The organism is Chitinophaga sp. (genome assembly GCF_039596455.1).
Taxonomy (GTDB): Bacteria; Bacteroidota; Bacteroidia; order Chitinophagales; family Chitinophagaceae; genus Chitinophaga.
Map to the genome: position 1 here is coordinate 1 of NZ_JBCNJR010000003.1, position 115,343 is coordinate 115,343.

Here is a 115,343-nt window from a genome sequence, read left to right on the forward strand (position 1 = left end):
TTCACCCTGTAAGCCGGAATCAGGATTAGTTTTGAGCATTGTAAACCAATATCAGTATTTTCTAAACCAAGGTGTAAACCTATATCAGGACAAGACCAGGTGTGATATAGGTAGGAACTAGGTCTAATATAGGTCTAATATAGGTCTAACATAGGTCTAACATAGGTGTGATATAGGTAGGATATAGGTCTAACATAGGTATAGACCAGGTACTGAACCAGCATGTTAAGTTGGCATGGATTACAACATCCGGCCAGAGGAAGTACGGAACAACACACCCGTTCCCACCGGCGCAAAAAAAAAGGATGAGCCGCTTTCCGGCCCATCCTCCTTAACTATCAACGTTTTACGCTATTGTTTCACCACCCGCAGCACCTCCGTTTCCCGGTTGCCTTTGAGCTGGATGAGGTACATCCCGGCTTTGAGGAAGCTGAGGTCTTTCACCAGCCGCACTTCTCCCGGCTGAACGGCCCATTGCCTGATGGCGCGGCCCTGCATGTCCAGCAGCGTGGCGGTACGGAACCCTTCCGGCAGGTTGATGATGACCTGTGCCGTAACGGGGTTGGGGAACAGCCAGGCGTTTTCCGCCTCTTCCTGTTTCTCCGCTTTCGGGGACATGGCCATCAGCATGGGCGCCTGGGCCGTATCCGGCACGCAATTGTCTATGCTGAACCAGTTGAACTTGAAGGTGCCTGCCTTCACGTGTATGCCCGTGTAGGAAAGGGCAGGCAGCGTCATGGTATCTTTTATGGTTTGCCATGTGCCGTTCGTGTTGGGCAAATCTATGTAACCGAACGTTACACCGCCATGCCCAACGCTCAGTTGCGCGGGCGCCGTGGTAGATATGCGCACGCTAACGGTGTACACGCCTGCCGTGGGCACCACCAGGTTGTTATAGGCAAACCAGTGGCTCACCGCCAGGCCGGTGAAGTTCTGGCCGCCGCCTACATCCGTACAGGTTTGCAGGTACGGGCCGGGGTGGCGGGCGGAAGCGCTTTCCGCTTCGTATTTGTTATTCACCGTGCAGGTGTAGTTCACAATGTTCAGGTGCGCGGTTTTGCTGAGAGCGCCGGCGGTTACTGTTACGGTGTATTGCCCGGTGGGGGCGCCTGCCGTCAGCAATCCTGCAGCCGTAATGGCATTACCGCTGCCGGTTACCGTCCACACGGGGGCGGGCAGCGTCATGGGCTGGTTATTCTCGTCAAAGCCCTGGGCGGTGAACTGCTGCGTGCCGCCGCTGCTCAGCTCAACAGTGTCCGGGGCCAGTTCAAGCCGGGTGAGCACCGGAGGCGGCGTGGCGCAGTTGTCTATGCTGAACCAGTTGAACTTGAAGCTGCCGGATTGCACATGCACGCCCGTGTAATTGAGCGCAGGCAAAGTGATGGTGTCTTTGATGGTTTTCCATACGCCGCCGGTGGAGGGCACTTGTATGATACCGAATATCATGCCGCTGTGGCCGATTTTTATCTGCGCCGGCGCAGTGGAAGATACCCTGAAGCTCATGGTGTACCTGCCTGCTACAGGCACGTTCAGGTTGCTGTACGCAAACCAGTGGCCGGTAGCGAGGCCCGTATAGTTCTGGCCGCCGCCCTCATCTGTACAGGGCTGCAGCACCGGGCCGGGCGCTACGTTAGAAGCTGATTCCGCCTCATACCGGTCATTCACGGTACAGGTATAGGCCACGGTGGCGTAAGCGGTATCTGTAACGGCGCCGGAGGTGAATACAACCCGGTAAATGCCCAGGGAATCACCTGCGGTGAACACGCCTTTGTTGCTGATGCTGTTGCGGTCGCCGGTTGTTGTCCATACGCTTTGCTGGGGCACCGGCATGATGCTGTCAAACTGATCGTACCCGGTTACGGAGAATGCGTGTGAAGCGCCCACGGGTACGGTAGCGGTATCAGGCTGTATCACGGCGCGGGTGAGCACGGGCACGGGCACCACCTTCACCATGGCAATACCGGTCACGCCGCTGTCCCTCGCTTTTACCTTGAACCAGCCCAGTGAATCGCCGGCGGTGAAGAGCCCTTGCGCGGTAATGGTATGGCTGCTGTCTGCGCCGCCTACTTTCCACCTGGGTGTAAAGGAAACAATGTTGCCGTGCTGGTCAAAACCTTTGGCGCTGTATTGCTGCGTTTCGCCTACTTCGAGCGTAAGAGAATCAGGCGTAACTGCTATGCGGGTGAGGGTTACGCTGTCTGCATCCACAATGCGCAGCCAGTTAAAGTTCCAGCCGGAGTTATTGGAGAAAATGCGGATGGTCTGCTTCCCTTTCTTCAGCCTGATCTTTTCTGAAGAAACGGTAGCCCAGCGTTGCCAGCCTCCTGTAGCCGGCAGATGCATTGTGGTGAGCGTAGCCGTATCCAGCATAATGGTAGCGCTGGTGGCGGAGCTGACGGCGGCGCGGAGCTGCACGCGGTATTTGTTGGTATCCGGCACATCAATGTCATATTCAAACCAGGTGCCTTTACCAATATAGCTGACGTTTACGGTGCCGCTGGTATCCTGCGTGGGCTCTGTGCAGCAGGAGTTGGAATTATCAAAAGCTTCCGCCTCTATCCTGGCGGGCACGGGTTTATAGTTCGGTATCCTTACGTTTGCGTAGGCCTTGCCGGAAACGGTGATCCCTTCCAGCGTGGCGGTGGCGGTGATAACGCCTGAAGTATCCAGCGTGGCAAGGCCGCCGGTGGTAATGGTGTTGCCGGTACCGGTAACGCTCCACGCCGGCGCAAGGGCCATCACATGGCCGTTCTGGTCAAGCACCTTGGCGGTGTACTGGATGGTTTTGCCCGCCAGCACCAGCTGGTTGGCAGGGGTCACTATCACGGTGTCAGGCACGGGCGTGCCCAGGCCTTTCTGGTATACGCGCACATAATCCACGCTCATACTATCAGGCCAGTCCCCTTCCACAATATTGCCACCCATGCCGCCGCCGATGGCCACGTTGAGGATGATGTGGAATTGCTGGTCAAACGGCCAGTCTTTCCAGTCTGTTCCCGGGTTGCGGTAGGTGTATACATGCACGCTGTCATAGGTGAATACCAGCGAGTCAGGGCTCCATTCCAGCGCGTACACGTGGTAATTGGTATGCGCATCCGGCAGCGTGCGCTGGCCGGTAAGGTGGCCGCCGTTTGTCCAGTTATTGTTTTGCGTGTGTACGGTAGACATGGCCTTGCCGAAGTTGTTGCCCACATGCTCCATGATATCTATCTCCCCGCTCCGCGGCCAGGCCCCGTAGGCGCTGCTGGTAGGCATCAGCCAGATGGCAGGCCAGGAGCCCCTTGCCTTGGGCAGCTTGGCCTTCACTTCTACCTTGCCGTAGAGGAAATCCATCTTGCCCTGTGAAATAAGGCGGGCGGAAGACCATGGTTCGGTAGGCACCCCGGTGGGGAAGTCTTTCTTACCGGTGATCACCAGGTTGCCGTTGCGCACACGCGCGTTATCGTGCGTGGTATCTGTATACACCTGCTGCTCCCCGTTGATCCAGGCTTTGGGCTTGGGGTCTACCGTCCACTTGCTGCGGTCCGGCAGGCCGTCTACGTCAAATTCATCGTTATAGATCATTGTCCAGTTGGGGTTCCCTTCAAACACCACGTTCCCTTTTACGGCATATGCCGGGGTATTGGCATTGTCTACCTCCTGCCCTGCCACGGTGAGCTTCAGCACGGTGCGGGAGTAGTTGGCGGGCGAGTTGCCGGCCAGCACAATGTTCACCGTGGTATCGTTGACGCGCAGCACGCTGTCTATGCTCACACCGGGCGGCAGATTCTCTGCGTACCAGTTGTGTTTGTGCAGCGTATCGTTCAGCACGGCGCCGTTCAGCCTGGCGGTGAGCACCACGCCATGCTCCTGCCCCATTTGAATACGGGTGTTCTCAAAAGTGAAGCCGATGGGGTTGGGCGCCTGCACCAGGTCAAAGTAAAGGATGCCGTTGGCCTTCTTCCCGTCTATGAACTGCACGGCAATACGGTCAAAATCCGTTCTGTTGCGTACGCTCTGGAAGTTGAACGTAGCTTCTTCCCATTGATTAACGTTTTTCACCGCATAGGTGAAGAACACGGCCTTGGTGTAATCATTGCCGGGCTGCAGCTTGAACATCACCTCTTCTTTCACATTGCTGTACACCAGCATCTTGAAGGTGCTGTTGGTGGCGAGGTCAAAGGTGGATGAAAGGCCGCAGCTGGCGCTCATGTACTCAAAACAGGTAGTGTCTTTGGTGAACCTGGCTACATGAAAGCTGGGGTTCACCGCGGAAGGGGCCGGGTTGGGCACGTTGAACACTACGTTGCCGGTAGCGCCGGCGCCGGCATAGTACGTCCACCGGCCGGAACAGGGGCCATTGCCTTCCATGTCATCCAGCAGGAGGAACTGGGCTTTCAGCACGTTGCACAGCAATATGCCGCCCAGCAGGAGCAGTAAAAGTTTTTTCATAACGGGTGTTTTTCATGTGGAAAGTAATATTGTGGACAGTATCAAAGGTTCGGGTTCATCAATGCATCTGCGCCGGGTATGGGCATCCAGTATTTTTCTTTGGTGATGGCGCCGGGCTGCAGGTCTCCGGGATCTTTGTTTTCATTGGCGGCTTCTACCTGCTCCAGGCGCACCAGGTCAAACCAGCGGCTCCATTCGCCCGCAAACTCCCATGCCCTTTCATTCACCACGGCCTCTGCAAACGCGGGGCCGGCAAGTCCGTCTGGCAGGTTACCCAGCCCGGCGCGCAGCCGTACTGCGTTCACGGCCGCATAGGCTTCGGCGGACGGCGTACCGGTAGCCCGCGCCTGTGCTTCGGCATAGATCAGCAGCACGTGCGCATAACGGATCATGATCACGGGATTGTTAGACATGTAAGTAGCCTTGTTGCCGCTCTGGATGGTGAACTTTTTGTAGTAGGGATGTTTTGTTGTAACCTCCTGCCAAGGAATAGTAGTTCCGCCTACCACAAAGGAGGTGGAGAAAGTAGCGTCTTTCCGGCTGCCTTCCGGGAAGTTGTGGAAGAAATTCAGCTCGGGAAAAAAGTCTGACCAGCCGCCTTCATTTTCGGGCATGGTGGAAAGGCCGTAGAAAGAATTGTAGGTAGACCACTGGCCGCGGGTGAACAGCGTGAACACGTCTTCTACCGTACCGCCCGCAAATATTTTCAGATAGCCGTCTTTGTACAGGTCAAAGCCGTAGGTGGCCTTTGCATCTATCACTTCTTTGGCCTTGGCTGCGGCCAGCGCATATTTGGACGCGTCTTTGAGCGGCCATCCGGCCTCAGTCAGATACACGTCTGCCAGCAAGGCTTTTACAGCGCCTTTATTGGGCCTGCCGGGGTTTCGTTTGGTATTGGGCACCCATTCTTCCGCCTTTACCAGGTCTTCTTCAATCTGCTTGTAAATTGCCGCCGGTTCGCTTTTCTGGATATTGAGCAGGTCTGCGGAGTATTTTTCCGTGAGCAGCAGCGGCACTTTGCCCCAGTACCGCGTAAGCCAGTAGTAGCTCAGGGCGCGCAGGAAATAGGCCTCTCCCACAATGGCACGTACCGTAGCCTCTTCGCCGTCTTTAACGGCGGTGTAGTTGTTGATGATGTTGTTGGTAGATTGTATCACCTTGTAACAACCGCGCCAGATGGGCGTCATGCGGCTGTTCAGTGACGATACGTTGAAGCGGTCAAACTCCCTGAACTCTTCCTTGTTGGAACCGGGGTGCGTGGTAAGATCGTCCGCCCCCATGCACATCGCTATCTGTGACACGGTGGTGAAACCGCTTTCCCAGGGTACCATCAGGCTGCCGTAAGCGCCTGTGAGCGCTGCTTCAAGGCCTGCCTGGCTGCTCAGGCCTTCGCTTCCTACCACCAGCCCGCGGGGCTTCTCTTCCAGCGCCTTGCTGCAGCCTGCCAATAATATGATCAATGCGAAGAAATATGTTTTCATCTGTTGATGTTTTTATCTTTTTAATAGGTCAAATGGAACGCCCGGATGGCCTTTACTTTGTGTCAAATTCTCTGTGGGCGTTTCATTTGATGATAATTTGGACCGTTCATTAAAAATTCAGCGTCAGCCCGCCCGTAATGGTTTTGGTATTGGGGTAAGAGCCATAGTCTATACCCTGCCTGAAATCTCCTGATGAAGAGCTGGCCTCAGGGTCTATGCCGCTGTAATCTGTAAAGGTGAGCAGGTTGGTAGCGCTCACAAATACTTTCAGGCCCACATGGCGCAATACCGGTTTGGGCAGCGTATAAGACAGGCTGATGTTTTTCAGGCGCAGGAAATCCGCCTTTTCCAGGAAACGGGTAGACTGCGTGAAGTTTTTATTGGTGGTGCTGAACGCGGGGATGTTGGACTGCTCGTTCTTGCCTGGAACGTACCGGTCAAGAATATCGCGGTGCGTGGCCTCGCGTGCGTCTCCGCCCAGGTACAGGGCCGCGGCCTTGTTATAGTTCAGCTTGTCAAAGCCGTACATGCCCTGGAAGAAAATATTCAGTGAAAAGGTTTTATAGTTGAAGGTGTTGTTCCACCCCAGCGTGGTTTTCGGGATACCGGTGCCTATCACGCCATAATCTCCCGCATCTATTACACCATCTGCCTTGATGTCTTTATACCGCGCATCACCGGGCTTGGCGCCGAATTTGGCGGCTTCCGTTGCTTCACCGGGCTTCCAGGTGCCCAGGTATTGCAGGCCCCAGATGGCGCCCAGCGGCTGGCCGGGCATCACCACAAACTCCGCCTGCGGAGACATGCCCCCGCCAATGCGGCGGTTGTTGGGGTCAAATATCACAGACCTGTCCCCGATAGACACTACGTTGTTCTTTACGAAAGAAATATTGAAGCCCGAGTTCCAGGTAACGGCGCCTTTATCCAGCACATCCGCATCTACAGAAAACTCCCAGCCCTTGTTCTGCACCGTGCCGATGTTGCGGGTAATGACGTTGCCGCCCAGGTAAATGGGCAGGTTCTCGTTCAGCAGCAGGTCTCGCGTGTTTTTCACGAAGTAGTCTGCCGTGAAGTTGATCCTCCCTTTCAGCAAACCGGCTTCCAGGCCTATGTTCTGCTGCTCTGTAGTTTCCCACTTCAGGTCAGGGTTGCCGATGTTGCCCAGTATAATGCCATTCAGGAAAGTAGCGTTGGTGAAAGAGGCAATGCGGTTGCTGTAAGATGAAAAGGTGCTGTACGGCCCTACGCCTTCGCTGCCTGTAAAGCCCCAGCTGCCGCGCAGCTTCAGGTTGCTGAACAGCTGCTGGCCTTTCATGAAAGGCTCTTCAGACACTACCCAGCCTGCGGAGAAAGAAGGGAAATAGCTGAACTTGTTGCTGCCCACAAACTTGGAAGAACCGTCCCGGCGGATGGCGGCGGAGAGCAGATAACGGTCTTTGTATCCGTAATTCACGCGGCCTACCAGGGAGAAAATGGCCCATTTGGAATAGCCTGAACCGGGGCTGCCGGGCGTGCCCTGCGTGAGGTTGTTCCAGAGAAAACCTTCGTAAGTGAGGTTAGACGCACCGGTAGACATGTAGTTGTACGTGCCTTGCTGGTATTCCACCACGGCGGTCACATCAAGGCTATGATCGTTGAAGGTCCTTTTGTAGTTGAGCGTGTTGGTGTTCTGCAGCCGTATGTCTTTGTTGGTGCGCAGACCGGCGGTAGAAGTGCCGGAGTTTACCACGCGGGCGGCAAAACTTTTATCCTGGTACTCCAGGTAGTTGGCGCCGTACTGGATGTTCAGCGAAAGGCCGCGGGTGGCAATGTCATCAAACTTGAAACCGCCGATGAAGTTGGCCAGCATGCGGTCACGCGCGCTCAGCTGCTCCGTGGTGAGGGCCACGGGGTTGAAGAACACAGAGCTTACCGGGTCGGCAGCAGTGTAGGTACCGTCTGCCTTGCGTACAGGTACCGTGGGAGACCAGGTGATGGCTTGCGCCAGCGGGCTCTTGGGGCCGTCCGGCGGGATGTCTACGTTCTGCGCGGTGCTGTAGGAGCCGGTGATGTTGAGGAAGGTGGATATTTTATCTGTCAGCCTTGAATTGATATTGGAGCGGAGGGTGTAACGTTTGAAAGAGGAGTTGTTGATCACCCCGTCCTGGTCCAGGTAGTTGCCGGAAATAAAATACCCGCTCTTTTCGTTGCCGCCGGCCAGGCTCAGCATGTACTCCTGCCCCAGCGCGTTGCGGAAGATCTCATCTTGCCAGTTGGTGCCGCCGTTCTGGCGGAAGCCTGCTATCTGCTCATCTGTAAACGGTTTGGCAGTGCCTACAGCTGCGGCATGGTCATTGGCCGTGAGAGCAAATTCTTCCGCGTTGAGCAAGTCCAGCTTTTTGATCACCTGCGAAGAAGAGAGGCGGCTGGTGAAGTTCACTTTCAGACCGGTTTTATTGCCTTTTTTGGTGGTGATCAGCACCACGCCGTTAGAGCCGCGGCTGCCGAAAATAGCGGTGGCGGCAGCGTCTTTCAGCACCTGTACGGATTCAATGTCGTCAGGATTGATGGAGAAGAACTCCGCGCCGATGAAACCGTCTACCACGTACAGCGGCCCGTTGTCCCCATTAATGGAGTTGCCGCCCCTGATGCGGATGCGCACGGCGCCGCCGGGAGAACCGGCGGAATTGGTTACCTGCACACCGGTAACGCGGCCCTGCAATACCTGGTCAAGCCGGTTTACAGGCTGCGCTTCAAAGTCTTTGGCGGTGATGGAAGACACGGCGCTGGTAAGGGAACCTCTTTTCTGTTCACCATAACCAATTACCACCAGCTCCGCCATTTTGGAGGCTGATACTTCCAGCGTGATGTTCAGGTCGGTTTGCCCGTTGAGCGCTACCTCCCGGCGGTTGAAGCCGATAGACGATACTATCAGCACCGCATCCGGTCCCGGCGCGGCAATGCTGTACTCGCCGTTGGCATTGGTCACCACCCCCCTTGCAGTGCCTTTCACCTGTATGGTAACACCCGGCAGGGGCTGGCCTTTATCGTCCGTTACACGCCCTTTCACCACTACGTCTGCCACGGCTTTCTGCGCGGCCGGCGGCAGCGGCTTTCGTTTCACGATAATGGTTTTGTCTGCAATGGTATAGAGCAGCGGCTGGTTGTCAAAACACTGGTCAAGCGCTTCGCGCAGCGGCACGTTGTTCAGCTCCACGGTTACGGCGCGGGCATGGAACAATTGTTCGTCCGTATATAAAAAGGTATAGCCTGTTTGCTTCCTGATCTCTTTAAACACCTTTTCCAGCGAGGTATTGCGGTGGCTCAGGGATACAGTTTGCGCGTACCCGGCCGCATGTACCTCCAGTAAGGCGGTGGTCATCAAAAGCACTATCAGTTTCATGATCAGTAACGTTTTTGCTGATAATCGCGGAATATTGGCGCGCCACCGGGCATGCCGGGGCCTGCTTTGGGAAAAAAGCACTAAAAGCATACATTTGTATGGTTATGGGTAAATAAATAATAATTGCGAAACGATTGTGGTTTATGGCCCAAAACCGGCCGGGAGCGGTGCGAACGCTACCGGCTTTTTTATTTGGGCCATGGTACAAGGTTCAGGGACTCATAACGTCAAGAATTTGGTTGTTTGCTGCCGAGGTTTTATGGTGAAACAATAATCTGTTTTTCTCCTATCTCGAAACGTACTTCTCCCGTCATTTCCATCATTTTTAATACGCGCGATACGGGCACGTCTCTGGGCACGATACCCCTGAAATGCGCCGGCACATTGCCTTTGTATATTACGTCCACATCGTACCAGCGGGCAATTTGCCGCATGGCGGAGCGGATGTCGTTCCCTTCAAACTGGATGAAACCGTTCTTCCAGGCCACAGCCTCTTCCGTATTTACTTCCGGCAGCAGCTCCAGCACGCCGCTCTGGCGGTGCAGGCTGGCGCCCTGGCCGGGCTTCAGCTTCCTGGTGCTGCCGCTGCCGGTTACTTCCACCGCGCCTTCGAGCAGGGTGGTTTTAACGGCCTCTTCGTCTTCATACGCCATGATATTAAAGTGAGTGCCCAGCACTTTCACTTCCATATTGCCCACCTTTACCCGGAAGGGTTTGCCGGCAGCTTTGGCCACTTCAAAGTACGCCTCCCCTTGCAGCTCCACCACCCTAGCCGCTGTGGTGAAGGCTGCGGGGTAGCGCAGGCTGCTGGACGCGTTCAGCCAAACACGGCTGCCGTCTGGCAGGGTAACCTGGTATTGTCCGCCGCGGGGCGTTGATATCTTGTTGTACACGGTTTCCCCGGTGGCGCCGGGCGCATCGTACTGCAGCTGCCCGCTGCCGGATTTGATCACCCGCACACCGCCCTGCTGCGCCAGTATGCCATTGCCCACACTGTCCAGCACTATTTCAGAACCGTCTGCCAGCGTGAGCACGGCCTTGTTGCCGCCGGGGGCAATGTCTTTTTTGCCCGGCTGTTCCGTTGCCACGGGTGCTTTAACAGCCTGCGGCTGCCGCAGCAGCCAGTATGCGGCGGTGGAAGCCAGCAGCAGCACAACCGCGGCGGCCCAGACGCGGCGGCGCCAGGGAATGACTTTAGCCGGCGCCGGCCTGTCTGCGGCCAGCACGCGGTCAGCTATGGTATTCCAGTGATGTTTGTTGTAATGAGAGGGGGCGGCTTCCCGCACGGACGGTTGCAATTGCGCCTCCACCTGCGCGGCCAGCTCCCCGGAAGCGTCATTGCGGACAAGCTCCGCCAGCTCTTCCAGCTCTTCTGCCGTAGCAACGGCCTCTGTGGCCCTTTTGAGAAGGTATGCCAGTCTTTCCCGGGTTGTCAATTGAGTATCGTTTTTCAGTGTTTACGTGGTGCTTTCATCATAACAGACGCGTTACCGGAAGTTTAGGACCTATGGGGAGGAAAAAAATTTAATAAAAATTTCAAGCAGCCCTCCAGCCATGCAATGGCCCTGTGAAGCTGCTATACCAGGGGAAAGGGATCCTCTCTCAAGCTCCGGCAGTGCCGGGAAGGCCATATGCTTCCGGTCTCCTTCCTCAAACTCCGCTGATCACCCATAGCACCATTACCGGCAGCCAGTGCCCGGAGGCTTCCACATGCTTCCGGATGGCCTGCAGGGAACGTACCAGGGAATTTTTAACGGTGTTGGGAGACAAGTTCAGCTGCTCCGCAATTTCGGGAATGCGGAGGCCCTTTTCACGGCTGAGCAGGTAAATGCGTTTGGCCTGCGCCGGCAGCTGCTGCACGGCTTCACCCACCAGCCGCAGCATAGTAGTGAAAGCCACTGCTTCTTCGGTACTGCTGCGCATTTCATCTTCCTGCTGGCCCTGGGAAAGCGCATTAACGGCCTTGTGATGGACGGCCTGCTTCCGCAGCCAGGAAAAAGACTGGTAAAACACGATGCGCAACAGCCAGGAACGCGGATTTTCAATATCCGGCAGCTTGTTGCGGCTGAGCCATACACGCAGAAAAGTTTCCTGGAGAATGTCTTCCGTAACGGAAGCGGTTTTGGTGAGGTGCATCACCAGCGGCTCCAGTTGCGGTATGTAGGCATGGAACAGCTCACGGAAGGCCGCTTCGTCGCCCTCGGCAATCTGCCTGAACAATGCTTTATCTGTCTGTGAACGGTCATACATGCCTGAACGCGGATACGGATGCTGGTTGAATTACCGCCCAATGTAATAAATTATTTTTTAAGGTGATTTTAACTTGCCGGTTGCCCCTTCTTCGTGACCTTTGCAGGTATGAACAGGATACTGCTGACAGAAGACGACAGCCGGGTAGCCTCTTTCATCAAAAAAGGGCTGGAGGAAAACATGTACCTGGTAAAAGTGGCCGCCAACGGAGAAGACGCCCTCCAGGAAGCCACCCTGAACGAGTATGACATCATCATCCTTGACATCATGCTGCCAGACATGGACGGTTTTGAAGTATGCACCCTGCTGCGCAAGCGGGGCAACACCGCCCCGGTGATCATGCTCAGCGCCCTCAACACCCCCGAAGAAAAGATACGGGGGCTGCAATGCGGGGCGGACGACTACCTGTCCAAACCCTTCCTCTTCGAAGAGCTGCTGGCCCGCATCAACGCACAGCTGCGGCGTATGGAGTTTAACCGCGGCATTGTAGACTTTCAGCGCTATGGCGGGGTAGAGATCAATATAGACGAACAAAGCGCCACCCGCCTGGGCAAAGAGCTGCAGCTCTCCCCGCGTGAATTCAAGCTGCTGGCCTTCATGGTGCGCAACCGGGAAAAAGCGCTCTCCCGCGTGCAGATAGCGCAATCTGTCTGGGACATCCACTTCAGCTCCAACACCAACATTGTGGACGTATATATCAATTACCTGCGCGGCAAGCTTGACAAGGGATTTTCCCATCCCCTCATCCATACCATCAAAGGGCGGGGCTACATGCTGAAACTGAAGGACCATGAGCCTGAGAGCTAAGCTGGGCAACCAGAGCGCCCTTATTTTTGCCTGCACGCTGGGCTTTGTGCTGCTGGGCGCCTACCTGCTGTTTGAACACTACACCCGCGAAGTATACTACAAGAAGCTGCAGGGCCGCGCCAACACCGCCGCTTTTTTCTACCTTGAAAAAGACGAGCTGAACAGCGCCAGGTACCGCGAAATAGAGGAAAAATACAAGCAGATCAGCGGAGAGCCCATCCGGCTGTACCATGCAGGCACCCGGGAGCTCTTCATTGATGACAAGCTGGAGCTGGCCTTGCCAAACAATGTGCTGAACACCATTGCCAAACAAGGCAGCTATAACTTCCGCATGAACGGCCGGCATTTTGCCGGCATTTTCTACAAAGACAATGAGGGAGATTTTATTGTAGTGGCCTCCGGCAACAACACCACCGGCCGGGAGCAGCTGGCCGTGCTGCGGTGGATGCTGGCCATCTTTTTTGTGCTCGGCATTGTCATTAACTACGTAATGACGCGCTGGCTGGCGCGGCGCACCTTCTCGCCCTTCTCCCGCCTCATCAGGAAAGTGAACGCCATTACGGCAGACAACCTGCATACGCGCCTGCAGCTCCCGGCCGGCAAACCGAATGAGCTGACGGCGCTCATCACCACCTTCAATTACTTCCTGGAGCGGCTGGAGGCCGGCGTAAAAAGCCAGCGCAACTTTCTCAAAAATGCTTCGCACGAGCTGAAAACACCGCTGGCCGCCATCATCGGAGACATTGAAGTTACACTTAAACAACCACGGCAGCAGCCGGAGTACGAGCAGCAATTGCAGCTGCTGAAAAAAGACGCCCTGCACCTGCAGTCCATCATGGAAGGCCTGCTGATGCTATCCGGCCTCGAAATAGCCACAGATAAAGACATGCAGCCGGTAAGAATAGACGAGATACTCTGGAACGTGCTGGAAAAAGCGGGCATGCATTACCCGCAGGCGGAAATATCCGCAGATTTCAGCGGCATTGCAGACCATGAGCACCTGCTGATGGTGAACGGCAACCGGGAGCTGTTGTTTGTAGCCCTTTCCAATTTGCTGGACAATGCCATCAAATTTTCCCGCCCCCATCCAATTGCGGTAAGCCTTTCCGTAGAGAACAACGCCCTTTCCATCACCATTACCGACCAGGGGCCCGGCATAGCGGAAGCAGACCAGGCCCGCATATTCGACCTGTTTTACCGCAGCTCCCAAACCCGCCATGTGAGCGGGCATGGCATTGGCCTTCACCTTACCGCGCAGATACTGGAAAGGCATCGCGCCAAAAGGTACATTCACTCCAAACCGGGAGAAGGCACGGCCATACAGGTAATTTTCCCGGCGGCGTAGTCTGTTCTAATCATTTTCTAATCCAGCCTGAAAAAGCCTCTAATGTAGCGCTCATAATTTTGCGGCAGACTTGAGACCAACACTTGTACCATGCCGCTACCCGCAAAGAGCATCATATACATATGGCTTTTATTGCTGCTTGCCTGTGCCGCCGCCGCGCAGGCGCCCGCAGATACCCTGCGTTACAACGTACCGGAAGCCGAAAAGATATTCCTGCAAAACAACCTGCAACTGCTGGCGGAAAAGCTCAACATCAGCCAGGCAGACGCCCGCATGCTGCAGGCTAAAGCATGGCCCAACCCGTCATTTACACTGGATGAGGTGAACCTCTGGGCCACCGCCCGGCAAACCGGCGGCGCGGAGGTGAGCCCGCCGTTCAGGAACGGCTGGGGCAAAAACCAGCAGTTTGCCATGCAGCTGGAGCAGCTGGTGCAAACCGCGCGCAAACGCAAAAAGAACATACAGCTGGAAGCCAGCAGCAAGGCCCTGGCGGAACACAGTTTCACTGAACTGCTGTACGCCCTGCGCGCGGAGTTCAGGCAAACGGCCGCCGGCCTCATTTACCACCAGCACCTGCTGCAAGACCTTATGCTGCAGCAAACCCTGGTAACGCAGCTGCTGGAAGCGCAAACAGCCCAATACAAACTGGGCAATGTGCCGGAAGCGGAGCTGGTGCGGCTGCGGGCGCTGCAATTCTCCCTGCGCGCGGAAATAAATGAATTACACGCTACGGCAGGCGAAGAGCAGCAGCAAATGAAAACGCTGATGGCCCTGGAGCCGGAACGTTACCTGGTGCTGGAAGACAGCGAACCACATTTCAACGCCCTGCGGCAGCTCTCGCTGAATACATTGCTGCAGGCCGCAGCAGCACATAACCCGGCCCTGCAAACCTCCGCCGCCGCCATTAAAATGAACGAAGCCGCCTATGCGCTGGAGCGCAGCAAACGGGCGCCTGACCTGCGGCTCAATATGTCTTATGACCGCAACGGCAGCACCATGCTTGATTTTGTAGGTTTCGGCGTAGCGGTAGACCTTCCTTTCTTTGACCGCAACAAAGGCAACATCAAAGCCGCCGGCCTGCAGGTACAGCAAAGTGAGCTGGCCTACCGCCATAAAAGCACTGAAGTGGGCAACAGCGTAGCAAAAACCTTTGCTGACCTGCAAAACGCCCTGCAGGCCGCCACGGCCATAGACACGGTCTACCTTCACCGGCTGGACGTGCTGATGCAGGGGCTTACCCGCAACTTCATGCAACGTAACATCAGCCTGCTGGAATTCCTTGACTTCTTCAGCTCCTTCCGCGAAAACAAACAATTGTATTACCAGGCCGTGCGCAGCGTGGCCACGCTCAAAGAAACACTGAACTATTTAACCGGATCAGATCTATGATACAGCTAATAAAACGTTTTGCCGCGGCCCTGCTCCTGTGCCTCACCCTGGCCGGTTGCGGCGGCGGGCAGAAAGAAGAACCGGCGGCTATTGCCCCGCCCTGCATTAACCAGGCACTGAAAAAGCGCATCAGCCTGGAGCCCGCCACCCTGCAACCCTGGCATGCCAACCTGCTGCTGAACGGCAAGGTAGGGTATGACGAAGACAAGGTATACCGCTTTGTACCGCTGCTGAGCGGCGTGGTGCAGCAGGTGCACTTCACGCTGGGAGACTATGTGAAAAAAGGGCAGCTGCTGATGGAAATCAAAAGCGCGGAGCTGAGCAACCTGCACGCGGAGCTGCAAGACGGACAGGCGCGGCTGCAGCTGGCGGAAAGAAAACTTTCCGCCACGGAAGAGCTGCATAAAACCGGTGTGGCGGCAGATAAAGACCTGCTGGAAGCCAATACGGAAGTGGCCACCGCACGCACGCAGATACGCCGCATCAGGGAAACGCTGGCCCTCTACGGCGGCAGCCTGGAAAAAGGAGCGCTGCTGGTACACGCCGCTATGGACGGGTACGTGGTGGAAAAGAACGTGATAGCAGGCGGGCAGGTGGAAGCCGGGCAACAGCCCCTTTTTGTGCTCTCCGGCCTGCAGCAGGTATGGGTAAAAGCCAGCATATATGCGGGTCAGTTAGAGAACGTAAACGCCGGCCAGCAGGTAGATATCACCACCACCGCCTATCCTGACAAAATTTTCACCGGCCGCATCAGCCGCCTTTCCAATGTGTTTGACCCGGAAGAAAGGGTGCTGAAGGCCATTATCAAGATAGATAACAAGGGCCTGCTGCTGAAGCCTGACATGATGGTGAACGTAAACGTGCACCAGCCCGCGCAAGACTCTGCCGTGGCCGTTCCCGCCAGGGCCGTGCTGTTTGACAACAACCGGTACTACGCGCTGGTATACCACGGAGACTGTGATGTACAGGCCGTACCGCTGGAGCCTGTTTTCCAGACAAAGGAACACTACTTCGTAAAAAGCGGCATCCACGCAGGAGATACCATCATCACCCGCAACCAGCTACTGATCTACAACCGGCTGAAAGAATCGCAAACTGTAAAATGAGGCCATGACAAAACTTGTAGAAAAAATAGTCACCTTTTCCCTGAAAAATCATGTGCTGGTATTTTTCTTCACCTTCCTGCTGGCCATGGGCGGCGTTATCAGCTACCTCAACACGCCGGTAGAAGCCTATCCTGACGTCACCAACACCCGGGCCCGCATCATTACGCAATGGCCGGGGCGCAGCGCGGAGGAAATGGAAAAATTCGTGACCCTGCCCATCACCAAAGAAATGAGCACCATTCCCGGCAAGGTAGACGTGCGCTCTATTTCCCTCTTCGGCCTCTCCGTGGTAACCGTGAACTTCAATGATGACATTACTGATTTCTATGCCCAGCAATACGCCGCCAACCGCATGCGCAGCGTGGAGCTGCCCGAAGGCGCCAGCGCGGAAATAGAACCCCCTTACGGCGCCACGGGCGAAATATTCCGGTACGTGATCAAAAGCAACACCCGCCCCATCCGCGAACTGTTTGCCCTGCAGCAGTGGGTGATAGAAAGAGAACTGGTGGCCGTACCGGGCGTGGCGGACGTAGTGAGCTTCGGCGGGGAGGAAAAGATCTACGAGATACGGGTGAACCCGGTAGAGCTGGCCAACTATGACCTTACCGCGCTGGACGTGTACGAAGCCGTCAGCAAAAGCAATATCAACGTGGGCGGAGATGTGATACAGAAAAGCGCGCAGGCCTACGTGGTGCGCGGCATTGGCCTGCTTGACAAAATATCCGACATTGAGGCCATCCTCATCAGGAACATCAAAGGCACGCCCGTGCTGGTGAAAAACGTAGCGCAGGTAGTGGCCTCCGCCAAACCCCGCCTGGGCCAGGTGGGGCTGGATGATGAGGATGACCTGGTAGAAGGCATTGTAGTGATGCTGCGCGGCGAAAATCCCAGCCAGGTGGTAGAGCGCCTGAAAGAAAGGATTGCAGACCTCAACAACCGCATTCTGCCCCAAGATGTGAAAATAGAGCCCTTCCACGACCGCACGGAGCTGGTAGACAAAACCGTAAAAACCGTTACCCATAACCTGCTGGAAGGCATCATACTGGTATCTGTGGTGGTGTTCATTTTCCTGTTCAACTGGCGCACCACGCTTATAGTGGCATCTGTAATACCGCTGGCCTTCCTCTTTGCGCTGATGATGCTGCGCATACAGGGCGTATCCGCCAACCTTATTTCCATTGGCGCGGTAGATTTCGGCCTGCTGCTGGAAGGCACCATGGTGATTGTGGAACACGTATTTGTGGGGCTCGATAAAAAGGCGCGGCAACTGGGCATGGAGCGTTTTAACAGCATATCCAAGCTGGGTATCATTAAACGCAATGCCCGTTCCGTTGCCAAATCCATTTTGTTTGCGCAGATCATCCTGATAGTGGCCCTGATGCCCATTTTCACTTTTCAGAAGGTAGAAGGCAAAATGTTCTCTCCCCTTGCCTTCACGCTGGGATACGCCCTGCTGGGCGCCCTGCTGCTGAGCCTCACCTATGTGCCGGCCATGTGCAAGGTGCTGCTGCGTAAAAACGTAGTGGACCGGGAGAACCCCGTGACCAATTTTTTCCGCAATGGTATTTTCCGTCTCTTCTCACTGGCATCCCGCTACCGCAAAACCACCATTGCGGCCTTCGTGGTGCTGCTGGGCGCCTGCGCGCTCGGGTTCAGCCGGCTGGGCACGGAGTTTATTCCCCAGCTCAATGAAGGCGCGCTCTACATCAGGGCTACGCTGCCCAACAGCGTGAACCTTGACGAGTCTGTTCGCCTCACGCGGGAAATGAAAAAACAGCTGCAGGAATTTGAGGAAGTGAAATTTGTGCTCACCCAGACCGGCCGCCCCAATGACGGTACAGACCCCACCGGTTTTTTCAACATAGAGTTTCACGTGCAGCTGCAGCCGCCTTCCGTCTGGAACAGGAAGATCAGCAAAGACGCGCTGCTGCATGAGATGGAAGACGCCCTGCAGATATACCCCGGCATTGTGTTCAGCTTCAGCCAGCCTATTATGGACAACGTGGCGGAATACGTGGCGGGCGTAAAAAGCTCGCTGGTGGTAAAGGTATTTGGAGACAACCTGTACCAGCTGGAGCAGACGGCAGATAGCATTGCCGGCGTGCTGCGCAACGTACAGGGTATTACAGACCTCAATATTTACCGCAACATTGGCCTGCCGGAGCTGCGCATCCGCCTCAGCGAAAGCCGCATGGCCCGTTACGGTGTAAGCATGCAGGACGCGCAGGCGGTGGTGGAAATGGCCATTGGCGGCAAGGCGGCCTCCACTTTTTATGAGAATGACCGCATGTTTGATATCCGCATCCGGTACGACAAACCTTACCGCGAATCAGAAAAGGAAATTGCCGGCATACTGGTGCCCGCCCTGGGAGATACCAAGGTGCCGCTGTACGAAATAGCAGACATCGGGTTCTTTACCGGGCCTGCTTTTATTTACCGGCAGGGCAACAGCCGCTACATTGCCGTGGGTTTCTCCATCCGCGGGCGGGACCTGGGCAGCACAGTAGCGGAAGCGCAGACGCTGGTGCGCAAACAGGTACAGCTGCCGCCCTCCTATGGCATAGAATGGGCGGGAGAGTTCGAGAACCAGCAGCGGGCCACCAAACGCCTGATGGTGATAGTGCCCCTCTCCCTGCTGCTCATTTTCTTTTTGCTGTACATCAACTTCGGCAATATGAAGGATACGCTCATTTCGCTTTCCACCCTGCCCTTTGCCTTTATGGGGGGCTTCCTCTCTCTCTGGATAACCAATACCATCTTCGGCATATCCGCAGGCATCGGGTTCATCATATTATTCGGCGTAGGCACTATAGACGGCATCATTCTTATTTCCGTGATGAAAAGCAACCTGCAACGGGGCATGGCGCTGCAGCCGGCCATTGCAGACGGGGTGTACAACCGCATCAGGCCGGTATTCATGATTGCGGTAATGGGCTCCCTGGGGCTGCTGCCCGCGGCGCTGTCTACCGGCATGGGCTCTGAAATACAGAAGCCCCTGGCCATCATGATAGTAGGCGGCCTGCTTATTTGCATGATACTGAGCCTGCTGGTGCTGCCGCAGCTTTTTTATTACGCGTACCGGAAACGGGCTGCAAGATCTTAGGTGTTGGCAGAGGGTGCTCCGCAGGGCAGGCATAGTGCGGATTGGCGCGGGGCATCCTCTTATTTTTCCTGCGGGGGATGGTAATTGAAGCAACGGTATACCAGGAACGTTCTCACTACGCGGCCGTTCCTCCTGATGATGATGGACTCCAGCGGCGTAACGGTATCAAAATATTGTAACAACACTTTTGAGAACTCCTTTTCATCCGCAGTATGCACATTATCAGGCACGGAATTGATAAAGATGCCGTTGCGGCCGGCCAGCGCGCCTACATCTGCCTTGATGTAATCGAATTGCAGCGCGGGCATGCCCACCACGTTGCGGGAATACACCAGGCTGTCAAGATAAAAAGTAAGCACGGCACTGGTTTTATAATCATCTGCGGAGAAAATAAAATCTGCCGGGTATTGCCTTTCCAGTGTTTTCGCCTTGCGGGCAAGGCCCGTCCAGCCCACCCATACATCATCAGAATTGACCGGCACCGGGTAAAAAAGTATTTCTACCGCCAGCGCCAGGTGTACCACCAGCGAGCAGACCCACTGCCAGCGGAGGTATTTGCCCCGGAACCAGATGGCCGTCCAGGTAATGCCGCTGATATAGGCCGGCATCATCCAGTTCAGCTTCACCCAGTAAACCGGAGATATGATGAAGAACCCTGCAAATACCGGTACAAAAAAACATAACAGGAAGAGCTGACGCGCGGGGATGCGGCCAATCCGCAAACCATATTTGCGCAGCAGCCTGTACAATAAATACAGCAGCGCAAACAGCAGTATGGGCATCAGGATGGCGGCCTGGTGGCCTATAACCCCCAGCACGTCCAGCGGGTTGAACTGCAGGCCGCTGCTGACGCGCGCGGAAGACTGGAAGCGGAAGGAAGCAAAACCGTTGTTGACGTTCCATATCACCACCGGCAGGCTTACCACCGCGCAGATCACCATGTTCAGCCAGGGCCAGCCCGTGAGCAGCAGCGAACGGTGCTGTTTGCTGCATAGCAAATACAGCACAAGCCCTGCAGGCAGGAAAAGCGCGGTGTATTTGCTGTTAAAGGCCAGGCCCATGGCAATACCGGCCCATACCCAGTATATGTTCCTTCCCAAAAAAACGGCGTGATGCAGGCACAGCAGGGAAAGCGCCCAAAAAAGCATTAACGGCGTGTCAGGCGTAGACACCAGGGAGAGAATGGTGACCATCAACGTGGAGTATAGCAGCAGCAAGGCGTTCAGGCTGCGCTGCCGGCTCAGGAACTGCCGGGCGAAGCGGTAAAAAACGAAGAGAGTGCCCAGCGTGACCAGGGTATCTGCCAGCTTGAGCGCAAATACTTTTTTGCCGAATACCGCGGTACCGGCTTTCAATACCCAGGCTATGCCGGAAGGATGGTCAAAGTAAGACAGGGCGGGGTGTTCACCGTAAAAGTGATAGTAGGCATCCTGCGGCATCAGCCCCATGCCCCAGATAAAGGCTAGCCGCAACGCCATTACAATGGCCACTGCCGCCAGCACTACCCTGTTTGCCCATGATGTACGTAACAGTTGTGTGCCGAATCCCGGTCCGCTCATGCTTTGTATTACTACCAGTAAAAAAGTGTGACGGACATAAATCTACGAAATATTACTCCGCCCGCAAACTCTTTACGGGATTGGCCATGGCCACTTTAATACTCTGATAGCTGACGGTGAGAAGCGTGATGGCAATAGCGCCCAGGCAGGTGGCCGCAATCACCCACCATGAAATACCGGTGCGGTACTCGTACCGGAGCAGCCATTTGTCCATACAATACCAGGCCAGCGGCACGGCAATCAACAACGCTATCAGTACCAGGCCTACAAAGTCTTTAGACATCAGGCGCCACAGGTTGAACACGGATGCGCCCAGCACCTTGCGTACACCTATCTCCTTGACCCGCTGCTCCGCCATAAAAGAAGCCATGCCAAACAGGCCCAGGCTGCTGATGAAAATAGCCAGGATGGCAAAGAAGCTGGAGAGCCGGCCAATGCGCTGCTCCGCATCAAACTTTTTGGCGTAAACCTGGTCTGCGAATTCATAAACGAAGGGCGCGCCGGGGTTCAGTTTCCTGAACACCGCCTCTATTACGGGCAAAGCCTCCGCGGTGCGTTTGGCGGGGTTGATGCGGATGTTCATAACGCTTTTGTTATCGTCCAGCGAAAATATTGTTCTGAAAACCGGGTCATACGGAGATTGCATCACCATATCTTTCACCACCCCTATCACCGTAAAGGCGTTGCCGTCTTTTTTCACCACTTCACCAACCGGGTTTTTGAGGCCCATGAATTTGACGGCAGATTCATTGAGGATGATAGCGTTGCTGTCTGAAGCAAAATCCTTTGAAAAATCGCGGCCGGCAACCAGCTGCCAGCCTACGCTCTTCCCATAGTCATGCGAAATGTCTATTTGCGCAAAATTGCCCTGCGAGCCGGGTTGCATGTCTTTCCAGGTAAAGCCGTTATTGACTGCGTTGATGCCGGTGGTGGCGGTGGAAGAAAAAGATGCGGCGGTAACCGCGCCGGAAGCTACCAGCTCATCCCGGATGAGGTCAAACTTGTCACGCAGGGCCGGCGTGCTCATGGGCACGGCCAGCAAACCTTCCCGGCTGTAGGCCACAGGGCGGTTCTTGGCGTAATGGATTTGCCGGAATACTACAATAGTACCAATGATGAGTATAACCGACACGGTGAACTGTACCACTACCAGCGCTTTACGAGGCAGCGCAGCGTAGCGGCCTGCCCGGAAGGTGCCTTTCAGCACTTTAACAGGCTGGAAAGACGACAGGTAAAGAGCGGGATAACTGCCGGCAATGAAGCCGGTAAACAAGGTAAAGCCAAGCCCAGCCGTCCAGAAGGCGGGCATATGGTAAGGGATGCTCACTCTTTTATCTGCCACATCATTAAACACGGGTAAAACCGCCTGCACCATGATGAGCGCCATCACAAAACCAATGGTGGCCAGCAGTAGCGACTCACTGTAAAACTGTGCTACCAGCTGCCTTTTTACGGAACCCATGGCCTTGCGGATACCCACCTCCTTGGCGCGTTTTTCGGAACGCGCGGTGCTCAGGTTCATAAAATTGATGCAGGCCAGCAGCAGCACAAATATGCCGATGATGCCGAAGAGCCACACAAACTGGATGCGGCCGCCGGTGTTTTTGCCGTTTTCCCAGTTGGCAAACAAATGCCATTTGCTCATGGGATGCAGAAAAACTTCCGGCTTGAACACCCGCTCCTCCGGCCGTACCTTGTTGAGGCGCAGGTCTTTTATTTTGGCGGATACTTTCTCCAGGTCTGCATGGTCTGCCAGCTGCGCATACGCCTGCATGAAGTTGGAGCGCCAGGGGTTCTCCATTTCCCGTATCCAGGTCTCTTTTATCAATATCAGCTCCCAGGCGCCTATAAAAGCCAGGTCGCGGAAAGCGGAATTATACGGCAGGTCTTCATACACGCCGGTTACCTTCAGATCTGTATCATTGTCCAGCTTCACCACCTTGTCAACCGCGTCTGCATTGCCAAACAAGGCTTTGGCCGTGGAGGCGGACAGCATAACGGAGTACGGGTCTTTCAGGCCGGCCCGGGTGCCGCTCAGCATGTTGAGCGTGATCATTTCCGGGAAGTCAGGCTCAAAAAAATTGCCGCTCTTGAAGATGGAATTGTCTTTATACCGCAACACATGGTTGTACGTCCATGAGCTCATGGAAATGTATTTGAAATCGCTGCCGTACTTGTCCCGCAGCTCCTCTCCCACCTGGTAAGGAACCGCGGTTTGCGCGCCTTTTACGCCATTGAAGGTCTGGTGCTGCATGATTGACACAATGCGGCCGTAGTGCTCATGATTCTTGCTGTACGTCACTTCATCCCTGATCCACAAACCTATCAGCAGGGCCACGGCCATGCCAACAGATAACCCCGCTATGTTGATGAACGAGAAGGTCTTGTTTTTGAGGAGGTTCCTCCAGGCAATCTTGAAGTAATTCTTGATCATGCCCTACCGGGCCGCCAATCAAATGCCAGAAACCCAGTGAATGGTTTTGCACGGGGTTATGAATTAACAATTAAACACATTTGTTCGGTTTTGATACAGGAACTGTCCGGTTTGCGGGTGAAGCCCTTCTCCCCACAATTCAACCGTACAACTCAACAATTCGTTGGAAATTTGCTGGAGGCTTGTGCAAATGCTTTCATTTTTGTACCATGAATAACACCATGCACAAATACACCATGATTACCGGCGCCAGCTCCGGGTTAGGCAAGGCCTTTGCCATAGAGTGCGCCGCCATGGGCCGGCATATCATACTGATGGCATTGCCGGGCGGGAATACGGCCTCCCTGGCCCGCGGCATTGCCCTGCAATACGGGGTGGACGTACAGGTGTTCGAGTTTGACCTGACAGACAGCCAGGCCCTTCATCACCACCTGCAACATATCAGCGAGCATTATGAAGTAGACTTCCTCATCAACAACGCGGGTGTAGGCGGCACCTCTCCCCTGATGGAAACGGCGGTGGAAAGCATAGACCGCATTATACAGGTGAACGTGCGAAGCACGGCGCTCATTACCCGGCTGATGTTGCCGCTGCTGCTCCGGAACGAAAAGAGCTACATCATGAACATTTCCAGCATGGCGGCCTTTACGCCCATTGCGTACAAAACGGTATACCCCGCGTCCAAGGCTTTCATCTCCTCTTTTTCGCTGGGGCTGAAAGAAGAATTTGCCGGCACGGGCCTCTCTGTAAGCGTAGTATACCCCGGCCCCATGATGACCAATTCACAGACCTCCCGCCGCATCATAGGCCAGGGGATCAAGGGCAAAATGGGATTGCTCACCGCCACCGCTATTGCGCAGCTGGCCGTGCGCAAAACCCTGGCCGGCAGCCCCATCATCATACCTGGCTTCATGAACAGGGTAAACCACCTGCTGATGAGCCTGCTGCCGGCGGAATGGAAGCTGCGCATTGTATCCCGCGAAGTAAAAAAGGAGATCCGTTATGCATAAAGTGCTGGTAACAGGCGCCAACGGCTTTTTGGGCGCCAACCTTACGCGGGAGCTGTACCGTATGGGCTACGAGGTGAAAGCCATGGTACGGCCTTCGGCAGACCTGAAAAGCATTGCAGACATTCCCTGCGAAATATTCTTCGGGCGCATAGACAACGTGGAAGATGTATTGCAGGCTATGGAAGGCTGCAACATTGTGATCCACACCGCCTGTATTACGGAACAATGGGCCATCAGCTTTGAAGAATACGAGCGCGTTAACTTCACCGGCACGCAATACGTGGTGGAAGCCTGCCTGCGCCGCCAGGTAGACAAGCTGGTGTACGTGAGCACGGCCAACACCATTGGCCCCGGCTCCAGGGAAAAACCGGGCAACGAGCTGAACGGCTTCACCCTGTTCAATGCCAACTCCGGGTACATCAACAGCAAATACCTGGCGCAGCAATACGTGCTGGAGCAGGTGGAACGCCGCGGCCTCAACGCCGTAGTGGTGAACCCCACTTTCATGATAGGCCCGAACGACAGCAAGCCCAGCTCCGGCAAGCTGCTGCTGTACGGCCTGCATAAAAAGGTGTTGTTCTACCCGCCGGGCGGCAAAAACTTTGTACACATCCACGATGTATGCAAGGGCATTCTGAACGCCATACAATTGGGCAAGGCAGGGGAATGTTACCTGCTGGCAGGCGCCAACCTGAGCTACCGGGAGTTTTTCAACCTGCTTTATGCCCGCACGCGCAAACCGGCGCTCATGATCAGGATACCGCCGCTGCTGCTGAAGCTGGGCGGCATTATTGGCACGCTTGCCGGGAAAATTACCGGCACTACTCAAAAGCTCAATTACAGCGCCGCCTTTTTGCTCTGCCTGCAAAACTATTATACCGGCCAGAAGTCCGAACGGGAGCTGCAGCTGCAATACGCGCCAATAGACGCTGCCATTGCCGAAGCGCTGAACTGGTTCGAGGAAAATGCCTACATTTAATATGAATCAACAGCGCAAAATGGATTTTCAAAAGAATGAAAGGCTATTCTCAAGCAGCGTGTTCAAATACCTGGTGCGGATACTCATCTTGTATATTTTCAGCACCATCTTCAAATCTTTTGATCTCAGCTTTACGGAAGCCATTGGCGTGTTTAACCTGCGCGGCCAGGTATTCAGCCTGTTTTACGTGATATATGGCCTGCTGGCCTGGGAAGGCGCTGTGCTGCTGGCCTGGGTGGCGGAAAAAAAAGCGGCTCGCCGCAAGCCTTCAGGCAGAGTGATGATCATGGGCATAACACTGCTGCTGTACGGCCTGCTGGTATCTTTCCTTTACAGCTTCATCTACGCCTGGTCAGACATCCTGCTGTTTGGCCGTTACGAAGCCTGGGAAAGCGCCTCCGCTTTCAGCTATGACCTGAACTTCGGCACCTTCATGTTTTACCTGCTGCTGCTCACCTTTAACGGCATCATCTATTATTACAGGGGCTGGCAGGAATACCAGCTGCAAACCGAAAGGCTGATGCGGGAAAATATACAGGCCAAGTACGATGCGCTGCGCAACCAGATAGACCCTCATTTCTTTTTCAACTCGCTCAGCGTGCTCACCAACCTGGTGTATAAAAGCCCTGATATTGCGGCAGACTACATCACCCAGCTGGCCAAAACCTACCGCTATATTCTCGACAAAAAATTTGAGAACCTGGTGCCCATACAGGTAGAGCTTGATTTCCTGGAATCTTACCTCTTCCTGATCCGCATCCGCCACCGTGACAGTATCCGTTTTAATATGGAGCTGGATGACAAGGTGGTGCAGAAAGGCATGATACCCCCGGCTACACTGCAGCTGCTGGTAGAGAACGCCATCAAGCACAACCGGTTCTCCGTGAATGATCCCCTGCTGATCACATTAAAAAGCGAAGACAATTCCCTCACGCTCAGCAACCGCATCAATGCGCGCGTGCTGCCGGAAAGCGCGTCTTCCGGCATAGGGCTGGAAAACATCCGTAAACGGTATGAGCTGACCATGGGAAAAAGCATAGCTGTAGAGCGCAGCAACGATTCGTTTATTGTTAAAGTACCAGTGATTTATACGCTATGAAAGTGGTAATTTTTGAAGACGAAATGCATAACGCGGAGCGGCTGATACAGCTGCTGCACAAGTATGACCCCGGCATTACGGTAACGGCCATTATTGAATCTGTGGCCCAGGGCCTGGCATGGATGGAAGAGCGCCAGCCGGTAGACCTGATGCTGATGGACATACAGCTGTCTGACGGCAACTGTTTTGAGCTGTTCAGCCAGAAAGAGGTGCATACGCCCATTATCTTCACCACGGCGTATGATGGCTTTGCCTTGCAGGCCTTCAAGGTGAACAGCATTGACTACCTGATGAAGCCGATAGATCTCAAAGACCTCAGCAAAGCGCTGAAAAAATACGAGCAGTTCAAGCCTGCCCCGCAATACAATCTTGATATTTCACAGATAGCGGAGGCTTTTATGCGGCGTGACCATACACGTTTTATTGGCCGGCTCAACAACCAGCTCATTTATGTAAAGGCCAAGGAAATAGCCTACCTGCAATTCACCAAAGGCGCCACCTGGGCCACCACCTTTTCAGGGCAGCGCATGCCGCTTGACTATTCCCTGGACCAGGTGGAGAAGCTGCTGGACAAACACGTGTTTTTTCGCATCAACCGCCAGTTCATCATTCACATAGACGCCATTAAAAAAATTACGGCGTATTACAACAGCCGGCTGATACTCCAGCTGAACCCGGCCATTGAAGAAGACGTGATCATCAGCCGGGAAAGGGTGGCCGATTTCAAGAGCTGGCTGGAAAACAGCCACGCATAATACCCGTTATGGCCGGGCTTCCGGCTTACGGTCTGCATGCCCCAGGCTCTTACCGGGGTTTACGCGGTCTCGCACCTGTTGTTTGAGTTCTTTTACGTCAGGGAAATGCCCGTCACGCTTGCGGTCAAAGATCACCTCATTGTTCAGGAGCACCTGGTAGCTGCCGGCTATTTCAGACGGGCGCAGCGTAACGCCGCCCAGGTCTTCTTCAAAGGTGGTAAGCAGTTCCTGCGCCATGTAGGCGGCCCGCAGCAGCCAGCCGCATTTGGGGCAGTATGATATGGTGATGTCTGGTTTCATGTTCATAAAAATACTATTCAGTTATCAAAAATCCTTACGGTATTGCCCTCTCCCATAATGACGCGGGAGGCGATGCCTGCAAAAAGCCCGTGCTCCACTACCCCTACAATATTGTTCAGCTCCGCGTCAAGCTGCTGCACATCTTTGATCAGGCCAAAATCCGCGTCAATAATGTGATTGCCTTCTTCCGTCACAAAAAGCTTTCCTTCCTTCTGCCGCAGCTCACCGGGCACGCCCAGCTGCCGCATCACGTACGCGGCAGCGTCAGGTACAACCTCTACCGGCACCCAGAATTTGCCTAGAGCAGCCACCCGCTTGGAGGAATCTGCAATGATCACCACCCGCCGGGATTTGACGGCTACGATCTTTTCTTTCAACAAGGCCCCGCCGCCGCCCTTGATCAGATGGAGGCTTTCCGTAAACTCGTCCGCCCCGTCTATGGTGAGATCAATAGTGCCTGCCGCGCCAATGCCCAGCAGGGGAATATTGTACTGTTGGGCCAGGACGGCGGTTTGCGCGGAGGTAGGCACTGCCTGTATGCACAGCCCATCCTTTACCCGGCGGCCAATGGCATGAACAGCACAGGCAGCAGTGGAGCCGGTGCCCAGGCCAATGATCATGCCCGGTTGTACCAGCTCTACCGCTGCCTGCGCTGCATTTTCTTTTTCAATATCAGACTGCATGGGCGTTTATTTCCGTAAAAATAAACTATATGCCGTTAACGGGGCGCAATGGTGAGCTTCACCTCCCCTGCCGCGGCGGGGTTTACCGCCTCCAGGTTGATGCGGTAGATGCGCTCTCCCCACTGGCGTTTCACGCCCTGGTCTTCTTCATTGTTCATCGGCACCTGTTCTACCTTGACCGTGAACTTTGCAGCAGGATAACGCACGTAGAAATCCTGCTCCGCATGCACCACCAGCGTGCCGGGCTGCACCACTTCCACGGGGAAGCAGGTCATCAGATGCTGCGTATAACCCTGCATGTTATCTGTTTTAAACACGTCTTTCACCTCCACGTTTTTACCCTTGTTGAGCCGGACGCTGCGCTTCCACTGGCTGATGCCGGCCTCTTTCGGGTAGGAGGCGGCAATGTCCATGCTGATCTCGCTATACCCTTTCCCGTTTTTATAGGCTACGTCAGTAGCTTTAAAGGAAGGGCCGGGCTGTTGCGGCCGGCCGTTAACGGTGGGCACGTTGTGGTAATCCGAGCGGTTGAACCATACATCGTAACGCTGGCTGCTGAAGGTACGGGCAGTGTAAGTGCCGCTGCCGATGTCTATCAGTACGGGTTTGCCGTTGTAGTATACAATGTAGTTCCCGATGTCGTTATGGTTATGGCTTTCATCGTTATTCCCGCCTTTGGCGGCCACGTAGAAACCGTCTGTGCGCCCGGCATGGTCACGTGCGGCCATTACCTGCAGGTCTGGCCACCACACGTCCGCAGGCAGCGGCAGGCCTTTGGCGGCGCTGTTAAGCTCATCCTGCATAAAAAGCGAGAAGAAGTTGCGGAAAAACTGAAAGCGGCCAATGCTGCCCTTCGCATCATCCTGTATGTAGAAGGCGCCGAACTTCATCATGTCCGGGTCTTTGATGTCTTTGCCATAACGGTATATCATGCTGGCAGCCATGCCGGGTTTGGGTACGGCATCGGCAAAATTGAGGAAGTAGGTGTCACTGATCTGCGCTTTGTAAATGAACTGGCCCATGTTGCGGAACTTGGGGCTGCTGTACATGTAACTGAAAGCATTGTTGGTAGCCAGGTTGAGCATGGACACGTTATCGTACAGGGAAGCGGCGGCCGCGCCCCAGTAGCCGGGGCCTTCGTCACAACCGCCGTCTGCCGGGTAAGGGTTGAGGAAATTGTCCAGCACGCCCAGCAGCTTGTGTACGGCAGCCGCCCTTTTGCTATCATCTTTCTCCAGCAGCAGCACGGCGTTGAGCCAGTTGGAGCAGATCCAGGGGTTCCAGTTGTTGGGGCGCCGGCCCGCGGCGTTGCTGCCCATCCAGCCATGATGATTGGTCATGAGCGGCACAAAAATACGGCGGTTGGTTTCATAGTAAATGCGTTTCCGGATCTGGGGAGACACCTCATCCAGCTTGGCTCCCAGGTAATAGTCCACCCAGGCCAGGAAGGTAGCCGTTTCCGCGGCAAACAGGTCCACAAAAGGAGCCGTAACGTCTACCAACCCCTTGTACTGCGCGCCGCGCGGCAGGTGCGCATTGACGCCCCAGAAGGATTCTTCGCAAACAGACCACACACCGTTAACGATGGGGTCAATGAAGCGGCCCTTGTTCTCAAAAATTTCAGCCAGCAGCAATGTGCCCAACACCTGGCGCTTCTGGAAGCTGATGGCCTCATACTCGCTGCGGTTGCCGCTGCGCGCAATGAGCAGCGATTTGGTGGCGGGTATGCCGGGCCACACATAGTTGATATATCCTTCCGCTTTGGCAATGAGCGCCTTGCCGGCCTCCTGGTCTGCCCTGGCCCAAGCCTCCCTGTTTTGCAAGCGGGGAAAGGGCTCCCAGCGTGCTTGCGGGGTAAGCAGCTGTTGCAGCTTTGCAACATCGTATTTACCGCTCAGCAGGTCTTTTTCCTGTGCGGCAGCCAGCAGGCTGCCGGTGATGAGCAGCATGAACATCCATATTGTTTTCATGATATCAGGGTCTTTTCTGGTTTTAAAAAGTTAGAAGGTCCAGCCCGCCAGCTGGAGCATGTAATCATCTTTTACCTGCCCACGCTGCTGCCACAGCGGTGCGAGGTTGAGCTGCGGGTACTTCTGACCGGCTACGGCAGCCAGCTCCAGGTAGGTGGAATAGTCTGCCGGCTTGATCTGCTGATGCTCCCACGGCTTTTTACCGGCGGCATAGGGCAGCATCCATGTAAACGCTTTCTGAATGCCTTTGCGGCCCGGAGATTCATAGTGCCAAAGGTCTATGTTCACATTTTCCGCCAGCAGCGCCAGCTCAAAAAAACCTTTCAGGTTCATGGAAGAATAGCTCCAGGAAAGCGTGCGCGCCAGCTCATGCGGCTGGCTGCCGTCTTCTTTCAGCTGGCTTTCTATGCGGGACATGGTTTGCTCCTGCAGTATTTGCCGGGCCAGTTGCGGCTGGCCGGTAAACAGGGCTATGGACACGGTCTGTACATCGTACCAGGTGCCGTGGTTGTTATGCTCGTCCGCCTCATCCAGCCCGATGGGGCTGTTCCGCATCCATTGCAGGAACTGTGCGTACCATGCCTGTATAGCCTTGTAATCTTCCGGGCGCAGGGCGGTGGAGTTTTTCAGGAGCTGAATGCCGTCTATCAGTTTGGCAAGATTGTGCGTATCTATCAGGCCTATCCCCCTGCCTTTTGTTCTGCCGGGAATGGCCTGACCATAGTTAAGATGAGGGTTCATGCGGGTGGCCTCATCTATGAACCAGGTACGCAGCAGCGCGGCGGCTTTATCGGCATAGGCCTCCTTGCCGGTGTAATACCAGGCCAGGCCCAGCGTCAGCACGTCTTTGCACAGGGCATTGTGGTATTCCGCATCCCGGATGGAAAAGCGCTCCGGGTTCACCTGGCCGTCTTTCCGGATATAGGGCAAACCGTCTGCCTTCGTAGAATCAGGCCACCAGTAAGGGCCCACGCTCATATAGTCATGCTTGCTGCCGCCGGGGGGCGTTTTGCTTTTGAACACTACGGAATAAGGGCCGTTTTGCAGGGCCTTGTCTGCATTGCGCAGCAATGTTCCGAGCGCGCGTTGCAGCGTAGTGTCTCCCTGCTGCAGCCGTTGCTGCGCCTGTTGCAAAGTAGCGGGCTTGAGAAGGAAAGTAGCGGGCGGGCCGTCTGCCGCCTGTAGCGGCTGCCATAGCGCCGCACATAAAAAGACTTTCATCAGGTATTTCATAACGTGCGTGGTTTACTCAGGTACAAGATAGCGCTCGCTGCGCAGTTTTCATATTGTAAAAAGGGCCGGCCTTGTTTGAGGCCGGCCCTTTGCGGTTATTTCGCCGTATATCTTTTGATGCTGATGGTAGCCGTTTTGCCGGTATTGCTCACAGAGTTGATGAACAGGTAGGCTTTATACTTCCCGTCTGCCGTTTCTATCCACAAACCGGCCTCTTCCTTGAGGTTGAGCGCCAGGTTGGCCGCATCTTCAAAGCCCTGCTTCTGGAAATCAAGGTCATCTATGAACACCCCGAACTGCAGGCGCGCCAGCTGCTGGTCTCGCAGGTTCCAGGCACGTACCAGTTTGGTCACCTTGTTTACGCCGGCGGGCAATGTAACGCCGGGCAGGTACTGCGGGTCTGCCCCGGGTGACAAAATGGAGTGCAGGTAGTTGGTAGGCGTGCGGAACACGTATACCAGATCTATCTTGTCTGGCTGGGCGGCCGCTTCCGCCGCGGTGTACACTGCCATGTCTGCAATGGAAATGTAGCAGGCCGCATTGTCTACCACCTTCAGGTCAAGTTTCATGTCCATCGTAGACACATTGTACGGCCCCATGGAATAAGACACCGTTTCCCCGTTGCTGGCTTTGGCGCTGAACTTGAAGTTGACCGTTTTTCCGCGCGCTTCTTCCGGTACCACGTAAAAATAACGGAGGGTGGCGGCCATGGTATCCCTGGTGAAACTAACGGAGGTGGTATTGTCTTTGTTCACTGAAGGCGCTCCTACTTCCACGCCCACGTCATTCCCGCTGGCGTTGGTGTAAAAAGAGCGGTGCTCCAGGTAAGTAGTGGGCGCTCCAGCAATGGAGGCCTCTACCGTAGCTGATTCCAGCTTGCCCTTATCTGCAGGCAAAGCCATGGCATAGGCAAATTCTATTTTCTGACCTACCAGGTTGGGGCCCAGGGAGCGTTTGATCACATCGTTGCCCAGCCCCCCGTTAGGCTCCGGTATGGCGTATTCTTTGTCCTTACAAGCTGCCACAGACAGGAGTAAAGCAAAAAGCGCCGCTGTATATTGATAATATTTTACTGACATGGTTCCTGTTTTTATTGCTTAACGGTAATAAAAATCTTGTACGTCTTTCTCACCTGCCGGTTACCTGACACTACGGTGTACTGTTTGGGGTTGGCAAGGTCAGAGAAATCTACCTTCCCGGTAATTTTCGGGTCTAGCTTGGCGTCTGTAACCAGGGAGAACTGCGGCCAGAGGTTTTTCAGGTCTGTACCGTAAAACACTTCTACGTTAATGGTGCAGGCCGTGGTGTCTATTACCGCGTTCTTCGTTCTCACAGTCTGGAAATCTGCCCCCAGCAGTTCAAAATTGCTCACATAACATTCCGCACGGGTGGTGATCAGCAAACCATCTTCATCTACCGGTTTATCTTTGCTGCAGCTGCTCCATGCAAGAGCAACCAGCATCAGCAAAGCGGCTATAGAAATATATTTTTTCATTTCAGTCATTTTTAAAAGTTTCAGGAATCGTTTACAGCCAGGGCGTGTTCTGCGTCAGGTTCGGGTTACGGTCACGCTCGCCGGGCGGAATCCGGAAAATATAGTTCTGCTGGTACGTTCTTTCCGGCGTGTTCTGATAATAACGTTGCTGGTTGGCGCCATGCGTATCCCTGCGCCAAACGCCTGCGCTGCCCGGAGGGCCCCACACTCTTTCCAGCGCTCTCCAACGGCGCAGGTCAAAACCGCGCTGGCCTTCGCCCAGCAGCTCCACAATGCGCTCCTGCTCAATAGCGGCAAAGAACGCTTCTTTGGAAGCCGTTTTGGCGGCAGACAAAGGCGGCAGGTTGCCGCGGTGGCGTACCTTGTTCACCAGTGCAATGGCGTCTGCCTGCGGACCGCTCACTTCGTTGGTGGCTTCCGCATACATCAGGAACACATCTGCCAGGCGCATCACCGGCCAGGCGTAGTCACCGTCACTGCGGCCCTGCCCGGCGTAGTTGCGGAGGAATTTGCGGAACACATAGCCGGAGTTGTTGCCGTCCGTATTATAGGTGGTGTACTTCACACCGTCTATGGTAACGGCGGCGTTCCAGGTTTTGTAGATGAAGGGGCACCAGCCGGTTGATTTCAGGCTGATCATGCCAATGCTCATTTCATAGTCCCACATGATGGAAGACTTCATCCTGTAATCCCTGTTCAGGTAGCTCTGCGGGTTCACGGCAGAGTTGGGAGCCGTTCTGGCGCCGGGCACGTCTGTAGGGTTCATGGGAATGAGCGGCGTAACAAAATCTCCGGTAACGGTACTCTGATACCTGTCAGCAATCTCGTACCGGGGCATTACCCAGCCCTGAGAACCTTCGTGCGAGCGGCCTGCCACATCGCGCATCAGCTCTTCTCCCTGATTGGTACCGGTACCACCGTGAGGGAAGGACATGATCATTTCAGGATTACCGTTGGCCACGGGCAGGAAGAGGTAAAAATAATTGGGCAATTTCTCTGCTTTGCCCAGCTCGTCAATCTCCCCGGGCTCGCCGTTCCGGAAAAGCGTCAGCCCATAGTCGTTGATCACGCTCCGGAAATCTGCCGCGGCGGCGGTGTAGGCAGCAGTAGCGGCAGCAGCGTCTGGCACAAAACCTTCCAGCTCCGGCCATCCGAAATGGTTCCAGGAGGCCCAGTATAATTGCAGCTTGCCACGGAAAGCCAGCGCGGCCGGTTTGGAAGCACGGCCTATTTCCGGTGACTTAACGGGCAGCTTGTCAAAGGCATAAGCAAAGTCTTCCATAATGGAGTCTTTCACCTGTCCTATGGGTGTTCTTGCGAGGTTGGCTACCTCATCGTTGCTGGTAATGGTTTTACCGATGTAGGGCACGTCTCCCCACATGGAAATCAGCTTGAAATAACACATGCCGCGCAGCAGCCGCGCTTCGCCAAGAATGCGCTCCATGTTCGTCCTGGAAATGCCTTCTTTATCGATCAACAGGTTCACATTATCTATCACCCAGTTGCAACGGTTAATGCCGCCGTAGAGATAACGATACATTTTATCCCATTTGTCCGCATAACCGGTAGGGTCATAGATACCGCCAGATCCCTGGTACGCGTCTCCAAGGCGGAGGTCTGAACTGCTCACGGCGCTGCCCCGTACCCTTACATATTCTCCATGGCCCTCCATCAGGTAATCCCTGTCAAACAGGGCGCGCACGTCTGCGTAGGTACCCATAATGGCGAGGGTGGCGTCTGATTCTGTTTTCCAGAAGTTGTTCAGTTCAAGGTCTACCGTAGGCGCCTGGTCAAGCAGGTTTTTCACGCAACCGGAGGTCAATACGCCCCAGCCTGCCAGCATGCCTATCAGATATATTTTTGCAATTGATCTTTTCATTGTTTTCGTTTTAAAGCCCAACATTAATACCGGCGGAATAAGATTTATTCACGGGGTATGCATTGCTCCTGTTGCCGGTCACCTCAGGGTCAAGACCGCGGTAATTGGTGATGGTGGCAATGTTTTCCGCGGAGCCGAATATCCGGAAGGAATTGATGTGCAGCCTTTTCAGGATGTGGCCGGGAATGCTGTAGCCGACCTGGATGTTCTTTACGCGCAGATAGGCCATATTGTCCAGCCAGTAAGAAGTTTCTTCGCGGTTGCCGCCAATGCCGGCCAGGCGTGGCCAGATGCCGGAGCGGTTGTCAAGGTTCCAGGCGTTGTTCCAGTGGTCCCAGGTCCACGCATAGCGGGCGCTGGCAGGGTTGGTATTGTTGTAGTTGTTGGTCACAAAATCCTTGCGGCCGGCAGCGCCCTGCAGCAGTACGCCCAGGTCAAAGTTTTTCCAGGAGAGGTGGCCGTTCAGCGCAAAGAAAGTGGTGGGCATATCCCGCTGGAAATTGGGATAGGCTTTTTTGTCTTCCGCCGTGATCCTCCCGTCCCCGTTCAGGTCTTTCCGGAGAATATCCCCGGGAGAGGCGCCTTGCGGGGCGGCGTTATACACATCTTCCCAGGTTTGGGCAATGCCGATGTCTTCATACGTATACACGAAGTGGTAAGGCATGTCCAGGAAGGTGTAACCCTTGCCCAGGAACTCGTTCCATTTTTCCAGTCGCGTGGAGTTGTAGGAAGCGTTGGCATTGATCATATAGTTGAACTGGCCCGCCTTGTCTGTCCAGGTGAGGTTCAGCTCCACCCCTTTGTTGCGGAGGTTGCCGATGTTCCTGCGGGGCGCATCGTAGGCGCCGGTGAGGAGGATAGACATTTCAGAAGGCCGGTTCATTCCGGTGGTGAGGCGGTCATAATAGTCCAGCTCCGCCATCAGGCGGCTGTCAAAGAAGCCCAGGTCGAGACCGATATTCATGACGGAAGTGGTCTCCCAGGAAAGTGACCTGTTCACCATTTTCTTGTATACCACGCCCTTGGCTATGGTATTGTCTACAAAATAGTGGTTGCCATCCAGCGTGGTTTGCTGCTCATACCTGCCCACACCGCTGTTGTTGCCCAGCCCGCCGTAAGAAAAGCGGAGTTTGCCCTGGCTCAGTATGTTTTTGGTGAAGTTGCTGATGAAGTTCTCTTCCGTGAACCGCCAGCCAACGGCCACAGAGGGGAAAAAGCCGTACTGGCTGCCCGGCAGGAATTTGGAAGAACCATCGTAGCGGGCATTGGCTTCAAACAGGTACTTGTCGAACGCCGTATAGTTGATACGCCCGATGTAGGAACGCAGCCCTTCCGTGCCGGAGTTGCCGCCGGTGCTCTGTATCTGGGTGAGCGCCGCGTCTATTTCATGCAGCGTAGGGTGTAACCGGTCATTACGGCCGCTGCCCTGGTACCTGTCATACCAGAACTCTTCACTGTATACGAACAATGCGCTGATGTCATGGTTCCGCGCAATCTTTTTCTGGTAGCTGATACGGCCGTTGAGCATGGTTTTGTAACCGGTATTGGTGTAGTTGTTCACCCCTGCGTTATCTCCCACGTATACACGGCTGCCAAAAGCGCCTGTCTGGAAATTGTAGGCGCGGTTGGGCGTGTTGGCATTCCAGCGGAAATCGTTATAATAGTTCAGCGAATAGTCTATACGGCCGGTGAGCCCTTCAATGGGCGTCCAGTCTATGTACGCGGTGGTATTGGCCTCCTGCCGGTTCTGGCGGTTGAGGGTGTTGACATATACCGTGTAGGGGTTGTACGCCTGCGCATCTTCATTATACGCCATCACGCCGCCGTAGTAACCGGATTTCGGATCGTAGGGCAGAATGCCGGCAATGGCGTACTGCAGGTCAAACCCGGCGGTGTTGGTACTATTGTCATCCGTAAAACCGTCTTCGAGCGCATACAGGAATTTAGACCAGTTACCGTTAAAACGCACGCCGATGTTCATGTTCTTGCGCAGCTTGTAATCATAGTTGAAGCGGGCGTTGTAACGTTTGAAATCATTATTGATCTGCAGGCCTTTTTCGTCCATCACGCCGATGGAGAAGAAGAAGTTGGAATTATCTCCCCCGCCGGAAGCAGAGAGGTTGTAGTTCTGCAGCTGGCCGTTACGGCTGATGATGTCCCACCAGTCTGTATTCGGATAGCGGAGCGGGTCGATCATGCCCAGCGCCATCCACTGGTCAATGGTACCGTCTTTGAACAGCCAGTTGGAGCGCAGCTGGCCTACGGCCGCCTGGCGCTGGTGCAATGTGAGGCCGCGCGGGTAATCAGCCATAAAGTCAAAAGCTTTGGTAGGCTGGGTTACCGCATAGGTACCGTTGAAATTGAGCTGTGTTTTCTTCTGGCCCTTGCCAGATTTGGTGGTGATGAGAATAACGCCGTTGGCCGCGCGGGAACCGTATACGGAAGCGGAAGTAGCGTCTTTCAGTACGGAAATGCTTTCAATGTCATTTACGTTTACGCGGTTGATGTCTACATCAGGCATACCGTCTACCACTACCAGCGGGTTGGCGTTATTGACCGTACCCAGGCCGCGGATGATGAGATTGGCACTGTTGCGACCCGCCATGCCGGAAGATTGCGTTACCGCCAGGCCAGGTACCAGCCCTGAAAGCGCTGAAGAAGCGTTGGGCAAAGAACGGTTGGTGATGGCCTCATCTACCTTTACGGCAGATACCGCCCCCACCAGGTTCACCTTCTTTTGCGTGCCGTAACCTACCACCACTACTTCACCCAGCGCTTTCTGGTCTGATTTGAGCTGTACGGTAACCGGCGCGTTGCCGGAGAAAGCCACTTCCTGTTTGGCGTAGCCGATGAAGGAAAATTCCAGGATGCCTTCTGCGGTTGTTACTTTCAATGAAAAACTGCCGTTGGCGTCTGTAACGGTGCCTGAAGAGGTGCCCTTAAGCGCAACGGTTACGCCGGGCAACGGCGCCTGTGCTTCATCCGTTACGCGGCCCTTGATCACTCTCTCCTGTTGGAAATAAAGCCCGGGAGAGGCTTTGACGGCGGTTCCCTGCAGCAGGCCTGCCAGCGGGATACACGCCATGAATATCCACCTGACGCTCAGCCGGCGTGGGGATATTGAAATCGGTAAACAATTAAACATAACGTTCGATTTTAAGTAAGGCAAGAAAAAAGTTCCCGTTACCGTGTTGAAGCACGGCATATAGCTTATAACATCCTCTGCAGGATGCAAACGTTTGCACTCAATTGGCTGCTTTCTGTCTAATGATGATTACACGCGCATACGTGGAAAAAGATTTAAATCGTGGTTTAGTTTCAGTTTAGAAAATTGGTTTTTTCAGAGACGCTTCTTCAGAAGCCGTGTTGGAATTGGTCCCGCTACGAATGTGTCTCCATCAAAAGATTGGCGTTCGTCTCAATTATCGATTTTGTTCTTACGCAGGAATATATGCAAATCTTTGTCTGATCTGGCTTTCCGGCAGTATCTCCTCTCTTCGCTTTTTCATATAGCTACTTTTACGTTTTTCTGGCGGGGGGTCTTTTTCGCCGGTTTGTTCATCACCGGCTTTGCCTTATCGGCCCCGCATTAACATGGAATTACAATCGATTGTTATAAAACCATCTTAACGCAAAATAATACTATTTACCCATTTACAAAAAAAAGTATGGGGCGTATTTTTTACATTTAAAGTAAGGGAAATACCAGCCGGGGGAATTTATTCTGCAAACGTTTGTTCTTAATTTGTAATATCTCACTCTCCACCCAGCCACTTCTTGAAATCGTTCGCCTTGAGGCGGCTTACAATAATATCTTCGTAGGCAGCGGGTTTTACCTGTACTTTCAGTTTGCCGTTGAACCAGGTATGTACTTTTTCAATATGACGGTAGCTGACAATGAACTGGCGGTTGAGGCGGAAAAAGGATTTGGGGCTGACCTCGCCTTCAATATCATCCAGCCGTTTGTCTATAATATAGTCTTGCTGATGTTCCGTTTTGATGTACTGCATTTTGTCACGTGTATAAAAGTACGCAATATCCCCTACCGGTATGGAGATGAGGCGGGTGCCGTTGCGGGCCAGGAAGCGGTCTTTGTACGTGCCCGCTCCTTCATGCAGGCGATGGAGGAACTGGTAGATGTTTTCCGTCACTGCCTGCTGTTGCCGCTGGTGCAGGCGCCCGTACTTGGTGAGGGCGGCGGCCAGCTCTTCCTTGTTGACCGGTTTCAGCAGGTAGTCAACGCTGTTCAGCTTGAAGGCCTTCAGGGCATGCTCCTGGTAAGCGGTTACAAAAATAAGCGGAGCTTCTATCTTAACTTTTTTAAATATCTCAAAGGTCTGGCCGTCTCCCAGCTCAATGTCCAGGAAAATGAGGTCGAGCCGGGGACGTGTTTCCAGGTATTGCACGCTGGCCTCAACGCTGTCAAGGATGTGTACCACCTCTATATCCGGGTCAATGGCCGCTATGGTGCTCTTCAGCAGTTTGCCGGCAATAGCTTCATCTTCAATGATCAATACTTTCATATGGCAGGGGTTTAAGTATTGGAATGGCTACCGCAAAGCTGTTTGCAGTTTCCTCAATATGCATGTCCGGCAGCTCCAGCAACCGGAATTTTTCTTTTAAATGCAGCAGGCCTTTGCCCGTGCTTACCGCCCCGCGTTTGCGCTGGAGGTTATTGCTCACGGTGGCCCGGCCGGCTTCGGCATCGATATGAACGGTGATGTGAAGCGGGTGGGCTTTGGTGATCACATTATGTTTGACCGCGTTCTCTATCAGCATTTGCAGGCAGAGGGGCGGCACTTTGAGCCGGGCGGTGCGTTCGCTGCCGCTGATGTGGAGGTACAGGCCTTCATCGTAACGGTTCTTGAGCAGGAAGAAGAAGGCTTTGGTGAAATTCAGCTCGTCTTCCAGACTGATGAACACGTTCTCGTTCGCTTCCAGCAGGTAGCGGTATACATAGGCCAGCTCTTCCGTGAATTTGCGGGCACGCACTTTATCCAGCTCCACCAGGCCTACCAGCGTGTTGAGGGTATTGAACAGGAAATGCGGCTGTATCTGTACCTTGAGCGCGTCAAACTGGCTTTCCAGGTGCAGCCGTTTCAGCTCTTCCGCTTCGGTGACGGCGTTCTTCCATTGCTGGAAATAATAGATGCCTTCATAAACGGCTACCTGCAGCATGATGAACAGCAGTACGGTGCTGGCCGTCCAGAAATAATACCAGGCAAAATTGATCTTCACGCCCCATATGAGCGTATAGTTCTCAATGAATACCCTTACCCAGGTGAGCAGCAGTCCGTACGGCAATAACATCAGCATGGCGGTGCGCATGCGGTACCAGGAGAAAGCGAGCCCCGGTTTTTTCTTTCTGAGGGAGAGGATGACGTAACGGGTAGGCTCCCACACGGCGGCGGTGAACAGCAGGGTGAACACAATGGCCTTGGGTACCAGTAAATGTACGTTCCATGGAGAGAAAAACATCTCCAGCATAAAGAAGATAAAAAAGAAGACGCTCAGGGCGCAGTATCCGTAAACCCGGAGTTTTTTCTCAGGTATGTTCATGGCCGATACAGGTATTCCATTTGTAAAGTTGAGGAACAGGCGGCTATTTTCAAACCACCCGTGGTGAATTATTAAAAACAGGTGTTGAAATGACGGAAATGGGTGCTGAAGTGACGGGAAAGCTGCATGACCACTATTGGCGCGGGAATGGCGGCGGGCCTCTTTCCCATTCCTGCCGGGTCATCAATTTTGCCACTTCAGCAGCGTCCCGCCGCCATTCCAGCGCAAAGTCATGCCCCGGGGAAGTACACCAACCTACATTTAACAGAAAAAATGAAGCGACTTTACCTTCTCCTCCTCTGCTGCGGCCTGCTTGAAAGTACTGCCGCGCAGGTTTCTCCGCCTGCCGGCGCCGCCGCGGCGGAATATGCTTTTTCAGGCTATGCCTTGCAACACGGCATGAAAGCAGCTTTTCTGCAATACACCGACAGCGGCAGTGTGATATTTCATGAGGGCCGCGTGCTCGGCGCCCGGCAGTACTGGCAGCAAGCGCCCGCGCCAGCCGGCAAATTGCTGTGGCAACCGGTCTTTGCCTGCACTGCGGCCGATGGCAATTCAGGATTCACCACCGGCCCCTTCGAATTCCGCAAATCCCTGCAAGATAGTGTACTGGGCTGCGGACAATACAGCACCATATGGCTGAAAAACGCCAGCGGTGAGTGGCATTTCCTGGCTGACCTAGGCATCACCTATCCCACGTCACTTTTCAACCTCCGCCCGCTGCAGCAGTACAATGAACATCTGCCCTCCGCAGACACCAGCGCCACGGCTGTTGAAAACGCATTCCTGGAACAGTTCCGCCACGGGCCGCAGGCGGCTTTGCAGGCCGTGCTCCTGCCCGCGTCCTGGCTCAACATCAACGGGCAGCACCCCTTCCAGGGCCCTGCATCAATACTGGCTGCGCTCCGGCAAATGCCTCCGGATATTACCTTCACCCCGCTGGCAGGCGTAATGGCACAAAGCCGCGACCTTGCCTACATCTACGGCTATACCCTCCACGGCGGCAAGCAGGAAAGCTACCTGCGCGTATGGGCGCACACCGCCGGTGGCTGGAAGCTGCTATTACAGGTATTGAAATGGTAAACCCATTCGTATCAAGCCTCACATAAAAAACTGCTCTGAAATAATCTTGCCGTCCTTTACATGGTACACACAAAGTTCGTTGAAAGAGGAGCGCTCCCGCCCTTTCATGGTCACATCCATTTCCAGCGTAAAAGCAATAATATTGCCGGCAACCAATGGTTCAGACACCTTGATGCTATGGGTGGCCTCCAGCATACTATCAAACTTCCGGGCCTTGGCCAAATTAGCCGCCAGGCCTTTGGTCTCTTTTTCAAAACCCTCACTGGCATAAGGTTCAATGCTGACCACATCTTCTGCGTACAGTTCTTGCTGGGCGGCCTCAAACTGACCGGAGCGGCACAGTTCTACCAGCCGCGCCGCTATTTGGGGAGTATTCATAATATACCTTGTTTGATGCTTATCAAGTTAGGATTTTCGGGGCTGATCTCAAATTTGTATATAAAAACTACAGTTCAACCTGCAAATTCTACACTTGACCCCAATGCGCTTTCACATATTTCGCAGGCCCCCTACTTTTGTGCCTGCAATACCATTGATACATTCTCCTAACAACACATCTTACATCCAGGATGTTCTAATCCCAAAAAGCAAAAGCCCGGGCCTCAGCGCCCGGTCTTCTCTTTTCTGGCGGTTAACTGCGCCTGTTCATGATTGCCTGCAGCCGCAGGCGGTTGTATTGCTGCAGCCAGACAGGATAAATATTATACAGCAGGTTGTTCAGCATGATCACCAGCGCCCAGCCGTATTGCCGCCCGCACAAGGCGTACACCGCCAGCGCCAGCATGGCCACGCAAACCGCCACATGGCAGCGCTCATACATATACGAACGCTGTATATAACGGCGGTTTTGAGATGCGTCCCTGATCACCTTGTAGTTCGGGTACTTCCGCCGGAGTATGCGGTTGATCAGGTCTCCATCCTGGCTGAACCTGCGGATGAACAGGATGCCCACCCTGCGGTAAGCCGTGGCGTGGCGGCCCAGTTGCAGCAGCTTGTACCAGCGGGCCGGTAAAAAAGCGGTAACCAGGGCAACGGAAAGTATGATAACCAGGTGCAGTAGTGGCACTTGCCGGTAACAAAAAACATATACCGGGGCCAGGTTCACCACGGTCCACAATATATTGGGGAGCATGTTATACCTTTCGGCAATCTTCCTGATATCTGCATGCGTTTTCATAGCTTCCTGTAAAGTAAGCAGCAATTCGCTTATTTACAATGCAGCGCCAGTTGCTCCGCGGCGTACTCCGCCCCCAGCTCCCGCGCTTTTTCCCAGGCGGCACAGGCCCCAGCCAGGTTACCCATATGGAGATGGGTGTTGCCGATGTTCAAATAGGCGGTGGCATTATTACCATCCAGCGCAACCGCTTTCCCGAAATCTTCCAGCGCTGCGGCGTATTCGCCTGACAGGTCCCTGTTCACGCCCCTGTTGATGTACGCCTCCGTAAACGACGGGGCCAGTTCAATAGCCTTATTGAAGTCTTCCAGCGCTTTGGCGTGCAGGAAAACCGCGTCGCGCGCAATAGCGCGGGAGTACCATGCATTGGGGTTTTCGGGGAAGATGCGGATGGCGGAAGTGAAATAAATGATGGCAGCACTGAAATTGCGGTTATGATAGGCTTTCAGCGCTTCATCAAAATACCAGGGCAGGCGGCTGCCGTCTTCATCCGGAAATTCATAATTGCCAGTACCTGCATAAGTGCCATAGCCCTCCAGCTTGCAATCGTGTTCATATCCTTTCAGCAAAAGATCTATTGCCCAGCATAAAAGATGGTCCTCATTGAGGGGGAACGGCGGAAATTCCACCGTCAGCTCCCAGTAATTCTCTTTCTCCGCCACTGCTACCACCTTTGCCTGGTAGAACTGTGTAAAAAGGGCGCCCAGTTTTTTCACTTTTTCCTGCTGATCGGAAATAAAATAGGCATCCAGCGTGGCATAGGCATACTCCTCAAAACCGCTGTCCAGGATACGTTTACAGATATCTGCCGCCAGCAGCGCTTCTTCATTGAATTTGCCCGCCAATTGGTCTACAGAAAAGAATCTCTCCGCCATATGTTTCATTGTAAGCCACAAATGTAAGGTGAAAAATATCATTCAGTTAAGGCAGGGCCGGCTGCACAAGCCGGCCCTGCCCGGTTTAATCTGCCACAATAATGTCTCTCATCCAGCTATTGATCGCCGTATAGTACTTGCCGATGATCCCGCCGGCCCTGAGGCCATTGGTTTGTTCATGCGGATCACTGATGGTGTTGCCGCCGCTGATCGTGCGCATTTCCCGTTCTTTTAATGGTTGCATTTGTTCTGGTTTTTGCTGCCTACTCTGTTCATTGCCCGGTTTTCGGCTATCCCGTAATGTTTGCGCAAACAGTACAGCAAACTTATTTTCTTTTTCAATCCAAATAATTTTAAATTGGTTGAAATAATGATAGCGCGAGTACTTAATTTTTTCACCATTGTTTAATCTGTTAACTGATGCAAATCGGGCATAACATCCGCAAAGTGCGCGAACTGAAAGATCTCACACAAAACTACGTGGCTCAGCAGCTGAACATTTCAATAGCGGCCTACAGCAGGATAGAAAGGAACAAAACGGCCATCAGCCTGGAACGCCTGCAGCAGATTGCCGCAGTATTGGGCACGCCGGCCGCGGTCATTCTCAATTTTAATGAACAGGACGTTTTATCTCCTGCGGCCAGCATACAGGCGCTGGCTTCCGAAATACGCCAGTTACGGAATGAGATCAGGGCGGGCAACAATCGCAGCCGCAAAAAAAATCCCGCTTCGTAACGGAAGCGGGATTTCTATTATTTCAGATCAACTGGTATAAAGATCAAAGGCGTGGGCAGACAAGACGCACCCGGCGGAGAATACGTCATCCGGATGATTTGCTCCTCCCCGTTGGCCGCGGGTTTGAACACCTGCACCAGTATGGCTTCCGGCGCTTTTTTGGTAATCAACCGGTCACTGGGCAGCTGTATAATGCCTTCCTTGAATTTCCCTTCGCTCACTACCATGGTGTTGGCCATACCGCCGCACCACTGGTTATTATCGCTGCGGGAGTTCCAGGTTACCAGGGCCAGGCCCTTACCATCTGTGCTTTTCCACTTCATTTCTATATTGTAAATAACGCCGTAGTTACCGGCCAGGTGTGCTACTCCGGGCGTATTTTTCTCTTTGCCCTGCACCCAAGGGTCCAGCTGACCGTCTGCCACAATAATTTCCTTCACCCCGTCTTTGGTATCATACACGCTGTCTGTTACTATCCGGTAGTTGCTCACGCCGAACACTCCGCGGCCGGCGCCACTGTGGCCTTTCGGGGGCAATACCTGTTTGATGCGTGCCAGCGCTTTGGGGCCGGATGTCTGCAGGTCTGTCTGCAGCACGCTGATCTCGCCCGGCTGGTCTATGGTGAATTCATAGAAGCCATGCACCAGCTCGTCATATTTCGCAACGTATTTTTCCAGCTTTTCATCAATGGCAATGGCCTGACCGGGCTTCACCGTGCGGATCACGTTCTGCGGCGTGGAAGCAAAATAGTCTGCCAGCCCTTGCTTGCCGATCTGGTAATAATTGGTGCTGGGCTTTTGTGAAGAATATTTCAGCATGCGGATGTGCATATCGCCTTTACCGGTATTACGGATCACGGCGGTAATTCTCCGGTCTATTTTGGCCGGCTCCTTCACCCCGTTCACATTATATACATATAACCGTACTGCGCCCGGCTGCACCGGCTCCTGCAAGGCAATGGCCTCCGGTACGCGGATGTACTCCGGATCATCGGATATAACGTGCTGTGGACCGGGCAGTATGATCTTCTGGTACTGCAGGTCAGGGATCTTTTCCGTCAGGAAATCGGGCAGTAACACAATGCCACCCTGCTGTGTCTTCAAAATTGCGCTTTGCAGCTCCGGCTTCAGCTCCTGCGCTGTGGCCTGCATGCTGCACACACCGGCTATGGCACAAGTAACGAGGAACGGCTTCCAGTTTGGTTGCTTCATAAAATTATTAAGTTTGGCTGTTGACGTGGTTATGATTGCTCAAACTTAATAATTTAATTTAAAAACTGAAAGTATGTTTTTAAATTAAATATTTAATTATTCCCTATTTCGCTCCCCACTCCTTGTTCGGTTTAGGCCCCATTTCCAGTTCCAGCGTACCGCCAGCCATCAGCTGCTGGTGCGCAAACTCCGGTTTTTCCAGCGGCTGACCGTTGAAACGCGCACGCTGGATGTATTTGTTCACTGCGGAGCATTGGCGGGCCAGCACAGTAAACTGTTTGTTGCCCGGCAGACTGATGGTTACTTTTTCAAATACCGGGCTGCCAATTGCGTACACCGGCTTGCCGGGGGTTACCGGGTAAAAACCCATGGAAGAAAATACCACAAATGCGCTCATGCCGCCGCCGTCTTCATCTCCGGGAATGCCGAACACATTGTCTTTGAACCAGACGTCCAGCAGGAAGCGGATGCGCTTCTGCGTCTTCCAGGGGCTGCCGGTGTAATTGTAGAGATACGGAATATGAAAACTGGGCTCATTGCCCATGGAATACTGTCCCACAAGGCCTGTGGCATCCGGGAAAACGGCCCAGAACTCGTACTTGCTGCGGCCCAGCCCCTCACGGTACAGCTTGTCCAGCGCGGCTTCCATTTGAGATGCGCCGCCAAACAGCTGCTTCAGCCCTTCAATATCGTGCTGCACCTGCCATTGATAGGTGTAGCCGTTATTTTCATCGTAATAGTCCCGGCCGCCCATGCCCCCGTCTATTTTGGGATCTATGCTGACCCAGTTGCCTTTCTCGTCTTTCGGCATAAACATGCGGGCGCCGGGGTGCCAGAGATTTTTGTAATTCAGTGCGCGTGCCCGGAACTGTTGCTGCTCCGCTTTTCGCCCCAGCTCACCGGCCAGTTCGGCTACCGCCCAGTCGTCATAACTGCCGCCCAGCGTTACGGCCACCGCCTGCCGTTTTTCAAAGGAGTGCACCATAGGGTCTGTTTCTTTTTCCCCTTTGTGCAGCGCGGGATAGTAGCCACTGGCATAATAAAAATCGTCCAGCCGGCCCTTGGGGCCGTTTTGCCAAGGCAGCATGGTGGCCTGCGTGGCGTTTTTCACCATGCCTTCAAACGCCTTGTGAATGTCAAAATTTTTGAGGCCTTTGCGCCAGGCGTCCAGGAAAGTGATGGAAGAATGGAAACCGTTCATGCACACATGATCTCCGAACAGCACAGGGAAGGTAGGCATCCAGCCGCTCTGGGCGTACATCTGCACATAGGAATGCAGCATGTCTTCCTCCTGCTGCGGGTTAAGGATGGTACGCAGGGGGTGATGGGCCAGGTAAGTATCCCAGCTCCAGTCATCTACATAAAACGGCCTGGCGGAGCGGTGCACCTTTTTATCGTACCCGCTGTAATAAGCGCCGTCTTCGCTGATGTTCACCATGCGCTCATAGCAGCGGTAGAGGGCCGAGTAAAAAGTTCTGCGCTGCGCCTCCGTTCCCCCGCTTACCTGCACCTGGTTGATGACCTGCGCCCAGGCTTCTTCTCCTTGCCGGGCCAATGTTTCAAAGGTCATGGCCGGCGGCAGCTCCGTTTCGTAGTTTTTCCTGGCCTGCTCCGCGCTGATAAAGGAAACGGCGTAGCGGAACTCTACTTCCGGCGCCTGAAAGGTAATGTTATAGCCAGCAGCTTCCCCTTTTTGTGAAAAGGTGCCGTAAAGGAATATTTTCACATCGTTGTGCCATATTTCCATGGCCGCCAGCTCCCGCCCGTTGAACTGCCACTGCTGCAGCCCCTTGTTGTAGGTGTTGAAGAGCAGGTGTGCGGGCCTCGCGGCGGGGAACAGGAAGCGGTAAATGCCGGCCTTTTTGCCCGGCGCAAATTTAACGGTGATGTCTTCGTCTGCCAGCCAGGTTTCGTACAGCCATGGCCGTATCACCTCCAGGTCGTGGTCATAGGTAAGCGGCTGTTTCCAGGTGTCTGCCTTCAGCTCCCCGCTGTGCGGCTTTACAGCAAAGGCCTCCCCCAGCCGGTGGCTCACCACCAGCAGCGGAAAACTGGCAATCTGATCGTCTATATAATCTTTTCTGACAGGAAACATCCGCATTACCTGGTTAGGCAGCTGTACGGTAGGGCGCGTGGGCTGCAGCAAATGGCCTACATTGCCCACCGTCGGGTCTACATAAGGCAAAAAATCATTGGCCTGCCGCGTGGGCTGCAGCTGTGCCAGGCAGCTGGTCACGCACAACAAGAGCCAGCCTGTACCGCCTAATCTTCGTATCATATTCATACCTCGGAGCTTTAATCGGCCACAAAATAACGCGCAGGGCTTAACAGGAGAACTAATAAGGGATTAACGGCCCATTAATTTCTTCATTTTAAGAGAATTGGCGTTTTTTAATGATACGGCAGATGCGCTTAAATAGATATTATTATTTATCTTTATGTAAATAACCGTCCGCGCCGTGCAGCAAACCCGGCACCGCGCTGCGGCAAAACGGAGAAACGGACCTATCCTATGAAGCCTCTTGCACTAGCTGCGCTGGCAGCTATCTTATTGTTCATTGCACTGCCCGCAAGAGGCCAGGCGCCTGCTCCTGCCCCTCCGCCAGACAAGAAGTTCCTGATGAAAGACGGCGCCTTCCTGGGTTTCAGCCAGGTGAACCTGAGTATGGGAGAAATTGGGTTTGAGGTGCTTGTGTCCAGCAACATCAAAGGCAAATCCGCTCCGCGGCTGGAGTTCAGGATAGACAAACCCAGGGGGCGGATCATTGGCACGCTGAAAATACCCCACACGGCAGATACCACTTTTGCCCTGAAGCTGACCGGCCAGTTAAGATACGCCATGGGCGTTCACGATCTGTACCTGGTGGCGAAGGGAGACGGGGAGTTCAACATCTCCGGATTTTCGTTCATATCCAATTACTGGACGGATTGAGGAGCCGCCGCAACATGAACATTCCCGCTACTTTTCATCAATGACCACCGTTTTTATTATATTTCGGCATGAAGCAACTGATCCTGTCCGCTGCCATTGTACTGATGGCGGCCGCTGCGCCGGCCCAACAAAAGAAAAAAGCCGGCAACCCTGTTTTCCCGGGCTGGTACGCAGACCCGGAAGGAATCATCTACGGCAACCGCTACTGGATATTCCCTACTTTTTCCGCGCCTTACAACCAGCAGGTATTTTTCGACGCCTTCTCTTCACCAGACCTGGTGCGGTGGACGAAACACGCCCGCATACTGGACACCGCGTCCATAAAATGGGCAAAGCGTGCCATGTGGGCGCCGTCTGTCATAAAAAAAGACAAGAAGTATTACCTGTTTTTCGGCGCCAATGACATTCAGAGCGATGCGGAAACCGGCGGCATAGGGGTGGCCGTGGCCAATAAACCGGAAGGGCCTTATAAAGACCTGCTGGGCAAGCCGCTGATAGACAAATTCCATAACAAGGCCCAGCCCATAGACCAGTTTGTGTTCAGGGACGCTGACGGGCAGCATTACCTTATTTACGGCGGCTGGCGCCATTGCAACATAGCGCGCCTGAATGCGGACTTCACCGGTTTTGTGCCTTTTGAAGACGGCGTTACCTTCAGGGAGATCACGCCTGAAAAATATGTGGAAGGCCCGTTCATGTTCAGGAAGAACGGGAAATATTATTTTATGTGGTCTGAAGGCGGCTGGACGGGGCCAGACTATAGTGTGGCCTACGCCATTGCAGACTCCCCGCTGGGGCCTTTCAAACGCATCGGTAAAATACTGCAGCAAAACCCTGCCATTGCCCGGGGCGCCGGCCACCACTCCGTGATACACGATGCCAAAACAGACAACTGGTATATTGTGTACCACCGCCGCCCCCTCGGTGAAAAAGACGCCAACTCCCGCGAAACCTGCATTGACCGCATGTATTTTGACGAGAACGGCCTCATCAAACCCGTAGAGATCACTACGGAAGGGGTTGACCCGGCGCCGCTGAAATAAACTTTCCCGCAGGCCGGTTGTTATTGATGCACATCACCTGGACATCTGACGGGTATCACCTGCTGTAAAAAGTAAATAACTGAAATTTAAAGCATGAAAAAGATCATTGTTGCCCTGGACGGCCTTAAACTCTCAGACAGCAGCATTCAAACTGCCATACAACTCAGCAAACAGCACCAGGCGCACCTGGTGGGCGTTTTCCTGGACGATTTTACCCGCAACAGCTTTGACGTGGCGCAGGCCCTGCAGCAAAACAATATGCAGGCCATGATAGAAAAAGACCAGCATCTGCGGGATACGGCCGTGAAGCTGTTTGAAGAGCAATGCCAGGCGCAGAAGCTCAACTACACCGTTCGCCGGGACAAGAACTTTGCCATTCAAGACCTGTTACGGGAAAGCATATACGCAGACCTGCTGGTGATATCTGCAGACGAAACGTTTACCCGGTTCCCGGAAGAACCGCCTACCCGCTTCATCCGTGACCTGCTGGCCGATGTGCAATGCCCCGTGCTGATCAGCCCGCTCAGGGCCCAGCCGCTTGACAAAGTAGTGATGTTGTATGACGGCGCGCCTTCTTCTGTATTTGCCATCAAGATGTTTACCAGCGTACTGTCTATTACGCGGTTGCTGCCTACGGAAGTGATTACGGTAAAAGGCCCTGAGGATGACAGCCATCTGCCGGAAAACAAACTCATGAAGGAATTTATGCGCCGCCATTCTCCTGACGCGGTGTTCACTGTATTAAAAGGAGAACCTGAACAGGCTATACTCGACAAGCTGAAAGCGGAGAACGAAAGTACGCTGATAGTGCTGGGTGCTTATCAGCGCGGCACAGTATCCCGCTGGTTCCGCAGCAGCATGGCAGACCTGTTGCTGAGACAGCTGAAATGCCCTTTGTTCATTGCGCATAACAAATAGCCGGAATTATCCCGGCTGTTGCGCTTTCTCCGCCGGTTTCCCGAAACCGCGCCGCGTCATTTCTCCCCAGCTCTTTTTCTTCCGGAAGTAGTCAAAATACCCCCTGATGGCAGACCATACTACAAAAGGATGGAAAAGAAAGGGTTCGGAAAATGCCGCGAGGATCAGCTTCCTGATCTCTTTTTTGCGGCGGTACTGGTTATAGGTGTATACCTCCATATAGATGGCAAAAATGGAATTGAGGTAGCCGAAAAACAGGATAAAGAGCAGAAAGGCAAAGAACATATGCCAGTTAATGAGGCCCGTTATTGCCATTACCAGGAATACGATAAAACCCGTGAACTCGATAGCCGGTGCCAGCATTTCAAAAAACAGCCAGTACGGATAGCTGAGTATTCCCAACAGGTCATACCGGGGATTCAGGAAAATGATCTTGTGGGATTTCAGCGTTTCGATGGTGCCCCTCGTCCACCGGTTGCGCTGGCGGCCCAGCAACTTCGTTGTTTCGGGCGCTTCCGTCCAGCAAAGGGGGTCTGGTATGTAGGTTACTTTGTAAGGCAACCCCTGCTCATGCATATAGCGGCGCATGCGTACTACCAGTTCCATATCCTCCCCTACTGTATTAACATTATATCCGCCGCAACGGATGGCAATTTCCCGGTCAAAAGCGCCGAAGGCCCCTGAAATAAGTAAAAGGCCATCCAGCCGCGCCCAGGCCATACGCCCCAGCAAAAATGCCCGGATGTATTCCAGCGCCTGCATGCGCGCCCAGTAATTTTCCGGGAGGTGTACCCGTACCAGCCGGCCGTTACGCACCTCGCAGGAATTGGCGATGCGGATCACTCCGCCGGAAGCTATTACCCTGGCCTCCCCTTCTTCCATGAACGGCTTTACCATTTTCAGGATGGCATCATGTTCCAGTATACAATCGGCGTCAATACAAACAATGTAATCGTGGCTGGCAATATTAATACCCACGTTCAGCGCATCCGCCTTGCCGCCGTTCACCTTGTCTACCACCACCAGCTTGTTATACGCCGGGTGTTTGGTACGGTATACGGCTTTCACTTCCTGCGTGGGAATCTGATAGTTCACAAAGAAGTCTACTTTCTCCAGTTGATAGGCATCTATCAGTTTCTGCAGGCTGTCGTCTTTGCTACCGTCATTGATCACTACCAGTTCCAGTTTATTATAGTATAACGAAAGCAGGGAACGTACGTTTTCTACAATGGTAGCCCCTTCGTTATAGGCCGGCGCCAGTATGCTTACTGTGGGCGCATGGGGAGAGGCGGCCAGCAGCCGGTAATCTGTAAAGCTGTTCTTATGCAGGTACTCCCGCGTTTCCCCAATAGAGTTGATGCCAATGAACACATAAAAGAAGATCAGCACCACTGAATAGAGGAAAAGGCCTGACACCACCAGGTATATTAATATTTCTGCTGCTTCTTTCATGACCTGGCCCGCAGGGATTTAATGTGAAGGAATATCCGGTCATACACCGGCGCCACCTGGGCTTTCTGCTGCAATAGCTGCATGCCGTTGGTGCAGCAATTGGCCACAATTCTGGCTGCCTGCAATTGTACGGCCGGATTGCCGTTTTCCAGCTCCTGCTCCAGGAAAGGCCTTTCCTGGTCTGAAGCGATATGTTCCAGCGCATTCAGTATGGCCTTGCGCAGCTGCGTGCCGGCGGTGGCATACAGCGCTACCAGTATGGCCGCAGACGCCTCATCTCCTATACGTGTCAATGTTTTCACCGCCTGCACCTGTACCTTCAGGGATGGATGCTGCAGGCAGGCCGTGGCCTCTTCTTTTACCTGCATTTGCTGGTAAATTTCGGCCAGCTTCAGCGCAAACTCCACCACGCTGTCTACGGGAGAGCGCAGCCACTGCGGCAATTGCTCAAAGTGGCCAGGGTCTAGCGGGAGCAGCTGGTCCAGCAATTTTACCTGCTGCCAGTTGTTCATGGGCCGGGTTAATGTGTTCAGGAAATGCAGGCCGGCAAACCCTTCAAAGGAAAGCATGGCCGTCTGCGCTTCCAGGCGCACGTATTCGTTCTGGCTGTTGGTATATTGCTGTATCAGCGGCTTTGTGTCCTGCTGCTCCATCATGTACAATTCGTGGATGCCTTTGGCCCTGAGGTACCAGACATGGCTGTGTAGCTTGCGGACCGAGGTATCGCGAAGGCCCAGCTGCTCATACAGGGATACCACGTTGCGCGCTGCTACGCCAGTGAGATTTTTCCTGGTATTGATCAGCTGGTTGATGGCATACTGGCGGGCTATCCTGTTATGCGGCAGGTCTTGCAGCATCGGCGGCACCTCCACTGCAGCCCCGTTTGAAAAATCTCCGAAGAGAGCTTCGCTCAACCAGTGGTCAAAAAATTCCTGCACCTGCTTTTCCTGCATGAACCGCCGTTTCTTGATGCGGAGATAAATGCCGGTTGCAATCAATATCAATACGATGATGCCCGCAAAAAAAATAGTGTAGGCATATAGAGATGACTCTGCGATAGTACGCGGCTGAACAAAAGAGAGTGGTTGCAAACGGCTAGTGTATTGAGTTTACCAGTTTTTTGACGCGGATAGACAGCTCCGTAAGGCTGAAGGGCTTGGTCATGTAATCATCCGCGCCCAGCTTGAACGCTTCTTCCACAATGTTTTCCTGGCCCATGGCAGACAGTACCATTACTTTAATGGCTTTCTCCATGTTTTTGACCGTACTGACAATCTCCAGGCCGGAAACAGCGGGCAGCATGATGTCTGTCAATACCACGTCAGGCTGTTCCGCCTGTATACTTTCCACGGCTTCACTACCTTCTGCGCAGGCTATTACCGTATACCCGTCTTTAGCCAGTTTGACTTCGATTGTTTTACGGATGAGGTTATCATCTTCGGCAATTAATACTTTCATTTTCACAGGAATTATGGCTAGAGTAAATATAGAAATATTCCGGTTAATCATAGCCGTTAGAAAATATAAAATTATATTTGGCGTAACTATATCCTGTTCATGTATGAGGACTGTCTTCTCTACGCTTTTTTTACTGTTGTTTTATGGTTGCCTGTTTGCCCAGGAGCATCTTTCATCTGACGAGCTTTTCCAGGAAGCGCGAAAGGCCGCCTTTGACCACAAAAACTACCCGGAAGCCATCCGCCTTTGCAGGATAGCGCTTGCAAAAAGTCCTGACTATGCTGATATCAGGGTATTCCTGGGGCGTGTATACACCTGGAGCGATAAAACGGATAGCGCCCGTACGGAGTTTCAATATATACTGGAGCGGCAGCCCTCATATGAAGATGTTTATGTGGCCATTGCCGACCTGGAGTACTGGAACGACAGGCCGGCCGAAGCCCTGCAATACGTAAACCGGGGGCTTGAGCAGCACCCCCGTTCTGAAGACCTGCTGCTGCGCAAGGCAAGGGTATTGGCCGCCATGAAACAACTGCACCAGTCCGCGGAAGCTGCCAACCAGCTGCTGGCCATCAACCCCGCCAACGCAGCCGGCCGGGCGCTGCTGAACAGCATCAAAGACCAGGTACGGAAGAACAAGATAGATATCAGCTACGACTATACTTATTTCGATAAAAGATTTGACCAGGCCTGGCATATGGCAAGCCTTGGCTATAGCCGGCAAACGCCGCTGGGCTCAGTCATAGCGCGTGTCAATTATGCCAACAAGTTCGGGGAAGGGGGCGTTCAGGGAGAGCTCGAAGCATACCCGCGTTTCTCCAATACGTTCTATTCCTACGTGGGGCTGGGCTATTCAGACAGCGATATTTTTCCCCGCTACCGGGCGGGGTTTTCACTGTACGCCAACCTGCCAAAGAGCTTTGAAGCGGAGCTGGGCTTCCGCTACCTGTATTTTTCCAGTTCCACCTGGGTGTACACTGCGTCTGTTGGTAAATATTACAGCAATTTCTGGTTCAACCTGCGCACCTACCTCACGCCCGGGGACCATAACCTGTCCAAATCATTTAACCTCAACGTCCGGTATTACACCGCCGGGGCGGATGATTTCCTGACGCTCGGCATCGGCACCGGTATTTCTCCTGACGACCAGCGGAACAATATCAATTACAAGATCAACAACAACCTGCTTTCCTACAAGCTGAACCTGGCCTGGCAGCGCACCTTTGCCCGGCAAAACATCATCGGGCTGTACGCCACCTGGTATTACGAAGAATACCAGGAAGATACTTTCGGCAACCAGGTAAACCTGGGTGTAAGCCTGGCCAGGCGCTTCTAGTTTCAGCGGGTGAAGCGGCGGTAGAGAGAATCCGGCAGCAGCAACCCCGTTTGAAGGAACTGGTTGTTTTTTTGCCGGAAGCGTTGAAATCCCGCATTCAGCTCACGCAAGGCCGCTTCATCTGTTACCGGTTCCAGGTCAAGATCCGGCAATATCCTGAACAAGCTTCCATTATTGAGCATCCAGGCACCCGACACAAAATCTACCAGGTCGTTTTTGGTTTGCATCAGGGGATATTGATGCACATTGCGAAATTCTCTCGCGGTATCCAGCCCGCTGCCTATCCAGGTGGCCAGCGCAGGCGTTTCTCCCAGCAGCGGGGCAAAGGAGGCCGGCACGTCCAGGTGGGAAGACACTGACGAAAAACGGGCGGGCTGCCTGAACAACGGCGAATGTGCAATGAGCAGCGTGTGGTAACGGTCTATTTTGGAACGCATGGGAATTTCCGGCAGGCGGTGGTCTCCGGTGATCAGCACAATAGTGTTCGTATAGTCCGGCCGCTGTATCAGCTCCCGGAAAAACTCCCGCAAGGACTGGTCCATGTATAACACAGAGGCATACACGGGAAGGTACTGCCGCTGCATGGCCAGCTGTTCCGGTTTCAGTTGCAGGGCCTGCAACCGCTGTTCAGCCAGCTGGGTGTAATAAGGCTGGTCCGGCACTAAAAACGGCGAGTGGGTGCTCACCGTGAGCATAATATCCAGCCGCGGCCTGGCAGTGTCTGCCGGCGTTGTTGCCAGGTACTTTCTGAACAGTTCCGCATCTCCGTACCCCCATGTAAAGCCGCTGCTGCTGGCCGGCAGAAGACTGTAGCCTTCTCCGAAAGAATTTCTGTCTATGACCGAATCCACCTGCTGGTCTTTCACAAACAGGTCCATCTTGTCAAAGGAGGCGTCTCCGGCGTAGAAGAACCGGGTGCGGTAACCGTTGTGTTTAGCCAGGTTGAGCAAGGTAAGAGAGGCTGGCAGCTGCGGGGCCAGCTCCGCAAAGCCGTTTCGCGCAAAGGGCAGCGAGCCGGTTATGGAAGGTAATACAGCAAAGGTCCTGCCGCCGGCGCTCAGGAAATTTTCCCAATAAAGGCTGCGCTCTGCCAGCGAATCAAGAAACGGCGTAAAACTGCCGAGGTAAGCCCCTTTCCCTGAAAAAGCACGGCCAAGGCCTTCTACCAGCACTATTACAATATTCGGCCGCTGTGGGAGAACACTGAAAAAAGGTAAGAGGGTGCTGCCCGGCCGGGAGGTATGTAAAAAAGGATATTTGTCTGGCTCCACATAATCTGCGCGGAGCAGCGAATCTGCAACAGGCGGCTGGCTGCTCACGTTGCCGCTGTAAGGCTCGCCTAAAAAATGCTGCTGGGCGCGGGTTATAAAGAAACCCGTTTTGTTCAGCACAATATTGCTGGCAAACTCAGGGCGTACGTTGTTGCCGATGAGACTGCGGGAAAGGGGTACGGCCAGAAAAGCCAGGCAAACCAGCACAAACCAGAACCCGCGCCGGTCTCCCCTGATCTCCCGGCGGCTGACCACTATCACTATCACCAGTATGGCTACCAGCAATGCTCCCCATGTCAGCAATGTACCCGCTTGTATGCTGCCGGTGGCGGCGCCTACCGTCTGCTCTATCTCTTTGACGGAATACCCGAAAAGGTCTGCTCCCAGCGGCACGCTGGTTTCATGAAAATAGAGGTTCAGCGAGAGGCCAAGCAGCACACACAATGCCATTACGATGAAATAAAAAACATCTCCCGCTCTCCTGCTGATAAACATGTACAGCAACAGGTACGGCAGCACTATCCAGCGCACGATGCCAAAAAAGGTAAGCAGGTCTGCCCAAAGTGCATGGCCGGCCAGCTCCGGCAAGGGAACGGGTAACCTGCCAATGGTCAGCAGGTCAGCCACGCGCAGCAGCACCATCAGTGCCAATAACAGACAAGACAATAGCAGGAACCTGTTAAAGGCCGGGATCCACAGGTGTAGTTTGGGTATTTTCATGATGCCCCGTTAATACGGTTGTTGATGATGGTTGTTACAAGCGTTATTTCTTCGGAGGTCTGGCGCAGCAGCTCTTCCGCCTCCTTTTCGCTGAAGCGGCTCAGCCCGTCAAGGCGGCGGGCCAGCGTATGCAAGTGTTTCAAGCCCACACTGCCGGTAGTACCGGCCAGCTTGTGGCCCAACGCTCGTATGCCCGCCAGGTCCTTGTTTTGAACATGTTCTGCCAGCACCTCTGCAGACCGGTTAATCTCCCTGCATGTCAGTTTTAGTATTTCAGGGTCTACCTGCTCTTCTCCCAGGTAGTTCTTCAGCACATTTATATCGAAATGTTCCGTTTCACTTGCCGGGGTACTTTGCGGACCGGCGCCATTGGGCGGCAGCCACTTTCTGAAAATGGCGGCCAGCTGTTCTTCCACAATGGGCTTGGACAAAAAATCGTCCATCCCCGCTGCCAGCGATTTTTCCCTTTCTCCGCTGATATTGCCCGCGGTAAGTGCAATAATGGGCACATGGCCCTCCTGTTCCATCTCCCTTATGCGGGAAGTGGTTTCATAGCCATTCAGCTCAGGTATCTGGATGTCCATCAGAATGATGCCTGGCATTTGTTTGCGGCATACTTCCAGGGCTTCAAGCCCGTTGGCAGCCTCCACAATAACGGCATGGGGCATCAGCTTGCGGATGATGGTCTTTGCCAGCAGCAGGTTTACCGCGTTGTCTTCCACCACCAGTACGCTGGCGCCAACCGTGGCCAGGTCAATCTGCTGCGGCAGGGTGGTATCTTCCACTGCCGCAACGGCGGCATCTTCCATATCTGCCACCTGCAGCGTCAGGTAGAAGTAAAAGATACTGCCTGAGCCGGGATAGCTGATCAGCTGCAGTTTGCTGCCCATCAGTCCAAGTATCCTGTTGCAAATGGTGAGGCCAATGCCCGTGCCGCCATACCGTTTGGAGGTAGACGCATCTTCCTGCGCAAAAGCCTCAAAAATGCGCTGCTGCTTGTCAGGCCTGATACCGATGCCGGTATCCCGCACTTCAATGCGGCAGGTAAGCTCTCCTCCCTTGCAGGTAACGGCAGACATTTTCAGCTCCACTTCGCCCCGCTCTGTAAATTTCACCGCGTTCCCCAGCAGGTTTACCAGCACCTGCTTGAGGCGCAGCCCATCGGCCACCACCACGTGGGGCATGTCTTTGTCAATATCCAACACTACCATCAGGTTCTTTTGCCGGGCCTGGTAAGAAATAATATCTGTAGCAGCGGCGGCCAGGTCTACCAGGTTGGTATTTTCCAGGTGCAGCTCCAGCTTGCCGGCTTCTATTTTAGAGAGATCGAGTATATCATTAATGATGCTCAGCAAAACGTTGGCAGACTGGTGTACAATGGTGATGTATTGGTGTTGTGTTTCATTCAGCCCCGTTTTTAGCGCCAGGTCTGTAAACCCGATGATGCCGTTGAGGGGCGTGCGTATTTCATGGCTCATGTTAGCCAGAAATTCCGTTTTGGCGTGGCTGACCTGCTCTGCTTGCAGCTTGGCGGTAACCAGTGCTTCTTCCATCCGTTTCCGTTTGGTAACATCTGTAGCAATACCCAGGTACCCGGTAATTTTCTGGTTCACGTCGCGGATGGGGGTCATTACCAGTGAAACAATGCAGCGAGAGCCGTCTTTTTTGATATAGATCCATTCCCGTTGCTCGGAGCCGTATTTTTCCGCATTATAGGTAAACACCCGTCCCCCCCTGATATCTTCCCCTGTTTCGCTTGAAAGCTCTGCCGTCCTTTCCACCACTTCGTCCTGGTCATGTATCACAGCCGGCATGAAGCGGCCCATCATTTCCGCGGCACTATAACCCAGCAACCTTTCCGCGCCGGTATTAAAAACGGTGATCATGCCCAGCGCGTCCGTAGCAATAATGCTGACCTCGGAAGCAGACTGCAGTACGTCATTCAGCAACTTGCGGGAGTTGGAAATTTCCAGCTCCGCCTTCTTTTTTTCGTCAATATCCATGAACGCGCCGAACAGCCGCTTGCACACACCGTCCTCAAATACGGCGTTACCCAGCGTACGCACCCATTTTTCCTGGCCGGCGGCATTGATCACCTGCACCTCCAGGTCCCAGGATCGGCCGTGCCTGATGGCCGCGTTAATGGCCCTGGCAACCGCCAGCTGGCTGCTGCCCTTTTTGAAAAAGCGGATGGAGCCGGCCAGGTTGGGCTCATAGTCCGGCGGCACGCCATACAGTTCTTTTGTAACGTCAGACCAGTACATCCTGTCTTTCCCGATCTCGGCCACCCAGCCGCCTACACGGGCTACCTGGTTGGTTTGTTCCAGCATTTCCTTTGTGCGCGCCAGGTCTCTTTCCAGGTAATACCTTTCAGAAATATCAATGGCGTTGGCAATAACATATGGATTCTCGTTTACGCCTGGCTCCAGCACGTTATTGAAAAACCAGATGCGGGTAGAGCCATCTTTATGAAGCGTGGTCATTTGTCCGCTGGCATGCCCCTTTTCCAGTATCTGCTGCAGGTACGTTCCGAAGGCAGGGCGGTGATCAGGCGGAATGATATCATAAATGTACATGCCTTCCAGTTCTTCTACCGTGTAACCCAGCAGGGAAGCACCGGCCGTATTCACAGAAAGGAATTTCCCGTTGAGGTCATGCGTGCACATCAGGCCCTGGGAGTGCTCAAAGAATGCGCTCAGCTTGTGCCGGCTTGATTCCAGCATCTGCTCGCGCCGCTGTTCTTCGGTGATATCCCTTGCTATGGCGTAAATGATATCTGAAGACCCCGCCCGGTTGGCCACCCAGTGTAACAGGCGGTACTCTCCCGTTTTTGTGACATAGCGGCGGTTAATATGTATCATGCGGCCGTTTGCCACGCGCATTTTGCCCAGTTCCTCTTCAGAAAAGGCCGCATCGTCAGGATGTACAAAATCTATATACGGCCGGGAAAGCAGCTCCTCTTCAGACCAGCCCAGCACCGCGGTAAAAGCGGGGTTCACCCGCTTGAAATAACCGTCTGTACCCACAATACAGATCATATCATGAGAGATGTTGAAGATCCGCTCAAAATGGTCCAGCTCATGGTGCTTCCGCCGGTCAACGATCATGGCAACAGCAATATCGGCCAGCATCCGCAGGGATTCGCGCTGGTCTTCCCTCAACTGGTTCGGCTTCCTGTCAAGCACGCAAATAGCCCCAAGGGGAAAACCGTTCGGGTCAATCAAAGGGTAACCGGCATAAAACCGGATGTGTTCCGGGCCTTGTACAAGGGGGATATTGGAAAAACGTTTGTCTTTAGAAACATCACTGATCTCGAGATGACGTGGCTCAAGAATGGTGTACCTGCAAATAGCCTCTTCACGCGATGTTTCGCTTACGGCCAGTCCATGGCCCGATTTGATCCACTGGCGGTGTTCATCAATCAAGGTTACCAGGGAAACAGGCATATCACAGATACGGGAAGCCAGTTTGGTCAGGTTATCAAACGCTTCCTCCTGTGGGGTATCCAGTATTTCATAACTGTGGAGCGCCGCCAGACGCTCCTGCTCGTTTGCAGGTGTATTCATCATAAAAACTCCCTTATAAAAATAAGGCACAAATTCAATTCCCGCAAATAATAAGCGCCGCAGTTCTCTCTGCGGCGCTTGCCATTCCTATGAAAACACTAAAATTGAAACGCTATTACTGTTACTAATAACAGTACAAAGGTGCGCCTTCTCCAGGAGCAGGCCTATGATAATTGTCAGCCCCGGAAATGATATTGATTAGGAGCTCATGCGGCCAGAACGGCTTCTTTCAGGTAGCCGGACGCATATGTTGAACGTGCTATCTGTTCATGAAAGGCGGGCCGGTTCAGCAATTCTTCCATGGCAGCCTTGTTCTGCAGGTCAAGCGTGGAGAACAGCTCAAAGAACTGCGGATCTGTCTGCAGCAAGTGCAGCAGCTCCATGGCCAGCGCGTCTGCCGGGGGCGCAGGCGCATTGCTCCGGAACAGTTTTCTCCGTTTAAAAAACGAGCCGATGGTTTCCACAATGCCAAACAGCGAGCTTTCCGCGGAAGGCGCCGGGCTCAGTTCCGCTTCGTCCGCCACACCAATGCCCAGCGCATCATAAGCACGCAAAATGCCATTGCCGTAATACTTTTCCCATTCCGGGAACTGGCGGGAAGCGGATCGGTACAGCGCATGCCGCACAGCTTCCACCTTTAGCCATTGGCGGCCGGGCTGATAGTAGCCTTTGGCTTCCAGCTCCGGGCGGTGGTACGCTATCCAGAGCGCGGCCGCGGCGGCTACCTGCGGCGTGGCGGAAGAGGTGCCGCCACCGCTGCGCAAAAACGCGTGCTGTGTAGAGGCCCAGGGCGTGTTAGGCGTATAGGCCGCCAGCGCGCGCGTCATGCGGGAGGGCGGGCCCCAGGAGCCTTGCATGTACTGGGTGCTGATGGCGCGCTGCCCGCCGCGCAGGTAGTTCACATCATAAGGCTGATGGTCATACATGGCGCCGGTGGCGGCAATTACCCTTTCAAACGCCGCGGGGAACATTACACATTTGGGCAGCAGGGCGCCGGTACCTTTGTACCAGCAATTACTGGCGGCGGAAACAATCACAATACCGGCCTCATAAGCCCTGTTCACCGCCTTTGCCATGCGGTTGCTGGGTTTGCCGGCCATAGACATAGACACCACTTCGCAGCCTTTTTCTATGGCATAGTCCAGCGCGGCGGCAAAATTTTTATCGTTCATGATCACTACGGATTCTGAAATGCGCATGGGTATCACCTCCGCGAAAGGCATGCCGCCAATGAACCCTTCGTACTCATCGTAGGTATCCGGTTTGCCTACCTTGTTGCCGGCCAGCAATACCAGCGTGCCCAGCCCGTGCCCGTCTTGCCCGGAATCTGGCTTGTCTACCGCCTGGGAGCTGTCATCCTTTTTCACAAAGCTGCGCTGGTTGACATAGTCCAGCTTCAGGGGCAGGGCCACGTGCCCGGCTATGTAACCGGTATCCAGGTGGGCTATGCGCACATGCGCGTCCGGCCGCTGCAACAAGGCTTCCTGCGCTTTCAGGAGCTGGGAGTGCGCATCGTCCAGGTGCCAGCCTATGCGGCCTTCATTTTTGGCGGGAGGCCATTCGGGAATGTAATCGGGGTTGTTGATGTCTCCTTCCCGCGTGGCGCGTTTGTCTTGCGCGGGGCTCACGCTCAGCACAGGCTCTACAGTAGCCGCAATGCCATTGGCGGTCAGTTGCTGTTGCAGGGCATGCGCCGCGCTCCAGGCATGTTCATGCGGGGTGTTTTTCAGTTCCAGCAGCCAGGTGTTGCCTTCCTGTTCCAGGATCACGATGTCTTTCCCCGCCGTGAACGGGTTGTCTGCAGGGGCTTCCAGCTCCACCAGCAGTTGCGCGTTGCGCTTCACTTTCACCTCATCCCACTCCTCTCCGGGCGTAAGGGAACGCTGCAGGGGCTGCGGCTTCAGGTCAGGCTGCCGGTAACCGTTGATGCCGGCCGCGTCAGGTATATCAATAGCGAAGGGAAAGGAACGGTCAAAAGACGGGATCACTGCGCCGTACTGGAAGAAGTTGGGACGAGGGAAATAATACCGTTCCCTGATCTCGTCTATAAAAGTTTCCGCCGTGGCATTTTTGAAAGCCGGCTTTTTGAACAGCTCCATGAATGCCTCCGTGAACACACCGTTCTTCTCGCCGTCATAAGTGGTCTGGTCATCCTGGCAGGCGGCCAGCAGCTTTACGGCGGCCTTTACATTTTCTGCCTGTGGCGTTTTTTTATAGGGCTTTTGCAACGGAGCATAAAGGGAGCTGGCAAAGCGGGCGTTGACGGCCTGCTCCACTTCCAATGGCAATTTGCGGGAACGAAGGCCCCGCGCGGCCATGCTGCCGTTCAGCCCGTTTTCCAGCAGGGCGCTCAGATCAAGCTCTTCCGGCAGGGCGCGCACCATGGTGCCGGAATGACAACTGTCAGACACTACTACTATGCGCGTGCCTTCCGCAAATTTCCGGAAAGCGTCAAACAGCTCGTCATCCAGCAGCTCCCGGTTGTAAAGGCACCAGGTCTGGTCATTCCGCTCATCGTCAAAACCTTCTTCTTTCTCGTTCGGCAGCTGGCTGCCATGACCGGCATAGGTCAGCAGCAAGATATCTCCCGCTTTCATCTGGCCGGCATAATTGCCCAGAACGTCCAGCACGGCTTCGGCAGTGGCGTCTTCGTTGTGCAGCGACTGCCCTTTGTAACCCTGTTCTTCCGCAAAAGAAGCCCAGAACACGGCGTCGTTCACGGCTGCAAACAGCGGCGGCACGCCGGGGTAATTTGTCTTATCAACTTTGTTCAAGCCGATATGCAATGAATAACCTTTTGACATATGAATGGTTTTTAAAGTCAGGATAATTAACGTTTGCACTGTACCCGGAAGGTGAATACAGACCAGGGCAACTGCGCTGTAATGGCCCCGGCCTTGCCGGGCGGCGCCAGGTCCCGGGAGGCCTCACCGTCATCCAGCTCCAACCCTTCCTGCACGTGCTGGTCAAGCGGAACGGGCGCCGCAGATACAATGACCTTCACATAGTCTGTAACGGCGTGAATGCCGTAACGGGCATACGCCTTGTTCATGCTTACGGGGATGCGGGTGTAAACCGTTTCGTCATATAACAGCGACAGGTCGAGATAACTGCCAGCTTTCTTTTCCAGCCTGCTGTTATCGTTCCTGATCAGCGTGCCGTTGATGCTGTACTGGCTGCCCAGGTAGAGGACTTTTACATAACAGGCGCTCAGGGATGAAGATGGGTGAATGGAAATGCGCAAACCGAAAGAGGGGTATTGCTCGCCTTCGTAATGCAGCTCCACCCCGTCTGCCATCACCGTGCCGGGGTCAGCCGTCCATTCAAACACAAAGTCTTCCCGGCTGAGGCCCGCGGCCTGGTGCTCCAGCTCCAGCGTGGCCAGCCAGTTGCCTACCTTGTTCACATTTTCCAGGAAGGTAGCCGCATTGTGTTCCCGCCTGAACAACGGCATGGCGCCGTTCACCGGCAGCAGCACATAGGCGCCGTCTGCCAGTTGCCGCACGTTATATTGCACGCCAGGGGCGTTGTCTTCATGCAGGGTAAAACAGGGATAATTCCCTTTGATGTCCGCCAGGCCCGCGGGCACGCCTACTTTCATGGGAGGATTGGCCATGCGGAGTAATACAGCGGTTACCTGCCGGCTATCCTCATCAAACCCTTCCAGCGTCAGCCAGCTCCAGGCGGGCGCGACCTCCTGCAGCACCACGTTCACTTCCTGCTCTCCGTCTGTCACCTTCACCACCGCGCCCGGTTGCAGCCCGTGCATGGCGCCGCCGTACATTTTCCAGCGCTTTTCCCGCGCGTTGTACTGCACGTTGAAAAAAGGCCGGTAAGGGCGGATGCTGGCAGACAGGAACTGCTGGTCAAGGTCTTGCTCCAGGCCGGCAAATGCCACGGGGGTCTGCTTTTCAGCACGGCTGCCCACCGTAACGGACAAACCCTGCATCAGCTGCCGGTAGCTGCGTGCCGTGCCGCCCAACCGCAGTGCCTCCAGGAGCCGGCCGGTAAACAGCCCTCCCTGCATGGTTTCCTGGGCTTTCTCATCGTCCCGGCAGGCGGCCAGGTGTACATAACGCGGTATTTTGAAGCCGGCCTTCCCGTTCTCAAGGGTGTAAAAGCCGGCATCTTCATAACCCAGGTACTCTGCAAACGCCACCTTGTTGCGGCCTGCAGGGATGTAGCGGAAGCGCAGCTCTCCTTCATTTTCAAGGTTACGGGTATTGTTGCCGGAGTGGCAGCAGTCCATCACCACCAGCACATGCGCCTGTTTGCCGGAAAAGGTTTTCCAGAGCAGGTAGGCCAGCTCCTTGTCAATGAGGTCACGGGCCCGGGGAACGGCTTCGTTGCGGCTGTCCACACATACCAGCGTTTCCACCTGGGTACGGTCAAACACCGGCGGGGCCTCCGTTTGGGAACCATGGCCGCTGTAATAGAACACACAAACGTCCCCTTCGCCCGCATCTTTAAAATGGGTAAAAAGCCGGGTGGAAATATTGGCGAAAGTGGGGGCCTCATAGGGCAGCTTTTGCCCCGTGGCCGCTTCATGGTCTGCTATCTGCAATGCGTCAGCGGCGTTGGGAGCCAGGTAATACACGGGGTGGTAACGCACGCCTGTTTGCTGCGCGCACTGCTCCCTGAACAGGAGGTCAAGTGCCAGCACATCCCGCACGCAGCCACTCAGGGCGCCCTGCGGATAAGCGTTTATGCCCACAAAAGCGGCATAAAACATACGGTCCTGCATAAAGCGAGGTTTAATTCGGGGTTGGGAGATACAGACTTTTGGGATTACACTCAGGCTACCGGTCCTTCTGGCCTGTAACAAATATAATTTAAAATCCGTAACTTACAGAGCGTAAATATTGTATGCGCTCCCATTGGCCCCCAAAAATACAAGAGCGTTTTTCCTCAACCCCGAAGTGTTTTTGTCATGAAAACGATCATTATTTCATTTGCGAACAGTGCCGTTGAGCCACTTGCCTCCATCACAGAAGAAGACGATAACATTCACCGCATCCTGATAGAAAATAACCGCGGCAACTACAGCGTACACCGGGAGTCTTTTGCTACGGTAGACAATATCAACAATGCCCTGGGCGCCTACAACGGCAACATTGCCATTTTCCATTACGCCGGCCACGCCGGTCAGCATTCCCTACTGTTTAACGACCAGGAAGCCAACGGCACCGGCATTGCCTACCAGCTGAAACCCAGCATTGCCGCCGGCAACCTGCGGCTGGTAATCCTCAACGGCTGCTCTACCGGCCCGCAGGTTACCAAACTGCTGGAGCTGGGCGTGCCTGCCGTCATTGCCACCAATGCGTCTGTAAATGATACCAGCGCAAAAATTTTCGGCGTGGAGTTTTTCCGCAACATCTGCCAGAAAAGAATGACCCTCCGCAATGCGTTCAATGCCGCGCTGGCATCCGCCCAAACAGCCACAAAAGATTCCCTGGGGCTGGATGACACCACCAGCCGCGATCTGCACCTGCCCGGTGAAAAGCCCCGTGAACCGTTCTGGGGACTGTTCTTCAAAAACGCTGACGCGGTAGACCGTAACCCGCTCCCGGTTGTGAACGACCAGGCGGTCGCGCTCTACGAACCCAACATACAGCTCACACAAACCATATTCACGGCGCTGGTGCTGGACGGCAACGTTCCCGCCATGCAGCTGGACGAAAAGAAGAAGCTGGAGATCATAGAAGACTACGTGTTCCAGAAAACCATTATGGACGTGTTCCCCCACCCCATTGCTATACAGCTTAAAACGCTGTTTGCCGCGGAGTACGGCGCGGAAGCGCTCAAAAAGCCCAGCCTCAAAAGGCTGGAGCAGATTGCCCGCGTGTTCCAGATCACTACGGAATTTATGGGCATTATTATGATCAGCCAGTTGTGGGAACTGAAAATAACCGGCAAAGTGGCCCAGCTGCCTGACAATATGAGACAGTTGCTGAAAGACTATTTCAACCTCACCATAGAAGAGCGGGCCGTATATAACTACAGCTCGCTTATCAAAGGCATCCGCAAGTACATTGATACGCTGCCCAGGGTGGACTATTTTGTAACGGAACTGAAAACCCTGCGGGAAGAAGACGCGCAGAATAAAAAGTTCGGTGAGGCCTGTGAGTACCTTTCCTACATCCGCAATGCCACCTATCCGGGCAAGCCCGTTGCCGTACAGGAATCTGAAGTGCTGGAGCTTTGCCTCACCGCGGAAGCCATGCTCTCCGTATTTTTCGAAAAGCTGGGTTTCCTGCACCGCTATACGCTTACCAGCATCCAGAACATCCGCATCAACAAGTACCGGCACGATATACTCACGGAATTCGACCACCAGGTGGTGAAGCTGATGAACTCCAACGCCAGCCACGAAGTGAACTACTACCTGCTGGCCAAACATCTTGACAACAGCGGCGTGATACTCACCAAACAAAACCTCACGGTGTTTAACGTGGAAAGAAGGCAATACAAGGGCGAAGCGCTGGAATTCCTGAACCTCTCCCCGCTGGTGGTAGACATCAATGCGTTCGAAAGCCGGTCAGACCGCTCCAACCTGGTGTTTTACGGCCAGTACCGGGAGGATGACAAGGTGTACGTGTTCCGTAATGTAAGCAAGCCGGATGATGACCTGAACCATGTGGAGATCAATATCAACCGCAGGTTCGGGCGTACGGAGCAGCAGGAACAAAGCCGGTACGAAGCCGTATGCATACAACTGAACGCCTTCCGCGATTTTGCCCTCCAATTGACCCCTACAACCCCTGCACATGATCAACAGCCCCTTCAAGTTCCTTGACCCTTACGGCCGGGACGATTACAATATTTTCTTTGGCCGCGACAAGGAGATCAAACAACTGTACCAGTACATTCATAAAAACAGGCTGGTGCTGGTGTACGGTACCAGCGGCACGGGGAAAACCAGCATTGTGCAGTGCGGGTTGATGAACAGGATGGAAGACACCGACTGGACGCCCTTTTTCATCAGGCGCGGGGAAAACATTAACGAGTCGCTACGCAGCATTTTGCAGAAAACGCTCTCCGGCAGGGAAAATACGGAAACCTCCGTTACTACCGCCATGGCCGGCAAAACCAGCGTTGTGCAAACCCTGGTGGTACAGCGCGCCAACATGCCGCAGGGCAATACCAGCGAGCAGGTGTTTGATGCGCTGAAAAACGTGAATCTGCGTTACCTGCGCCCGGTTTACCTCATTTTTGACCAGTTTGAGGAACTGCTCATCATGGGCAGCGATGCCGAGAAAAAGACCTTCATCGAGATCGTTGATCACATCCTTTGCTCTTCGGAGCTGCAGTTCTGCAGCATGCTGTTCATTATGCGCGAAGAGTTTTTTGCCGGCCTCAGCGAGTTTGAAAAGGAAGTGCCCGATTTCTGCGACCGCCGCCTGCGCATTGAGCCCATGAACGCCAAAAACGTGGAAGAGGTCATTGTCAAATCTTGCCGGGAATTTTCCATCACCCTGAAAGAAGGCGCCGCCAACGCACAACAGATCATCAATGTGCTCACGGAGAAAAATACCGTTTCCCTGCCCTACCTCCAGATCTATCTTGACCAGCTATGGCGTACAGTATACATGAATACCGGCGATAAAAGGACAAACCCTGACGAGCCCTACCCGCCGCTCACCTTCGACGCCAACATTATCAAACGTTTCGGCAACATGAAAGAAGTGCTGAACCGCTTTATCAGGGAACGGATAGATGTGATACAGGATGAGCTGGAGAAAGAATTTCCCGGCATCCCGGCAGATTTTGTGAGCAATGTGCTGGATGCCTTTGTAACGCCCGAAGGCACCAAACGCCCGCTAGCCTATTACCGCATTACAGACGGGAAAACGAGCGGCATCTGGTTTTCAGGCCAGGTAGCACCCTACCTGATGAAACGCTCCGGCAGCCTGATGCTGCGCTGCCTGGCGGAGCTTGACAAGAACAAGATACTCCGTACAGACGGCCAGACCTACGAGCTGGCGCATGATGTACTGGCGGGACTGATAGACAGCAGGCGTACGGAAGAGCAGCGCCGCGTCAATTACACCAATGAGCAGATCCAGAGCCGCTTTACCGGTTTCCGGAACAAAACGAGCGATTACCTCACACCCAAGGAAATTGAGGCCTACCGCCCCTACATTGGCCTGCTCAACCTCAGCCCTGAAGTGCAGCTGTTCTTTGAAGACAGCGTGAGCGCACGGAAAAAAGAGGAAGACGTCCGCAAGGAAAAAGAAGAACGGCTGGAAAAGCTCAAGTTCCGCCAGCGCAACTGGAAGTGGATTTGGGCCGTTATAGGCCTGCTGCTGGCGTACACGGCCATTTTCTATTTTACCTATGTAAAGGGCGAAATAAGCCGCAACAAAGCGCTGGCCTATATGAGCTATCAAATGGGCAGCCTGGACCCGGTAGACGCGCTGAACCTGTTCAGCACCGTGAAAAAAAAGGTGTACGCGGAAGATACCCAGCAGGTCAACAACAAATTGCTGGAATACATGCAGCGGCAAGACGTGCAATCTCTCTTCAGCCTTTACACAGATACGCTGCCCGCCTCCATACAGGAAGCAGACCGGTTTGACATTTCCGCCAGCGGCCGTTTTATTGTGCTGGACAATTCAGGGCCGGCTACCGGCAGTAACGTACACGACTATATTGTACTGAACGAAGAAGGGAACGTGATGCACAGCTTCCGGGAAATTTCCTACATGTACTTCACCAACCGTGATAACGTGCTGCTGCTTTGCCGAAAAGCAGAACAGCCCCGTAAAAATTCCGTCTGGCAGTACAGCCGGGAGGCCGCACTACCGGAAGAATTTATTTTGTACGACTGTGCTGCCAACCAGGAAGAAATTGTGACACTGGGCGGCCCCAACCGCTACCTCCACCCGGCAGACCACATTGCCGACGGCCCTTTCACACAGTTTGACTCTTACCGTGTGCGCTTTACCGCGTCTGGCAACCTGGTGATACCGTATGTGCAACTGGCGCCCAATGGGGACTTCATAGAAAAAGTGCAGATACTTGACCCGCAGAAAAAACCCATCTGCCACATCCCTTCCCAAACCACCATTACCAGCTCCCGCAATATGGAAAGGCTGCTGACCATCTACCCCATCCCTTCAGGGCTCAACCAGCTGGACGTGTATGACGAGAACGGGAAACGCCTGCACCGGGTAACCAATGTGACCTTTGGGGATTTTACGGAAGACGGGGAGCTGGTATGGGGCGCAGATACCGTGATACATGTGATGAAAGGCCGTGACACGCTTTCGTTCTCCACCCGCAATTATTACACCTACGGCTATGGCAACGTGGCCCGCAATAAGCTGGTAGCCAAAATGGGCCTGTATACAACTTTTGAGGAAACGGTGGAAGTGATTGATATGACCACCAACGCCCGCATGAACTTCCATGAGCAGCTGATAGCGCCGGTGTTCGACAAAAATGCCATCATCACCTACAAAGCGCCGTTTGACAAGGGGAAAGACACCATTTTTCGCCGGGACCTTGACGGCAAGGCCCCTCCCTTCATCTTCACCCATCCTGACGGTATTGAAAGCATCCGCCACAACCGGGCGGCAGATGAACTGGTGGTGCTCACCCGGAAAAACAAGCTGCTGATACTCAATAGCCGCCTGGCTGTGAAAACCGGCCTGCAGATCACCGCCAATGACCTCTACGGCATGTCCGGCAACGGCTCCGTGCTGTATTACGTGCGGGACCAGTACCTCAGCGCCTTTCCCAATAACCTGGATTACCTGGACGTGTTCAATCCCACCCGCGTATGGAAACTGCTGGCGCAGGAGCGTTCCCCGCTCAAGCGCAACCTGAGCAAACAGCGGCAGAAAGAACTGGGAGTACCGCTGTGAGACAGGCCGGGTTGGCCATACGGAATGTAGCGCCACCTGCAACCAAGAGCGGCCCTTGGGGCGGCGGCGCCGTTCCAAGGCAAATGTGGTCAGCTGTAAAAATAACAAAGCGCCACGCCATGCTTCCTACTCCAACCCGTTCTCCAACCGGTACCGCTCCTGCAACTTGGGTGGCGCCGCGCTATACCATGCGCTCTGGATGGCGCTTTCCAGCATCTTCTTTTTCACCTTGTGGAGATTAACGGTTGTCCAGCCCTGGCGGCCCCAGCCGCCTTCCACGGGCATAAAGCTGTCAGGCGCCGCGGTGCAGAAGGCCGCCTGCTCTTCCGGTGTAAAGCCGAAATTGGCGCTCGGCCTGTTCAATGTTTTGTTACCGGGGTTTTCCTGCGGCCACAGGGTAACGAATATCCGTTTTTTGGTGCGGAAGGCCGGCGTACCCCAGTGCAGCACTTCCTGCACTTCCGGCATGGCCATGCACAGGGCCTTAAAAGTATCTATAGAGACCATAGCCCCAAAATTACAATGTTGCCGCCCGGTACAATTGTACAAACACGACATTTCGTATTTTTAACAAATGGAATGGAAATCACCGAATTACAGGAACGGTTCTTTTCAAAACCTTTCCCCTACGGAAATCATGTCCCGTGACGCTTCGTATTTCACCGTGCTGCGGGCTTTTCTGAACAAACCCAAAACCGTTTGGCCGCCGCGGCCGCTGCCAGCCGTTAAAACAGACCTGCACCAGCTGCCCGCCACCGGCACGCAGCTGGTATGGTTCGGCCACTCTTCCTACCTGCTGCGCAATAACGGGCGCAACATATTGGTAGACCCGGTTTTCAGCGGTTATGCCTCTCCTTTTTCGTTCATGATAAAGGCCTTTGCAGGCACCAATATCTATACGGCGGCAGAGATGCCTGATATAGACCTGCTCATCATCAGCCATAATCACTACGACCATCTTGACAGCCACACCCTGCGCCGGCTTGCTCCGAAAATAAAGACCGTATACACCGCGCTGGGCGTGGGCCGGGACCTGGTGCGCGCCGGCATCCCTTCCTCACAGATCACGGAGATGGACTGGTGGGAGGAGGAAACCCCGTTGGAAGGGTATACTCTTACTGCCACGCCCGCCCGCCATTTTTCCGGCCGGGGCCTCAAACGGGGCGGCTCCCTGTGGGCATCCTTTGTACTGCAAACGCCCGACGTGCGCATTTACATAGGTGGAGACTCCGGCTATGATGCGCACTTCAAGGCCATTGGTGAAAAATTTGGCCCGTTTGACCTGGCCCTGCTGGAAACCGGGCAGTACAATACCTCCTGGCCCAACATCCACATGAACCCGGAAGAGGCCGTCTCCGCCGCCGCAGACCTGGGCGCCAAAGTGATGGTACCCGTTCACTGGGGCAAATTTGCGCTGGCCAACCACCCCTGGGACGAGCCCGCCAAACGCGTGGTGGCCGCTGCGCAACAACGCGGCCTCACCATTGCCACACCACGCATCGGAGAAATGGTGGAGCTGGGCAAACCGTATCCTGACAAACACTGGTGGGAATCCATATAGCACGGGAACGCCTCCGTCAGGGATAATAGTTGATAGCGGCAGCTTCCGTTGTAGCAAGGCCCGAAGCGTTCACTGCCGTGCCAATGCTGGCAATGCCCGTCCACGGGCCGGAAGAGCCGTAGCCGTTCCAGCAGCGGTATAGCACGTTGTATTGCACGTTGCTGTTGGTATTGCCGCCGAAGCGGATCTCGTTACCGTCCAGCCCCAGTTGCGTGCTCATAATATTCCGCTTCTGGGTAACAGTACCGCTGTTCAGCGTAGCGGCGTCTGCCGCGCTGATCAGGTAATTCCTGTCTGGCGGGTTGAAACCGGTGTGATGGAATACCACCGCATAGCGGGTAGCCTGAGAACCAACAGTAGCATATGTGAAGGTGTTCTTCGTGATCATGAACTCCGTTCCCATCCTTTCATCTCCGGGGTTCACATCGTTAAATACGGGAATTTCAACAAACACCGGGTTGATACCCGTGAGGTAAGTACCGGTAGAAGTGAAATCATTATCGTACACAACTCCTTTGCTGGACAGGTTGCCGCGGAAGCGCACAAAGGAGCCGGAGCAGTCCGTAAAGCTGTTGCCCACCACGCTCAAACGCTGAATGCCGTAAGCACCGTAGATCATGTGCGCGTGAGAGTCATACCCGACCCTGGCAAACGTGTTGTTGCGTACCAGCACGCGGTTGGTGGTTTCATAATGAACACCCAGCGCCCCGTAGCCTACAGCGGGCAGATCTGTAAATATGCATTCCTCCACCGCAATATCCTGGCTTCTGACAATGGTAAGCGCATAGCCCGTAACATCTCCCGTGAATTTGAGGCCCTGGAGCTTCACATTTTTGCACAGGTTCACGTTCATCAGTTTGGCAATGTTCCCGTTGAAAACAACGCCGCCCGGCGCGGAGGCCGTTTTGAGGGTCAGCAGGTTGGCATCGTCACCTATATTGGACAACGTAAGCGTAGCTGTGCGCGTGTAAGTACCGTCCGCAAAAATGACGTCTACCGGCCCGCTGGCCAGCGCTGTTTGCACACCAGACCAGAAGGTGGAATTAAAATTGGTGGATGGTGAAACGTTAAAGGTAGTGGTCGTTAAAAGTGCCGGGGCATCAGACCGGAGAGCGGGCGTATTCTTTTCGGGTGCCACGTCAGCTTTCTTGCAATATACGAGGCCCAAAACAGATAGTGCAACGATGGCAATCTTCATAGTGGTGTTTTTATACATAAATAGAATTGACGGTCAATATTTTGCAAGCATATTGACAAGAACTTCCGGTTGAAAATGGCCATTTTCCGGTAACGTACCCGGTACTTTATAAATGTAATCTTTTGCTGCGTAAAAATCAAAGGGAATTTTTACGGTTCATCTGTGCCGGAAAAATTTGCTTTACTGAAATTTGGAAAAATCAAATTCTTGCATACCTTTGCACTCCCTGAAACAACAAAGATGCCCAGATGGCGAAATTGGTAGACGCACTGTGTTCAGGTCGCAGCGCTCGCAAGGGTGTGCTGGTTCGAATCCAGTTCTGGGCACCAACAAATTGGGGCTGTATCCAAAAGATACGGCCCTTTTTTATTCCGGCAGCCCCCTCCTACACGCGGGTAAATTTATAAGGATACACCTTGCCAGACGCCCACTGCGCCACATAAAGGTTTTCATCATCATCCACGCACACGTCATGCGGGTTCCGGAATATTTTTTCTGACTGGGACATGGGCTGCAGTACGCCGTCTTTATACACCGGCTGGGTACCGCCTATATTGGAAACTACTTTATTCTCTTTATCCAGAATGGTTACAAACCCTGAGTCAGCACTGGCAAGGCTGGGCGAGCGCAACACTGCGGCGTACAGGTGATCGCCTTTAATAACAGGCCGGCACACACAGGCGCCCGGCAGCTTGATGATCTCCAGCAATTTCCCATCCATGCTGAACCGCTTGAAACAATTGCGCGTGCGGTCTGTAATCAACAAGGTAGGCGTATGCAGGCGGCGGTCTATGGTAATGCCATGTGCATTGTCAAGATGCTCATCTCCCTCTCCCCGCCCGCCGAAACAATTCTTCAGCTTCCCGTCTTTATCATAATGCGTAATGTACTGGGCGCCGTAACCGTCTGCAATAAAAAAATCGCCGTTTGTATCTACCGCGGTTTCAGTGGGCACAAACTCTTCAGCTTTCTTGTAAACACCGGCCTCCAGCGGAGCACTGACCGTCTTCACTATTTTACCATCGATGGTGGTTTTGTAAACCTGGTGTTTTGCGGTGTCAGTAATAAAAAGGAAGTCCGTGCCATTTTCATTGGTCAGGGTCAGGCCATGCGCCCCGGGAAATTCATGCCCCCAGGCGCCCACCAGCTTGCCGGATTTCTGATAGACCAGCACGTTGTTCCTTGTTTCATTGGTGAGCAGCAAAATACGGCCCTTCCTGTCCTGCACCATTTCATGGCAATCATTTACGGGGTTGAGCGCCGGGTTGGCACTGCTCCATTTCATATCCATTTTGTAACGCCTTCCGCCATGTCCGAAAACAGGCCCATTATCTTTTGCCAGCAGGTCCCTGGCAATAAAAAAACTTGTTGAAACAAGCGTAGCCTGTTTGATAAAGTCTTTTCGTTTCATGGTTTTGAGTTTTATAAGGTCACCTTACCAAGCTACAACAAAAAAACTACATCATCAGTTTTCCCAGCAGCTTCAATTTGCTCCGCACTTCATCAGACCAGGGCAGGCCAATAGAAAGCCTCATACAATTTTCAAACTGGTCCTGCAGGGTGAACATCCTTCCCGGGGCAATGCTTATTTTCTGTTTCATGGCTTTGTCAAACAGCTCCCCGGTATTGATCGTTTTATCCAGTTCCACCCACAAGGCCAGCCCGCCCTGGGGCCGGCTTGTTTTAGTGCTCTCCGGAAAATATTCCGCTATTGCATGTACATAATGCTGGTAGTTGCCCTGCAAAGTCAGGCGCAGCCTGCGGAGATGATTGTCGTACCGGCCGCTGCTCAGGAAACCGGCTACCGCTTCTTGTGTAACGGCAGAGGAGGATATAGCGTGCACCAGTTTCAACTTCAGGATTTGCTCCTTGTACCTGCCCGGCGCTATCCAGCCCACGCGGTAGCCAGGCGCCAGGGTTTTGGAAACAGCACTGCACCAGAGCACGGTTCCATCCTCATCAAATGACTTGCAGCATTTGGGGCGTTGAGGCCCGAAGTACAGATCCCCATAGATGTCATCTTCTATAAGCGGAATACCATGCCTGGCCAACAGCGCCACCACTTCCTTTTTATTTTCATCGGGCATGCAGCTGCCCAGGGGCGTATTGAAGTTCGGCACCAACAGGCAGAGATCTATCTTTGGAACTGCCTTTTTCAGGGCATCTATTTCAATACCTGTGACGGGATGCGTGGGAAGTTCAAGCACTTTTAATCCCATGCTTCCGGCCAGCTGCAGGCTGCCGGGATAACAAGGGCTTTCCATGGCAATGGTATCTCCCGGTTTCCCCAGCGCCATCATACAGAAAGACAAAGCATTCATCCCGCCGCTGGTGGTTACCAGGTCACTTTCCATGAGGTTTCCTCCCCATGCCAATGAGCGGCTGGCAATCATCCGGCGTAATTTCAGATTGCCCTGCAGCAATTCATATTCAGCGCCGCACCCCTGCAGTTCCCGTGTTGCCTGCACTATTTCCTTATTCAGCTTTGCCAGGGGCAGCAAGGTACTGGAAGGAGCACCAAGGGAAAAAAGCGTAAGGTCATCCCTGCCCATATTGCTATATACTTTCCTGATCAACTCATCCGGCTCTTTATGATTACGGGCCGGGGAAGGTTTGCTCACTTCGGGAAGGGGAAGCCTCCGGTAAGGCAGCCGGCTTACAAAGTAGCCGGACCGTGGTTTTGTTTCAATGAGTGATTGCGCCTCCAGTTCCCAGAATACCCTTTTGGCGGTGTTCATGCTGATGCCGTGCTGCTGGCATAAAACCCTGACGGAAGGCAGCCTGTCTCCCGCTTTCAGCACCCCGCTCCTGATCTGGCCTGCGATGCCATTGGCTATTTCAGTATACAGAAAGTCCCTGCTCATTTGCCAAATATAACTGTGCCCATCAAAATACACAAAACTGAGACTGTGTCAATTGAAAGGCCGCATCTATTTTTGCAGCAATCAATTCATTATTACAGCTATGTCAGCAGCAAGTATTAAAACCGGCAAGGAGAACATGGATGTACGGGCCATACATCGTTTTCTGAGTGAAGACTCCTATTGGGCAAAGGGAATTTCGTATGAGCTTGTAGACAGCTCGCTGCAGCATTCGTTTTGCATCGGCGCTTTCTCCGCCGGGCGGCAAATCGGGTTTGCAAGAGTGATCACGGACTACTACACCTTTGGATGGCTGGCGGATGTTTATGTATTGGAAGCGCACCGGGGGCAAGGGGTTTCCAAAAAAATGCTGGCTTGTCTGTTTGAACAGCCGTGGGCCGGGCGGTTGAGAAGAATAATGCTCAATACAAAAGATGCGCATGGCTTATACAGGCAGTTTCAATTCACAGATTTGGCCAACCCCACCTTCCTGCAGGAGATCTACCGGCCTGGTATACACTTGCAGGAGGCGGAGTAACTACAACCGACGCAACGCGGCCCTCACCGCCTGAGACCGCGGGTTAACCGGCAGGCGCATCAGCCACAGCAGCTTCATGCACAGCTCCCGGGAGAACGAAGGCAATACGGGGAACTTTTCAAGGCAAAGGTAAGCCATGTCATCATCCTCAAACCGGCCTGTATAGGCCATCCATGCAGGAGAAGCGTACCAGGTAGCCCATTGATGCAGTTCTTCGGCGGTAATATGCCCCCAAAGGAACTGTTCCAGGTGATGTATCAGGCCGGAGCGCTGGGGTACCAGGTCAGTTGAGACGGCCACCCACCGGGCAATCTGATGATAATAACGTTCATGCACACACGCCGCCGCGGCCATGACGAAATCCGCAGGGCCTGCTGCTGTTTCGGGAGACAGCCGGTCATCTGCCGGCAGTGTTCTCAATGCTTCCCTGATCTCGGCGGCCGTTTTATGCCCGCGCAGGTAATCCCGCACCAGCGAAAAATAGAGCTTTGCGCCCCAATGTGCTTGCGGCTGCTTCATGGTTAAGGTTTTATGGAGAGGAACCGGCCATACACTGCGGGAATGGGCGCACGGGAGCGCAGCCGCTCTTCCCCGTTTTTTACAGGTATCGGTTACAAAAAAATTTGAAAATCAGCTGGTGAACATCAATGTTCAGATATGGTGCAGGTATGTTCAGTCAGCCGGAAGCCTTGTAATCAGATCAATGGCAAGTGATGGAAAAAACAGTGAGTTGTAGATAAATTCCATAGGGACGGTTTAATGGTTACAATATGGTTAAAATACTCGTGGACGCGCATCCGGTGGCGCAGATCGCTCTCATTACAGCTACTAAAATAAACAGCGGGCATCTGCGGTCCTGTAGTACAACTACGGTAATACTGTAGAAGTTTTACTACACTCACCCGGCCCGCAGGCATAATAAAGCCGGCCATCACAATGATGGCCGGCCTAAAAAACCTTTCCAGAAATCAATACGTCACCGGCGTATACGTTTCCATCACCACCCCCCTGTCTCTCACTACCAGCACGTCACTGGCGTTGTACGTCTGGCCGCCGCGGCTCACTACGTAGTTCAGCACAATGCCGTTGCGTTTCTTGTCTCCATACTCATACGCATCTTTCTTGAACTCTCCCGTACCGGTAATGGTATAACCGGCGCCGGCGGGTGCAGACACGGTGCAGTTGTTACCGGTAAAGTTCAGTATCAGGCTGATCTCTCCGGTCATTACCTTGGAACGCATGAAGGTGGAGGTGGTTACCTGGTGCCGGCCTGATGTGGCCAGCTTGGTAACCGGGTTGCTGGTTACAAATTTGTGGGAGTAGGTGGTATCTTCCAGCACGGCGTTGGCGGCGTCTTTCACCTGGCTATGACCGTAGTGGAAATATGCGCCGTGAAATTCGTTGATGAACTTGATGCCGAACATGGTAAAGTTTTTCGGCGCCACGGCCCATTGCGCTGCCACGCGCGGGTCTGCATTGGGGTCATCTGACTGGCCGGCCAGGATGGAATCTACGTCTGTAGATCCTGTCAGCCTTACCGGCACTACATAGTTCAGCTTGATGGCCTCCGGGTCATTAAAGAACTCGTCTGTCAGCTGTACCTCCACACCGCCGTTCATCTCTCCTGAAGGTATCACCAGTTTATTTGAGCTGATCGTGTAGTACTTCACCGGCAGCGCCCGCACGGTGTCTCCGCCGGCTGTGAACAGCAGGCGGTCTGCCAGGCTGTTATCTACCTGTATGTCGAAGCTCCTGGTACGGTCATTCTCATACAGGCCGCCCAGGTGGGCAGATATGCGGAACTTGCCGTTATTGTCATTCGTATTATCGTAGATGTCATCACCCAGCACAAGCGTTCTTACCGGGAACTGGTACGGGAAGTAGCCCGATGTATATTTAAAGTCCGGGTGGGTGATCTCGAAGTTCTTGCAGGCATGTAACCCGAATGCAAGAATTGCGGATACCATCATCAATGTCTTTTTCATGCTTCTAGCTTTAAATTTTATTAAGGTTACTGCCAGCCTTTGTTCTGAACAAAGTTGAACTTGAACACCTCCCTGTTCGGGATGGGGCCGTAGTGCATATAGTCGTTGTTATATGCGCGCTCTTCCACGGTAAAGTACTCGTAAGTACCGTTAGATATTCTCACGCCTCTCAGCGGCTCGGTGAGGTCTGCTTTCCAGCGGCGCAGGTCCCAGAAGCGGAACCCTTCAAAACACAGCTCCAGCCTTCTTTCGTTGCGGATCAAATCTCTCATGGCTTCCTTGGTGGTTACCGTCTGGAGGTACGCATCAGGTTGTGTAATGCCGGCGCGTTTACGGATGGCGGCAATCACGGCGCGGGCGGAGTATCCTGCTGTGCCTCCCCCGTCAGGCCCAAAGGCTTCGTTGGCGGCCTCGGCATAGTTCAGGAAGAGCTCCGTATAGCGGATATGCGTGTTGAAGTGTTTCTGGTCTGAGGTGGAAACAGGGTTCACGTTCACGTCTTCCCGCAGCAGCTTTTTCAGGTAATAACCGGTGCGTGTGGAATTGGGGCGGGCGTCAAGGCCGTCGTCTCCTGCTCCTACGCCGGTGTTGATGGTGGTATTGCGCAGCTTGCTGCCGTTGTACACAATGTACAGCGCCAGGCGCGGGTCTCTCTTGTCATACGGTTTGGCGGGGTCATAACCGGAGCCAGGCGCTGTAATAGGCAGCCCGTTGGCCATGGGGAACGCGTCTACCAGGTTCTGAGACGGGTTGATATTCCCGTTGCCGAACAAGGTGGGCGGGAAATTGGCCTGTTCCCGCGCGCGGTTGTTGTAAATAGGCCTCCGCCACAGCACTTCAGGAATGTCCTTTTTATCTCCGGCGGTGATGTCTGCCGCATCTACCTGCGGTTTGAGATAGATCACGTTGCCTTTCGGGTCAAGGCCGGCTATGCCATTGATCTCGGAAAGCACATCTGACGTAATTTTGGCGGCATCTTCCCACAGCTGTGTGCTGTTGTTGGTGTTAAAGGCCGGGCTCGCCGCCAGCAGGGCCATACGCGCCTTGAAAGCCAGGGTGATGCGGCCGCTCACGCGCTGCTGCACCAGTTCCCCGAATACGGCATTGTACTTGTCAACGTCCGTGATATCGGAAAAGCCGGGAGGCAGGTCTATCGGGTTGTTGACATTGCCATAGTCCGGCGCCAGCAGGGCCAGGGCGCTGTCAAGGTCATCATACGTGCTTTTCAGGCTTTCTGCAAATTTGGCGCGCGGCGCTGCAAAATCTTCCGCGGATTCAACGAATGTATTGTAGATGGGAAAACCAAGCAGCTCACCGTTCTCTCCGAATCCGCCATGGTTGCGAATGAGATAGTACTTGAACATGCCGCGCAGGGCAAACGCCTCTCCCTTCAGGCGGCGAATGTACAGGGCGTTCAGCTGTTTGTCCGTATACTTCCAGGGAACGATCTCTACCACTTCCAGGAACTGGTTGAGGTACATGATGGCCCTGTTGGCGTTGTCCCAGAGGTTTTCCGGGTTCACCAGGGAAGTCCAGCCGCCGGTAGCTATTTTCAGGTGGTTGCTGGTCTTGACGTTCGTAGCGGCATCGTCTGTTGCTACCTCATTATACGGGTAATCGTTAGTTGGGATATAAGTGTAAGCTTTTATCAGCAAACCTTCCGCGTAGGCCGGGTCTACCAGCACCCTGTCAAACGTGCTATGGTTGTCGTTATTTGGATTGAACAGCTTCTCACAGGAGCACAACGCGCAAGCGGCAAGCAGGAACAACGGTATTTTGAGTTTTTTCATAACATTCTCTTTTTAAGATCATTAAAAGCTAGCATTCAGGCCAATAGAAAATACACGGTAGCTAGGCTCGCCTCCAATGGTGAGGTCCTGGATGCGGCGGCTGGGGCCGAACCGGAACACGTTGAAGCCATCCACAAAAACATTGAGCAGCCGCATCCGCAGCATTTTGCTGACGGAAGCAGGCATGTCGTAACTCAGTTGTATACGGCGGATGTTAAAGTAGTCGTTATCATATTCCCAGTAAGTAGACTGGCGGTGGTTGTTGCTGTTGGTCTGGGAGCTGAGGCGGGGGTAGGTGGCAGTGGCCTTGTTCTCAGGCGTCCATGCGCCCAGCACCAGCTCGGAATATTTGTCGTTCCCGTCTACCCAGTAATAGTTACCGCTCACAAATTCATCTGCGCCATAGCTGGCTTCGCCCAGTGCGTAGAGCGTGAAGTTGCGGTAAGACAGCCTTATCTGCAGGCCGCCTGAGATAGGCTGCTGGTAACGGCCCAGGTATATTTCATCGTTCTCGTCAACAACGCCGTCGCCGTTCTGGTCTTTATACCTGATGTCTCCGGGACGTACCGTACCAAACACCTGTGTGGGGCTGGCGGCAATCTCCGCCTCGCTCTGGAACAGGCCCAGGGCTTCCAGCCCGAAGCGGGCATCTGCGGGGTGGCCTGTTCTGTATTGATAGTGGTTATTATACACTTCGTCCATTTTCAACACCTTGGTGGTGGAATACAGCACGTTCAGGCCGGCAGAGAGCTTCCAGTCACCGAAAGTTTTGTTCACCTCCACGCCCAGCTCTGCGCCCTGGTACTGGTTGGCGCCGAAATTCTCATACGGGATGAAGTCTGTATAGAAACTGGGGTAGCGGGTAGCAGGGCGGGTTACCAGCCTGTCATACACGTCGTGGAACACGTTGGCCGTAACGCCCAGCACGTTGTTGAAGAAACGGCCTTCCACACCCAGGGTGATCTCCTTGCGGCGGGTGTAGTCCAGGTTGGGATTGGTGCCCCAGCTGGAAGCAATGCCGTTACGGGTCCTGCCGCCTTCATACCAGGCGTAGGAACCGGAGCTTGCATACTGGTTGTCATACAGGAAGAAGTTGGTGATGAGGAAGTCTGAGTTCATGATACCTGCGGAAGCATGCAGCTTGAGGTAGTTCACGTTACTGGAGGAAGACAGGAAGTCTTCTTCACTGAGCACCCAGCCCAATGCCAGGGAAGGCGAGAATTTGCCGCGGTTGCCTTCCGCCAGCTTAACGGAGCTCACGTAGGCGCTGCTGAAATCTACCAGGTAACGCCTGTTGAACGCATAGCCCAGGCGCAGGCCGGCATGCGCCAGCTTCACACCCTGGAAATCCCCTTCCACTTTGTAGTTACCCAAAAAGCCGAGCAAGGAGCCGGTAAAGTGATGTTTGTTGTTGAAGGTACGGTCGTACCCCAGCATGCCGTAGCCGCCAAACCTTCTGCGGAAGCTGGAGCCGCCAACAGACTGCGTACCGGGGCGGGAATCTTTGCCGTATTGTTTGAGGCTTACAATACTGTCTGCCGTGGCGCTCCATACCGGTTCATACACGGAGTACTCGTTGGCAACCGTCTGGCTGTAGCCCACCCAATAGTCGAAGCTCACGTTGGTATGTAAAGACAGGCCGGGCGTCACCCGGTCAAGGTTTACGTTCACACGGTTGTTGAAGGCAAAGTTGCGGGATATGATCTCTTCTGTGCCCCCGGAGTAGCCATAGCCGAAGGGCGTAGTGGTGCGGTTGGAAACGCCGCCCAGCAGGTATTGCCCGTTCACATCGTTCTTGCGGCCCAGCAACAACGGATCATGCGGGTTGATGAGGTTGATGGGCAGCAGCGGAGCGTACTCATGCGGGCGAACGGTGGCCGCATCGCTCCAATAGTTGCCGCGCTGGCCCTTGGCATTGAGGAACACGCCGTATGCGTCTACTGCCGTATTGATCCAGTCGTTGATCTTCAGGTCCACGTTACCGCGTACGTTAAAGCGGTTGTTCCGGCCTTTGGCGCCTTCCCCGAAATTAAGGAGGCTGCCGGCATTGTACCAGCCAAGGTTGGTATAATACTGCGCCACGTTGTTGCCGCCGGAGAACTCGCCGGTGAGGTCATAATAGTTCTTGAAAGAACGGACGTAGGCGTCTGAATAATAATCCACATCGGGATAGCGGTATTTATTACCTGTTCTGAATTTCTCGATGGTCTCTTCTGAAAACTGCGGGCTGAGCCCGTCGTTGGCCCGGGCCTGGTTGAAATACGTCATGTAGTCTGCAGAGTTCAGGTATTTGGGCAGCGCCCTGGGCGTGGCAATACCGTAGTTCACGCTGAAGTCAGACTTTTTCTTGAAGGCCTCTCCCCTTTTGGTAGTAATCAGCACCACGCCGTTTACCGCGCCCGTACCATAGAGGATGGCGCTGTTCACGTCTTTAAGGATGGTGATGCTTTCCACTTCGTTCAGCCGCATGTTTTCCACCTCCCGGGGCAAACCGTCTACCACAAACATGGTGCGGCCGGTGCCGCTGCCCGTAATGTCTTCTACGGTAATACCGCGGCCAAGGCCCCTGATGCGGTCATACCCCATCATGCCGAGAGAACGGCCGGCAATCACATCTACCAGCCGGAGCGTGTGGTCATATTTCTGTATCTCCGCAATGTCAAGCTTGGTAACGGAGCCAACAATGTCTCCCTGGAACGCTTTCCGGAAGGCGAGGTTCGTTCTGTCTTCCTCACTGAACATCAGCGCAGATTTTTTCATGGTGATGCGGGGCTGCTGCAGCGCATCGGCAGACGACAGGGAGATCTTGTCATAGCCCTTGGCCACTACCACCAGGTCTGAGCCTGACTCTACCGCAATGGAAAACTTTCCTTCCGCGTTGGTTTTGGCATAAGCGCTGCCGCTGTATACATCTGCATTCCTGATGGGCTTCCCGTCTTCATCTACCACAGCGTACTGCGTTTTCACGGGCTTCCCTTCCTGGGCGTGTGCGCCTGGTTGAATGCAGAGCAGCATAGCGCTCAGGCATGTTAATATAATGGAGTGTTTATAATTCATTGGTCAAGTTTTAAGGTGCGGAAAGTTTACCAGCCCGGGTTCTGGGGGAAGCCTTCATAAAGATTGATGAATTTCACCTGCAAGGGCAGCCAGTTATGCTTCCTGGTAGCCACCCTCCTGATGATCAGTCTTTCCTGGATGTTGATGGGCTTTCCATTCTGGCCACGGTCAAAGTCGATAGCCGTTTTATCCAGGTAGCGTGTGTCCCAGTTGCGGTTCCAGCGGCGGAGGTCAAGGAAGCGGGCCCCTTCAAACGCCAGTTCCACTGCACGTTCGCGCACAATTTCTTCGAAGAAGTCTTGCGCATTGGCGGTATACTTCGCAGCCAGGTCAGGCAGCTGCGCCCGTTTGCGTACCACGTTCACCGCGCCGGCCGCCGTAAGGCTGTAATTGCCGGAAGTGCTCTGGGGCGTGCCGCCGTTTTTGGCGTACAGCACCGCTTCCGCATACATCAGGTAAATATCCGCCAGGCGGAGGTAAGGCACATACGCCTGGAGGCCGCCGGCTTTGGAGATGGAAAAGCTGGCATCCATGGGAGAATACCTTTTTGCATAATACCCGGTGATGCTGGGCGGGTTGATCTGAGAGCGGTGATAGCCGCCGTTGTACAGCTTTGCCGTAGCATCTTCGCAGGAGCAGCTGAATATTTTGTCTCCGTCCACCACAATATCTTTATAGAAACGCGGTTCGCGGCCGGTCCAGGGATCGTTGGGGTTGTAACCTGAAGCCGGGTCTGTGATGGGCAAACCGTTGGCCATAGCATAATTCTTTACGAAGTTATGCGTGGGCACGTCTGCGGAAGAGCCGCTGTTGAGGCCCATGGAAGAAGGCACCGTAGCCCCTACGGTAGACCATCTTACGCGGCTTCTGTCATAAATGGTAGGCGCCATGATCACTTCCGTACCACCGGGGCGCTCATTGTTCCAGCGCCAGAAATTATCCGTCCAGGTGCTCCATGACTGCAGCTTGTAATCTCCCGTCTGATCAGCCAGGGTGAGCAGCTCTCCGAAAGCTTCTGCTGCCTGCTGACACAGTTCAGGATCAAAAGTATTGCTGCCGGTGGCTTCCTGGTTGATCATAGGGCTGCCTGCAAAAAGCAGGGCCTTGCCCAGGTAACCCAATGCAAAAAATTTGTTGACCCTGGTGCGGTTCTGGCCCAGTGTGGGCTGGCCGGTAGGCACATCGTCCCAGTTGGCAGGCAGCAGGTTGGCCGCTTCCCGGAAGTCTTTCGCCATCAGCTTGGCTGTTTCCTGGAAGTTGAGGCGTTTGAACTCTTCCGAGATCAGGCTTTCTGTTGGGCTCAACACGCGTGTAACATAGGGCATTCCACCCCAGTACTGCGCAATCTGGAAATAAAACCAGCCTCTGAAGAAAAGGGCCTGCCCCTTGATGATGTTCTTCTCCTCCTCAGTACCCTGGAAAAGCCCTTCCTCTTCTATTTTCTCCAGCGCCTGGTTGGCCTTGGCAATAGCGTACCAGGCGTATTCCCAGATCCTTTTGGTACGCGGGTTATTATCCGTGGTGTTCACGCTCTGGCCGTAAAACAGGCCTTCCGCGCCCCAGTAGTTGCCGTTGTCGAAATTGTATGGCGAGTTATTGAGCGTTTCATCTGCAAAGAGGTACGCATTCCATGCACCACCTTTATTAGGGTCCATGATGCAGTTGTACATTTCCTCCACAAAGCCCTGGAAACTGATGAAGTTGCCAAACACTTGTCTTTCGTTGATATCCGCTTCCGGCGATTTGTCCAGGTACTTTTCACAAGAGCTGGAAAACAGGATGGCCGTAAAAAAAACGAGATAAAATTTTATGCGTTTCATGTTCCGTTTTTTTAAAAGTTGAGTTCAATGCCCATGTTGATCCTTTTCACCGTGGGGTAGGCGCCTTCTGTAGCGCTGCCGCCGGAGTAGGTACCCTGGCGGTCATCCGGGAGGTTTGACCAGAAAAACAGGTTATTGGCGTTGACGAAGAGCCTCATACCGTTAATGCCCGCACGTTTAACCCAGGGGTAGCGGTTATTGAAATCATATCCCACCTCTACCGTTCTGAGACGGATGTAAGAGGCGTCATACAGGTAATAGTCGCCAATATTCTCGCCTTGCGTTCTCCAACGGGGCAGAAATACTTCTGAACCGGCATTGTACTTTGACCAGTAGTTGCCGTCTCCGTAAAGGATGTTGGTAAAATTCTGGAAGTTGGGGAAGTTGATAATGCGGTTGGCATTGTTCACGCCATAAACCGTTACCAGGAAGCTGAGGTCTTTAAAGTTGAAGCCCAGCGTTAACGTGGCCGAGTTTTGCGGCACTTCGGAATAACCTACCGGCACCACGTCGTCACTGCTCTTGATAACGCCGTCCGCGTTCATGTCTACCAGGTCATAGTACCCCGGCAGCTTTTGCTGGTCGTTGTTTTCAGTGGGCACGCTGGCATACACGTCATCCCAGTTCTGGTATATCTTGGTTTTCACCAGGCTGCGCTGCTGGCCAATGGGATAGCCGGCGGACTTCAGATAATCGTACTGCAGCGGCGGATCGTCCCGGAATATAACGGTGTTCTGGTTGTGCGTTACGGCAATGTTTGACCATACGTTCCAGTTCTTGTTCAGCTCCTTGTTCACGCGCACTTCCAGCTCAAACCCTTTTGACTTCACCTGTCCCAGGTTGGCGCTGGGTGGTGTCAGGCCGAAGAAGGGAGGCACCGCGCGGGAGTTGCCGCCCAGGAGAATATCTGTTCTGTTTTGCGTATAGTAGTCAAAATTAATGGACACCAGCTGGCGGAAGATGTCCAGCTCAAGGCCGTAGTTGGTTTTCTGAGCGGTTTCCCAGTGAATATCGGGGTTGCCCACCACGTTCTGCCGGTAAATATCGTACGGGCTCTGGCCGGCGGTATTTTCCGTAAGGCGTGCCCTGCCGCCGCGGGCGTAAGATGAATTATACAACCACCTGCCGCCGCTCACGTCGTCATTGCCTATCTGGCCGGTGTTGGCGCGGAGCTTCAGCTTGTCTATCCATTTTACGTTGAAGAACTTCTCATTGGAAAGATACCAGCCAATGGCTGCGGAGGGAAAGAAATGGAAGCGGTAGTTGGGGCCGAACTGTTCGGAACCGTTGTATGCGCCGTTGCCCTCCAGGATGTAACGCCCCTTGTAGTTATAGGTAGCGCGGAAAGCCCAGTCTTCACGATAATTCTTGAACATGCTGCCGCGTGCGTACTCTTCCCGTTTGAAAAGGGCCATGGCGGTTACATCGTGGTCCCCGAACTTGCGGGCATAGTTCAGCTGCCCCTGGTAAGTGAGGCGGCGGTCAATGGGAATGTAGCCAGACCAGTTGGCGTTGGTAATATCTTCCTGGCGGATGGTCCAGGGCCGCAGCACCCAGTCATACTCTTCATCGCTAACGGGCAGCAGCACCGTATATTCGGAGGGGTCCTGGTGAGGGCCTTCGTACCTCAGGGGATATATCTGCTGGAAAGGCACATTGGTCCCCGCTTCCGCCGGGCGGATGGAGTTGGCAATATCATAGATCCCCCCTTCCGAGCGGATGTTGTTATCTGAAGAAAGCAATACCCTGGCGGTAAGGCCTTTGGTGATGAAGTCCAGTTTCTGATCTATGGTAAAGTCAGACAGCAGCTGGGTGGTGCGCGTTTCGCGTATACCAATATTATATATCGCCGCAATGGGGTTCACGGTGTTGTTGCCCCCTTCAGCGTAAGCGCCCCAGCGGCCGTTGGAGTACATGGGCAGGAACAGGTCCGGTGCCAGGCCGTAGGTGGCGCGCCACATCCAGGCGTCTGCGCGGCTGGTGCTGCCTTCGTTATTGAAGTTGGTGTTCTTCTGGCTGTAGAAACCGGAAAGGCCCAGCCGGAAGATGGTAGTTTTAGTAAGGTTAATGTCTATGTTGCTACGGAAATTAAAACGGTCAAAATTGTAGTTGGGTTTATAGCCCTTGCCGTTGTCATAACGTCTGAACATGTCTCCCTCATGCAGGTAGGTCAGGGAGCCGAAGTACTGCACGGTTTTGCTGCCGCCGCTGGCGCTGAGGGTGGCTTTGTGAGACATGCCCACGTCTTTGTACATGGCCTCCTGCCAGTCAACGTTGGCATATATCTCCGCATATTCGGGCGATTGCGGTTTCTGGTACCGCTTCACGATCTCGTAAGGCATGTAATCGTTCCAGGAAGATTCGTTGAGCACGCCTTCCCTTTCAATGATTTCGTTGCGTGCCTTGAGGGCGGCGTAAGAATCGAGCGTGGCCGGCTGTTTGGACAGCATTTTGGCCGTTGCCAGGTAGTTGAAGTTAAGCGTGGTTTTACCCGCCTTGCCGCGTTTGGTGGTAATGAGGATCACGCCGTTGGCGCCTTCCACGCCAAATACCGCGGTGGCGGAGGCGTCTTTCAGCACGGAGATGGTGGCCACGTCGTTGGCATCAATATCGTTCATGTTACGTTTAATACCGTCCACCAATACCAGGGGTTGCGCGCCGTTCCAGGTGCTTTGGCCGCGAATGTACAGGTTGACGGCGCTTTCACCCGCAAGAATACCGCCCGGCTCACCGGAAGAGATGATACCTACCAGGCCCGGCACCTGGCCTATCAGCGCTTCGCGCAGGTCAGGCACGTTGCCCGTGCGCTTCAGTTCTTTATTGGATACCTGTGAAATGGCGCCTACCACGCTTTCTTTTTTCTGGGTACCGTACCCTACGGCTACCACTTCGCTCAGCTGCGTGCTGCTGGCTTTCAGAAACACTTTCAGGTTCGTCTGCTTGCCTACCGCAATCTCTTGCGTCAGCATGCCGATAAAAGTAAATACCAATGTGGCGTTCTCCGGCACATTGATGGCAAACTTGCCGTCTGCAAGCGTTTGGGTGCCTGTGGTGGTACCTTTGATGTAGACGCTTACACCCGGTATGGGAGCCCCCGTCTCGTCTGTAACGGTACCGGTTATACGGCGCTGTTGCTGCGGGGCCGCCTGGAACGGTGCATTGCTAATGGCTGGCGGCAGGCCGGGATATGTGTACCGCCCTTCCGGATGGAAGGTGGTTACCCCTACGTCTGCCGGTGTACTTCCGGCGGCAGCTGACAACTGCACAAGTACAAGGAACAGGGCTGCGCCTGTAAGACGTGTAGAATATAACATGGAATTCAAGTTTTCTGTGAGCTTATTTGGTTGATAGAACTAGCTGATACAAGCGGGGGTTGCCGACGGTGGTACGGGCTCCGTAATTGTTTTCAGTATACGGGCCGGGCACGGGGGCCTGCCTCTTGGTACGGCGCCGCTTGTACTAAACCGCGGCTGGAACTGCGTGGAATTGTTCATTACCATAGGTTAAATAGAATTTCGGTTATCACTCAAATCCGTTCCTTGGCAGGGGTGTGGAAACCATGACAGGGACACCGGGGCCTCAATCTCGCGCAAACGTTTGCATTATCAGTAAAATGCAAACGTTTGCAGGTATCAGGAAAAAAAATTGATCAGAATGTGATCTCAAACGCACATACACCTGCTAAAACGTGAAATTCCAACATTGTAAAAGATTGCTTCTTGCTTTAGTCTCAGTTGCTTCCGTGGGAGAAGCAAAGCCTTCAAGCGATTTTGGTTCTATGCCTCATGAAAAAATTGCAAACGATTGTAATCAGCGGTAAAGATCGTTAATTATACCGAAAAATTAAATACTATTTTACCACAAACTAATGTTATTTTAATAGTTCTCTCCGTCGTTTTTACGTGTAATAATGTGTATATCCCGCTGCGGAAAGGGTACTTGGATGCCTTCCAGCCGGAAGGCCTTTTCTATGTCTGCCATTACTTCACCGCGGATGGGCAGATATTCCCGCACGTGGCCTACCCAGAAATAAATATCAAAATCAATGGAGCTGTCTGCAAACGCTTTCACGGAAACAATGGGCGCAGGCACATGGAGCACTCTTTCATTATTATGCAGCACTGCCTCCAGTATTTCCTGCACCTTTTTGAGATGGCTGCCATACGCCACTCCTATTACTACGTTCACCCGCTTGCGGTTGTGGCCCATCGTCCAGTTAACAAGGTGATTGCTCAGCAGGTCCCCGTTGGGGATAACCAGGCAGGGCCCGTCTATCAGCGCTACCACGCTGCTGCGGAACCCGATGGTTTTCATGGTGCCCCGCAGGCCGTTCACTTCAATAATGTCTCCCACGTTCACCGGTTTCTCAAAAGCAATAATAAGCCCGCTCACCAGGTTGCTGACCAGCCCCTGCAGGCCCAGGCCAATGCCGATGCCCAGGGCGCCCAGGGCAATGGCCATTTTATCAAGCGGAATACCGGCCGCCGCAAAGGCCAGGAACAGGCCCAGCGCCAGTACAAAAATACGGATGAGCAGCAGCCAGCTGCCAATGCCGGGCCGGCGGGCCTGTTTGTCTTTCGCCTGCTGGTCTCCCGGCTCTCCGGCAAAAAAGGAAATGATCTGAGAGAGCAGGGCAGATATTATAATCACCAGCACAAATATGAACAGGCTGTTGATGGTAAAGGTGTAGCTGCCCAGGGTACGTTCGGTATTGAGAAATTCCGCCAGGGGGGCAACGGCCTCCTGCAGGGCGTAAAAGTTGCGGCCAATGAGCACAAACCAGCCGGCTACCAGGAACACGTAAAAGAAACCGGGGGCCTTTTCGCCGATGCGCTCAAAGTTGAGGTAAAAGAACTTGCGTTCAGGATGCTTATACAGATGGGCTATAGTGCTCAGGCCTTCGTTGATGAGCCGGATGGTCCACAGGAACAGGATGGCTATTACCAGCCCGGCAAAACCGGTCACGAACATGGTTTTGGCCAGGTTATAGCGGCCCAGCACGTTGAACAGCAGGGCGCCCGCCTCCATCACTACCAGGAAGGAGATGAAATAGAGGATGCGTTTTTCCCTTACCTGGGCCCGCCGTTGGGGCTGCAGCACATACGCGCCATATGCCAGGCCGGCGGCGGAAAGCAGCAGCATCCACCAGCGCTCCTCCCGGGAAGCGGGTAATATCATATTAGTAGCGCTTGAGAGCACAAAGAACACCAGGGAAACAATCCAGAACCACATCCAGAAGCGCGTAATGTAGCCATGAAATATGAAGGCAAGGCATATGGCGCCCGTCAGCCACAGGCCGCAACTGAAAATATAGGGCGGCTGCAGGAAAATGAACTGGAAAATGCTGGGCACTATCACCACGGCAGACAACAAGGGGTAGCGCAACACCAGCCTGCCGGGTTGCTCAGGGCCGGTGGTACCCTCCTCCAGCCATTTTGTTTTCAGCGACCGCAGGAAGTACCAGCCCCCCAGCGTGAGGAGCAGCAACACCAGCAGGCGGCCGCCCGCATCACGGACGTAGTACGTCCAGGCCAGCTTTTCCTTGGCGTAAGACAGGGCAAGTATGCCGCCCGGCGGCATGTCAGGGGTGGCCGGCTGCCAGAGGAAAGGGTATTCCTGCTCAAAAGTGCGGGCCACCTGCGCAACGCGCAATTGTTCCACATCTTCCCGCGTGGAGCGGACGTTGAACACCATGAGGTCTGCCTCCGTCTGCAAATGCTGCAGGGCGGCAACAGAACGGCGCAACGCCGTATCTGCCGGGCCAAGGTCTTTGGCCACCACGGCCATTTTCTGGATGTAACGGACGGTATGCAGGGAATCGAACGGGAAAGTATACAGGCTGGAATCTGCGGAAAGGGAATCTATCCGGTCTACAAACCCGATCATGGTATGAAGGCGCAGCTCCAGCTCGTCCCTTTTTTCCGTTACCTGCTGCAGCAGCTCGTCTAACACGGAAGCGGTCACCGTAAGGTGGCGCGCGGCATGCTGCGGCTCCCCGTGAAAAATGCCTTCGCGCAGCAAGGTGAGCCGGTGCTGCGCCAGCACAAGATCTGCCTTCAGGCGGGCGGTATCCAGCCCTTTGCGGAGAAATATCCGTGCGCGCTCACTGGTCTGCCGCAGGTCATGCAGCAACTGCTCCTGCCGGATGCCGATGCGGCCGCTCCGGAATTTCTCTACACTGCTGGCCGCTTCTTTCTTGCCAAAGTCCCGTACAAACTGCATGAAGTTTGCCGGCCTGCCGGGCTGGTGAAAGGCGGAATCCTGCCCCTGCGCCGGTATATACAGGCACAGCAGTGTGAAACAGTAAAAGACAGCGCGGCAGAGGAACGGCATCAGGAACGTTTGTTTGAATGTGGAACGATGCATGCCCGGGAACACGCACAGGGTACTTTTTCAATCATTTGATTGAGGCTAAAACAAATATAAGAAAATCTTTTCCGCCATGTTACAGCCGGTACTGCCTAGAACACCGCAAGAACCTTGGCGCCGCCTTCGCCCTTTATCACTTCCACTTCCCCGAAGCGGTCAGGCATCCCCATCTCAATGCCGATACCCAGCACCAATGATACACCCGGCGGTACGGGCATATCCATCTTCATGGCTATGCTTTCTTCCGCCAGCGAAGCGTCTTTATGCTGCCATTCTGAAAAAGCAAACTTCGTGGCGCCCGCCTCCCTGCACTCAAAGCCACGGGCACCAAACTGTACATCCGCCGCAGGCCCCAGTGACAATACAAAGCGGTAGAACGGGGACTTCCATGGGAGGCAAACGTTCACGCCCGGCTCCCGCCGGGGAATAGTTACCGTTGAGGCGGCCTCTTCCCTGGAGGTTTGTACGGCCACAGGGTGGCGCATCAGCCCGTCAAAGGGATGGTTGATGTTAAAATTGAAACCCGTGAGCATATGGGGCAAGCGGGAAAGGAACACACCTCTTTCTCCCCGTTCGCCTATTTCGTCCAGCTCCTGCATTTTTTTGGCCAGCTTGACAAGCGCACCGGTAAAATTGGGATCTCCCAGGTGCAGAACAGGGTACGCGGCATCCCGCACGCCTGCCACAAACATATTGCAGGCGGCAAACTCCGCATTGTTCTCCCGCGTTCTTTCATACTGGTACAATGTTCTGATCTGCTCTTTGGAGGGGCCTTTGGCCTGTCTTATAATGATCTTGTCAGAACCTTTCCTGGTGTAAGCCGTGAATTTGCCCATGCGGCCGGTGAAGCCAAGCGGGCCTTTAAGAATTCCCATAGTAATGTTGTTGTTTTGTTGGTTAACTGTTTATGATACGTCTATGCTAAATAGGCAGATAATGGTTATTCAACCGGGAATACGTTGCCCTTATAAGGGGCGGCGCATACCCGGCGGAAAGGCGGTGCATAGGCGGCACAAAGGCGGCTGACAATAAATGGAAGATAAAGAAAAAAACGGCAGCGGACAAAGGTTTTAACAAGAGGACCGCGAAGGAATACTAAAGACGCAAACATATTTGCAAAAAAAGCCTTCCTGCTGCTGACATAGGGCTGTCAATTTTCTCTTCTACATTTGTAACAGTAACAGGGAGGCAACCGTTTTACGGCCGCAAAAGACCCACAAATTGTCGTTTTTGCTCCCCTTGCGGACGGGAAATTGACTGTAAGTTTGAACTTGTAAATCCAATATATGCAACCTAACAAAAAAGGAGCCCTGGGCTTTATTTTCGTAACACTTTTAATTGATGTCATGGGCTGGGGCCTTATCATCCCCGTCATGGCAGACCTGATTGCCCAGCTGAAAGGCATCCCGGTCAATGAGGCGAGCACCTACGGCGGCATACTGCTGTCTGTTTTCGCCATTATGCAGTTTGCCTGCGCCCCGCTGATAGGTAACCTGAGCGACCGTTACGGCCGCCGCCCCATTCTGCTGCTGTCCCTGCTGGGTTTCGGCATAGACTACATCATTCTGGCCCTGGCGCCTACTTACGGCTGGCTGTTTGCCGGGCGCATCATTGCCGGCATTACCGGCGCCAGCTTCACCACTGCTTCCGCCTATATTGCGGACGTGAGCCCCGATGAGACTTCCCGCGCCAAAAACTTCGGTATGATAGGTGCGGCCTTTGGGCTGGGTTTTGTACTAGGCCCCGCGCTGGGCGGCCTGCTGGCCAACTGGGGCATCCGCGCGCCGTTTTACGCCGCGGCGGCGCTCTGCCTTATCAACTGCCTTTACGGGTACTTTCTGCTGCCGGAATCTCTCAGCAAAGAGAACCGCCGACCGTTTGAATGGTCACGCGCCAACCCGCTGGGCTCCCTGCAGTTCCTGGGCCGCCACCCCGAGATTGCCGGTCTGGCAGCCAGCTTCTTCCTGATCTACCTGGGCGCCCAGGCGGTACAGGGCAACTGGAACTTCTATACCATTTACCGCTTCAACTGGAGCGAGGGCATGGTGGGTATTTCCCTGGCCGTAGTGGGCGTACTGGTAGGCGCTGTACAAGGCGGGCTTACCCGAGTAGTGGTGCCGAAGCTGGGGAACGAAAAAAGCATTTACTGGGGCCTGGGACTCTATGCACTGGGCATGCTGCTGTTTGCCTTTGCTACGGAAAGCTGGATGATGTTCGCCTTCCTGGTGCCTTACTGCCTGGGCGGCATCTGCGGGCCTTCCCTGCAATCCGTGATCTCCGTGCATGTACCGGCCAACCAGCAGGGTGAGCTGCAGGGCGCGCTCACCAGCCTCATGAGCCTCACTACTATTTTCGGGCCGCTTATCATGAACGGTTCCTTTGCATACTTCACCTCGGCCAGGGCGCCGTTCCAGTTCCCCGGTGTTCACTTTGTACTGGGTACGGTGTGTATGGTACTGAGCATCGTGATCATCAACCGCGTGTTCAACCGGGAGAAAAAGGAGCAGCCGGACCTTGCGGAGATGGTCAAAGGTGCGGGCGTGGGAGACGTGCCGGCGCATTGATCAACAATACTTCTTCATACAAAAAAGCACCCGTTCTGTGAGCGGGTGCTTTTTTTATGTTATAGTTACAATTATCTGGAACCCTCCGCCACCGCATCAGGGTACGGAACGGTTTTACCTGTGCTGATGTACGTGGGCAGCTGCGCATTGTACGCTTTCAGCCGCGCGGTCAGCAAACGGGCCATTTCCTTTGTTTTGGCCGGTTCTTTGGCGGCAAGGTCATGCTCTTCTTTAATGTCATTTTCCAGGTTGTATAGTTCCAGCCGCTGTTTTTTATGGAAATAAAGGAGCTTCCATTTACCCTGGCGGATGGCGGTGAGAAAAGAATTGTCTTCTCCCAGGTTGCCGCCGGCCCAGTTGTTGGGATAGTTCCATACCAGGGTGCGCTGATCATCCCGCAGGCGGTTGTTGCGCAGGTTTTTGACAAAGCTGCGGCCGTCCAGCTTCTGTACGGTTTTGTATTTTTTTATGCCGGCCATTTCAAGAATGGTGGGGTAAAAATCTTCTATGATCACGTACTGGCTGTTGACGCTGCCGGGCGTGGTCACCCCGTTCCACCGTACCATCATGGGCTCCCGGATGCCGCCTTCGTACAACGAGCCTTTGCCGCCTTTCAGCGGGTAGTTCTGCGTATTGTGGCCACCCTGGCGGGGCGGGTGGGAATAACCGCCGTTGTCTGACATAAAGATCAGGATGGTGTTATCTGTAAGGTGGTTGGCATCAAGATAGTCCATGATGTCACCCAGGCTTTTGTCCATGCCTTCCAGCAAGGCCGCATAGGCCGCTTCCGGGCGGGGCAGTCCCCGGTCAAGGTACTTTTGCAGAAAACGCGGGTCTTCATGGAAAGGCAGGTGTACGGCGTAATGCCCCATGTAGAGGAAAAAGGGCTGCTGTTTGATGCGGGCGGTGTCCATAGCCAGCATGGCCTCTTTTGTGAGCGCTTCAGACAGGAAAATGTTCTGGCCGTAGTACTTCTGCATGCCCGGCATGTCTGCCTGTATGATGTATTTCTCCGGGTTGTAGCCGAAATTCTTTTCCCCGAAGTAGGAAGCGGGGTGCCCGGCGGCGCTGCCGGCTATGTTCTTTGTAAAGCCCAGGTTCAACGGGTCTTTGCCGATGCTGCCGTAAGTGCCGAAATGCGCTTTGCCGCACATGATGGTGTAATACCCGTTCTCTTTCAGCACCTGCGGTAACGGGGTGGCATACACGCTCCGCTCCTGCTTCGCATCCGGCGAAATGCCGTTGAGGTTCCAGGCGGGCGGCGCCAGCAGGGTGTCTTTTGCGTCTGTGCTGGTGTTCCATTTGCTTGTCCAGTTGGTTACCCGGTGGTGGGCGGCGTTCATGCCGGAGAGGAAACTCACGCGGGAGGGCGTGCACACCGAGGTGGCGTAGGCGTTGGTGAACTTCATGCCGGCTTTGGCCAGGCGCTGCATATTAGGCGTATGGAACTTGCGGTTGGCGGTGGTTACGCTGTCCCAGAAAGGCTCCGACGTATCCTGCCAGCCCATATCGTCTACTATGAAGAAAATGATATTGGGCCTGGACTTGTTCTGCTGTGCCGCTGCCACGGTGCTGCAAAGGAGCAGGGCGGCCGTTATTCTTAAAACGATGTTCATTGTTGTATAAAATAAGTTTGAAATACTGTAATGTTTGGCTCTCCACGGGCTTCCGTTACCCGCAGCCTTACGGCGCGGGCGTTCACCGCGGGAAACGAGGCAATATGTTTGTTGCCGATGGCCGTGCCGCTGTATACCTGCCGCCACCCGCCGGTGGTCTTCACCTCAACAACGAAAGACAAAATACGTTCTCCTGCGGAAATATCCTCACTGATCATCACCTGGTTAATATGGCGGGCAGGCCGGATAGCAGCCTCCAGTGTTCTGCCCGCCCCCTGTACATTTGTAACTGGATGAGCGTACCGCTCCTTCACCGCGTTACCGAACTCCCGCAGGCAGCGGGCGTCCGCTTCCGGCACCAGGCCCGCCGTATCTGGCGTAACGCCCAGTATTAGCGTAGCATTGCGGCCCACAGACTGCTCATACATGGCCAGGAGATCTGCCAGCGGGTAAATGCTGTGCTCATCTCCCGGCTCCCAGAACCATTCATGGCGGCCGTTATAACCGCGGAGGGGAGCGTCTGCCATGGCAGGCAGCCAATACTTGCCTTCCTTGTCCCCATGCTTTGCCAGCTCAAATTTGTTCTCTGCAATGCGGGGGTAGCGGGCGGTGAGCATGCTGGGGTACGGGAATGAAGACCAGCAGGGATACCCTACCGTACCGGTTTCCGAACCTCCCCAACGCGCGTCAGACCGCTGGCCGTTCCAGTAAAAGAGTGCGCCCGGCTGGTGTTTTTCCACAACAGGCAGTACATCCGGCGCGCCATCTGCAGGGTCTGACGCACCGCCGTCAAACCATATCTCGAACAGCGGGCCGTAGCGCGTGCACAGCTCTTTGACCATGCCTTGGCACATGCGGTTATAGTAGGCCTGGCGGGCGCTGCGGAAGCGGCTGGAATCTCCCTGTACCTTGAAATCATGCACGCCCATAAAAGCGTTCCAGCGGATGCCGATGTACAGGCCGGGTGCTATGCCGAATTTGCGGCAGGAGGCCACAAAATCCGCTACAATATCTCCTTTCCCATCACGCCACTTCACCGCCTTCAAGCAGAAAGGGTTTACATCAGACTGATAGAGGGCAAAACCCGTTTCGTGCGTAACCGTCAGGATGGCAAAGCGGGCGCCCGCATCTTTGGCCGCCTGCAGCCATTGGTCTGTATCCAGGCTGGCGGGATGGAAGATGTTATAGTCCGGCACGGGGGTGATGCGGTTGCCACCCTGTGTGTATTTTTTCCCGTCAAACACATGCAGGTCATAGTGGAACACCACGCCCAGCTCCGCCCGCTGCCAGGCCAGCTGCGCGGGCGTGGGGCGCGGCTGGGCCATGGTTATGGTTGCCAGCAACAGGCCGCCTGCCAGGCATGAGATGGCCTTACTGAACATATCCTTCATTCTGCTCCAGGTTCTTGTTTGCTTCTATCTCCCTTTGCGGGATCGGGTATAGCACATGCCATGGCTTGGCGTTCATGCCCCTTGCCTGTGCGCCGGAAATGAATTGGCCCATGCGGATGAGGTCTTCCCTCCTTTTGCCTTCGCCCACAAATTCCCTGGCACGTTCTGCCAGTATAAAATCACGCAGCGCTTCCCTGGAGCCGTAGCCGGCCAGCGTAATGAGGCTGGCGCTGGCCCGTGCGCGCACTTCGTTTACCAGGTCAATGGCCGGCTGGGTGGGCCCGTTCAGCTCGTTCAGGCTTTCCGCCAGCGCCAGCAGGATGTCTGCATAGCGGATGTAGGGAATATCATTCCCCATGGCGTCAGACTGGCCGGCAGGGTCTGGCACATATTTGAAAGAGCGCGCATTGTTCAGCGCGGCGCCTGCGGCGTTGCGGTTCATCCGGATGGTAACGCCGCTGGTGTTGGTGTATTCCCTGAGTATCATTTTCAGCCGTTCATCTGCCGGCTCGAAGGAGTCTACAAAGCTGGTATACAGCCTGAACTGCGCTCCGAAGATGATCCAGTTGGGCAGAATAGGATACGCCGGCGGGAACGTGTGCGCCATGGTAATATTGCCATAACCGCTTTGGGCAATACAGGGGAATGCAAAAATATACTCGCTGTTATTTTCATTTTCCACGGCAAAAAGGCGGCTTACATCGTCAAACAAGCTATATGCTTTCAGGGCGCGTATCTCTTCGGCCACATCCGCGCAGGCCTGCCACATCTTTTTGTTCAGGTAAAATTTGCAAAGTACGCCCAGCGCCGCACCCCTGGTAGCCTTGCCCCGTAGTGACTGCTGTACCGGCAGGGCGCCGGCGGCGGCTTTCAGCTCGTCTATGATGAATGTTGACATTTCCTCATCTGTTGCCCTGAACGCGCCGGGATCTACATTTTTTGCCGTGGTGATCAATGGTACAGGGCCAAACAGGTTGTACAGGTAAGCATAGGCCGTGGCGCGTATGAACCGTGCCTCCGCCACCAATGCGTTCAGCTTTGCAGGCGGTATGGCCGTGGCGGCGTCTTTATTGTCCAGCAGCACGTTGCTGTTGCGGATGGCGCGGTAAGCTTTGCTCCAGGCGGTGTTTAAAAAACCGTTGGTGGGGTTCCAGGTGAAGGTAATGAACTCCTTGGCCTGCGCTTCAAAGCCGCCGCCGGTCTGCAGCATCACATCGGTACAAAATTCCCCGAAGCAATAAACGTCGTTGCGGTGATCGTAACCCCTTATCTGCAATTCTGCATAGGCGCTGTTCAACACCTTCTCAAAACCATCTACAGAATTGGCGAACTGCGCGGGGTCATATTCGGTATAAATATCTTCCTTCAGAAATTTAGTGCAGGCAGAGCATGTCAGCAGCGCTGCAAATATGATCGGTATCGTGATTTTCATGTGTTGACTTTTTACGGTGCCGGTTTAGAAATTAAGCTTGAGGCCAAGACGGTATACTTTGGACAGCGGGTAGCTGTTCTGCGCCACGCGGGCTATCTGGCCGCCTCTTGAGTTAGCGTCCGGATCATATCCGTTGTATCCCGTAATGGTGAACAGGTTGTCTGCGGCCAGGTAAGCGGATATGCTTTTCAGCGTCCGGCTTTCCAGCGGCAGCGTATACCCCAGCGTGAGCGTTTTCAGCCGTACAAACGACACGTCTTCTACCGTATAGCTGTTCACCGAATACTGCCCGCCGTAGGTAGAAGCGTTGATACCGGAGGGATAGCGCGCGTTGGGATTTTGCGGCGTCCACCGGTCCAGGTAATATTCTGCCATGTGGTTCCGCTGGAAGTTGATGGGATAGATAGACTCTATGACGTTGGCATCCAGCGCATGCATGCCGTGCACGCCCAGCACCAGCGCGTTCAGGGAAAAGTTCTTCCAGGTGAACGTGTTGGTAAAGCCCCAGGTGTATTTGGGCAGGGAGCTGCCCAGCACAACGCGGTCGTCTGGCGTAATGGTCTTGCTGCCGTTCTGGTCCTTAAACCGCGGAGAGCCCGCTTTGGCGCCCGGCTGGCCGGAGGTAGCGGCTTCCTGGTCTGTCTGGAATATGCCGTCTACTTCATATCCGTAGTAAGAGTATACAGGGTAGCCTGTTTGCACCAGCGCAAAGTTGGGCACAAAGGAGAAACCGCCTGTAAGCAGCTGCGGAATAAAATCGGGCAGCTGCGTTACCTCATTGTGCAGGTAGGAAAAGGATACGCTGCTTTCCCAGCTGAAATTGCGGCCGGTGATGTTGCGGGAGTTCAGCTGGAAGTCTATGCCTTTGTTACGTACATTGCCGAAGTTCACCACCTGTGAAGGGAAACCGGTAAAAGCCGGTACGGGTTTGCTGAACAGCTGGTCTTTCGAGTTTTTCACATAAAACTCCAGAGAGCCGGAAATACGTTCCTGCAAGAAGCCGAAATCTATGCCGGCGTTGTACTCTTCCGTAGTTTCCCAGCGCAGGTTTGCATTTGGCAGGCGCGCGGGCTGTACGCCCTGGTACAGGTTGTCTCCGAACACCGCGCGGCCGCCGGCCTCATACGTTTGCAAGGTGGCAAAATTACCGATGGCCTGATTACCTATCTGCCCGTAGCCCAGGCGCAGCTTCAGGTTAGATACCGCGGCGGCGCGCTGCATAAAAGGCTCTTTATGGATATTCCAGCCCACGGCCACGGAAGGGAACAAGGCATATTTGTGCTGGTCTGAAAAACGGGAAGTGCCGTCTGACCGGAAGGAAGCCGTGAGCAGGTATTTATCGCGGAACTCGTAATTGAGCCGCGCCAGGTATGAGTGCAGCTTGTTGGAATTGCGGCCGCTGCTTACATTGTCTCCGCTGATGCCGTCACCGCTTTGCAGCAGGTGGGTATAGGTGATATCAGACAGGAACATGCGCGAGGCCGCCGTAGCAGACGATGCGTCGAAGCGTTCCGCCGTGGTGCCCGCGAGCAGGGAAAAATTGTGGCCTTTTATACGCCTGTCATACCTGGCCAGGTATTCCATCAGCCAGTGGGTATCATCATTATGCGTGATGGAACCAATACCACCGGCAGACTGGCCTAGTTGCGTCATGCGGCTGTTGTAATAATCGCTCCTACTGTTCATCAGGTCTGCTCCTACCCGCGCTGTAAGCGTGAGCCCGCTCACCGGCCTGTAATTGGCCGTCAGCATGCCATAGGTGTTGTTGATCACGGCTTTCCGCGTAACGCCGTAGATAATGGCCAGCGGGTTTTCCAGCGCAATCAGCGGGTTCTGGCGGTAGCGGCCGTTCTCATCAGGCAAGGCGGAAATAGTAGGATCGAAGTTCAGCGCCGTATTGATAGCGCCCGCGTTCTCGTTAATGCCGGTTTCATTGAACGGCTGGTTGTTTACCGAACGGGACAGGTTGAGCGCCAGCGATACGTCAAATTTGTCTGAAGGCGCCAGCTCGTAGTTCACCCTGGCATTATACCGCTCATAATCCGTGTTTTTCAGAATGCCCTCCTGGTTGAGATAGTTGAGCCCCACGTAATACTTGTTGTTTTTGGCGCCGCCGCTGAAAGACACCTGGTGGCTCTGGGCAATGGCGGTTTGAAATATTTCGTCCTGCCAGTCTGTACCTTGTCCGATGGAATCTTTATAACGCTGGGAGAATGGCTCCGGCTGGCCCTGGGCGGCAGACATTTCATTGAGCACCTGCATATATTCCGGCGCGGTGAGCACCCGCATTTTTTTAGCCAGTTGCTGCATGCCCACATACCCGTCGTATGTAATATTCATTTGTCCTGATACGCCTCTTTTGGTGGTGATCAGCACTACCCCGTTGGCCGCGCGGGAGCCGTAAATGGCTGCGGCGCTGGCGTCTTTCAGCACCTGTATGGAAGCAATATCGTCCTGGCTGATGGAAGCCGGGGCCACGCCCGGCAAGCCATCTACCACCACCAGCACGGCGTTGCTGCTGTTGATGGAGCCAGCGCCCCTTACGCGGATGTTCACCCCGCCGCCGGGCGCGGAGCTTGACTGGCTCACGTATACCCCGGCCGCCTTCCCGTTCACCGCCTGCAAGGCATTGTTGTTTACGCCCTGTGTCAGCTCCTTTTCCCCGATAGTAGCCACCGAGCCGGTGAGGTCACTCTTGCGGCGCGTGCCGTAGCCTACCACTACCACTTCATTCAGCGCGGCCAGGCTTGTTTTCATTTTCACGATGATGGAAGTAGACTCGCTGGCCTTCAGCGTGTAGCCGGAAAGCGTTTGGGTCTCATAGCCCATCATGCTGACCGTGAAGGAGTAAGTACCCTGCACCGGCAGGCGCGGAAATACAAAAACGCCCGCAGAATCAGTTTGTGCACCGGAAGTGAGATTGGTAGCACTGTTTTTGGCCAGTACATTCACAAAGGGCATGGCTTTGCCCGCTTCGTCACGCACCACTCCCTTCACACGCCCCGTCTGCGCCTGCGCAGCCGTAAAAAGGCCCAGCAGGAAAAGCAGGGCGGTCATTTGTTTGGTTGATAAAAATTTCCTCCTTTTCATGGAACGGATTTTAAGGTAAAAAATGGGCATAGCTATCCCGGAACACGTCAGGGCGCGTTCAGATAAAGAGTAGCATCAGCTAATGGAATTTGTCAGGAAAAACGCATCAGTTTTTCTGTGCCTTGATAACGTAGTCTTTTTTATTTTTCATAACATTCAGGTTGTTCAGCATTGCAATATCCCGCAGGATGTTCTCCAGGCTGTCTGCCTGGTCTATTTTACCGATGAAGTTCAGGCCTTTCAGGTCTGCCCGGTCATAATAGATCCGCACGTTGTAAATAGCCGCCAGTTGCTCAAACACCTGCTCCAGCCCCTGGTTCTCGAACATGTACCAGCTGTTGACGGATGTGCTCTCCTCCGGCACCGCCGCGTTCTTCTGCACCGGTTGCGGCGCCCTGGCCGGTTGTTTCCTGCGGAGGGCAATGCCGTTTTCAGGGCTGTAGTTGAACTCGTCTCCCGGCAGCAGGATGTACGCGGTATCCAGCTTTGCCAGGGCCGTATCCGCGCTGGCCACCATCACTTTACCTTCCAGCAGCATTACGCTGGTATTGCCGCTCCCCTGCGGGGCCGTTGCCCTGAAGCTGGTACCCAGGGCGGTGGTAGCAATGCCGTTACCGGATACAGAGAAGGGCCTGGCCGCATCTGCCGTTGTGTGGAACACCGCTTCCCCGGCCAGGTATATATCCCGCCGCCCGTTGGCAAAAGCGGGGTCGTAACGGATGGCAGCGCCTGGGGAAAGTTCCGCCACGGAGCCATCTTCCAGGGTATGGCGCATTATTTCTCCGCCCGTATTTTCCACCACATAGCCCGCTGCTGCAGGGCCGGCCGGCCCCTTTTCCCGCATCACCAGCCAGTACCCGGCCAGCGCCAGGGCGCCCACCAGTATGGCCGCGGCGGCCACGTTCCTGGCCAGCTGCAGTATTTTAACCGTGCGTGACGGCCTCACCTCCTGCCATATTTCCTGCCAGTAGCCGTCCGGCTTATCCGCACTACCTTCAGCCCGCGCCCATTCCTCTTCCGGCAGCCATTCTGCCGCCGCCTCCGGGTGTTGTTTCAAATAATCACTCACAGCAGCGGCCTCTTCAGCCGTGCATGCCCCTTTAAAAAATTGCGTAATCAGTTCCCTGGAAATATTCATCCTGATAATTAATACGAACAGGTATCAAAAAACCCTCCGCTACCACCAAAAAAAATTTACAATGGCAGGCAGGTGCTTTCGCAGTTCCTTTATTGCCTTGGCCACATGGTTTTCCACGGCTTTTACGGTGATGGCCATGGCGGCTGCTACTTCCTTGTAGGAGCGGCCGTACAGCCGGTTGAGCACAAAGGCCTGCCTGCGGCCCGGCGGCATTTTGTCGAGAATGCGCTGCAGGCGGCGGTCTACATCCCAGGCCGCGTCTCCTTCAGGGGATGCCTGCCCTTCGGGCAGAATGCCTTTGAATACCAGTAGCTGCCGTTTGCGGAGATAGTCTATGTAAACCGTTTTGGCGGTGTTGAAGAGGTGCTGGTCCAGCGAGAAGGCCGCGTTCATGGAACCGCGGTATTGCCAGAGGCGGAGGAAGGTGTTCTGCAAGAGGTCACGCGCATCTTCTTCCCTGCCTGTTTTCCTGAGAAAGTACAGGTATACCTTATTGCGGAATTGCAGGAAGGCCTGTTCAAACGCAGCTTCGTTCCCCTGTTTTATGGCATTGACAAGTTCCAACACAGGCGTAAAATAAAATATTTTTTTGCAGTTGCAGCAGGCCGCCGTACGGTATTCCCGGCATATTCGCTGACATATGCTATATATCTCCGCAGTATGGGGCCCTGGCCTTACGCCAGCAGCACATCCCTGCCCGGCTCATTCCCCTTGCTCAAACCATCTACATTCCGAAGGGTTACCTCCGCTATCTGCTGCAGCGCCTCTTCCGTGAAAAACGCCTGGTGGCCGGTTACCAATACGTTCGGGAAGCTCATCAGGCGTTGTATCATATCGTCTTCAATAATACTGGCGGAAAGGTCTTTAAAGAACAGCTTTTCCTCCTGCTCGTACACATCAATGCCCAGGTAGGCAATGTGGCCGGATTTGAGGCTTTCTATTACATGGTTGGTATGCAGCAGCGCACCGCGACTGGTATTGATCAGGGTAACGCCCTTCTTCATTTGCCGGATGGCATTTTGATCAATAAGGTATTTGTTTTCAGGCGTCAGCGGGCAGTGGAGGGAAACGATGTCTGACGCGGCCAGCAGCTCTTCAAAAGGCAGGTATTCCACACCCTGTGCCTGCAGGGTGGCATCAGGGTAAGGGTCAAAGGCCAGCACGCGGCAGCCGAAGCCCAGCATAATATTGCAAAAGGCGCGGCCTATTTTGCCGGTGCCTACCACGCCCACCGTTTTACCGTGCAGGTTAAAGCCCAGCAGTCCGTGAAGAGCAAAGTTCTGCTCCCGCACCCGGTTATACGCCTTGTGCGTTTTACGGTTGAGCGTAAGCAGCATGGCCACCGCATGCTCCGCTACGGCTTCCGGGGAGTAGGCCGGTACGCGGCATACGCGGATGCCGTGTTTTTTGGCGGCCTCCAGCTGCACATTATTGAAACCCGCGCAGCGCAGGGCTATTACTTTCACTCCTTTGACTGCCAGCACTTCAATTACTTCCGCGGTCAGCTTGTCATTCACGAACACGCATACGGCATACGTGCCATTATCTACGGCATTGACAATATGCGGGCCCAGGTGGGTTTCCAGGTACTCCAGCTCAAAGCCGTATTGTTCGTTTTCCCGGTTGAAAAAAGTTTTGTCGTAAGGTTTGGCGGAGAAGAAGACGATTTTCATATCAATGAAAATACAAAAATGGCCGCGACGGTTGTTAAAAAAGTACAATTGTACTATCCCCTTGTTTTAAACATTCGGAACTTTGCATGCAAGCATACATTAGACATTCTTCACACAGGTTATAGATCTTTTTTCATTAAACGTGGAATTTATAAAGGCAAACGGCCCCGTTCCCGGGGCCGTATCTATTTTCTGGTGAGCAATTGCAGCAGCTTCCTGTCCAGCTTCTGCCCGTACCAGTCTTCATACACTACATCTTCCCGCCGGGAGTTGAGCACGCCAAAGTCTCCGCTGAATTCCCAGAGCGCAAAGCCGATGCCGTTGCTGCCCAGGATGTCCAGCACATCTCCGAACCAGGCCAGGAAAACGGCGTGCGGTGTTTTGTTCCAGCAGCCGCACTCTCCGCAGTGTACGCCCACGCCTTTTTTCACCAGCTCGATCCAGGGCTGATAGTGTTTTTCCAGCATGGCGCGGCTCAGGTATTCATTCCCTACCTGCCCCGGCCATTTCGGCTCCGGCAGGTTGTCTACGCTTTTGTTGGCCCAGGGCGCCTTGTAATGTGATATTTTGCCCGGATAGTAGCCGCGGCAGCTCTGGGCAATATCCAGGTCTGTAATTTCCGGTATCACGGTAGTGCCTACATTATTACCGTCTGCGATCACAATGCGCTCCGCGTTTTCCTTGCGGATGGCTTCCGCAGCGGCTTTGGCCACCTTGCGGTATACCTGCCCCGGCACGGTGGTGGCGCGGGAGTGCTGGTCATTCATATCTTCCCGCATGGCCGGCTCGTTCACGAGGTCAAAACTGAGCTTTGCGGCCGGTACGGAACGGAAACGTCTGGCCCAGAAATTCCAGTGGAAATAAAATGCTTTCTGCGCCTCCTCATCTTTCCACAAATTGTAAGGCTCATAAAAACCCGCGTTGATGCAGTAGCCCGGCGCGCGGTGCAGGTTGAGGCTCACGTGCATGTTATAGCGGTGGGCCATGTGCACCAGCTTTTCAATTTCTTCCACCCGGCTTTCATCTATCTTGTATACTTCCTCCGGCGTAATGCGTTTGCTGTGGTCAATGGCCAGGTAATTGGGATAGGCCATGGGAATGCGCACAAAGTCAAACCCCCAATCACGCATCCAGCGGAAATGGTCTTCCGGCGTCAGGGGCCGTGAGCGGGCGGGGTTGGGCGAAAAGAAATCCAGCAGGTTGAAGCCTTTCCAGGCGGGCAGTTTGTTGGCGCCGGCGAAAGGTGCGGGCATTGCCCCTGTAGCGGCCGTGAGCCCCAGCCCCGCAGTAAGCAGGCCGGCATGTTTGATGAAAGAGCGGCGTTCCATGAAGGTGGTTTAACGTGAAATTTTCCGGCCGGTGCGGCGGGTTGTACAAGTTAAACAAACAAATCAAATCTTCATAACAGGTCAATTCCCCATCCTGCTCTTTTCATCAGAATTATTGGCGTCTATGCGCTTTTTGGTAAACGCCTTGCCCGCGCTGAAGTTCCACATAAAGGAAATGGCGGCCGTGCGGGTGGGCCTTTTCTGGTAGAAGTCAACCGTGGTACCGGCAAACTCCGTGATGTTCTTTTCCCGGAAGGTGTTGAAGATGTCCGTAAAGCTGAGGCGTACGCGGGCCTTGTTCTTCAAAATCCTGCGGGACATGCCCAGGTCTACGTACCAGATCTCCGACATGCGGGAGTTATCCCTTATGAAAGGCGAATTGTACTCCATGTACAGGTCAAGGTCTGCCACCTTCTGCCAGGTATAGGTGTGCATGGATTTGAAAGAAATAGAGGTACGGGAGATCCGTACCTCATCTATTTCCGTGGTAGCAAAATATAGCAACAAGCCGTTATCCGTGCGCCAGTTTTTGAGGATGGTAAAAGGCGCGCTCAAAGACAATCCTGCCTCGGTATGCCCGGGGTAGTTCTTTGACATGTGCTCAATTACACGTTCCTGAATAGTGCGGGCAGTTTGCGCTATATAGTTAGTGGTAGCTTTAACATATAGGTCTGCCGTGTACTCCCGGTGCCAGGTATAACCTGCCTGTATACTATGTGTGTATTGGGGTTGCAAATTCGGGTTCCCTGCCAGCAGCGCAAAATCGTTCACCTGCAGGCGGTAGGGGTTCAGGTCGTTGTACGCCGGCCGCCTTACCCGCCTTGAATAGTTGAGGTGAATGGAATTGCCCTTTTGTTCCTGCAAGGTGTGATCTACAAATAAAGACGGGAACCATCCGAAATAGTTGCGCGAGATGGTTTCTCCCGTAATGAGAGAATGACCGCGGGACCAGGTTTGTTCTCCCCGCAAGCCCGCCTTTATGCTTGTTTTATTGATCTGTTTCTCATAAGAGCCGTAAAACATCAGCAACTGCTCGCGGTACTCAAAATCATCACTGCCGCCGGTATTTTTCTCCCAGCCTGTGCCTGCATCGTTCTCCGCGTTGATGGTATTGTACCGGTCTATTCTCACGTACTTGATGCCCGTGCGGGCCGCAGACTTGTTGCGGAAGGCACGGGTATAGTCTGCCTGGGCGCTGTACATGTCCGTTCCGCTGGGCGTAGCCGTGCGGATGCCCCCGCTCAGCGCCGTATCACTATAGCGGGAAACCAGGGTATTGGTCTCTTCCTTGTCCGCCTGGGAAAAGTCTGCTATCACCTTCAGGGAGGAGCCCAGGGTGTCCATATTCCAGGCATAACTGAGCGTAGAGCTGCCGAAGCGCGGCGTTCTGACCCATTCCGTAAAGGCATTGCCCGTAACGGGGCCGCCAGGCTTGTTATAATCTATATCAGAATAAAAACGCTGGAAGAGGCGGCTGTTGCTGCCGTTGTGCTGGAGGGTGAGACTGTGGGCGGCGGAAAAATCATACACCAGCCCGCCGCGGTACTGGGCGCGGCGGTTGTTATTGTCCCGCTCGTTGTAGTAATAAATTCGGCTTTTGTCCGCATAGTCTGTAGCGGTGTAGCCGGTATAAAAACTGTTGTCCCTGATGTAGTTGAAACCGCCGAAGGCGTACAGTTTCTTCAGCTTGTAGTCCACAGAAATACCCGCGCCCGCGTAAGGTTTGTTACCCTGTTGTTTGTACATGGCGGATACGGTGCCGGTTATACCTTGCTGGCGGCCTTTTTTCAAGATGATATGAATAATGCCCCCTGCCGAGGCCGCTTCAAACTCCGCGGGCGGGTTGGCCATCACTTCTATTTTGGCAATGTCTTCAGAGCGGAGCGTTCTGAGGTATTCCGCCAGCTCCGGGCCAGACATGCGCTGCACCACGTCATTGATCATCACCGTCACCGCCTGCGTGCCGCTGATGCGTATGTTACCGTCAGGGCTTACCCAGAGGCCGGGAGATTTCTGCAGCACGTCCAGCCCGTTATACCCGTTGGCCAGGGCGCTGTTCTCTATGTGGATGATGTAGCGGTCTGCCTTGCGGGTTACCAGGGGGCGGCGGGCAGATACGTTCACCTCTTTCAACGTTCTGACCGTGTCTTTCCGCTGCGCAGCAGCCTCCGGCGGAACGGCCAGGTATAAACAGGCAAGAATGGCGGTGCAGGCTGCTTTCATACCATAAAACTATGGCAGGCCGCAGGTGCGGCCAACAAGCATTGAGCAGTTGACGGGAACGGGTGAGCCGTTGCAGCCTTATTTACCCGGCTGCAGCTTTTTCAGGAGCATTTCCTTGCGGGAACGGGATACGTCTATACTGGCGCCGTCACTCATCAGCAGGCTGCCGCCCTCTCCCCTGTTGTACTTGCGCACTTCTTTCAGGTTCACAAGATAAGAATGGTGTACGCGGAGAAAGTGGTGCTCTTCCAGCATTTCTTCTATTTCTTTCAGGGTGCGGGAAATGATGAGCTTCTGGTTGCCGGTGAGGTTGAAAATGGTGTAGTTGCTGCTGGAGCTGCAATACAGGATGGAATCTACCGGTATGATCTGCAGCCCTTCCAGGGTGGGCAGGGCAATACGGTCTACTTTGGCCGGCTGCAGCTGCTGGAAGCGGGAGAGCAACAGCTCCATTTGCTGCTGGAGGGAACCTGATTTTTTTTCCGTTACGCGGGCCACTGCCGCCTTCAGCTCCTGCGGGTCTACCGGCTTCAGGAGGTAGTCCAGCGCACTGAAGCGGATGGCCTTGATGGCGTACTGGTCATAGCTGGTGGTGAAGATACAGTCGAATGAAACCGGGTGCAGCATTTCCAGCACTTCAAAACCGCTGAGGTAAGGCATCTCAATGTCCAGGAACACCAGCTGCGGCTGCAAGTCACGGATGAGCTTCACGGCTTCTTTGGCGTTGTTGCATACGGCCATTACCGTTACATCAGGACAATGTTTTTTGAGCAAGGTAAGCAGGGCCTGGGAAGCATAGTGCTCATCGTCTACGATCACCGCGTTAATCATGTACCTGTTTGTTTTTGATCTTTAAAATTACCGAAGTTCCCGCTACTTCCCCCTCGCTGTTCCTGATATCTTCCGTTACGAAGGAGGCGCCAGACAGGTCATCGTTAAACAGCGCCAGCCTTTCCGCGCTGAGCCGGTTGCCGAAGGAGGCCACCTTTTCTACCGGGGCAGACTTGTAGGCCGCCGCCCTTTCCCGGCCAATACCATTGTCTTTGATAGTACATACCAGCACATCATTTTTCATGCTGAAATGGATGCTCAGGCGGCCCTTGCCGTCTTTATGCAGCAGGCCGTGCCAGATGGCGTTTTCGCAAAAGGGCTGTAAAATGAAAGACGGCACAAATATCATGGAAGGTTCCACGCCCGGTTCAAACTCAATGGAGTAGTCAAACGCCTCCTTGAACCGCAGCTGCTCCATGTTCAGGTAAAGGCGCAGCATGGCCAGCTCCTCTTCCAGGGTAACGGTGGTTTTCCCCGCGTTCACCAGCACGGTGCGGATGAGGCGGGAGAAGCGGGTAAGGTATTCAGACGCCTTGTCACTCTCCTCATTGAGAATAAAGTGGTTGATGGAGCTGAGGCAGTTGAAGATAAAATGCGGGTTCATCTGCGCCCGGAGCGATTTCATTTCCAGCTCCGCCGCCCTTTGCTGCAGGCTCAGGTTTTCGTTCTTATACCTGAGGCTGATGATGAAGAAGGCAAAGAGGCCCAGTATGCATACCCCGGCAATGCAGAGCACCAGCACGTTGCGCTGGCCTTTGAGCCTTTCCGCCTCCGCCTCCTGCCGGAAGCTGAACATTTTCCGCCTGAAATTATCTGTTACGATGGAGTCTTTCAGGGCCTCCTGCTGTTTATGGTAGGCCAGCGCCCTGCTGTTGTCTCCTTTTGCTTCGTATATCTCCGCCAGCAGCTCATAGGCTTTCTGGCGCGGCTGGCGGGCGCCGCCCTGGGAAGACTGTTCCAGGGAGCCGTAGGTCATTTTCAGCGCACTGTCCAACTGGTGGCGCACCAGGTATACTTTACCCAGGCCCAGCATGCTGCCAATGATGATGTTGATGTCTGTGATGCGGCGGGCTTCCTTGTGTAAGGAATCGAAGTATCGGAAGGCCAGGTCGTAATTCTTTTCCTGCAGGTAGAGGTTGCCCAGGCGCATGCGCACCAGCTTGCGGCCGGCGTTGCCTTCCAGCGCCCTGGCGTAGAAACCTTTGGCCTCTTCCGTGCGGCCCATGGCTGCGTAGAGCTCTCCCATGCGGTGGTACAGCTCCCGGTAGGGGTACTCCGCCCGGGTGGGGCCCAGCTGCTCCGCCCGGCGGTAGTAGGCCAGGGCCGTTTCAAAATCTCCCATGCTGCGGTAGAGGGCGCCCATCTGCACCAGGGAGAGCACGTAATTGAAGTTGTTTTTGCTGCCTTTATAAAGCTCCAGCCCTTCCGTTGTGGTTTTGAAGGCTGACTCATAGTCACCAATATCGTCATAGATGTTGCTCAATATACGCAGGGCGGTAGCCTGGTCCATTTTAGCGCGGGCGCGGCGGAAATACTTCACGCTCAGCCTTACCGTATCAGCCGCTTCGTGGAACCGGCCGGTGTACCAAATAGCCTGGCCCAGCCCCAGCAGGGAGTGGGCGTAGAGGAAGTCATCTTCCAGCTCCAGGGCTATCAGCCGCGCCTTGTGGTATTGTTCCCAGGCCTGTGTTGGTTCATAACGCCACAACGCCCGATTACCCGCGTGAACGAAGCCCCAGCACAACTCTTCGTTTTTCTTATCGGCCCATGACGGTTGAGCGGCCAGGCAGGCCAGCAGCAGCATGCATAAGAATCGGTACATATCAGCAATAAAGCTACCAAAAACCGGGCAATGTGGCCGGGCAGGATGATTAATTGGGCGGGTTGAATGAGCAGGGTGCGGGAATTTGTTGTGCGGCTGCGGGTTGGGTGAGGTGGTGGTGGCAATTTGTTTGATACCTGCGGTTGGGTGAGGCGGTCATGGCAATTTGTTGTGTAGCTGCTGGTTGGGTGAGGTGGCTATGGCAATTTGTTGTATACCGCAATCAGGTGCGTGCGGATAGAATCAGGTGTTGGGCTTTTCTGGCCGTTGGTGAGCAGGGCTATGGAGCTGGAGGGCAGTGCCGGCATGTGGCAGTCTATACAGTTCTGCTGCAGGGTTTTGGCGGGCAGGGCCTTATTGGTGCAGAAGTTGTGGCTTTCCGGCTGATGGCAGCTCATGCAGCGTTGGGAGAACAGCTGCATATCCGTGCGCTCCGTTACGTGGGGGTTGTGGCAGGAAGAGCAGTTCATGGTTTGCCGGCTCTGGATGAAGCACTGGCTGGCCGCCAGCAGTTGGTACTGGTTGCCGTGCACGTCCATTTCCGAAGGTTTTTGCGGGAAAGGCACCGTGGGCAGCAGGTATTCCGCCAGGGCATCTCCCGGTTTGAAGGCGAAGGGGGATTTCTGGAAGGGTTTGAGGCCGGAGTGGCAGAGGGCGCACATATCCAGTTGCCGCATGTTGCTCAGGGTATCTATGGTGACCATATAGCGGGCTTCCTTCACCTCCGGGTGTTCCGTATGGTATTTCACGTGCTCCGCGGCCGGGCCGTGGCAGCGCTGGCAGTCTATGCCGGCTATCATTTCCCGCTTTTCGAACTTTTCCACCTTTTGCACGCCGGATATCTCGTCTTTTACCGTTACGGCGGAACTGTGGCAGCCGAAGCAGGTGCTGGGGATAATACGGTCAAACTTGGGGTGATCTGCCGGGAAACCGGGGCTGTTGGCCCAGCTTTTTGCCGGTACAAACCAGGAAATAGGCAACTGGAAGTACTGCCCCTCCTTCCAATACAAATATGTTTGCGCCTTTCTGCCGGAACCGATGGTGATGTCAACCGGCTGTTTCTCCGTTTGGCGGCCGTTGGTGTAGACGGTTTGGTAGAGGATGGTGTCTTCTTTTTCCATTTTTACGGCAACGTTGTTCCCGAAATGGAAGGTATTATCGGCTGCGGTGTCCGGGGTTTTTAGGGATGAGGTGTTGGCGTGGGCGGTTCCTGCATAGGACTCGTAGATCTCTTTGTGGCAGGTGATGCAGGTGGGGGCTGTCGCATAGAGGGGGCCGCGGGGGTCGGCGGGTTTGGGCGGGCGGGTTTGGCACCGGGAGAGGATGGTGACGGTGAGGATGAGGGTTGTTAGGAGGATGAGGTGGTATTTGGTCATATAAGTACTCAAGGTAACAGAATTTGGACAAAATCAGGACGATATTATTCTATAGCGATCAGAGAATATCGAATATCAATCCATTCAATCATAAAACGTAGCTCAGAGTTAACAATCGCAATTCACAAGTCAATCAAAAGTAAAATCCAACTCCCCTTAATAAAAAAAAACTATCTCTTTCACCCTTTTTCCCTCTTTATCTATCTTCTTTGATAGATATATGATAGTCGCCAACAGCTAACCTTTTCAGTTTTCGCTGTTCGTTGCTGCACAGTAGTAGAAACCAAGTGCTGCATTCAAGAACAAAAAGGCAAGGGTGCCTATCTATGAACAAATGTGATCTCATGAAAAAAAAATATATATCGCTCATTTTATCAATGTGTTTCAGCCACTTTGTCTTTTCGCAAAATGGAGTAAGTCAGGAATTGTCTGAAACGAATAACAATCTCTTAACAAGCGGCATGGCGAAGTATCCAAAAAATAGAGAAAATACCACTTTTATAGGGGGGAAACTAGATGGCTATCATCCAAACTGGGATACACTGAAAATCTACTTTTGGACGGATCATATTTATGGTCATGTCAAGGGAGGAGCCTTGGAATTTGATATGCCCTTGTCACCGTCAGGAGAATTTCGACTTGAACTACCATTGAAATCGGGAACATGCAGAATCTCTATACGTGAAAAAAGAAGTAGGTATATTTTAATGAGTCACCAACTGGTAGAGCCTGGCGATTCAGTGCTAGGTCTTTTCAAGTTCGAGAGTCAATCGAATGTCAAATCCTCCTACATTGGTATTGGCCAAGCCAAGTATAATATTAGATCGAAATACTTAGCAAAGCAAAGGTTATCAATTCCCAATCCGGATTCTGTTTTGTCTCGTGCCGACTCAATAATAAGAAGTTCTTTATTAGTTCTGGATAAAACAGTGGATCAGCTGTCTCCAATCGCATACTCTATTATAAAAGCTGATTTGATAGGTGAAGAATACTACTACGCCTGCAAAAACTTACTAAATATTTGGTCATCCGGTGATAGCACTATGAAACAGCTATGCCTTACAGCATTTAGTAAAATCTTGTCTAAAACACCACCGGCGTCGAATAATATACTTGTGGAATCGGTGGGCTATTCAGACTTCCTCTATGAAAAGAATAAATTCAACTTAATAATAAATGGAGGGGGACAGCAAATGACATTTAAAGACCTCTTTGCCTACATAATAAACAATAATCGTTCTGAAATAAAAGAAAAATTGATAATGTACGCTTTGATTAATGGTGCAGACCACTATACTCTATTCAAAGGAATTGACCCAACTGATTTTGAGTATTGCCTTCAACAGGCGGAAAAGATAATAACCAAGACTAAGTATCAAGAGCTTCTATCTGTGATGACACAATCAACCGTACGCGGAAAAAAAGCATATAACTTTTCCCTACCCAACCCACAAGGGAAATACGTTACGTTAGATAACTTCAAAGGGAAAGTGGTCCTTCTCGACATCTATGGCCCCGGTTGCAGTGCATGCATAACATTTAAAAATAACTTTACAAAAGTTGTCTATCCACAATTACTGAATAAACAAGATCTTGTCGTAATAGCTGTATCAACGGGCGAAGATAGAGACAGATGGTTGAAAGAAATTACATTATATAGCAGTTGGAAGAACATTAATCTCTATACAGAAGGGAAAGGATACAATCATCCATTGGCAGACTTCTACAATATAAATGCTGTACCGAGAATCATCATCATTGATAAGCAGGGACATCTCTATTCGGGTACAGCCCCCCTACAAAGCGACAAGATACTTTCAGTGTTAAATAAAGTATTGGCCCTTCCTATTTAACCCAAATCACTCATTACAAAAAAGACACATGATATGAGATATCATCTACATGAAACTCACCAACGACCTAAAAAACAATCTTAGTGCAGGTGATGCACTAAAAAGACAAGCCATACTCAATCAGATAATTCCCAAAGAAACCAGTTAATATCTTATTATGAACCTTAAAATCTCTTAATCCATGCCCTTTGTAATTTGGCAAATAAAAACTCAATACATATTTTCCTTCGGCCAACGAATATACATCAACAACCGAATTATCTAAAAACACACTCTTGGACTCATTATCTCCCTTGAGCGCAGAATTAATATACAAATATCCATCAGACACGCATGACAGTTTATTTACAAATTTTGGTGGCTTGGTAAATGTCACTCTGTTTTCGCCTTTAATAGTATCAATCGCAATTTGCGCATTACGAATAGTGTCGATCGTCTTCCCTATTCGGACTAAATTCAAATTTGTATCAAGACATAAATATTCGTTACGATAGTAATATATATAAGCTAATTCATTACTACCATTATCATACCGAAGCATTCCATCGATGGAAAAATTTCCTCCACCTTGTATACTTAGCAAACTTTCATTCTCATAAGTGCTACTCTCAAATGCATTTTTTTTTGCCAATATATTTCTATTAACTCTAGTCGAATACTTCCGCATTACAATTGATGACTTTGAAACTGGCACCGCACTTTCAAATTTTGGAGCTGAATAATTGATTGAAAAACAATCAAGATTAGGTAATCTACATGTGATAATAGAGGGTTCTATACCCTCAACAAGATAAACATCGGGATATTCAACAAATATCTTTACTGCTTTCCAAGCAATCTTAATGGAATCAGAAACATGAACTTTAAAACTATCAACAACTTCAAGCCCAAAATTCATACGCTGAATCTCCTCTGACAAGTAATAGTTCGCAATAAATATACCTGAATCACACATGCCAGCCAGATAGTATCCATCATGTTTCGATTCCTTCACAGCTATTTGCTCAACAATGCCTCTCTTTATATCACGACTAAATCCATTTTCCTTATTACTAAAAGAATACAGAGTGTATAATGTGAAGACAACTATCACTCCAAACACCAGGCACGCCAGTAACTTTACCAGTAAAAGATTCATACTCTTTCTTATTAAGTAAAAAGTCGGATGGGATTCCCCATCCGACTGAACAATTATTGAATTCTTTGAAAACGAGTTTGCAAAGATTCTGTGGTGCAAGGATTATCCACATTCTCAACATAAACCTTTCCGTCAAACGGAATTTGGTTACAAGCGGGACCCTCAATAGTAGAACAAAGAGGAACACAAGGAGAATCAGCTTGCAACTTACCGTATAAATCGGTGGGTAACAGTGAACCGGATTTAGAAGCAAAAGCAGCTCCAACTGCAAGCACAACAGCTAACGCTGTCATAGTTATCTTTATACTTTTCATGGTTACATACTGCTTTTTAGAATCAAAAAGCAATTGAAAAACTTTGGTTAAGAAATATGGGTTTTTCGTCTAAATCCTCCGATGATAATTGAGGAGAATCGGCCAGTTTGCTAATCATCAAACTGGTACTGTCAGACTTGCAATTCTGGCAGTTATTGTCGCGACAATTTTTATCTAGAAAATTGCTTGTTTTCTGGGATGCGCATGATTACCTAAAACTATTGCGACACCAGTTAACAAAACGAATCCAATGTTAAAAAAAACATGAGCTGTCCAGCCCATTTGACCAATAACGCCACCACATGAACAAGGAATCCTATCACTAAAATTCAATATAACAATAATATAAGCAGTAAACATAACTAGCAACGTGAAAGACGCATACAATCCAATAACCTTAGTTCTAGGAACTAATAGTAAAACGGTCAGAACTATTTCTACCAGCGGAACGCTGAAAGCGACAAATCCAGAGATATTTGCCAA

78 protein-coding genes and 1 tRNA gene (1 of these 79 running past the window's edge) are annotated in these 115,343 nt (G+C 53.6%); 22 read left to right on the top strand and 57 right to left on the bottom strand.

Annotated elements, in window-relative coordinates:
• Positions 1 to 351: 351 nt before the first annotated feature.
• The 5 genes from ABDW36_RS12980 to ABDW36_RS13000 form a co-directional block, all read right to left on the bottom strand.
• The gene (locus ABDW36_RS12980; protein WP_343702333.1) at positions 352 to 4,431 is read right to left on the bottom strand and encodes a carbohydrate-binding protein; all 4,080 of its coding nucleotides are present in this window, start codon (positions 4,429 to 4,431) and stop codon (positions 352 to 354) included.
• Between the two features lie 41 nt (positions 4,432 to 4,472).
• A complete protein-coding gene (locus ABDW36_RS12985) occupies positions 4,473 to 5,912 on the bottom strand; it encodes a RagB/SusD family nutrient uptake outer membrane protein (RefSeq protein ID WP_343702334.1) in 1,440 nt (479 codons plus the stop codon).
• A 109-nt stretch (positions 5,913 to 6,021) separates the two neighbouring features.
• Complete coding sequence (locus tag ABDW36_RS12990) at positions 6,022 to 9,294, bottom strand: TonB-dependent receptor (RefSeq protein ID WP_343702335.1); 3,273 nt, start codon at positions 9,292 to 9,294, stop codon at positions 6,022 to 6,024.
• Positions 9,295 to 9,551: 257 nt separating this feature from the next.
• Complete coding sequence (locus ABDW36_RS12995) at positions 9,552 to 10,730, bottom strand: FecR domain-containing protein (protein WP_343702336.1); 1,179 nt, start codon at positions 10,728 to 10,730, stop codon at positions 9,552 to 9,554.
• A 214-nt stretch (positions 10,731 to 10,944) separates the two neighbouring features.
• Complete coding sequence (locus ABDW36_RS13000; protein WP_343702337.1) at positions 10,945 to 11,544, bottom strand: sigma-70 family RNA polymerase sigma factor; 600 nt, start codon at positions 11,542 to 11,544, stop codon at positions 10,945 to 10,947.
• Between the two features lie 108 nt (positions 11,545 to 11,652).
• On the opposite strand from ABDW36_RS13000, the gene ABDW36_RS13005 reads away from it, so the two are divergent.
• The 5 genes from ABDW36_RS13005 (at position 11,653) to ABDW36_RS13025 (ending at position 19,294) form a co-directional block, all read left to right on the top strand.
• The gene (locus ABDW36_RS13005; protein ID WP_343702338.1) at positions 11,653 to 12,351 is read left to right on the top strand and encodes a response regulator transcription factor; all 699 of its coding nucleotides are present in this window, start codon (positions 11,653 to 11,655) and stop codon (positions 12,349 to 12,351) included.
• On the top strand, positions 12,335 to 13,696 hold the full coding sequence (locus ABDW36_RS13010; protein ID WP_343702339.1) for a HAMP domain-containing sensor histidine kinase: 1,362 nt from the start codon (positions 12,335 to 12,337) through the stop codon (positions 13,694 to 13,696). The genes ABDW36_RS13005 and ABDW36_RS13010 overlap by 17 nt, the downstream gene beginning before the upstream one ends.
• Positions 13,697 to 13,786: 90 nt before the next feature.
• The gene (locus ABDW36_RS13015) at positions 13,787 to 15,085 is read left to right on the top strand and encodes a TolC family protein (RefSeq protein ID WP_343702340.1); all 1,299 of its coding nucleotides are present in this window, start codon (positions 13,787 to 13,789) and stop codon (positions 15,083 to 15,085) included.
• Positions 15,082 to 16,191, top strand: coding sequence for an efflux RND transporter periplasmic adaptor subunit (locus tag ABDW36_RS13020; protein ID WP_343702341.1), 1,110 nt, complete (start codon positions 15,082 to 15,084; stop codon positions 16,189 to 16,191). The genes ABDW36_RS13015 and ABDW36_RS13020 overlap by 4 nt, the downstream gene beginning before the upstream one ends.
• A gap of 4 nt (positions 16,192 to 16,195) precedes the next feature.
• Positions 16,196 to 19,294 carry a CusA/CzcA family heavy metal efflux RND transporter gene (locus ABDW36_RS13025; protein WP_343702342.1) on the top strand — a complete coding sequence of 1,033 codons (3,099 nt, stop codon included), beginning with the start codon at positions 16,196 to 16,198 and terminating at the stop codon, positions 19,292 to 19,294.
• Positions 19,295 to 19,353: 59 nt separating this feature from the next.
• Here the strand turns inward: ABDW36_RS13025 and ABDW36_RS13030 are convergent, their stop codons facing one another.
• Both ABDW36_RS13030 and ABDW36_RS13035 read right to left on the bottom strand, forming a co-directional pair.
• On the bottom strand, positions 19,354 to 20,853 hold the full coding sequence (locus tag ABDW36_RS13030; protein ID WP_343702343.1) for a glycosyltransferase family 39 protein: 1,500 nt from the start codon (positions 20,851 to 20,853) through the stop codon (positions 19,354 to 19,356).
• Positions 20,854 to 20,905: 52 nt separating this feature from the next.
• Positions 20,906 to 23,287: an ABC transporter permease gene (locus ABDW36_RS13035; protein WP_343702344.1), complete on the bottom strand. Its 2,382-nt coding sequence runs from the start codon at positions 23,285 to 23,287 to the stop codon at positions 20,906 to 20,908.
• 209 nt (positions 23,288 to 23,496) lie between these two features.
• Between ABDW36_RS13035 and ABDW36_RS13040 the strand changes: the two genes are divergently transcribed.
• From ABDW36_RS13040 to ABDW36_RS13055, 4 genes are read left to right on the top strand one after another with little or no spacing between them, the layout of a single operon-like run.
• Entirely contained in the window at positions 23,497 to 24,297 is an 801-nt protein-coding gene (locus ABDW36_RS13040; RefSeq protein ID WP_343702345.1) for an SDR family NAD(P)-dependent oxidoreductase, read from the top strand.
• Entirely contained in the window at positions 24,290 to 25,276 is a 987-nt protein-coding gene (locus ABDW36_RS13045; protein ID WP_343702346.1) for an NAD-dependent epimerase/dehydratase family protein, read from the top strand. The genes ABDW36_RS13040 and ABDW36_RS13045 overlap by 8 nt, the downstream gene beginning before the upstream one ends.
• Positions 25,277 to 25,295: 19 nt before the next feature.
• The gene (locus ABDW36_RS13050) at positions 25,296 to 26,375 is read left to right on the top strand and encodes a histidine kinase (RefSeq protein ID WP_343702347.1); all 1,080 of its coding nucleotides are present in this window, start codon (positions 25,296 to 25,298) and stop codon (positions 26,373 to 26,375) included.
• Positions 26,372 to 27,130, top strand: coding sequence for a LytTR family DNA-binding domain-containing protein (locus tag ABDW36_RS13055; RefSeq protein ID WP_343702348.1), 759 nt, complete (start codon positions 26,372 to 26,374; stop codon positions 27,128 to 27,130). The genes ABDW36_RS13050 and ABDW36_RS13055 overlap by 4 nt, the downstream gene beginning before the upstream one ends.
• A 6-nt stretch (positions 27,131 to 27,136) precedes the next feature.
• Here the strand turns inward: ABDW36_RS13055 and ABDW36_RS13060 are convergent, their stop codons facing one another.
• The 10 genes from ABDW36_RS13060 to ABDW36_RS13105 form a co-directional block, all read right to left on the bottom strand.
• Positions 27,137 to 27,436, bottom strand: coding sequence for a SelT/SelW/SelH family protein (locus ABDW36_RS13060; RefSeq protein ID WP_343702349.1), 300 nt, complete (start codon positions 27,434 to 27,436; stop codon positions 27,137 to 27,139).
• Positions 27,437 to 27,447: 11 nt separating this feature from the next.
• On the bottom strand, positions 27,448 to 28,113 hold the full coding sequence (gene rpiA, locus ABDW36_RS13065) for a ribose-5-phosphate isomerase RpiA (protein ID WP_343702350.1): 666 nt from the start codon (positions 28,111 to 28,113) through the stop codon (positions 27,448 to 27,450).
• A gap of 35 nt (positions 28,114 to 28,148) precedes the next feature.
• Entirely contained in the window at positions 28,149 to 30,083 is a 1,935-nt protein-coding gene (locus tag ABDW36_RS13070) for a heparinase II/III family protein (RefSeq protein ID WP_343702351.1), read from the bottom strand.
• Positions 30,084 to 30,113: 30 nt separating this feature from the next.
• Complete coding sequence (locus ABDW36_RS13075; RefSeq protein ID WP_343702352.1) at positions 30,114 to 31,316, bottom strand: alginate lyase family protein; 1,203 nt, start codon at positions 31,314 to 31,316, stop codon at positions 30,114 to 30,116.
• Between the two features lie 95 nt (positions 31,317 to 31,411).
• On the bottom strand, positions 31,412 to 32,395 hold the full coding sequence (locus ABDW36_RS13080; protein ID WP_343702353.1) for a DUF4466 family protein: 984 nt from the start codon (positions 32,393 to 32,395) through the stop codon (positions 31,412 to 31,414).
• An 11-nt stretch (positions 32,396 to 32,406) separates the two neighbouring features.
• Positions 32,407 to 32,811 (bottom strand): hypothetical protein, encoded by a 405-nt coding sequence (locus ABDW36_RS13085; RefSeq protein WP_343702354.1) that lies wholly within the window; start codon positions 32,809 to 32,811, stop codon positions 32,407 to 32,409.
• Positions 32,812 to 32,842: 31 nt separating this feature from the next.
• Positions 32,843 to 34,690: a RagB/SusD family nutrient uptake outer membrane protein gene (locus tag ABDW36_RS13090; RefSeq protein ID WP_343702355.1), complete on the bottom strand. Its 1,848-nt coding sequence runs from the start codon at positions 34,688 to 34,690 to the stop codon at positions 32,843 to 32,845.
• Positions 34,691 to 34,700: 10 nt separating this feature from the next.
• Positions 34,701 to 37,775 carry a TonB-dependent receptor gene (locus tag ABDW36_RS13095; RefSeq protein WP_343702356.1) on the bottom strand — a complete coding sequence of 1,025 codons (3,075 nt, stop codon included), beginning with the start codon at positions 37,773 to 37,775 and terminating at the stop codon, positions 34,701 to 34,703.
• 670 nt (positions 37,776 to 38,445) lie between these two features.
• Complete coding sequence (locus tag ABDW36_RS13100; RefSeq protein WP_343702357.1) at positions 38,446 to 39,213, bottom strand: LytTR family DNA-binding domain-containing protein; 768 nt, start codon at positions 39,211 to 39,213, stop codon at positions 38,446 to 38,448.
• Entirely contained in the window at positions 39,194 to 40,177 is a 984-nt protein-coding gene (locus tag ABDW36_RS13105; protein WP_343702358.1) for a sensor histidine kinase, read from the bottom strand. Before ABDW36_RS13105 ends, ABDW36_RS13100 begins: the two co-directional genes overlap by 20 nt.
• A 345-nt stretch (positions 40,178 to 40,522) precedes the next feature.
• Here ABDW36_RS13105 and ABDW36_RS13110 point away from each other — a divergent pair, with 345 nt between their 5' ends.
• Positions 40,523 to 41,332, top strand: coding sequence for a hypothetical protein (locus ABDW36_RS13110; RefSeq protein ID WP_343702359.1), 810 nt, complete (start codon positions 40,523 to 40,525; stop codon positions 41,330 to 41,332).
• An 18-nt stretch (positions 41,333 to 41,350) separates the two neighbouring features.
• On the opposite strand, the gene ABDW36_RS13115 is transcribed toward ABDW36_RS13110, so the two are convergent.
• The 4 genes from ABDW36_RS13115 to ABDW36_RS13130 all read right to left on the bottom strand — a co-directional run bounded on the left by ABDW36_RS13115 (position 41,351) and on the right by ABDW36_RS13130 (position 43,625).
• Positions 41,351 to 41,710 (bottom strand): nuclear transport factor 2 family protein, encoded by a 360-nt coding sequence (locus ABDW36_RS13115; protein ID WP_343702360.1) that lies wholly within the window; start codon positions 41,708 to 41,710, stop codon positions 41,351 to 41,353.
• A gap of 253 nt (positions 41,711 to 41,963) precedes the next feature.
• Positions 41,964 to 42,509 carry a hypothetical protein gene (locus ABDW36_RS13120; protein WP_343702361.1) on the bottom strand — a complete coding sequence of 182 codons (546 nt, stop codon included), beginning with the start codon at positions 42,507 to 42,509 and terminating at the stop codon, positions 41,964 to 41,966.
• A gap of 29 nt (positions 42,510 to 42,538) precedes the next feature.
• Positions 42,539 to 43,381, bottom strand: a complete 843-nt coding sequence (locus ABDW36_RS13125) for a tetratricopeptide repeat protein (protein ID WP_343702362.1) — start codon at positions 43,379 to 43,381, stop codon at positions 42,539 to 42,541.
• Between the two features lie 85 nt (positions 43,382 to 43,466).
• Positions 43,467 to 43,625: a hypothetical protein gene (locus ABDW36_RS13130; protein WP_343702363.1), complete on the bottom strand. Its 159-nt coding sequence runs from the start codon at positions 43,623 to 43,625 to the stop codon at positions 43,467 to 43,469.
• A gap of 176 nt (positions 43,626 to 43,801) precedes the next feature.
• Here ABDW36_RS13130 and ABDW36_RS13135 point away from each other — a divergent pair, with 176 nt between their 5' ends.
• Positions 43,802 to 44,116 carry a helix-turn-helix transcriptional regulator gene (locus ABDW36_RS13135; RefSeq protein ID WP_343702364.1) on the top strand — a complete coding sequence of 105 codons (315 nt, stop codon included), beginning with the start codon at positions 43,802 to 43,804 and terminating at the stop codon, positions 44,114 to 44,116.
• A 17-nt stretch (positions 44,117 to 44,133) separates the two neighbouring features.
• Here the strand turns inward: ABDW36_RS13135 and ABDW36_RS13140 are convergent, their stop codons facing one another.
• Positions 44,134 to 45,327 carry a copper amine oxidase gene (locus tag ABDW36_RS13140; protein ID WP_343702365.1) on the bottom strand — a complete coding sequence of 398 codons (1,194 nt, stop codon included), beginning with the start codon at positions 45,325 to 45,327 and terminating at the stop codon, positions 44,134 to 44,136.
• Between the two features lie 103 nt (positions 45,328 to 45,430).
• The gene (locus ABDW36_RS13145; protein WP_343702366.1) at positions 45,431 to 47,605 is read right to left on the bottom strand and encodes a GH92 family glycosyl hydrolase; all 2,175 of its coding nucleotides are present in this window, start codon (positions 47,603 to 47,605) and stop codon (positions 45,431 to 45,433) included.
• Positions 47,606 to 47,839: 234 nt separating this feature from the next.
• Here ABDW36_RS13145 and ABDW36_RS13150 point away from each other — a divergent pair, with 234 nt between their 5' ends.
• From ABDW36_RS13150 to ABDW36_RS13160, 3 genes are all read left to right on the top strand, one after another.
• Positions 47,840 to 48,259: a carbohydrate-binding protein gene (locus ABDW36_RS13150; protein ID WP_343702367.1), complete on the top strand. Its 420-nt coding sequence runs from the start codon at positions 47,840 to 47,842 to the stop codon at positions 48,257 to 48,259.
• A 68-nt stretch (positions 48,260 to 48,327) separates the two neighbouring features.
• Positions 48,328 to 49,302: a glycoside hydrolase family 43 protein gene (locus tag ABDW36_RS13155; RefSeq protein ID WP_343702368.1), complete on the top strand. Its 975-nt coding sequence runs from the start codon at positions 48,328 to 48,330 to the stop codon at positions 49,300 to 49,302.
• A gap of 93 nt (positions 49,303 to 49,395) precedes the next feature.
• A complete protein-coding gene (locus ABDW36_RS13160) occupies positions 49,396 to 50,220 on the top strand; it encodes a universal stress protein (RefSeq protein WP_343702369.1) in 825 nt (274 codons plus the stop codon).
• Positions 50,221 to 50,226: 6 nt separating this feature from the next.
• On the opposite strand, the gene ABDW36_RS13165 is transcribed toward ABDW36_RS13160, so the two are convergent.
• From ABDW36_RS13165 to ABDW36_RS13175, 3 genes are read right to left on the bottom strand one after another with little or no spacing between them, the layout of a single operon-like run.
• Positions 50,227 to 51,672: a glycosyltransferase gene (locus ABDW36_RS13165; RefSeq protein ID WP_343702370.1), complete on the bottom strand. Its 1,446-nt coding sequence runs from the start codon at positions 51,670 to 51,672 to the stop codon at positions 50,227 to 50,229.
• Entirely contained in the window at positions 51,669 to 52,763 is a 1,095-nt protein-coding gene (locus ABDW36_RS13170; RefSeq protein ID WP_343702371.1) for a HEAT repeat domain-containing protein, read from the bottom strand. Before ABDW36_RS13170 ends, ABDW36_RS13165 begins: the two co-directional genes overlap by 4 nt.
• Positions 52,764 to 52,767: 4 nt before the next feature.
• A complete protein-coding gene (locus ABDW36_RS13175; RefSeq protein ID WP_343702372.1) occupies positions 52,768 to 53,130 on the bottom strand; it encodes a response regulator in 363 nt (120 codons plus the stop codon).
• Positions 53,131 to 53,233: 103 nt separating this feature from the next.
• Between ABDW36_RS13175 and ABDW36_RS13180 the strand changes: the two genes are divergently transcribed.
• Complete coding sequence (locus ABDW36_RS13180; RefSeq protein ID WP_343702373.1) at positions 53,234 to 54,466, top strand: YaiO family outer membrane beta-barrel protein; 1,233 nt, start codon at positions 53,234 to 53,236, stop codon at positions 54,464 to 54,466.
• Between the two features lie 2 nt (positions 54,467 to 54,468).
• Here ABDW36_RS13180 and ABDW36_RS13185 read toward each other — a convergent pair whose 3' ends face one another.
• The 4 genes from ABDW36_RS13185 to ABDW36_RS13200 form a co-directional block, all read right to left on the bottom strand.
• A complete protein-coding gene (locus ABDW36_RS13185) occupies positions 54,469 to 56,457 on the bottom strand; it encodes an LTA synthase family protein (protein ID WP_343702374.1) in 1,989 nt (662 codons plus the stop codon).
• On the bottom strand, positions 56,454 to 60,026 hold the full coding sequence (locus tag ABDW36_RS13190; RefSeq protein WP_343702375.1) for a PAS domain S-box protein: 3,573 nt from the start codon (positions 60,024 to 60,026) through the stop codon (positions 56,454 to 56,456). Before ABDW36_RS13190 ends, ABDW36_RS13185 begins: the two co-directional genes overlap by 4 nt.
• Positions 60,027 to 60,229: 203 nt before the next feature.
• Entirely contained in the window at positions 60,230 to 62,827 is a 2,598-nt protein-coding gene (locus tag ABDW36_RS13195; RefSeq protein WP_343702376.1) for a S8 family serine peptidase, read from the bottom strand.
• A 26-nt stretch (positions 62,828 to 62,853) separates the two neighbouring features.
• Positions 62,854 to 64,767, bottom strand: coding sequence for a caspase family protein (locus ABDW36_RS13200; RefSeq protein WP_343702377.1), 1,914 nt, complete (start codon positions 64,765 to 64,767; stop codon positions 62,854 to 62,856).
• A 186-nt stretch (positions 64,768 to 64,953) separates the two neighbouring features.
• On the opposite strand from ABDW36_RS13200, the gene ABDW36_RS13205 reads away from it, so the two are divergent.
• Positions 64,954 to 66,819, top strand: coding sequence for a CHAT domain-containing protein (locus ABDW36_RS13205; protein WP_343702378.1), 1,866 nt, complete (start codon positions 64,954 to 64,956; stop codon positions 66,817 to 66,819).
• Positions 66,791 to 69,892, top strand: coding sequence for an ATP-binding protein (locus ABDW36_RS13210; RefSeq protein ID WP_343702379.1), 3,102 nt, complete (start codon positions 66,791 to 66,793; stop codon positions 69,890 to 69,892). Before ABDW36_RS13205 ends, ABDW36_RS13210 begins: the two co-directional genes overlap by 29 nt.
• Positions 69,893 to 70,018: 126 nt before the next feature.
• Here the strand turns inward: ABDW36_RS13210 and ABDW36_RS13215 are convergent, their stop codons facing one another.
• A complete protein-coding gene (locus ABDW36_RS13215) occupies positions 70,019 to 70,399 on the bottom strand; it encodes an MmcQ/YjbR family DNA-binding protein (RefSeq protein WP_343702380.1) in 381 nt (126 codons plus the stop codon).
• Positions 70,400 to 70,466: 67 nt separating this feature from the next.
• On the opposite strand from ABDW36_RS13215, the gene ABDW36_RS13220 reads away from it, so the two are divergent.
• Positions 70,467 to 71,453 carry an MBL fold metallo-hydrolase gene (locus ABDW36_RS13220; RefSeq protein ID WP_343702381.1) on the top strand — a complete coding sequence of 329 codons (987 nt, stop codon included), beginning with the start codon at positions 70,467 to 70,469 and terminating at the stop codon, positions 71,451 to 71,453.
• A gap of 16 nt (positions 71,454 to 71,469) precedes the next feature.
• On the opposite strand, the gene ABDW36_RS13225 is transcribed toward ABDW36_RS13220, so the two are convergent.
• Positions 71,470 to 72,651, bottom strand: a complete 1,182-nt coding sequence (locus tag ABDW36_RS13225; protein WP_343702382.1) for a hypothetical protein — start codon at positions 72,649 to 72,651, stop codon at positions 71,470 to 71,472.
• A gap of 242 nt (positions 72,652 to 72,893) precedes the next feature.
• Between ABDW36_RS13225 and ABDW36_RS13230 the strand changes: the two genes are divergently transcribed.
• Positions 72,894 to 72,980: transfer RNA gene (locus ABDW36_RS13230), tRNA-Leu, on the top strand.
• A gap of 56 nt (positions 72,981 to 73,036) precedes the next feature.
• On the opposite strand, the gene ABDW36_RS13235 is transcribed toward ABDW36_RS13230, so the two are convergent.
• A complete protein-coding gene (locus ABDW36_RS13235; RefSeq protein WP_343702383.1) occupies positions 73,037 to 74,062 on the bottom strand; it encodes a 6-bladed beta-propeller in 1,026 nt (341 codons plus the stop codon).
• 46 nt (positions 74,063 to 74,108) lie between these two features.
• On the bottom strand, positions 74,109 to 75,515 hold the full coding sequence (locus tag ABDW36_RS13240; protein ID WP_343702384.1) for a PLP-dependent aminotransferase family protein: 1,407 nt from the start codon (positions 75,513 to 75,515) through the stop codon (positions 74,109 to 74,111).
• Between the two features lie 100 nt (positions 75,516 to 75,615).
• Between ABDW36_RS13240 and ABDW36_RS13245 the strand changes: the two genes are divergently transcribed.
• Positions 75,616 to 76,050, top strand: a complete 435-nt coding sequence (locus ABDW36_RS13245; protein WP_343702385.1) for a GNAT family N-acetyltransferase — start codon at positions 75,616 to 75,618, stop codon at positions 76,048 to 76,050.
• Here ABDW36_RS13245 and ABDW36_RS13250 read toward each other — a convergent pair whose 3' ends face one another.
• The 8 genes from ABDW36_RS13250 to ABDW36_RS13285 all read right to left on the bottom strand — a co-directional run bounded on the left by ABDW36_RS13250 (position 76,051) and on the right by ABDW36_RS13285 (position 91,946).
• A complete protein-coding gene (locus ABDW36_RS13250) occupies positions 76,051 to 76,569 on the bottom strand; it encodes a hypothetical protein (RefSeq protein ID WP_343702386.1) in 519 nt (172 codons plus the stop codon). It lies immediately after the preceding gene.
• Between the two features lie 449 nt (positions 76,570 to 77,018).
• Positions 77,019 to 78,035 (bottom strand): DUF5627 domain-containing protein, encoded by a 1,017-nt coding sequence (locus tag ABDW36_RS13255; RefSeq protein ID WP_343702387.1) that lies wholly within the window; start codon positions 78,033 to 78,035, stop codon positions 77,019 to 77,021.
• A 26-nt stretch (positions 78,036 to 78,061) separates the two neighbouring features.
• Positions 78,062 to 79,825 carry a RagB/SusD family nutrient uptake outer membrane protein gene (locus tag ABDW36_RS13260; protein WP_343702388.1) on the bottom strand — a complete coding sequence of 588 codons (1,764 nt, stop codon included), beginning with the start codon at positions 79,823 to 79,825 and terminating at the stop codon, positions 78,062 to 78,064.
• 21 nt (positions 79,826 to 79,846) lie between these two features.
• On the bottom strand, positions 79,847 to 82,882 hold the full coding sequence (locus ABDW36_RS13265; protein ID WP_343702389.1) for a SusC/RagA family TonB-linked outer membrane protein: 3,036 nt from the start codon (positions 82,880 to 82,882) through the stop codon (positions 79,847 to 79,849).
• A gap of 26 nt (positions 82,883 to 82,908) precedes the next feature.
• Positions 82,909 to 84,702: a RagB/SusD family nutrient uptake outer membrane protein gene (locus ABDW36_RS13270; RefSeq protein ID WP_343702390.1), complete on the bottom strand. Its 1,794-nt coding sequence runs from the start codon at positions 84,700 to 84,702 to the stop codon at positions 82,909 to 82,911.
• 11 nt (positions 84,703 to 84,713) lie between these two features.
• Positions 84,714 to 88,016, bottom strand: a complete 3,303-nt coding sequence (locus ABDW36_RS13275; RefSeq protein ID WP_343702391.1) for a TonB-dependent receptor — start codon at positions 88,014 to 88,016, stop codon at positions 84,714 to 84,716.
• Positions 88,017 to 88,578: 562 nt separating this feature from the next.
• The gene (locus tag ABDW36_RS13280) at positions 88,579 to 91,035 is read right to left on the bottom strand and encodes a mechanosensitive ion channel domain-containing protein (protein WP_343702392.1); all 2,457 of its coding nucleotides are present in this window, start codon (positions 91,033 to 91,035) and stop codon (positions 88,579 to 88,581) included.
• Between the two features lie 128 nt (positions 91,036 to 91,163).
• Positions 91,164 to 91,946, bottom strand: a complete 783-nt coding sequence (locus tag ABDW36_RS13285; protein WP_343702393.1) for a hypothetical protein — start codon at positions 91,944 to 91,946, stop codon at positions 91,164 to 91,166.
• 411 nt (positions 91,947 to 92,357) lie between these two features.
• Here ABDW36_RS13285 and ABDW36_RS13290 point away from each other — a divergent pair, with 411 nt between their 5' ends.
• Positions 92,358 to 93,635, top strand: coding sequence for a TCR/Tet family MFS transporter (locus ABDW36_RS13290; protein ID WP_343702394.1), 1,278 nt, complete (start codon positions 92,358 to 92,360; stop codon positions 93,633 to 93,635).
• A 71-nt stretch (positions 93,636 to 93,706) separates the two neighbouring features.
• On the opposite strand, the gene ABDW36_RS13295 is transcribed toward ABDW36_RS13290, so the two are convergent.
• From ABDW36_RS13295 to ABDW36_RS13350, 12 genes are all read right to left on the bottom strand, one after another.
• On the bottom strand, positions 93,707 to 95,251 hold the full coding sequence (locus tag ABDW36_RS13295) for a sulfatase (protein ID WP_343702395.1): 1,545 nt from the start codon (positions 95,249 to 95,251) through the stop codon (positions 93,707 to 93,709).
• The gene (locus ABDW36_RS13300) at positions 95,248 to 96,642 is read right to left on the bottom strand and encodes an alpha-L-fucosidase (RefSeq protein ID WP_343702396.1); all 1,395 of its coding nucleotides are present in this window, start codon (positions 96,640 to 96,642) and stop codon (positions 95,248 to 95,250) included. Before ABDW36_RS13300 ends, ABDW36_RS13295 begins: the two co-directional genes overlap by 4 nt.
• The gene (locus ABDW36_RS13305; protein WP_343702397.1) at positions 96,623 to 98,074 is read right to left on the bottom strand and encodes a RagB/SusD family nutrient uptake outer membrane protein; all 1,452 of its coding nucleotides are present in this window, start codon (positions 98,072 to 98,074) and stop codon (positions 96,623 to 96,625) included. Before ABDW36_RS13305 ends, ABDW36_RS13300 begins: the two co-directional genes overlap by 20 nt.
• A 24-nt stretch (positions 98,075 to 98,098) precedes the next feature.
• Positions 98,099 to 101,164: a TonB-dependent receptor gene (locus ABDW36_RS13310; protein ID WP_343702398.1), complete on the bottom strand. Its 3,066-nt coding sequence runs from the start codon at positions 101,162 to 101,164 to the stop codon at positions 98,099 to 98,101.
• 106 nt (positions 101,165 to 101,270) lie between these two features.
• Positions 101,271 to 102,302 (bottom strand): FecR domain-containing protein, encoded by a 1,032-nt coding sequence (locus ABDW36_RS13315; RefSeq protein ID WP_343702399.1) that lies wholly within the window; start codon positions 102,300 to 102,302, stop codon positions 101,271 to 101,273.
• 39 nt (positions 102,303 to 102,341) lie between these two features.
• Positions 102,342 to 102,869, bottom strand: a complete 528-nt coding sequence (locus ABDW36_RS13320; protein ID WP_343702400.1) for a sigma-70 family RNA polymerase sigma factor — start codon at positions 102,867 to 102,869, stop codon at positions 102,342 to 102,344.
• A 107-nt stretch (positions 102,870 to 102,976) separates the two neighbouring features.
• Entirely contained in the window at positions 102,977 to 103,975 is a 999-nt protein-coding gene (locus tag ABDW36_RS13325; RefSeq protein WP_343702401.1) for a 2-hydroxyacid dehydrogenase, read from the bottom strand.
• 185 nt (positions 103,976 to 104,160) lie between these two features.
• Positions 104,161 to 105,303 carry a cellulase family glycosylhydrolase gene (locus ABDW36_RS13330; protein ID WP_343702402.1) on the bottom strand — a complete coding sequence of 381 codons (1,143 nt, stop codon included), beginning with the start codon at positions 105,301 to 105,303 and terminating at the stop codon, positions 104,161 to 104,163.
• Between the two features lie 81 nt (positions 105,304 to 105,384).
• Entirely contained in the window at positions 105,385 to 107,526 is a 2,142-nt protein-coding gene (locus ABDW36_RS13335; RefSeq protein ID WP_343702403.1) for an outer membrane beta-barrel family protein, read from the bottom strand.
• 78 nt (positions 107,527 to 107,604) lie between these two features.
• Positions 107,605 to 108,357, bottom strand: coding sequence for a response regulator (locus tag ABDW36_RS13340; RefSeq protein ID WP_343702404.1), 753 nt, complete (start codon positions 108,355 to 108,357; stop codon positions 107,605 to 107,607).
• Positions 108,350 to 110,179, bottom strand: coding sequence for a histidine kinase (locus tag ABDW36_RS13345; protein ID WP_343702405.1), 1,830 nt, complete (start codon positions 110,177 to 110,179; stop codon positions 108,350 to 108,352). Before ABDW36_RS13345 ends, ABDW36_RS13340 begins: the two co-directional genes overlap by 8 nt.
• Before the next feature lie 197 nt (positions 110,180 to 110,376).
• Positions 110,377 to 111,567, bottom strand: a complete 1,191-nt coding sequence (locus tag ABDW36_RS13350; RefSeq protein ID WP_343702406.1) for a multiheme c-type cytochrome — start codon at positions 111,565 to 111,567, stop codon at positions 110,377 to 110,379.
• 332 nt (positions 111,568 to 111,899) lie between these two features.
• Here ABDW36_RS13350 and ABDW36_RS13355 point away from each other — a divergent pair, with 332 nt between their 5' ends.
• Positions 111,900 to 113,408, top strand: a complete 1,509-nt coding sequence (locus ABDW36_RS13355) for a thioredoxin family protein (protein WP_343702407.1) — start codon at positions 111,900 to 111,902, stop codon at positions 113,406 to 113,408.
• A gap of 97 nt (positions 113,409 to 113,505) precedes the next feature.
• On the opposite strand, the gene ABDW36_RS13360 is transcribed toward ABDW36_RS13355, so the two are convergent.
• The 3 genes from ABDW36_RS13360 to ABDW36_RS13370 form a co-directional block, all read right to left on the bottom strand.
• Positions 113,506 to 114,546 carry a hypothetical protein gene (locus ABDW36_RS13360; protein ID WP_343702408.1) on the bottom strand — a complete coding sequence of 347 codons (1,041 nt, stop codon included), beginning with the start codon at positions 114,544 to 114,546 and terminating at the stop codon, positions 113,506 to 113,508.
• A 53-nt stretch (positions 114,547 to 114,599) separates the two neighbouring features.
• Positions 114,600 to 114,860, bottom strand: a complete 261-nt coding sequence (locus tag ABDW36_RS13365; protein WP_343702409.1) for a DUF6520 family protein — start codon at positions 114,858 to 114,860, stop codon at positions 114,600 to 114,602.
• Positions 114,861 to 115,034: 174 nt separating this feature from the next.
• Positions 115,035 to 115,343, bottom strand: the 3' portion of a protein-coding gene (locus tag ABDW36_RS13370) for a MauE/DoxX family redox-associated membrane protein (RefSeq protein WP_343702410.1). 120 nt of this gene lie beyond the right edge of the window; only the last 309 of its 429 coding nucleotides appear in the window; the start codon falls outside the window, past its right edge; its stop codon occupies positions 115,035 to 115,037.

Bases quoted from the DNA above. Each gene is read 5' to 3' on its own strand.
- ABDW36_RS12980 (WP_343702333.1), bottom strand. From the start codon at position 4,431: ATGAAAAAACTTTTACTGCTCCTGCTGGGCGGCATATTGCTGTGCAAC.
- ABDW36_RS12985 (WP_343702334.1), bottom strand. From the start codon at position 5,912: ATGAAAACATATTTCTTCGCATTGATCATATTATTGGCAGGCTGCAGC.
- ABDW36_RS12990 (WP_343702335.1), bottom strand. From the start codon at position 9,294: ATGAAACTGATAGTGCTTTTGATGACCACCGCCTTACTGGAGGTACAT.
- ABDW36_RS13000 (WP_343702337.1), bottom strand. From the start codon at position 11,544: ATGTATGACCGTTCACAGACAGATAAAGCATTGTTCAGGCAGATTGCC.
- ABDW36_RS13005 (WP_343702338.1), top strand. From the start codon at position 11,653: ATGAACAGGATACTGCTGACAGAAGACGACAGCCGGGTAGCCTCTTTC.
- ABDW36_RS13010 (WP_343702339.1), top strand. From the start codon at position 12,335: ATGAGCCTGAGAGCTAAGCTGGGCAACCAGAGCGCCCTTATTTTTGCC.
- ABDW36_RS13015 (WP_343702340.1), top strand. From the start codon at position 13,787: ATGCCGCTACCCGCAAAGAGCATCATATACATATGGCTTTTATTGCTG.
- ABDW36_RS13020 (WP_343702341.1), top strand. From the start codon at position 15,082: ATGATACAGCTAATAAAACGTTTTGCCGCGGCCCTGCTCCTGTGCCTC.
- ABDW36_RS13025 (WP_343702342.1), top strand. From the start codon at position 16,196: ATGACAAAACTTGTAGAAAAAATAGTCACCTTTTCCCTGAAAAATCAT.
- ABDW36_RS13030 (WP_343702343.1), bottom strand. From the start codon at position 20,853: ATGAGCGGACCGGGATTCGGCACACAACTGTTACGTACATCATGGGCA.
- ABDW36_RS13035 (WP_343702344.1), bottom strand. From the start codon at position 23,287: ATGATCAAGAATTACTTCAAGATTGCCTGGAGGAACCTCCTCAAAAAC.
- ABDW36_RS13040 (WP_343702345.1), top strand. From the start codon at position 23,497: ATGAATAACACCATGCACAAATACACCATGATTACCGGCGCCAGCTCC.
- ABDW36_RS13045 (WP_343702346.1), top strand. From the start codon at position 24,290: ATGCATAAAGTGCTGGTAACAGGCGCCAACGGCTTTTTGGGCGCCAAC.
- ABDW36_RS13050 (WP_343702347.1), top strand. From the start codon at position 25,296: ATGGATTTTCAAAAGAATGAAAGGCTATTCTCAAGCAGCGTGTTCAAA.
- ABDW36_RS13055 (WP_343702348.1), top strand. From the start codon at position 26,372: ATGAAAGTGGTAATTTTTGAAGACGAAATGCATAACGCGGAGCGGCTG.
- ABDW36_RS13060 (WP_343702349.1), bottom strand. From the start codon at position 27,436: ATGAACATGAAACCAGACATCACCATATCATACTGCCCCAAATGCGGC.
- rpiA (WP_343702350.1), bottom strand. From the start codon at position 28,113: ATGCAGTCTGATATTGAAAAAGAAAATGCAGCGCAGGCAGCGGTAGAG.
- ABDW36_RS13070 (WP_343702351.1), bottom strand. From the start codon at position 30,083: ATGAAAACAATATGGATGTTCATGCTGCTCATCACCGGCAGCCTGCTG.
- ABDW36_RS13075 (WP_343702352.1), bottom strand. From the start codon at position 31,316: ATGAAATACCTGATGAAAGTCTTTTTATGTGCGGCGCTATGGCAGCCG.
- ABDW36_RS13080 (WP_343702353.1), bottom strand. From the start codon at position 32,395: ATGTCAGTAAAATATTATCAATATACAGCGGCGCTTTTTGCTTTACTC.
- ABDW36_RS13085 (WP_343702354.1), bottom strand. From the start codon at position 32,811: ATGAAAAAATATATTTCTATAGCCGCTTTGCTGATGCTGGTTGCTCTT.
- ABDW36_RS13090 (WP_343702355.1), bottom strand. From the start codon at position 34,690: ATGAAAAGATCAATTGCAAAAATATATCTGATAGGCATGCTGGCAGGC.
- ABDW36_RS13095 (WP_343702356.1), bottom strand. From the start codon at position 37,775: ATGGCGTGTATCCCGCTGGCAGGCCTGCTGCAGGGAACCGCCGTCAAA.
- ABDW36_RS13100 (WP_343702357.1), bottom strand. From the start codon at position 39,213: ATGAAAGTATTGATCATTGAAGATGAAGCTATTGCCGGCAAACTGCTG.
- ABDW36_RS13105 (WP_343702358.1), bottom strand. From the start codon at position 40,177: ATGCTGGAGATGTTTTTCTCTCCATGGAACGTACATTTACTGGTACCC.
- ABDW36_RS13110 (WP_343702359.1), top strand. From the start codon at position 40,523: ATGAAGCGACTTTACCTTCTCCTCCTCTGCTGCGGCCTGCTTGAAAGT.
- ABDW36_RS13115 (WP_343702360.1), bottom strand. From the start codon at position 41,710: ATGAATACTCCCCAAATAGCGGCGCGGCTGGTAGAACTGTGCCGCTCC.
- ABDW36_RS13120 (WP_343702361.1), bottom strand. From the start codon at position 42,509: ATGAAAACGCATGCAGATATCAGGAAGATTGCCGAAAGGTATAACATG.
- ABDW36_RS13125 (WP_343702362.1), bottom strand. From the start codon at position 43,381: ATGGCGGAGAGATTCTTTTCTGTAGACCAATTGGCGGGCAAATTCAAT.
- ABDW36_RS13130 (WP_343702363.1), bottom strand. From the start codon at position 43,625: ATGCAACCATTAAAAGAACGGGAAATGCGCACGATCAGCGGCGGCAAC.
- ABDW36_RS13135 (WP_343702364.1), top strand. From the start codon at position 43,802: ATGCAAATCGGGCATAACATCCGCAAAGTGCGCGAACTGAAAGATCTC.
- ABDW36_RS13140 (WP_343702365.1), bottom strand. From the start codon at position 45,327: ATGAAGCAACCAAACTGGAAGCCGTTCCTCGTTACTTGTGCCATAGCC.
- ABDW36_RS13145 (WP_343702366.1), bottom strand. From the start codon at position 47,605: ATGATACGAAGATTAGGCGGTACAGGCTGGCTCTTGTTGTGCGTGACC.
- ABDW36_RS13150 (WP_343702367.1), top strand. From the start codon at position 47,840: ATGAAGCCTCTTGCACTAGCTGCGCTGGCAGCTATCTTATTGTTCATT.
- ABDW36_RS13155 (WP_343702368.1), top strand. From the start codon at position 48,328: ATGAAGCAACTGATCCTGTCCGCTGCCATTGTACTGATGGCGGCCGCT.
- ABDW36_RS13160 (WP_343702369.1), top strand. From the start codon at position 49,396: ATGAAAAAGATCATTGTTGCCCTGGACGGCCTTAAACTCTCAGACAGC.
- ABDW36_RS13165 (WP_343702370.1), bottom strand. From the start codon at position 51,672: ATGAAAGAAGCAGCAGAAATATTAATATACCTGGTGGTGTCAGGCCTT.
- ABDW36_RS13175 (WP_343702372.1), bottom strand. From the start codon at position 53,130: ATGAAAGTATTAATTGCCGAAGATGATAACCTCATCCGTAAAACAATC.
- ABDW36_RS13180 (WP_343702373.1), top strand. From the start codon at position 53,234: ATGAGGACTGTCTTCTCTACGCTTTTTTTACTGTTGTTTTATGGTTGC.
- ABDW36_RS13185 (WP_343702374.1), bottom strand. From the start codon at position 56,457: ATGAAAATACCCAAACTACACCTGTGGATCCCGGCCTTTAACAGGTTC.
- ABDW36_RS13190 (WP_343702375.1), bottom strand. From the start codon at position 60,026: ATGATGAATACACCTGCAAACGAGCAGGAGCGTCTGGCGGCGCTCCAC.
- ABDW36_RS13195 (WP_343702376.1), bottom strand. From the start codon at position 62,827: ATGTCAAAAGGTTATTCATTGCATATCGGCTTGAACAAAGTTGATAAG.
- ABDW36_RS13200 (WP_343702377.1), bottom strand. From the start codon at position 64,767: ATGCAGGACCGTATGTTTTATGCCGCTTTTGTGGGCATAAACGCTTAT.
- ABDW36_RS13205 (WP_343702378.1), top strand. From the start codon at position 64,954: ATGAAAACGATCATTATTTCATTTGCGAACAGTGCCGTTGAGCCACTT.
- ABDW36_RS13210 (WP_343702379.1), top strand. From the start codon at position 66,791: ATGATCAACAGCCCCTTCAAGTTCCTTGACCCTTACGGCCGGGACGAT.
- ABDW36_RS13215 (WP_343702380.1), bottom strand. From the start codon at position 70,399: ATGGTCTCTATAGATACTTTTAAGGCCCTGTGCATGGCCATGCCGGAA.
- ABDW36_RS13220 (WP_343702381.1), top strand. From the start codon at position 70,467: ATGGAATGGAAATCACCGAATTACAGGAACGGTTCTTTTCAAAACCTT.
- ABDW36_RS13225 (WP_343702382.1), bottom strand. From the start codon at position 72,651: ATGAAGATTGCCATCGTTGCACTATCTGTTTTGGGCCTCGTATATTGC.
- ABDW36_RS13235 (WP_343702383.1), bottom strand. From the start codon at position 74,062: ATGAAACGAAAAGACTTTATCAAACAGGCTACGCTTGTTTCAACAAGT.
- ABDW36_RS13240 (WP_343702384.1), bottom strand. From the start codon at position 75,515: ATGAGCAGGGACTTTCTGTATACTGAAATAGCCAATGGCATCGCAGGC.
- ABDW36_RS13245 (WP_343702385.1), top strand. From the start codon at position 75,616: ATGTCAGCAGCAAGTATTAAAACCGGCAAGGAGAACATGGATGTACGG.
- ABDW36_RS13250 (WP_343702386.1), bottom strand. From the start codon at position 76,569: ATGAAGCAGCCGCAAGCACATTGGGGCGCAAAGCTCTATTTTTCGCTG.
- ABDW36_RS13255 (WP_343702387.1), bottom strand. From the start codon at position 78,035: ATGAAAAAGACATTGATGATGGTATCCGCAATTCTTGCATTCGGGTTA.
- ABDW36_RS13260 (WP_343702388.1), bottom strand. From the start codon at position 79,825: ATGAAAAAACTCAAAATACCGTTGTTCCTGCTTGCCGCTTGCGCGTTG.
- ABDW36_RS13265 (WP_343702389.1), bottom strand. From the start codon at position 82,882: ATGAATTATAAACACTCCATTATATTAACATGCCTGAGCGCTATGCTG.
- ABDW36_RS13270 (WP_343702390.1), bottom strand. From the start codon at position 84,702: ATGAAACGCATAAAATTTTATCTCGTTTTTTTTACGGCCATCCTGTTT.
- ABDW36_RS13275 (WP_343702391.1), bottom strand. From the start codon at position 88,016: ATGTTATATTCTACACGTCTTACAGGCGCAGCCCTGTTCCTTGTACTT.
- ABDW36_RS13280 (WP_343702392.1), bottom strand. From the start codon at position 91,035: ATGCCGTTCCTCTGCCGCGCTGTCTTTTACTGTTTCACACTGCTGTGC.
- ABDW36_RS13285 (WP_343702393.1), bottom strand. From the start codon at position 91,946: ATGGGAATTCTTAAAGGCCCGCTTGGCTTCACCGGCCGCATGGGCAAA.
- ABDW36_RS13290 (WP_343702394.1), top strand. From the start codon at position 92,358: ATGCAACCTAACAAAAAAGGAGCCCTGGGCTTTATTTTCGTAACACTT.
- ABDW36_RS13295 (WP_343702395.1), bottom strand. From the start codon at position 95,251: ATGAACATCGTTTTAAGAATAACGGCCGCCCTGCTCCTTTGCAGCACC.
- ABDW36_RS13300 (WP_343702396.1), bottom strand. From the start codon at position 96,642: ATGAAGGATATGTTCAGTAAGGCCATCTCATGCCTGGCAGGCGGCCTG.
- ABDW36_RS13305 (WP_343702397.1), bottom strand. From the start codon at position 98,074: ATGAAAATCACGATACCGATCATATTTGCAGCGCTGCTGACATGCTCT.
- ABDW36_RS13310 (WP_343702398.1), bottom strand. From the start codon at position 101,164: ATGAAAAGGAGGAAATTTTTATCAACCAAACAAATGACCGCCCTGCTT.
- ABDW36_RS13315 (WP_343702399.1), bottom strand. From the start codon at position 102,302: ATGAATATTTCCAGGGAACTGATTACGCAATTTTTTAAAGGGGCATGC.
- ABDW36_RS13325 (WP_343702401.1), bottom strand. From the start codon at position 103,975: ATGAAAATCGTCTTCTTCTCCGCCAAACCTTACGACAAAACTTTTTTC.
- ABDW36_RS13330 (WP_343702402.1), bottom strand. From the start codon at position 105,303: ATGGAACGCCGCTCTTTCATCAAACATGCCGGCCTGCTTACTGCGGGG.
- ABDW36_RS13335 (WP_343702403.1), bottom strand. From the start codon at position 107,526: ATGAAAGCAGCCTGCACCGCCATTCTTGCCTGTTTATACCTGGCCGTT.
- ABDW36_RS13340 (WP_343702404.1), bottom strand. From the start codon at position 108,357: ATGATTAACGCGGTGATCGTAGACGATGAGCACTATGCTTCCCAGGCC.
- ABDW36_RS13345 (WP_343702405.1), bottom strand. From the start codon at position 110,179: ATGTACCGATTCTTATGCATGCTGCTGCTGGCCTGCCTGGCCGCTCAA.
- ABDW36_RS13355 (WP_343702407.1), top strand. From the start codon at position 111,900: ATGAAAAAAAAATATATATCGCTCATTTTATCAATGTGTTTCAGCCAC.
- ABDW36_RS13360 (WP_343702408.1), bottom strand. From the start codon at position 114,546: ATGAATCTTTTACTGGTAAAGTTACTGGCGTGCCTGGTGTTTGGAGTG.
- ABDW36_RS13365 (WP_343702409.1), bottom strand. From the start codon at position 114,860: ATGAAAAGTATAAAGATAACTATGACAGCGTTAGCTGTTGTGCTTGCA.